This window comes from Burkholderia sp. Bp9143 (genome assembly GCF_003853645.1).
In the GTDB taxonomy this organism is placed as follows: Bacteria; Pseudomonadota; Gammaproteobacteria; order Burkholderiales; family Burkholderiaceae; genus Burkholderia.
This window is the reverse complement of record NZ_QTPO01000012.1, coordinates 1-114,024: the sequence shown is the minus strand read 5'-3', so window position 1 is coordinate 114,024 and position 114,024 is coordinate 1. Positions and strand designations below refer to the sequence as shown.

General features: G+C 67.1%; 103 protein-coding genes and 1 tRNA gene (1 of these 104 only partly in view). 40 read left to right on the top strand and 64 right to left on the bottom strand.

Translation table 11 applies throughout. The annotated features are described in order from the left end of the window. Positions 1–556, top strand: the 3' portion of a protein-coding gene (gene hpnD, locus DIE23_RS11735) for a presqualene diphosphate synthase HpnD (protein WP_124612268.1). It extends 278 nt beyond the left edge of the window; the window shows 556 of its 834 coding nt (coding positions 279–834); its start codon lies off the left edge, out of view; its stop codon occupies positions 554–556. Between the two features lie 24 nt (positions 557–580). Here the strand turns inward: hpnD and DIE23_RS11730 are convergent, their stop codons facing one another. The 3 genes from DIE23_RS11730 to DIE23_RS11720 all read right to left on the bottom strand — a co-directional run bounded on the left by DIE23_RS11730 (position 581) and on the right by DIE23_RS11720 (position 3,764). Beyond that, positions 581–1,801: a DUF1501 domain-containing protein gene (locus DIE23_RS11730; protein WP_124612267.1), complete on the bottom strand. Its 1,221-nt coding sequence runs from the start codon at positions 1,799–1,801 to the stop codon at positions 581–583. 67 nt (positions 1,802–1,868) lie between these two features. Then, the gene (locus tag DIE23_RS11725; RefSeq protein ID WP_124612266.1) at positions 1,869–3,365 is read right to left on the bottom strand and encodes a DUF1800 family protein; all 1,497 of its coding nucleotides are present in this window, start codon (positions 3,363–3,365) and stop codon (positions 1,869–1,871) included. A gap of 120 nt (positions 3,366–3,485) precedes the next feature. After that, positions 3,486–3,764 carry a hypothetical protein gene (locus DIE23_RS11720; RefSeq protein WP_124612265.1) on the bottom strand — a complete coding sequence of 93 codons (279 nt, stop codon included), beginning with the start codon at positions 3,762–3,764 and terminating at the stop codon, positions 3,486–3,488. A gap of 258 nt (positions 3,765–4,022) precedes the next feature. Between DIE23_RS11720 and ompR the strand changes: the two genes are divergently transcribed. The 4 genes from ompR (at position 4,023) to DIE23_RS11695 (ending at position 7,501) form a co-directional block, all read left to right on the top strand. After that, positions 4,023–4,757: a two-component system response regulator OmpR gene (gene ompR, locus DIE23_RS11710; RefSeq protein WP_004192636.1), complete on the top strand. Its 735-nt coding sequence runs from the start codon at positions 4,023–4,025 to the stop codon at positions 4,755–4,757. A 40-nt stretch (positions 4,758–4,797) separates the two neighbouring features. Beyond that, a complete protein-coding gene (locus DIE23_RS11705) occupies positions 4,798–6,159 on the top strand; it encodes an ATP-binding protein (protein ID WP_124612264.1) in 1,362 nt (453 codons plus the stop codon). A gap of 189 nt (positions 6,160–6,348) precedes the next feature. Then, complete coding sequence (locus DIE23_RS11700) at positions 6,349–6,897, top strand: peroxiredoxin (RefSeq protein WP_124612263.1); 549 nt, start codon at positions 6,349–6,351, stop codon at positions 6,895–6,897. A gap of 76 nt (positions 6,898–6,973) precedes the next feature. Then, complete coding sequence (locus tag DIE23_RS11695; RefSeq protein WP_006752031.1) at positions 6,974–7,501, top strand: carboxymuconolactone decarboxylase family protein; 528 nt, start codon at positions 6,974–6,976, stop codon at positions 7,499–7,501. A 138-nt stretch (positions 7,502–7,639) separates the two neighbouring features. Here DIE23_RS11695 and ispF read toward each other — a convergent pair whose 3' ends face one another. Then, positions 7,640–8,125, bottom strand: a complete 486-nt coding sequence (ispF, locus tag DIE23_RS11690; protein ID WP_124612262.1) for a 2-C-methyl-D-erythritol 2,4-cyclodiphosphate synthase — start codon at positions 8,123–8,125, stop codon at positions 7,640–7,642. A 29-nt stretch (positions 8,126–8,154) separates the two neighbouring features. Further along, complete coding sequence (gene ispD, locus DIE23_RS11685) at positions 8,155–8,865, bottom strand: 2-C-methyl-D-erythritol 4-phosphate cytidylyltransferase (protein WP_124612261.1); 711 nt, start codon at positions 8,863–8,865, stop codon at positions 8,155–8,157. A 108-nt stretch (positions 8,866–8,973) separates the two neighbouring features. On the opposite strand from ispD, the gene mfd reads away from it, so the two are divergent. The 4 genes from mfd to DIE23_RS11665 all read left to right on the top strand — a co-directional run bounded on the left by mfd (position 8,974) and on the right by DIE23_RS11665 (position 15,444). Then, positions 8,974–12,444 (top strand): transcription-repair coupling factor, encoded by a 3,471-nt coding sequence (mfd, locus tag DIE23_RS11680; protein ID WP_124612260.1) that lies wholly within the window; start codon positions 8,974–8,976, stop codon positions 12,442–12,444. A gap of 96 nt (positions 12,445–12,540) precedes the next feature. Continuing rightward, positions 12,541–13,761, top strand: a complete 1,221-nt coding sequence (gene argE / locus DIE23_RS11675; RefSeq protein WP_124612259.1) for an acetylornithine deacetylase — start codon at positions 12,541–12,543, stop codon at positions 13,759–13,761. A gap of 59 nt (positions 13,762–13,820) precedes the next feature. After that, positions 13,821–14,840, top strand: a complete 1,020-nt coding sequence (locus DIE23_RS11670; protein WP_124612258.1) for a threonine/serine dehydratase — start codon at positions 13,821–13,823, stop codon at positions 14,838–14,840. 133 nt (positions 14,841–14,973) lie between these two features. Continuing rightward, complete coding sequence (locus DIE23_RS11665) at positions 14,974–15,444, top strand: DUF3574 domain-containing protein (protein ID WP_260436040.1); 471 nt, start codon at positions 14,974–14,976, stop codon at positions 15,442–15,444. An 89-nt stretch (positions 15,445–15,533) separates the two neighbouring features. Here DIE23_RS11665 and DIE23_RS11660 read toward each other — a convergent pair whose 3' ends face one another. Then, positions 15,534–18,047, bottom strand: a complete 2,514-nt coding sequence (locus DIE23_RS11660; RefSeq protein ID WP_124612256.1) for a penicillin-binding protein 1A — start codon at positions 18,045–18,047, stop codon at positions 15,534–15,536. Between the two features lie 437 nt (positions 18,048–18,484). On the opposite strand from DIE23_RS11660, the gene DIE23_RS11655 reads away from it, so the two are divergent. From DIE23_RS11655 to DIE23_RS11640, 4 genes are all read left to right on the top strand, one after another. Then, positions 18,485–19,165, top strand: a complete 681-nt coding sequence (locus tag DIE23_RS11655; RefSeq protein WP_044843730.1) for a PspA/IM30 family protein — start codon at positions 18,485–18,487, stop codon at positions 19,163–19,165. A 78-nt stretch (positions 19,166–19,243) separates the two neighbouring features. Continuing rightward, complete coding sequence (locus DIE23_RS11650) at positions 19,244–20,434, top strand: tetratricopeptide repeat protein (RefSeq protein ID WP_124612255.1); 1,191 nt, start codon at positions 19,244–19,246, stop codon at positions 20,432–20,434. A gap of 244 nt (positions 20,435–20,678) precedes the next feature. Continuing rightward, on the top strand, positions 20,679–21,110 hold the full coding sequence (mscL, locus tag DIE23_RS11645; RefSeq protein ID WP_006487991.1) for a large conductance mechanosensitive channel protein MscL: 432 nt from the start codon (positions 20,679–20,681) through the stop codon (positions 21,108–21,110). A 341-nt stretch (positions 21,111–21,451) separates the two neighbouring features. Beyond that, on the top strand, positions 21,452–21,898 hold the full coding sequence (locus DIE23_RS11640; RefSeq protein ID WP_027784713.1) for a hypothetical protein: 447 nt from the start codon (positions 21,452–21,454) through the stop codon (positions 21,896–21,898). 77 nt (positions 21,899–21,975) lie between these two features. Here DIE23_RS11640 and DIE23_RS11635 read toward each other — a convergent pair whose 3' ends face one another. Beyond that, a complete protein-coding gene (locus DIE23_RS11635) occupies positions 21,976–22,869 on the bottom strand; it encodes an NAD(P)-dependent oxidoreductase (protein WP_124612311.1) in 894 nt (297 codons plus the stop codon). Positions 22,870–23,004: 135 nt separating this feature from the next. On the opposite strand from DIE23_RS11635, the gene DIE23_RS11630 reads away from it, so the two are divergent. Both DIE23_RS11630 and DIE23_RS11625 read left to right on the top strand, forming a co-directional pair. Next, complete coding sequence (locus DIE23_RS11630) at positions 23,005–23,214, top strand: dodecin (protein WP_006755984.1); 210 nt, start codon at positions 23,005–23,007, stop codon at positions 23,212–23,214. A gap of 215 nt (positions 23,215–23,429) precedes the next feature. After that, positions 23,430–24,359: a LysR substrate-binding domain-containing protein gene (locus DIE23_RS11625; RefSeq protein WP_124612254.1), complete on the top strand. Its 930-nt coding sequence runs from the start codon at positions 23,430–23,432 to the stop codon at positions 24,357–24,359. 127 nt (positions 24,360–24,486) lie between these two features. Here DIE23_RS11625 and DIE23_RS11620 read toward each other — a convergent pair whose 3' ends face one another. Then, positions 24,487–25,899 (bottom strand): 8-oxoguanine deaminase, encoded by a 1,413-nt coding sequence (locus DIE23_RS11620; protein ID WP_124612253.1) that lies wholly within the window; start codon positions 25,897–25,899, stop codon positions 24,487–24,489. A gap of 512 nt (positions 25,900–26,411) precedes the next feature. Here DIE23_RS11620 and uraH point away from each other — a divergent pair. After that, complete coding sequence (uraH, locus tag DIE23_RS11610; RefSeq protein ID WP_011657188.1) at positions 26,412–26,765, top strand: hydroxyisourate hydrolase; 354 nt, start codon at positions 26,412–26,414, stop codon at positions 26,763–26,765. 53 nt (positions 26,766–26,818) lie between these two features. Beyond that, positions 26,819–28,012 (top strand): urate hydroxylase PuuD, encoded by a 1,194-nt coding sequence (locus DIE23_RS11605; RefSeq protein ID WP_124612252.1) that lies wholly within the window; start codon positions 26,819–26,821, stop codon positions 28,010–28,012. A gap of 97 nt (positions 28,013–28,109) precedes the next feature. On the opposite strand, the gene DIE23_RS11600 is transcribed toward DIE23_RS11605, so the two are convergent. From DIE23_RS11600 to DIE23_RS11520, 17 genes are all read right to left on the bottom strand, one after another. Beyond that, positions 28,110–28,520, bottom strand: coding sequence for an ACT domain-containing protein (locus DIE23_RS11600; RefSeq protein ID WP_124612251.1), 411 nt, complete (start codon positions 28,518–28,520; stop codon positions 28,110–28,112). 126 nt (positions 28,521–28,646) lie between these two features. Next, positions 28,647–29,159 carry an ureidoglycolate lyase gene (locus DIE23_RS11595; RefSeq protein WP_124612250.1) on the bottom strand — a complete coding sequence of 171 codons (513 nt, stop codon included), beginning with the start codon at positions 29,157–29,159 and terminating at the stop codon, positions 28,647–28,649. Next, on the bottom strand, positions 29,156–30,169 hold the full coding sequence (gene alc / locus DIE23_RS11590) for an allantoicase (protein ID WP_124612249.1): 1,014 nt from the start codon (positions 30,167–30,169) through the stop codon (positions 29,156–29,158). The genes DIE23_RS11595 and alc overlap by 4 nt, the downstream gene beginning before the upstream one ends. A 62-nt stretch (positions 30,170–30,231) precedes the next feature. Next, on the bottom strand, positions 30,232–30,753 hold the full coding sequence (gene uraD, locus DIE23_RS11585; RefSeq protein ID WP_124612248.1) for a 2-oxo-4-hydroxy-4-carboxy-5-ureidoimidazoline decarboxylase: 522 nt from the start codon (positions 30,751–30,753) through the stop codon (positions 30,232–30,234). Beyond that, positions 30,750–31,703: an allantoinase PuuE gene (puuE, locus tag DIE23_RS11580; protein WP_059529581.1), complete on the bottom strand. Its 954-nt coding sequence runs from the start codon at positions 31,701–31,703 to the stop codon at positions 30,750–30,752. Before puuE ends, uraD begins: the two co-directional genes overlap by 4 nt. 150 nt (positions 31,704–31,853) lie before the next feature. Beyond that, positions 31,854–32,690, bottom strand: coding sequence for an aspartate/glutamate racemase family protein (locus DIE23_RS11575; RefSeq protein ID WP_124612247.1), 837 nt, complete (start codon positions 32,688–32,690; stop codon positions 31,854–31,856). Positions 32,691–32,700: 10 nt separating this feature from the next. Next, positions 32,701–34,185 carry an NCS1 family nucleobase:cation symporter-1 gene (locus DIE23_RS11570; RefSeq protein ID WP_124612246.1) on the bottom strand — a complete coding sequence of 495 codons (1,485 nt, stop codon included), beginning with the start codon at positions 34,183–34,185 and terminating at the stop codon, positions 32,701–32,703. A 149-nt stretch (positions 34,186–34,334) separates the two neighbouring features. Then, a complete protein-coding gene (locus tag DIE23_RS11565) occupies positions 34,335–35,039 on the bottom strand; it encodes a GntR family transcriptional regulator (RefSeq protein WP_124612245.1) in 705 nt (234 codons plus the stop codon). Between the two features lie 308 nt (positions 35,040–35,347). Then, complete coding sequence (gene ldcA, locus DIE23_RS11560) at positions 35,348–36,286, bottom strand: muramoyltetrapeptide carboxypeptidase (RefSeq protein WP_124612244.1); 939 nt, start codon at positions 36,284–36,286, stop codon at positions 35,348–35,350. Between the two features lie 108 nt (positions 36,287–36,394). Next, entirely contained in the window at positions 36,395–36,970 is a 576-nt protein-coding gene (gene tadA / locus DIE23_RS11555) for a tRNA adenosine(34) deaminase TadA (protein WP_124612243.1), read from the bottom strand. After that, positions 36,967–37,368, bottom strand: a complete 402-nt coding sequence (locus tag DIE23_RS11550) for a DnaJ family domain-containing protein (protein ID WP_057925390.1) — start codon at positions 37,366–37,368, stop codon at positions 36,967–36,969. The genes tadA and DIE23_RS11550 overlap by 4 nt, the downstream gene beginning before the upstream one ends. A gap of 274 nt (positions 37,369–37,642) precedes the next feature. Next, positions 37,643–38,860: an MFS transporter gene (locus DIE23_RS11545; protein ID WP_124612242.1), complete on the bottom strand. Its 1,218-nt coding sequence runs from the start codon at positions 38,858–38,860 to the stop codon at positions 37,643–37,645. A 437-nt stretch (positions 38,861–39,297) separates the two neighbouring features. Beyond that, positions 39,298–40,917, bottom strand: a complete 1,620-nt coding sequence (gene guaA / locus DIE23_RS11540; protein ID WP_124612241.1) for a glutamine-hydrolyzing GMP synthase — start codon at positions 40,915–40,917, stop codon at positions 39,298–39,300. 107 nt (positions 40,918–41,024) lie between these two features. After that, positions 41,025–41,612 (bottom strand): hypothetical protein, encoded by a 588-nt coding sequence (locus tag DIE23_RS11535; RefSeq protein WP_124612240.1) that lies wholly within the window; start codon positions 41,610–41,612, stop codon positions 41,025–41,027. Positions 41,613–41,618: 6 nt separating this feature from the next. Next, positions 41,619–43,079 (bottom strand): IMP dehydrogenase, encoded by a 1,461-nt coding sequence (gene guaB / locus DIE23_RS11530; protein ID WP_124612239.1) that lies wholly within the window; start codon positions 43,077–43,079, stop codon positions 41,619–41,621. Between the two features lie 275 nt (positions 43,080–43,354). Further along, entirely contained in the window at positions 43,355–44,182 is an 828-nt protein-coding gene (locus DIE23_RS11525; RefSeq protein ID WP_124612238.1) for a DUF2182 domain-containing protein, read from the bottom strand. Between the two features lie 30 nt (positions 44,183–44,212). Further along, positions 44,213–44,977: a DUF899 domain-containing protein gene (locus DIE23_RS11520; RefSeq protein ID WP_124612237.1), complete on the bottom strand. Its 765-nt coding sequence runs from the start codon at positions 44,975–44,977 to the stop codon at positions 44,213–44,215. Between the two features lie 113 nt (positions 44,978–45,090). Between DIE23_RS11520 and DIE23_RS11515 the strand changes: the two genes are divergently transcribed. The 3 genes from DIE23_RS11515 to DIE23_RS11505 all read left to right on the top strand — a co-directional run bounded on the left by DIE23_RS11515 (position 45,091) and on the right by DIE23_RS11505 (position 48,188). After that, positions 45,091–46,311 (top strand): helix-turn-helix domain-containing protein, encoded by a 1,221-nt coding sequence (locus DIE23_RS11515; RefSeq protein ID WP_124612236.1) that lies wholly within the window; start codon positions 45,091–45,093, stop codon positions 46,309–46,311. 30 nt (positions 46,312–46,341) lie between these two features. Continuing rightward, positions 46,342–47,025 (top strand): glutaminyl-peptide cyclotransferase, encoded by a 684-nt coding sequence (locus DIE23_RS11510; protein ID WP_124612235.1) that lies wholly within the window; start codon positions 46,342–46,344, stop codon positions 47,023–47,025. Between the two features lie 179 nt (positions 47,026–47,204). Further along, positions 47,205–48,188, top strand: a complete 984-nt coding sequence (locus tag DIE23_RS11505) for a DMT family transporter (protein WP_124612234.1) — start codon at positions 47,205–47,207, stop codon at positions 48,186–48,188. Positions 48,189–48,252: 64 nt separating this feature from the next. Here DIE23_RS11505 and DIE23_RS11500 read toward each other — a convergent pair whose 3' ends face one another. Beyond that, positions 48,253–48,576, bottom strand: coding sequence for an RnfH family protein (locus DIE23_RS11500; RefSeq protein WP_006752170.1), 324 nt, complete (start codon positions 48,574–48,576; stop codon positions 48,253–48,255). Between the two features lie 4 nt (positions 48,577–48,580). Then, a complete protein-coding gene (locus DIE23_RS11495) occupies positions 48,581–49,018 on the bottom strand; it encodes a type II toxin-antitoxin system RatA family toxin (protein ID WP_124612233.1) in 438 nt (145 codons plus the stop codon). A gap of 98 nt (positions 49,019–49,116) precedes the next feature. Between DIE23_RS11495 and smpB the strand changes: the two genes are divergently transcribed. Continuing rightward, positions 49,117–49,563, top strand: a complete 447-nt coding sequence (smpB, locus tag DIE23_RS11490) for an SsrA-binding protein SmpB (RefSeq protein WP_124612232.1) — start codon at positions 49,117–49,119, stop codon at positions 49,561–49,563. A gap of 238 nt (positions 49,564–49,801) precedes the next feature. On the opposite strand, the gene DIE23_RS11485 is transcribed toward smpB, so the two are convergent. The 3 genes from DIE23_RS11485 to ppsA all read right to left on the bottom strand — a co-directional run bounded on the left by DIE23_RS11485 (position 49,802) and on the right by ppsA (position 53,809). Then, positions 49,802–50,737: an SPFH domain-containing protein gene (locus tag DIE23_RS11485; protein ID WP_124612231.1), complete on the bottom strand. Its 936-nt coding sequence runs from the start codon at positions 50,735–50,737 to the stop codon at positions 49,802–49,804. A 33-nt stretch (positions 50,738–50,770) separates the two neighbouring features. Beyond that, positions 50,771–51,205 carry an NfeD family protein gene (locus DIE23_RS11480; RefSeq protein ID WP_124612230.1) on the bottom strand — a complete coding sequence of 145 codons (435 nt, stop codon included), beginning with the start codon at positions 51,203–51,205 and terminating at the stop codon, positions 50,771–50,773. Positions 51,206–51,409: 204 nt separating this feature from the next. Beyond that, positions 51,410–53,809, bottom strand: a complete 2,400-nt coding sequence (gene ppsA / locus DIE23_RS11475) for a phosphoenolpyruvate synthase (RefSeq protein WP_124612229.1) — start codon at positions 53,807–53,809, stop codon at positions 51,410–51,412. A 376-nt stretch (positions 53,810–54,185) separates the two neighbouring features. On the opposite strand from ppsA, the gene DIE23_RS11465 reads away from it, so the two are divergent. Next, entirely contained in the window at positions 54,186–55,001 is an 816-nt protein-coding gene (locus DIE23_RS11465; protein ID WP_059450011.1) for a pyruvate, water dikinase regulatory protein, read from the top strand. A 123-nt stretch (positions 55,002–55,124) separates the two neighbouring features. Here DIE23_RS11465 and DIE23_RS11460 read toward each other — a convergent pair whose 3' ends face one another. From DIE23_RS11460 to rpsB, 16 genes are all read right to left on the bottom strand, one after another. Continuing rightward, positions 55,125–55,907 (bottom strand): RNA methyltransferase, encoded by a 783-nt coding sequence (locus DIE23_RS11460; protein ID WP_124612228.1) that lies wholly within the window; start codon positions 55,905–55,907, stop codon positions 55,125–55,127. Further along, positions 55,904–56,548 carry a ribonuclease HII gene (gene rnhB / locus DIE23_RS11455; protein ID WP_124612227.1) on the bottom strand — a complete coding sequence of 215 codons (645 nt, stop codon included), beginning with the start codon at positions 56,546–56,548 and terminating at the stop codon, positions 55,904–55,906. The genes DIE23_RS11460 and rnhB overlap by 4 nt, the downstream gene beginning before the upstream one ends. Continuing rightward, complete coding sequence (gene lpxB, locus DIE23_RS11450; protein ID WP_124612226.1) at positions 56,545–57,714, bottom strand: lipid-A-disaccharide synthase; 1,170 nt, start codon at positions 57,712–57,714, stop codon at positions 56,545–56,547. Before lpxB ends, rnhB begins: the two co-directional genes overlap by 4 nt. A gap of 3 nt (positions 57,715–57,717) precedes the next feature. Further along, positions 57,718–58,506 (bottom strand): acyl-ACP--UDP-N-acetylglucosamine O-acyltransferase, encoded by a 789-nt coding sequence (gene lpxA, locus DIE23_RS11445; protein WP_124612225.1) that lies wholly within the window; start codon positions 58,504–58,506, stop codon positions 57,718–57,720. A 67-nt stretch (positions 58,507–58,573) separates the two neighbouring features. Next, positions 58,574–59,041 carry a 3-hydroxyacyl-ACP dehydratase FabZ gene (fabZ, locus tag DIE23_RS11440; protein ID WP_006495559.1) on the bottom strand — a complete coding sequence of 156 codons (468 nt, stop codon included), beginning with the start codon at positions 59,039–59,041 and terminating at the stop codon, positions 58,574–58,576. Positions 59,042–59,171: 130 nt separating this feature from the next. Next, on the bottom strand, positions 59,172–60,251 hold the full coding sequence (lpxD, locus tag DIE23_RS11435) for a UDP-3-O-(3-hydroxymyristoyl)glucosamine N-acyltransferase (protein ID WP_124612224.1): 1,080 nt from the start codon (positions 60,249–60,251) through the stop codon (positions 59,172–59,174). A 16-nt stretch (positions 60,252–60,267) separates the two neighbouring features. Then, a complete protein-coding gene (locus tag DIE23_RS11430; RefSeq protein ID WP_040144479.1) occupies positions 60,268–60,765 on the bottom strand; it encodes an OmpH family outer membrane protein in 498 nt (165 codons plus the stop codon). A 64-nt stretch (positions 60,766–60,829) separates the two neighbouring features. Continuing rightward, complete coding sequence (bamA, locus tag DIE23_RS11425) at positions 60,830–63,136, bottom strand: outer membrane protein assembly factor BamA (protein ID WP_124612223.1); 2,307 nt, start codon at positions 63,134–63,136, stop codon at positions 60,830–60,832. Positions 63,137–63,200: 64 nt separating this feature from the next. Beyond that, positions 63,201–64,574: an RIP metalloprotease RseP gene (rseP, locus tag DIE23_RS11420; RefSeq protein WP_124612222.1), complete on the bottom strand. Its 1,374-nt coding sequence runs from the start codon at positions 64,572–64,574 to the stop codon at positions 63,201–63,203. A gap of 11 nt (positions 64,575–64,585) precedes the next feature. Beyond that, positions 64,586–65,782, bottom strand: a complete 1,197-nt coding sequence (locus DIE23_RS11415; RefSeq protein ID WP_124612221.1) for a 1-deoxy-D-xylulose-5-phosphate reductoisomerase — start codon at positions 65,780–65,782, stop codon at positions 64,586–64,588. A 15-nt stretch (positions 65,783–65,797) separates the two neighbouring features. Beyond that, the gene (locus DIE23_RS11410; protein WP_124612220.1) at positions 65,798–66,619 is read right to left on the bottom strand and encodes a phosphatidate cytidylyltransferase; all 822 of its coding nucleotides are present in this window, start codon (positions 66,617–66,619) and stop codon (positions 65,798–65,800) included. Beyond that, positions 66,613–67,395, bottom strand: coding sequence for a polyprenyl diphosphate synthase (gene uppS, locus DIE23_RS11405; RefSeq protein ID WP_124612219.1), 783 nt, complete (start codon positions 67,393–67,395; stop codon positions 66,613–66,615). The genes DIE23_RS11410 and uppS overlap by 7 nt, the downstream gene beginning before the upstream one ends. 49 nt (positions 67,396–67,444) lie before the next feature. Beyond that, a complete protein-coding gene (frr, locus tag DIE23_RS11400; protein WP_124612218.1) occupies positions 67,445–68,005 on the bottom strand; it encodes a ribosome recycling factor in 561 nt (186 codons plus the stop codon). A gap of 102 nt (positions 68,006–68,107) precedes the next feature. Continuing rightward, positions 68,108–68,821, bottom strand: a complete 714-nt coding sequence (gene pyrH / locus DIE23_RS11395) for a UMP kinase (protein ID WP_011885142.1) — start codon at positions 68,819–68,821, stop codon at positions 68,108–68,110. Positions 68,822–68,977: 156 nt separating this feature from the next. After that, positions 68,978–69,859, bottom strand: coding sequence for a translation elongation factor Ts (gene tsf / locus DIE23_RS11390; RefSeq protein WP_014896733.1), 882 nt, complete (start codon positions 69,857–69,859; stop codon positions 68,978–68,980). 162 nt (positions 69,860–70,021) lie between these two features. Beyond that, positions 70,022–70,762, bottom strand: a complete 741-nt coding sequence (gene rpsB / locus DIE23_RS11385; RefSeq protein WP_006483818.1) for a 30S ribosomal protein S2 — start codon at positions 70,760–70,762, stop codon at positions 70,022–70,024. Between the two features lie 379 nt (positions 70,763–71,141). Here rpsB and map point away from each other — a divergent pair, with 379 nt between their 5' ends. Genes map through DIE23_RS11365 form a run of 3 tightly spaced genes read left to right on the top strand, consistent with a single transcriptional unit; the run spans position 71,142 to position 76,548 of the window. Beyond that, the gene (gene map / locus DIE23_RS11375; protein ID WP_006752148.1) at positions 71,142–71,957 is read left to right on the top strand and encodes a type I methionyl aminopeptidase; all 816 of its coding nucleotides are present in this window, start codon (positions 71,142–71,144) and stop codon (positions 71,955–71,957) included. A gap of 42 nt (positions 71,958–71,999) precedes the next feature. Then, entirely contained in the window at positions 72,000–74,576 is a 2,577-nt protein-coding gene (locus DIE23_RS11370; protein ID WP_124612217.1) for a [protein-PII] uridylyltransferase, read from the top strand. A 16-nt stretch (positions 74,577–74,592) separates the two neighbouring features. Next, a complete protein-coding gene (locus tag DIE23_RS11365) occupies positions 74,593–76,548 on the top strand; it encodes a pseudouridine synthase (RefSeq protein WP_124612216.1) in 1,956 nt (651 codons plus the stop codon). Between the two features lie 113 nt (positions 76,549–76,661). Here the strand turns inward: DIE23_RS11365 and def are convergent, their stop codons facing one another. From def to DIE23_RS11340, 5 genes are all read right to left on the bottom strand, one after another. Further along, entirely contained in the window at positions 76,662–77,195 is a 534-nt protein-coding gene (gene def, locus DIE23_RS11360; RefSeq protein ID WP_124612215.1) for a peptide deformylase, read from the bottom strand. Then, positions 77,192–79,267, bottom strand: coding sequence for an NAD-dependent DNA ligase LigA (gene ligA / locus DIE23_RS11355; protein WP_124612214.1), 2,076 nt, complete (start codon positions 79,265–79,267; stop codon positions 77,192–77,194). The genes def and ligA overlap by 4 nt, the downstream gene beginning before the upstream one ends. Positions 79,268–79,447: 180 nt before the next feature. Continuing rightward, complete coding sequence (locus DIE23_RS11350; protein WP_124612213.1) at positions 79,448–80,743, bottom strand: cell division protein ZipA C-terminal FtsZ-binding domain-containing protein; 1,296 nt, start codon at positions 80,741–80,743, stop codon at positions 79,448–79,450. Between the two features lie 85 nt (positions 80,744–80,828). Beyond that, entirely contained in the window at positions 80,829–84,341 is a 3,513-nt protein-coding gene (gene smc, locus DIE23_RS11345; protein ID WP_124612212.1) for a chromosome segregation protein SMC, read from the bottom strand. 141 nt (positions 84,342–84,482) lie between these two features. Further along, on the bottom strand, positions 84,483–85,424 hold the full coding sequence (locus tag DIE23_RS11340) for a DMT family transporter (RefSeq protein ID WP_124612211.1): 942 nt from the start codon (positions 85,422–85,424) through the stop codon (positions 84,483–84,485). A 159-nt stretch (positions 85,425–85,583) separates the two neighbouring features. On the opposite strand from DIE23_RS11340, the gene dapC reads away from it, so the two are divergent. The 6 genes from dapC to cls all read left to right on the top strand — a co-directional run bounded on the left by dapC (position 85,584) and on the right by cls (position 91,761). Beyond that, entirely contained in the window at positions 85,584–86,816 is a 1,233-nt protein-coding gene (gene dapC, locus DIE23_RS11335; protein WP_124612210.1) for a succinyldiaminopimelate transaminase, read from the top strand. Between the two features lie 45 nt (positions 86,817–86,861). Next, positions 86,862–87,689: a 2,3,4,5-tetrahydropyridine-2,6-dicarboxylate N-succinyltransferase gene (gene dapD / locus DIE23_RS11330; RefSeq protein ID WP_006759623.1), complete on the top strand. Its 828-nt coding sequence runs from the start codon at positions 86,862–86,864 to the stop codon at positions 87,687–87,689. Further along, on the top strand, positions 87,689–88,057 hold the full coding sequence (locus tag DIE23_RS11325) for an ArsC family reductase (RefSeq protein ID WP_121859337.1): 369 nt from the start codon (positions 87,689–87,691) through the stop codon (positions 88,055–88,057). The genes dapD and DIE23_RS11325 overlap by 1 nt, the downstream gene beginning before the upstream one ends. 90 nt (positions 88,058–88,147) lie before the next feature. Next, complete coding sequence (dapE, locus tag DIE23_RS11320) at positions 88,148–89,287, top strand: succinyl-diaminopimelate desuccinylase (protein ID WP_124612209.1); 1,140 nt, start codon at positions 88,148–88,150, stop codon at positions 89,285–89,287. 11 nt (positions 89,288–89,298) lie between these two features. After that, the gene (prmB, locus tag DIE23_RS11315) at positions 89,299–90,207 is read left to right on the top strand and encodes a 50S ribosomal protein L3 N(5)-glutamine methyltransferase (RefSeq protein ID WP_124612208.1); all 909 of its coding nucleotides are present in this window, start codon (positions 89,299–89,301) and stop codon (positions 90,205–90,207) included. A 114-nt stretch (positions 90,208–90,321) separates the two neighbouring features. Next, positions 90,322–91,761 carry a cardiolipin synthase gene (gene cls / locus DIE23_RS11310; protein WP_124612207.1) on the top strand — a complete coding sequence of 480 codons (1,440 nt, stop codon included), beginning with the start codon at positions 90,322–90,324 and terminating at the stop codon, positions 91,759–91,761. Between the two features lie 104 nt (positions 91,762–91,865). Here the strand turns inward: cls and DIE23_RS11305 are convergent, their stop codons facing one another. Beyond that, a complete protein-coding gene (locus DIE23_RS11305; protein WP_124612206.1) occupies positions 91,866–92,345 on the bottom strand; it encodes a glutathione peroxidase in 480 nt (159 codons plus the stop codon). Positions 92,346–92,481: 136 nt separating this feature from the next. On the opposite strand from DIE23_RS11305, the gene DIE23_RS11300 reads away from it, so the two are divergent. After that, on the top strand, positions 92,482–94,410 hold the full coding sequence (locus DIE23_RS11300; protein ID WP_124612205.1) for an ATP-binding cassette domain-containing protein: 1,929 nt from the start codon (positions 92,482–92,484) through the stop codon (positions 94,408–94,410). Positions 94,411–94,596: 186 nt separating this feature from the next. Here DIE23_RS11300 and DIE23_RS11295 read toward each other — a convergent pair whose 3' ends face one another. The 3 genes from DIE23_RS11295 to alr form a co-directional block, all read right to left on the bottom strand. Next, positions 94,597–94,863: a DUF2866 domain-containing protein gene (locus DIE23_RS11295; RefSeq protein ID WP_124612204.1), complete on the bottom strand. Its 267-nt coding sequence runs from the start codon at positions 94,861–94,863 to the stop codon at positions 94,597–94,599. A gap of 149 nt (positions 94,864–95,012) precedes the next feature. Further along, the gene (radA, locus tag DIE23_RS11290) at positions 95,013–96,389 is read right to left on the bottom strand and encodes a DNA repair protein RadA (protein ID WP_044847946.1); all 1,377 of its coding nucleotides are present in this window, start codon (positions 96,387–96,389) and stop codon (positions 95,013–95,015) included. Between the two features lie 11 nt (positions 96,390–96,400). Further along, positions 96,401–97,471, bottom strand: a complete 1,071-nt coding sequence (alr, locus tag DIE23_RS11285) for an alanine racemase (protein ID WP_124612203.1) — start codon at positions 97,469–97,471, stop codon at positions 96,401–96,403. A gap of 218 nt (positions 97,472–97,689) precedes the next feature. On the opposite strand from alr, the gene lplT reads away from it, so the two are divergent. Together lplT and thiD are read left to right on the top strand one after the other, a co-directional pair. Next, positions 97,690–98,997 (top strand): lysophospholipid transporter LplT, encoded by a 1,308-nt coding sequence (lplT, locus tag DIE23_RS11280; RefSeq protein ID WP_124612202.1) that lies wholly within the window; start codon positions 97,690–97,692, stop codon positions 98,995–98,997. A 67-nt stretch (positions 98,998–99,064) separates the two neighbouring features. After that, the gene (gene thiD / locus DIE23_RS11275; RefSeq protein ID WP_124612201.1) at positions 99,065–99,874 is read left to right on the top strand and encodes a bifunctional hydroxymethylpyrimidine kinase/phosphomethylpyrimidine kinase; all 810 of its coding nucleotides are present in this window, start codon (positions 99,065–99,067) and stop codon (positions 99,872–99,874) included. A gap of 18 nt (positions 99,875–99,892) precedes the next feature. Here thiD and DIE23_RS11270 read toward each other — a convergent pair whose 3' ends face one another. From DIE23_RS11270 to tsaB, 4 genes are read right to left on the bottom strand one after another with little or no spacing between them, the layout of a single operon-like run. After that, the gene (locus DIE23_RS11270; RefSeq protein WP_124612200.1) at positions 99,893–100,852 is read right to left on the bottom strand and encodes a DUF1853 family protein; all 960 of its coding nucleotides are present in this window, start codon (positions 100,850–100,852) and stop codon (positions 99,893–99,895) included. Beyond that, on the bottom strand, positions 100,849–101,904 hold the full coding sequence (locus tag DIE23_RS11265; RefSeq protein WP_124612199.1) for a uracil-DNA glycosylase family protein: 1,056 nt from the start codon (positions 101,902–101,904) through the stop codon (positions 100,849–100,851). The genes DIE23_RS11270 and DIE23_RS11265 overlap by 4 nt, the downstream gene beginning before the upstream one ends. Continuing rightward, positions 101,891–102,391 carry a ribosomal protein S18-alanine N-acetyltransferase gene (rimI, locus tag DIE23_RS11260; protein ID WP_124612198.1) on the bottom strand — a complete coding sequence of 167 codons (501 nt, stop codon included), beginning with the start codon at positions 102,389–102,391 and terminating at the stop codon, positions 101,891–101,893. Before rimI ends, DIE23_RS11265 begins: the two co-directional genes overlap by 14 nt. Next, positions 102,388–103,155, bottom strand: coding sequence for a tRNA (adenosine(37)-N6)-threonylcarbamoyltransferase complex dimerization subunit type 1 TsaB (gene tsaB / locus DIE23_RS11255; RefSeq protein ID WP_124612197.1), 768 nt, complete (start codon positions 103,153–103,155; stop codon positions 102,388–102,390). Before tsaB ends, rimI begins: the two co-directional genes overlap by 4 nt. Before the next feature lie 147 nt (positions 103,156–103,302). Here tsaB and DIE23_RS11250 point away from each other — a divergent pair, with 147 nt between their 5' ends. The 3 genes from DIE23_RS11250 to aceA all read left to right on the top strand — a co-directional run bounded on the left by DIE23_RS11250 (position 103,303) and on the right by aceA (position 107,172). Beyond that, complete coding sequence (locus tag DIE23_RS11250; protein WP_044847954.1) at positions 103,303–103,572, top strand: acyl-CoA-binding protein; 270 nt, start codon at positions 103,303–103,305, stop codon at positions 103,570–103,572. A gap of 370 nt (positions 103,573–103,942) precedes the next feature. Then, on the top strand, positions 103,943–105,484 hold the full coding sequence (locus tag DIE23_RS11245; protein WP_124612196.1) for a DEAD/DEAH box helicase: 1,542 nt from the start codon (positions 103,943–103,945) through the stop codon (positions 105,482–105,484). Between the two features lie 380 nt (positions 105,485–105,864). Further along, on the top strand, positions 105,865–107,172 hold the full coding sequence (aceA, locus tag DIE23_RS11240) for an isocitrate lyase (protein ID WP_124612195.1): 1,308 nt from the start codon (positions 105,865–105,867) through the stop codon (positions 107,170–107,172). A 217-nt stretch (positions 107,173–107,389) separates the two neighbouring features. Here the strand turns inward: aceA and DIE23_RS11235 are convergent, their stop codons facing one another. Both DIE23_RS11235 and DIE23_RS11230 read right to left on the bottom strand, forming a co-directional pair. Further along, on the bottom strand, positions 107,390–107,824 hold the full coding sequence (locus DIE23_RS11235; protein ID WP_059459679.1) for a universal stress protein: 435 nt from the start codon (positions 107,822–107,824) through the stop codon (positions 107,390–107,392). Between the two features lie 159 nt (positions 107,825–107,983). Further along, positions 107,984–108,889, bottom strand: a complete 906-nt coding sequence (locus tag DIE23_RS11230) for a LysR family transcriptional regulator (protein WP_124612194.1) — start codon at positions 108,887–108,889, stop codon at positions 107,984–107,986. Between the two features lie 153 nt (positions 108,890–109,042). On the opposite strand from DIE23_RS11230, the gene DIE23_RS11225 reads away from it, so the two are divergent. Then, positions 109,043–109,804: a haloacid dehalogenase type II gene (locus tag DIE23_RS11225; RefSeq protein ID WP_124612193.1), complete on the top strand. Its 762-nt coding sequence runs from the start codon at positions 109,043–109,045 to the stop codon at positions 109,802–109,804. Positions 109,805–109,871: 67 nt separating this feature from the next. Further along, positions 109,872–111,464, top strand: coding sequence for a malate synthase A (aceB, locus tag DIE23_RS11220; protein WP_124612192.1), 1,593 nt, complete (start codon positions 109,872–109,874; stop codon positions 111,462–111,464). Between the two features lie 107 nt (positions 111,465–111,571). On the opposite strand, the gene DIE23_RS11215 is transcribed toward aceB, so the two are convergent. Beyond that, positions 111,572–111,997, bottom strand: a complete 426-nt coding sequence (locus DIE23_RS11215) for a gamma-glutamylcyclotransferase (protein WP_124612191.1) — start codon at positions 111,995–111,997, stop codon at positions 111,572–111,574. A gap of 308 nt (positions 111,998–112,305) precedes the next feature. On the opposite strand from DIE23_RS11215, the gene DIE23_RS11210 reads away from it, so the two are divergent. Beyond that, positions 112,306–113,184, top strand: a complete 879-nt coding sequence (locus tag DIE23_RS11210) for a helix-turn-helix domain-containing protein (protein ID WP_124612190.1) — start codon at positions 112,306–112,308, stop codon at positions 113,182–113,184. 39 nt (positions 113,185–113,223) lie between these two features. Here the strand turns inward: DIE23_RS11210 and DIE23_RS11205 are convergent, their stop codons facing one another. Beyond that, positions 113,224–113,688: a GNAT family N-acetyltransferase gene (locus tag DIE23_RS11205; RefSeq protein WP_124612189.1), complete on the bottom strand. Its 465-nt coding sequence runs from the start codon at positions 113,686–113,688 to the stop codon at positions 113,224–113,226. Positions 113,689–113,819: 131 nt separating this feature from the next. Then, positions 113,820–113,896: transfer RNA gene (locus DIE23_RS11200), tRNA-Asp, on the bottom strand. Positions 113,897–114,024 lie beyond the last annotated feature (128 nt).

Genomic DNA, 114,024 nt, shown 5'->3' with positions numbered 1-114,024 from the left:
AACCGACGCGCTGCGCACGCTCGTCAACGGTTACGGGATGGATCTCGAACAGGCGCGTTACCTGGATTTCGCGAACCTGCAGCGCTACATCGCGCAGGTCGGCGGCACCTTCGCGTCGCTGGTCGCGCGCGCAAGCGCCGCGAATCCGGCCGAACCGCAACCGTGGGCAGCAGATGCCGGCCACGCGCTGATGCTTGCGCAATTCGTGCAGGAACTCGGCAACGACGCGCGCCATGGACGCATCTATTTGCCGATCGACGAACTGCAACGCTACAACGTGACCGCGGCCGACCTGCTGAATCGCCGCTACAGCCCGGCCTTCACCGAGCTGCTGCAGTTTCAGACGGCCCGCGCGCGCGAAGCGCTCGCCGCCGCCGACGCCGCGATCCCCGCTTCCGAACGCCGCGCGCAGCGCACGCTGCGTGCGCAGATTGCACTGGCCGGCGCACTGCTCGACGAAATCGAACGCGACGGCTACCAGGTGCTGCACCAGCGCATCGCGCTGACGCCGATCCGCAAGCTGTGGATCGCGTGGCGCGCCGCACGCCGCCGCTGATCCGCCCCGTCGCGCACGACCACGTCACACCCTCAGCAGCGGCAGCGTGTCGAAGCGCTGCTGCAGCACGTGCGTCGCATCGAGCCCCCACCACGGCCCGAGCACGGTCGCATAGAGCTGGCGGAAATCGACCGCGACCGGCAGGTTGCCGTTGCCGTCGAGACGCCCGAGTGCCGGCGGCGCGCCGTACAGCCCGCCGGCCACGCGGCCGCCCATCACGAAATGCGGCGCGGCGGTACCGTGATCGGTGCCGTTGCTCTGGTTCTCGCGCACGCGCCGCCCGAATTCCGCATACGTCATCACGAGCGTCTGGTTCCAGCGCCCGAGCTCGACCAGCGCGCCGCGCATCGCACTCATCCCTTCCGCGAACTGCTTGAGCAACGCAGCCTGCTGCCCCGGCTGGTTCTGGTGCGTATCGAAACCGTTGAGCGTGAGCCGGAGCACCGCGACGCCGTCCTGCGCACCGGCCCCCGACGCCTCGCATGCCGCGAGCACCTGCATCGCGGTCTTCACCGACGTACCGAACGTACCGGACGGAAAGGCCGTCCTGAACTCGCGCATCCCGCCGCGCGGGCGCAACCGGTCGGCCGCCTTCACGATGTCGTTCTCGACGTCGATGATGTGCGCGAGCGCCGGGTTCCGTTCGCGCAGCGACGACGGTTCGGCCAATCGCGCCGCGCGGATGAACTGCGCGGGATTGACGAGCGCGATCGCGCGCGCGCCGTTCGCGAGCGGCCCCATCTCCGCACTGCCGAGCACGACGCCGTCCGCCGCGAAGCCGGGCGGCACCGGCGCCTGCGCGAACGTGCGCGTGAGCCAGCCTTCGTGCAGGTACTGATCCGAGCGCGACGCGGTATCCCAGATCTCGATCGAGCGGAAATGCGACAGGTTCGGCTGCGGATAACCGACGCCCTGCACGATCGCGACCTGTCCGTCGCGCCACAGCGGCATCAACGGCGCGAGCGACGGGTGCAGCCCGGTCTGCGCATCGAGCTGCAGCACCTGGTCGCGCTTGATGCCGATGCCGCGGCGGAACTGGTAGTAGAGCGGATCCGCATACGGCACCACCGTGTTGAGGCCGTCGTTACCGCCCTTCAACTCGACGAGGATCAGCACGTTCGCATAGCCGGCCGCCGGCTGCCGCCCCGCCGCGGCCAACGATGCCGCCTGCGCGGGCGGCTGCCACAACGACACGCCCGCCGCGGCCGCGGCGCCCGTCAGCGTCAGAAAATCACGTCGGTTCATCGTGCATCCTTCGGGTCGCCGTGCGGTATGGCCACCGCGGCAGCGCGCCTGTTCGTCGTCGTTTCAGTCATTTCAGTTGATAGGCCGGATCCATCAGCAGCGCCTCGAGATACGCGCTGCCGGTCGAGTCCGTATCGATCGCCGCGACCGGCGACACCGGCAGCACCGCGTGCTGCAGTTGGAGCTCGGTCGACAATCCGGCGATCGCCTGCGGCCGCGCACGATACTGCGCAAGCCAGCGTTCGAGGTCGAATCGCAGGCCGCCGCGCATGGCCTTGACCGGCGCACCGTGCACACCGGCAACCGACGCGGCGTCCGCAACCGGCATCGCACGCGCATTCTGCGACGGCGCCGCCATCGCATGCGCGGGCGGCCGCATGCCGGCCGTCTCGGTCGCGCGGAACAACTGCTCGACGAACTGCTTGCGCGCAAGCAGCGTGGTGCTGTTGATCCACATCGCGCCGCCCGGCCAGCCCTTCACGTTGGGCGGATAGAACAGGTTCTGCCCGAGCGTGCGCACGGTGTTCGCGAGCATCTGCGGATCGCCGTACGCGACATCGAACAGCCGCACCGACCCGACGACGAACTCGGCCGGCGACTTCACGAGCACGCCGCGATTGCGCGGATCCCAGAATGCATCGGTCGACCATAGCGCGGAGAGCGCCGCGCGTATGTCGTAGCCGCTGGCGCGAAACCGCTCGGCCACGACATCGAGCGCGCCGGCGTCGGGCGTATCGGAGACGAACTCGCGCCACAGCTTGCCGGCGATGAAGCGTGCGGTATCGGGCCGCTTCAACAGGATGTCGAGAAACCCGTCACCGTCGAACGCGCCGGTCTCGCCGAGTATCGTCTTGTCGCCCGCATCGTGCCATTCGGACCGCACCACGAAGCGCAGCGTATCGGGATCGACGCTCCAGCCGGTCATCGCGCGCGCGGCCTCGGTCACGTCGTGCTGCGTGTAATGTCCTTCGCCGAGCGTGAACAGCTCCATCACCTCCCGCGCGAAATTCTCGTTCGGGCGGCCCTTGCGGTTGCTCGCGCCGTCGAGATACTGGAGCATCGCCGGATCCTTCGCGACCGCATGCAGCAGCGTGCCGAAGTTGCCGAGCGCCTCGCGGCGCAACAGCGCATGCTGCGCGGCCATCGTCTGCGGATACGGGACCTTGTCCTGGCCGGACGTGAAGTGCCCGTGCCAGAACAGCGTCATGCGCTCGGTGAGCGGCGACGGCGTCACGACCATCTCGTTGAGCCACGCCGCGCGCAACGCATCGTAGCGGCGATTGCGTTCGCGCTGCTCGTCGCGCCGCATGTCGGGCGTCAGCGCCTGTCGCTGTGCGCGGGTCGGCGGCAACTCGGCAAGCCAGTCGGGCCAGGTCGTCGCGGGGTCGCGGCGCACGTTGCCGAGTGTTTCGGCCACGACTTGCGCGCGCGTCATCCCGACGATGCGGGCAACCTCGGCCGGTGCGGGAGAAAAGCCGGTACGGCTCAGGAAGAACAGCGCATCGTCGGCGTCGAGCGGCGCCTGCATCACAGGCGATGCCGCGGCGGCAGCGTTCGCTTTCATTGTCGTGGGCTCCCGGAACGCACCGGCGGTGCGGATGCCGGTTCAACGGCAGCACGCATCCGAAAGTTGACGGAAAAATTGCTACGGAATCTTTCCGCGGCGTGCGAAAGCACGTGCGTGTCAGCGCTTGTACAGCTCGCGAACGGCGTCCTCGATATGCTGGCGCAGCAGGTGGCGCTCCTCGGGCGTCATGTGCCCGTCGCGACGGTGCTGTTCGAGATCGGGAGGCACGGCGGAACGGACCGCCATGTCGGAGGCGCGGTCGGACGGCGGCGCTTTGCCGCGCTGCAGCTTGCGCGACGGGGCGCCCTGCTCGGGGCGCTGCGCATACGCGAAGTTCGACGCATATGGACCGGCAAGTGCGATCGTCAGCATCAGTGCAATCCGGGCAGATCGCATGACCGTCCTCGCTTCTTTGGTCGATTTGTTCCCTTCGTCACGCGGCAACCGGTTACCTCTGGTACTTGAAAAACCCTGCGGAATTCGGGTGTACAAAGATGAAAGATGGAGTGCAGGGGAGTATCTACCGAATTTCGGCTTCGAGTAAAGGAATCTCTATAGCCTGCCTTTACTCCGCGCGACACTACGGGTAAATTTTGTAACGGACTGTAACGCGCGAAATTACGCGACCGTGCGTGATTTCCCATTCGCGATAAGATGCCGCTCATGGAAACGAAAAACCCCTCCAAGATTCTCGTCGTCGACGACGACCCGCGCCTGCGCGATCTGCTGCGCCGCTATCTCGGCGAGCAGGGTTTCAACGTATACGTCGCGGAGAACGCGACCGCGATGAACAAGCTCTGGGTGCGCGAGCGCTTCGACCTGCTCGTGCTCGACCTGATGCTGCCGGGCGAGGACGGCCTGTCGATCTGCCGCCGCCTGCGCGGCAGCAACGATCGCACGCCGATCATCATGCTCACCGCGAAGGGCGAGGACGTCGACCGCATCGTCGGCCTCGAGATGGGCGCCGACGACTACCTGCCGAAGCCGTTCAACCCGCGCGAACTCGTCGCGCGCATTCACGCGGTGCTGCGCCGCCAGGCGCCGGCCGAACTGCCGGGTGCGCCGTCGGAAACCACCGAGGTGTTCGAGTTCGGCGAGTTCTCGCTGAACCTCGCGACGCGCACGCTGACGAAGTCGGGCCAGGAGATTCCGCTGACGACCGGCGAATTCTCCGTGCTGAAGGTGTTCGCCCGCCATCCGCGCCAGCCGCTGTCGCGCGAAAAGCTGATGGAGCTCGCGCGCGGCCGTGAATACGAAGTGTTCGACCGCAGCCTCGACGTGCAGATCTCGCGCCTGCGCAAGCTGATCGAACCGGATCCGGGCAGCCCGCGCTTCATCCAGACCGTCTGGGGCCTCGGCTACGTGTTCATCCCGGACGGCGCCGCCTGATCTTTTTCCTTTCCGGTTTCGCCCGTCCACGGCCCGTCCCATGCGTATCGACCGGCGCCTCCTGCAGCTCGCGTTCGGCGGGCTGTTCTGGCGCACCTTCCTGCTGATCGCGCTGCTGATCTCGGTCAGTCTCGCCGCGTGGTTCCAGAGCTTTCGCGTGATCGAGCGCGAGCCGCGCGCGCAACGCGTCGCGCTCCAGCTCGTCGCGATCGTGAAGCTCACCCGCACCGCCCTGCTCTATTCCGATCCCGATTTGCGGCGCGCGCTGCTGCAGGATCTCGAGAGCAACGAGGGCGTGCGCGTGTACCCGCGCGAAAAAACCGACAAGTTCAAGCTGCAGCCCGACGAATCGCTGAACCGCCTGATCGAACACGACATCCGCAGCCGTCTCGGCGACGATACCGTGATCGCGCAGTCGGTCAACGACATCCCGGGCGTGTGGATCAGCTTCAAGATCGACGACGACGACTACTGGGTCGCGCTCGACCGCGACCAGCTCGACAGCGTCACGGGCCTGCAGTGGGCCGGCTGGGGCCTGTTCGCGCTCGCGCTGTCGCTGTTCGGCTCCGCGTTCATCACGAGCCTCGTGAACCGGCCATTCTCGCGGCTCGCGCTCGCCGCACGCCAAGTCGGTTCGGGCCAGGCGCCCGATCCGCTGCCCGAGCGCGGGATGGGCGTCGCGGCCGACACCAACCGCAGCTTCAACCAGATGGTGCGCGACCTCGAACAGCTCGAGGCCGATCGCGCGCTGATGCTCGCGGGCATCTCGCACGACCTGCGCACGCCGCTCGCGCGGCTGCGGCTCGAGACCGAGATGAGCCCGTCCGACCAGGCGACCAAGGACGCGATGGTCGACGACATCGAGCAGATGGACCGCATCATCGCGGCCTTCATCGACTATGCGCGTCCGACCCAGCGCAAGCCGGAGCCAGTCGACCTGTCGTCGATCGCGCAGGAAGTCGCCGCGCGTGTGTCGGGCGAGGACGGCGTCGAGATCCGCACGCGGCTCGCGCCGACCGCCGTGATCGAAGCCGACGAGACCGACATGCGCCGCGTGATCGGCAACCTCGTCGAGAACGCGCGCAAATACGGCCAGAGCCGCGACGACGGCGTGTCGCGCATCACGCTCGAGACGCGCGTGACGCACGCGCGCGTCGAGCTGTCGGTGAGCGACGAGGGCCCCGGCATCCCCGAGGACCAGCTGCCGCTCGTGATGCGGCCGTTCTACCGCGTCGACACGGCGCGCACCAAGGCGGACGGCACCGGGCTCGGCATGGCGATCGTGCTGCGCCTCGTCGGCCGCTATCGCGGCGCGCTGCGCCTGCGCAACCGCAGTCCCGATGCGGGCCTCGAAGTCACGCTCGAATTTCCCGGCGCCGGCAAGGCGCGTGCGACGGCGTGACGCGTTCGTGCGCGCTTCCTGCACGTCACACTATCGGCGCGGTTGGAAAAAACTATGGGAATAGTTAGTCAAAAACTATTGAAGCGCCCCGCTAATAGTGTTACAGTCTTGCCCATGCTGTCACATCACCGTTGCAGCACCGAGGTAGCTTGACTCAGTCTTCTTCCCAACTCATACAGGAGTATCCGCATGAAAACCGTGGGCGATAAACTCGAAGCATTCACCGTCGTAGCCGCGAAGCCGGGCTTCAACAATCACGAGGAAAACGGCCAGTCGGCATTCGAGACCGTCACCGAAGCATCGTTCCCGGGCAAGTGGAAGATCATCTACTTCTATCCGAAGGATTTTACGTTCGTGTGCCCGACGGAAATCGTCGAGTTCGCGAAGCTGACGAAGCAGTTCGAAGAGCGCGACGCCATCCTGCTCGGCGGCAGCTCGGACAACGAATTCGTGAAGCTCGCATGGCGCCGTGAGCACAAGGACCTGAACAAGCTGAACCACTACTCGTTCGGCGACGTCAAGGGCGAGCTGATCGACCAGCTCGGCGTGCGCGACAAGGAAGCCGGCGTGGCCCTGCGCGCGACGTTCATCGTCGATCCGGACAACACGATCCAGCACGTCTCGATCAACAACCTGAACGTCGGCCGTAACACGGACGAAATCCTGCGCATTCTGGACGGCCTGCAAACGGACGAACTGTGCCCGTGCAACCGCAGCGTCGGCGGCGCAACGCTGTAAGCGCATCGATGCACGAAGCCCGCGGCGCACGTCCTGCCTGCGGGCTTTTTTAACGGCCAACCCATAGGAGATATCAATGGAATTCATCGACTCGATTAAGGCGCGTATCCCCGACTACGCGAAGGACATTCGCCTGAACCTCGACGGCACGATCTCGCGCTCGTCGCTCGAAGGCAACGATGCGGTCGGCGTCGCGCTGGCGGCGGCGGTCGCGGCGAAGAGCACGGTACTCGTGAAGACGATCCGCGAAGCCGGCGTGCTGTCGCCCGAAGAGACGAACGCCGTGCTGACGGCGGCCGCGCTGATGGGGATGAACAACACCTGGTATCCGTATGTCGAGATGGCCGACGACGCCGACCTGAAGACGCAGCGCGCCGAGCTGCGGATGGGCGCGTATGCGTCGCACGGCGGCGTCGACAAGCGCAGGTTCGAGATGTACGCGCTCGCCGCGTCGATCGTCGGCAAGTGCCACTTCTGCGTGAAGTCGCACTATGCGCTGCTGAAGAACGAGCAAGGGATGACGACGACGCAGCTGCGCGACGTCGGCCGCATCGCGTCGGTGATCAACGCCGCCGCGCAGGTGATCGCCGCCGAAGGCGAATAAGCGGTCGCGCAAGCGGCAGCACGGTACGGCGGCCATGCGCGCCGCATCGGACCGCAAAACGAAAATGCCACGCAAGCGCGTGGCATTTTTCATTCCGGCGACGCAACCTGCGCGCCGCTTCGGACCGGCATCAGGCGCTCACGCGCCCTGCTTCACCAGCAACGCGGCGGCCTGCGCCTCGATGCCCTCGCCGCGGCCGAGGTAGCCGAGCTTCTCGTTGGTCTTCGCCTTCACGTTCACGCGCTCGAGCGGCAGCCCGAGATCGGCCGCGATGTTCGCGCGCATCCCGTCGATGTGCGGCGCGAGCTTCGGCGCCTGCGCGATCACCGTGCTGTCGACGTTCTGGATCGTGAAGCCGGCCGCCTTCACGCGGGCGACGCACTCGCGCAGCAGCACGCGGCTGTCCGCGCCCTTGAACGCCGCGTCGGTGTCGGAGAAATGGCGGCCGATGTCGCCGAGCGCCGCCGCGCCGAACAGCGCGTCGGTGATCGCGTGCAGCAGCACGTCCGCGTCCGAGTGGCCGAGCAGGCCGCGCTCGTACGGAATCGTCACGCCGCCGATGATGAGGGGGCGCTCCGGGACGAGCTGGTGCACGTCGTAGCCTTGTCCGATTCTGAAGTCCATGCGTAATCCGGTTTGAGATGAGGTGAAAGTCAGGAAGCGTTCGCGGGGCGCGCGAGGATCGCTTCCGCGAGCGCGAAATCTTCCGGGTACGTGACCTTGAAGTTGCGCAGGCTGCCCTGCACGACGCGCGGCGTATGGCCGGCCCATTCGATCGCGCTGGCCTCGTCGGTCAGGTCGTGCCCTTCCCGCTGCGCGCGCAGGATCGCGTCGCGCAGCATGCCGATGCGGAACATCTGCGGCGTCTGCGCCTGCCACAGCGCGTCGCGCGACTCGGTACGCGCGATCGCGTCGCCGCCGGCCGGCACACGCTTGAGCGTATCGGCCACCGGCAGCGCAACGATGCCGCCGACCGGATCGTCCTTCAGCGTCGCGACCAGCGTGCGGATCAGCTCCGGCGTGATGCCGGGGCGCGCGGCGTCGTGCACGAGCACCCAGTCCTGGTCGGTCGCGCCGAATTCGGCGAGCCCGAGCAGCCCGTTCAGTACCGATGCCTGCCGCGAGCCGCCGCCGCAGCGGCGCACCGCGAAGCGCAGACCCGCGAAGCGGCGCGCGTCGAAGTGCGTGTCGTCGGGCGCGAGGACGACGAGCGTCTGCGCGAATTCGCTGCACGCGTCGAACGCGGCGAGCGTGTAATGCAGGAGCGCGCGGCCGGCCAGCGTGCGGTATTGCTTCGGCACGGCCGAACCGGAACGGCTGCCCGTGCCGGCGCAAGGAATCAGGGCGAAAAGTCGGGGAGTCACGAAGGGGAAACGCCGGAAAGATGAAATCGAGAAGCGGATTTTATAATAGGTCTTTCGTCTCGACCGGCGCACCGCGATGCGCCCGTGCCCGCCACCCCTGCCGTCCCTATGCCAGACAACGCTTCCACCCCGTTCGCCTCGCCCGTCGCCCGCGTCAAACCGGGCCAGCGGTTCGCCTTCGACGGCGCGCACGGCTCCGCCGACGCACTCGCCATCGCCCGCTACCTCGCCGACAACCGCGACGCGGTCCCACTCCTTGCGGTGATCTGCGCGAACGCGGTCGACGCGCAGCGCCTATCGCAGGAACTCCGCTACTTCTCGCCCGATGCGCGCGTGCGCCTGCTGCCGGACTGGGAAACGCTGCCGTACGACACGTTCTCGCCGCACCAGGATCTCGTCTCGGAGCGCCTCGCGACGCTGCACGACCTCGGCGAGGGCCGCTGCGACATCCTGCTGGTGCCCGCGACCACCGCGCTGTACCGGATGCCGCCCGCGTCGTTCATGGCCGCGTACACCTTCGCGTTCGCGCAGGGCGAGCGGCTCGACGAGGCGAAGCTGAAGGCGCAGCTCACGCTGGCCGGCTACGAGCACGTGAGCCAGGTCGTGCGGCCCGGCGAATACTGCGTGCGCGGCTCGCTGATCGACCTTTACCCGATGGGCTCGCCGCTGCCGTACCGGATCGACCTGTTCGACGACCAGGTCGACTCGATCCGCGCGTTCGATCCCGATACGCAGCGCAGCCTCTATCCGGTGCGCGACGTGCGCCTCCTGCCCGGCCGCGAGTTTCCGTTCGACGAGGCCGCGCGCACGGCCTTCCGCAGCCGCTGGCGCGAAACCTTCGAAGGCGACCCGAGCCGCGCGCCGATCTACAAGGACATCGGCAACGGCGTGCCGTCGGCCGGCATCGAGTACTACCTGCCGCTGTTCTTCGACGAGACGGCCACGCTGTTCCACTACCTGCCGCAGGATGCGCACCTCGTGTTCGCCGGCGACCTCGAAGCGTCGATCCGCCGCTTCACGGCCGATACGAAGCAGCGCCACGCGTTCCTCGCGCACGATCGCGAGCGGCCGATCCTCGAGCCGCAGCGCCTGTTCCTGTCCGACGAGGATTTCTTCGCGTTCGCGAAGCCGTTCGCGCGCGTCGTGCTGCCGGCGCAGCCGGCCGGCGGCTGGGCGACGGGCCTGCCCGAGCTCACCGTTGACCGCCATGCCGACGATCCGCTCGCCGCGCTGCGCACGTTCGTCGAATCGTCCGGCAAGCGCGTGCTGCTGACGGTCGAATCGGCCGGCCGCCGCGAAACGATCCTGCAACTGCTCGCCGAACATCGCCTGCGCCCCGCGTCGAACGACCATTTCGCGGGCTGGCTCGAAAGCGACGCGCCCTTCGCGCTCGGTGTCGCGCCGCTCGCGAGCGGCTTCGCGGTGCCGGGCGAAGGCTACGCGATCGTCACCGAGACCGAGCTGTACGGCGCGCTCGGCCGCCGCGCGGGACGCCGCCGCCAGGAACAGGCGAGCAACGTCGACGCGATGGTGCGCGACCTATCGGAGCTGAAGGTCGGCGATCCGGTCGTGCATGCGCAGCACGGCATCGGCCGCTACATGGGCCTCGTGTCGATGGATCTCGGCGAAGGCGAAACCGAATTCCTGCATCTCGAATACGCGGGCGACAGCAAGCTCTACGTGCCGGTCGCTCAACTTCACGTGATCTCGCGCTACAGCGGCGCCGATCCCGACAGTGCACCGCTGCACGCGCTCGGCTCGGGCCAGTGGGAGCGCGCGAAGCGCAAGGCCGCGCAGCAGATCCGCGATACGGCCGCCGAGCTGCTGAACCTGTACGCGCGCCGCGCGGCCCGCGAAGGCCACGCGTTCTCGCTCGATCCGCGCGACTACGTGAAGTTCGCGGAAAGCTTCGGCTTCGAGGAAACGCCCGACCAGGCCGCGGCGATCGCGGCCGTGATCGGCGACATGACGAGCGGCAAGCCGATGGACCGCCTCGTGTGCGGCGACGTCGGCTTCGGCAAGACCGAGGTCGCGCTGCGCGCCGCATTCATCGCGGTGCTGGGCGGCAAGCAGGTCGCGCTGCTGTCGCCGACCACGCTGCTCGCCGAGCAGCACACGCAGACCTTCGCCGACCGTTTCGCGGACTGGCCGGTGCGCATCGTCGAGCTGTCGCGCTTCAAGACCGCGAAGGAAGTGAACGCGGCGATCGCACAGATCAACGAAGGCAGCGTCGACATCGTGATCGGCACGCACAAGCTGCTTTCATCGGACGTGCAGTTCAAGCGCCTCGGCCTCGTGATCATCGACGAGGAACACCGCTTCGGCGTGCGCCAGAAGGAAGCGCTGAAGGCGCTGCGCGCGGAAGTCGACGTGCTGACGCTGACCGCGACGCCGATCCCGCGCACGCTCGGGATGGCGCTCGAGGGACTGCGCGACTTCTCGGTAATCGCGACCGCGCCGCAGAAGCGGCTCGCGATCAAGACCTTCGTGCGCCGCGAGGAAGAAAGCGTGATCCGCGAGGCGATGCTGCGCGAGCTGAAGCGCGGCGGCCAGGTGTACTTCCTGCACAACGAGGTCGAGACGATCGAGAACCGCAAGGCGATGCTCGAGGAGCTCGTGCCCGAAGCACGCATCGTGATCGCGCACGGCCAGATGCACGAGCGCGAACTCGAGCGCGTGATGCGCGATTTCGTCGCGCAGCGCGCGAACGTGCTGCTGTGCACGACCATCATCGAGACCGGCATCGACGTGCCGAGCGCGAACACGATCATCATGCACCGCGCGGACAAGTTCGGCCTCGCGCAGTTGCACCAGCTGCGCGGCCGCGTCGGCCGTTCGCACCACCAGGCGTATGCGTACCTGCTGGTCCACGACCCGCAGTCGCTGACCAAGCAGGCACAGCGCCGGCTCGAGGCGATCCAGCAGATGGAGGAACTCGGTTCGGGCTTCTATCTCGCGATGCACGACCTCGAGATTCGCGGCACCGGCGAGGTGCTCGGCGACAAGCAGTCGGGCGAGATCCACGAAATCGGCTTCCAGCTGTACACCGACATGCTGAACGACGCGGTGAAGGCGCTGAAGAACGGCAAGGAGCCCGACCTCACCGCCCCACTTGCCGCGACGACGGAAATCAACCTGCATGCGCCCGCGATCCTGCCGGCCGACTACTGCGCGGACGTGCAGGAGCGGCTGTCGCTGTACAAGCGGCTCGCGAACTGCGAGCACGGCGACGCGATCGACGGCATCCACGAAGAGCTGATCGACCGCTTCGGCAAGCTGCCGCCGCAGGCGCACGCGCTCGTCGAGACGCACCGGCTGCGGCTGGCCGCGAAGCCGCTCGGCATCATCAAGATCGACGCGAGCGAGGCCGCGATCGGACTGCAGTTCGAGCCGAACCCGCCGATCGATCCGATGCGGATCATCGAGATGGTGCAGAAGCACCGGCACATCAAGCTCGCGGGCCAGGACAAGCTGCGCATCGAGACGCGCTCGCCCGATCTCGCGATCCGTGTGTCGACGATCAAGGAAACGCTGCGCGCGCTCGCGCCGCGCGCCGACGCGGCGAGCGCGGCACGCTGACGGCACGGCCGCGATGCTGCACCGCATCGCGGCCGGCGAAGGCGGGCCGGCGCGTTTTTGAGTATGATTTTCCCATTCCTCAGACGGAGTTTTGCCATGTCCACTCTCGACGCGCCGGCGCCGGCCGCCGCCGACCAAGGCGACGCTTCGCTCGTCAGCCTGCCCTGGATCAAGCAGCTGGTGTCGATGGACACGACAAGCCGCGTGCCGAACCTCGGCCTGATCGAAACGGTGCGCGACGCACTCGCCGCGAAAGGCATCGTGTCGACGCTCACGCACGATCCGCGCGAAGGCTGGGCCAACCTGTTCGCGACCGTGCCCGCGCACGACGGCTCGACCGACAGCGGCATCGTGCTGTCGGGGCACACCGACGTCGTGCCGGTCGACGGCCAGCAGTGGGACAGCGACCCGTTCGCGCCGGAGCTGCGCGACGGGCGCCTGTACGGCCGCGGCACGTGCGACATGAAGGGTTTCATCGGCACGGCACTCGCGCTGTTGCCCGAGATGCAGGCGACGAAGCTCGCGAAACCGATCCATTTCGCGCTGTCCTATGACGAGGAAATCGGTTGCGCCGGCGCACCGCTGCTGATCGCCGATCTCGTCAAGCGCGGCGTGAAGCCGTCCGGCTGCATCGTCGGCGAGCCGACCAGCATGCGGCCGATCATCGCGCACAAGGGCATCAACGCGTACCGCTGCTGCGTGCGCGGCCACGCGGCGCACTCGTCGCTGACGCCGAAAGGCCTGAACGCGATCGAATACGCGGCGCGCCTCATCTGCCATATCCGCGACCTCGCCGACCGCTTCCGCGCCGAAGGCCCGTTCGACGAGCTGTACGACGTACCGTTCACGACCGCGCAGACGAGCACGATCCAGGGAGGCAACGCGATCAACACGGTGCCGGCCGAATGCCGGTTCGACTTCGAGTTCCGCAACCTGCCGACGCTCGATCCCGAGCAGATCTTCACGCGCATCGAGGCGTATGCACGGGAAACGCTGCTGCCGCAGATGCGTCGCGAGCATCCGAACGCGGCGATCGAGTTCTCGAAGATCGCCGCGGCGCCCGGGCTCGACGCGACCGAACAGGCCGCGATCACGCAACTCGTGCGCGCGCTGACGGCCGACCAGGACAAGCGCAAGGTCGCATACGGCACCGAAGCCGGCCTGTTCGAACGCGCGGGCATCCCGAGCATCGTCTGCGGGCCCGGCAACATCGAACAGGCGCACAAGCCGAACGAGTATGTCGAGCTTGCGCAGCTCGCCGCCTGCGAGCAGTTCCTGCGCAAGTTCATCCGCAGCATGTCGGTCGACGCACACTGACTGCCCCCGCCACGCCGGCCTGCGCGTGCGGGCCGGCCCACCCCGCCACCCGCCACGTCATGTCGACTGAACAACAGGGCACTCCCCATACGACGATCGACGGCGAGCCGATTCCGACGCTCGACGAAATCGCCGCGCAACATTTCGCGTTGTCGCCGTGGGTCGCGCGCACCCCGGTGTTCGAGCGCGCCGACCTGCCGTCCCTCGAGGGCACGCACGTCAACTTCAAGTTCGAGCTGCTGCAGGCGAGCGGCAGCTTCAAGGTGCGCGGTGCGTTCACGCACCTGCTGGCGCTCGACGAGGCGCGCAAGAACGCCGGCGTCACGTGTGTGTCGGCCGGCAATCATGCGGCGGCCGTCGCCTACGCGGCGATGCGGCTCGGCAGTAGCGCGAAGGTCGTGATGTTCCATACCGCGAGCCCGACGCGCATCGCGCAGTGCAAGCAGTACCGCGCGGAAGTCGTGCTCGCCGGCAGCGCGTCGCAGGCGTTCGACCTCGTGCGGCGGATCGAGGCCGAGGAGGGCCGCTTCTTCATCCATCCGTTCAACGGCTATCACACGATTCTCGGCACCGCGACGCTCGGCTACGAATGGGCGACGCAGACGCCCGATCTCGACGCGGTGATCGTGCCGATCGGCGGCGGCGGGCTCGCGGCCGGCATGTCGACCGCGCTGCGGCTCGCGAATCCGCGCGTGCACGTGTACGGCGTCGAGCCGGAAGGCGCCGACGTGATGAGCCGCAGCTTCGCCGCCAATCACACGATCAAGATGAGCGCGATGCAGACCATCGCCGATTCGCTGATGGCGCCGCACACGGAGGAATACAGCTACCAGCTGTGCCGGCGCCACATCGACCGCATCGTCACGGTGTCCGACGACGCGCTGCGCACGGCGATGCTGTTCCTGTTCTCGCACTTGAAGCTGTCGGTCGAACCGGCGTGCGCGGCGCCGCTCGCGGCGCTGCTCGGCCCGCTGCGCGAAACGCTGCAGGGCAAGCGGGTCGGCGTGCTGCTGTCGGGCACGAACACCGACCCCGCAACGCTCGGCATGCATCTCGCGCACGCGAAACTGCAGCACTGAACCCTCGCACGACACTCAGGGTTATCCCCAGTTTATGTTGACAGCCCTGTTGATAACCCGCCGGACAAGCACGCAAGTGTTTGAGCGCGCAGCGTTTTATGCGCGCGAAGCGTGCCGGACGCGAAATAGGCAGATGCCGCCGCCGAACGCACGTCCCGCGACGTGGCGGCGTCGCACGCGGCACGTGATCGGCGCTGCCGCCATCGCGCTGCTCGCCGGTTGCGCGGCACCGCCCTCGCCCGTCATCGACGCTTCTGCCGCCTGCCTGCAGCCGGACGCGCACCGGATGCTGCAGGCCGACCTGCTGTTCGGGCGCGATATCGCCGGACGCGGCCCCGTCACCGAAGCGGAACGCGCCGCCTTCCTCGCCGACGTCGTCACGCCGCGCTTTCCGGACGGCTTCACGGTCTGGGACACTCGCGGCCAATGGCGTGACCGCGCCACCGGCCGGATCATCGGCGAAACGAGTTTCGTGGTCCGTATCGTCGCCGACGATACCGCCGACACGCACGCACGGCTCGCCGCGATCCGGCGGTCGTACCGCGAGCGCTTCCGGCAGGAGTCGGTCGGCATCACGTTCGTGCCGGCCTGCGCGTCGTTCTGATTCGTCCTCCCCCAGCCGGCGCGCGACGGCACGCAAAAAAAAACGGGCGCCCGAGGGCGCCCGTCGCATGCGAAACATCCGCGTATCGCTTACTTGTTCTCGAACATGTCCATGATCTGCTGCTTCTCCTGCTGCGTGACGGGCGGCGGTGCGAGCCCCTCCGACCCGGCCGAGCCGAGTGCATCGTTCGCGCTGATCGCGTTCGCGGCCGGGTTGATGTCCACGCTCGCGACGAAGCCGTTGCCCGGCGTGCGATCGGCGTAGTACAGCTCGCCGTCCATCGAGGTCAGACCGTCCGGCATCGGCATCTGCTGCTCGGGCACGCCGTTCAGCGCGGTGCGCATGTAGTTCACCCAGATCGGCAGCGCGAGCTGCGCGCCGAATTCGCGGCTGCCGAGGCTCTTCGGCTGGTCGAAGCCCATCCACGCGACCGCGACGAGCGACTGCTGGTAGCCGGCGAACCACCCGTCCTTCGCATCGTTCGTCGTACCCGTCTTGCCCTGCAGGTCGCTGCGGCCGAGCGCGTTGGTGCCCGCGCCCGTGCCGGCCGTCGCGACCGTGTGCAGCAGGCTGTTCATCACGTATGCATTGCGCCCTTCGATCGTGCGCGGCGCGGTGCCGCCGGCGATCACCGGCTGCGACTTCTGCAGCGGCTGGCCGCGCGCGTCGTCGACTTCGGCGATCAGGTACGGGTCGACCTTGTAGCCGCCGTTCGCGAACACCGCATAGCCGGTCGCGAGCTGCAGCGGCGTCACGAGGCCGGCGCCGAGCGCCATCGGCAGGTACGGCGGCGTCTTCGCCGGATCGAAGCCGAAGCGCTGCGTCACGTACTGCTGCGCGTACTGCGTGCCGATCGACGCGAGAATCCGGATCGACACGAGGTTCTTCGAACGCTGCAGGCCGGTACGCATCGACATCGGGCCGTCAGGCTGGTCGTCGTCCTTCGGCTCCCACGCGGTGCCGCCCGGCACGCTCGGCGGGAAGTACAACGGCGCATCGTTGATGATCGTCGCCGGTCCGAGCCCCTTGTCGAGCGACGCCGAATAGATGAACGGCTTGAACGACGACCCCGGCTGGCGCCACGCCTGCGTCACGTGGTTGAACTTGCTCTTGTTGAAGTCGAAGCCCCCGACGAGCGAGCGGATCGCGCCGTCCTGCGGCGCGATCGCGACGAGCGCGCCTTCGACCTGCGGCAGCTGCACGACCTGCCAGCCCGCCTTGCCGTCCCTCAGCACGCGCACGATCGAGCCGAGTTTGATGCGCAGCGTCGCATTCGCGCGCGGGCTCAGCGCGGCCGACACGAAGCGCAGCCCGGCCGGGCCGATCGTCGTCGTCGCGCCGCCGACGAACTGAACCTCGACCGCATTCGGCGACGCCGCCAGCACCACCGCCGACTGCAGGTCGCCGTTGTCCGGGTGATCGGCGAGCGCATCGTCGATCGCCTCGTCGCGATCGTCGCCGGCTGCCGGCAGGTTGATCGAGCCTTCCGGCCCGCGATAGCCATGGCGGCGCTCGTAATCGAGAATGCCGCGGCGCACGGCCTGGTACGCCGCTTCCTGGTCGGCCGAGTTGATCGTCGTCGTGACGGTCAGCCCGCGCGTATAGGTCTCGTCCTTGTACTGCTGGTACATCATCTGCCGCACCATCTCGGCGACGTATTCGCCGTGCACCGCGTACTGGTTGCCCGGCGTGCGCACGTGGATCTCTTCCTTCACCGCCTGGTCGTACTGCGGCTGCGTGATGTAGCCGATCTCGAGCATGCGCTTCAGGATGTACTCCTGACGCACCTTCGCGCGCTTCGGATTGACGACCGGGTTATACGCGGACGGCGCCTTCGGCAGCCCCGCGAGCATCGCCGCTTCCGCGAGCGTGATGTCCTTCAGGTCCTTGCCGAAATACACGCGTGCGGCCGCGGCAAAACCGTACGAGCGCTGGCCCAGGTAGATCTGGTTCATGTACAGCTCGAGGATCTGGTCCTTCGTCAGCGCCTTCTCGATCTTGTACGCGAGCAGCATCTCGTAGATCTTGCGCGTGTAGGTCTTCTCGCTCGACAGGAAGAAGTTGCGCGCGACCTGCATCGTGATCGTGCTCGCGCCCTGGCGCGCGCCGCCGTGCATCAGGTCGGCCACGCCCGCGCGCAGGATGCCGAGGAAGTCGACGCCGCCGTGTTCGTAGAAGCGGTAGTCCTCGATCGCGAGCACCGCCTTCTTCATCACGTCGGGAATGTCCTGGAAGCGCACGAGGCTGCGGCGCTCCTCGCCGAACTCGCCAATCAGCACGTGATCGGCGGTGAACACGCGCAGCGGCACCTTCGGCTGGTAGTTGGTCAGCGCGTCGAGCGACGGCAGTTGCGGCGCCATCACGACGAGTGCGTAGCCGACGATCAGCGCACCGACGATCGCGAGCGTCGCGAACAGGCCGACGAACCACAGCGCGACGCGCGAGCCGAACGAGCGGCGACCGCCGCCCCCGCTGCGCTGCGCGCGACGGTCGTCGCCGCGGTCGTCGTCATCCGGGTAATAGGCCCCCGACGGCGAACGGCGCAACGTGTAGTGAGGTTCGTTCCGGTCGGAAGGAGAAGACGGTCGTTTGATAATTGGCATGTCGGAATGGCGGGCGGCGTGGCGCCCTCGGACGCATGCGGAAATGCAAGCGGATGAATCAGAGTGGGTGCATCGTGGCAACTGTCACGTCGACAGACCCCGCCGCGCGGCGATCCGTTCCCGCGACGTGACAGCGCATTTTAATGAAATCGACCGATTGACTTCGCGATTTTTTGTAAAAATTCCCGCACGGCCGTGAATTGCGGAACGTATTGGCGGCATGCTCCGCCTATGATGGACACGCAGCCCCGCGCATGCCGCAGCGTTTCTTTCAAACACGAAAGGTTCGAATGCTGCACACGCGCCGCTTGAACTCCGGCGCTTAAGCCGTATTTAAGGGGCGGGCGGTGTAATATCCGCCGGCTCACGCGGGTCGGAACCGATTCGCGACGGGCACTGCCGCGCTCACGCGGCACCTTTCAACCACGGAGGATTTCATGTCGCTTTTCGACTCTGTTTCGCGCACGATCAAAGGCCTGCTGAACGATGCGGCCGACTCGGTACAGGATCCGTCGCGCGACGCACGGCAGATCGTGCGGGAGCTCGACGACAGCATCGGCCGTGCCGAGAATTCGCTGATCGAGATCGAGGCACAAGTCGCGACCCAGCGCAGCAAGCGCGATGCGGCCGACGACAAGGTGAAGAAGTACGAGGACGGCGCGAAGCGCGCGCTGCAGGCCGGCGACGAAGCGCTCGCACGCGAGGCGCTCGCCGCGCAGTCGAACGCGGAAGCCGAGCGCGATGCGCTCGCGGCCGAGCTGACGACGCTCGAGCCGTCGGTCGACAAGCTGAAGGGGCAGATCGCCGACATGCGTCAGCGCCGCAACGACCTGAACGCACGCTCGAACATCCTGCAGGCCAAGCAGGAAATCGCGCAGGCGAAGGACGTCGCGGCGAGCGCGCTGGGCGGCATCGGCGGCAAGAACCTGTCCGAGGACTTCCAGAAGCTCGAGGACAAGGTCGCGCTGCAGAATGCGCGCTCGGACGCCCGCCTGAATTCGGCCGACACGTCGAGCGGCAAGGCGCTCGACGACAAGCTCGCCGCGCTGAACAAGGGCCCGTCGGTCGAGGACCGCCTCGCCGCGCTGAAGAAGCAGCTCGACACACCCGCGCAGTAACGGCAACCGCGCCGCGGCCCGCCGGGCCCGCGGCGCGCACCGATCGTCAGGAGACGGGCGCTTGCGCCCGGTTCGACCATGAAGAAATCTCTCGCCGCACTCGGCTTCTCGCTGATGCTGCTGTCGTCCGCCGCATTTGCGGTCCCGTCGCTGCAGCAAGTCGAGCAGTCGATCGCGCAACGTGACTGGCAACGCGCCGACACGCAGCTGTCGCAAGTCATCGACGCCCATCCGAACAACGCGCATGCGCGCTACCTTTACGCACAGGTGCTGGACCGCGAAGGCCGCGCGTCCGACGCGCTCGCGCAACTGCAGCAGGCGAAGTCGCTCGATCCGCAACTGCGCTTCACCGACGCGTCGCATTTCGCGCAGACCGAATCGCGCATTCGCGCCGACGCCGCGCGCGCAAGCGGCAACGCACCGTCGGCCACGCAGAGCGGTTCGCTGCAGTCGTCGCTCGCCCCCGCCGCGCCGGTCGCGAAACACGGTCCGTCGACCGGCATGTGGATCGGCCTCGGGCTGATCGTCGCGATCATCGCGCTGGTGCTGCGCTGGACGTTGCGGCGCGCACGCTCGGCCGACGACAGCCGCGCCGGCGACGAACGCCGCACGCAGTTGAAGCGCGCGACCGACGTGCTGAACGACATCCGTCCGCTGAAACTCGACGCGAAGCTGTCGACGGCGCCCGGCGCCGCTGCGCTCACCGGCGAACTCGAAGGCATCGAGACTGATGCACGCGCGCTCGTCGAAGCACTGTCGAACGGCAAGAACCCGGTGCCGCCGTATCGCATCGACGAACTCGAACAGCGGCATGCGAGCGTGAAGGCGCGCGTCGAAGGCCGCCCCGATCCGAGCGCGCAACCCGCGGCGCCGGCCAACGGCGGCGGCTCCGTGTATGCGCAGGAAGCCGATCGCGTGACCGGCATGCAAGGCCAGCCGTATCAGCAGCCACCGTACCCGCAACAGCCGTATCCGCCGCAACCTTATCCGCAACAGCAGCCACCCGTCGTGGTTCAACAAGGCGGCGGTTTCGGCAGCGGAATGGGCGGGCTGCTGACCGGCGTGCTGCTCGGTGAAGCGATGTCCGGCGGCCGCGAACGCGTGGTCGAACGCGACGTGATCGTCGACGACCAGCGCCGACGCCAGGAGAACAACGATCCGGGCTTCGACTTCGGCCGCGGCGACAATGCGAACTGGAGCGACGGCAACGGCGGCGGCGGCGTCGATCTCGGCAGCAACGACGACGGCTGGACCGACGACAACACCTGAGCATTACACACGCGGGCGTCGACGCATCGCGCCGCGCCCGCTCCCCAACACCGCGCCTCCTTTCATTTCCTCTCGCACCGCCCTCTTGATTTGTTAATGATTTCAAGATGGGCTACCGGCAATAGGGTACGTTCGCTATCATGCGGCCATCGGCGTGCCTCCGATCCCATCCGACCCATCAGACGCTTCGCAGCCCTGCGCGTCGCGGCACGCCTCCCCTCGCCCAACCAGGAGAAAGCCGCTCATGAGCATAATCAAGGAATTCAAGGAGTTTGCCGTCAAAGGTAACGTGATGGATCTCGCCGTCGGCGTGATCATCGGTGGCGCATTCTCGAAGATCGTCGACTCGGTCGTGAAAGACCTCATCATGCCGGTCATCGGCGTGCTGACGGGCGGTCTGGATTTCTCGAACAAGTTCGTTCTGCTCGGCACCATCCCTCCGACGTTCAAGGGTAATCCCGATTCGTTCAAGGACCTGCAGGCTGCGGGCGTCGCCGCATTCGGCTACGGCTCGTTCATCACCGTGGCGATCAACTTCGTGATCCTCGCGTTCATCATCTTTCTGATGGTGAAATTCATCAACAAGCTGCGCAAGCCGGAAGAAGCCGCGCCGGCCGCGACGCCGGAAGACACCGTGCTGCTGCGCGAGATCCGCGATTCGCTCAAGCAACGCTGAGCGCCGCGCCACGCAGCATCTGCCGGGCCCGCCAAGTGCGGGCCTTTTTGTAGGGCGCGCGCCGCGCACCGCCGCGCGTGGCTTATCTCACTTTTTTGTGACGCGCGAATGCACGCGCGGGAAAAGCAGGTCTATGATGGAGACTAAACGACAGTACGGGCGCCAAGACGCTGGCTGTGTCGATCATCGTGGCATGCGGGTCGACGGGAGACATTGATCGTCGTACCGCACGAGTGCAGCATTTTCGTGTGCTATAAAGGATCGACATGCGGCGTACATAGCCGGGAGTGGGTCGCATGAAAGTGCCGCATTTCTTGCAATTGTTTTTGAGGCGAGTGTTTATGTCCTTCCCGAAAAAACGTCGACGTGCGCAACAGGATGGCCAGGAGTCCTTCCTCGCGGTGTTGCGCCATTCGAAACCGTTTGCTCAGCTCGACACCAAGATTGCCCGCGCCCGTGCGCAGGACGAACCCGTCCTCTATGCGCATGTGCTGCCCGGCCTCGACGTGCTCCTGTGCAGCGTGCGCGGCGCACAGCCGCCCTATCCGGCCATCGCCGAACTGCGCAAGCGCTGCATCGAATCGATCGCCAACGCACTCGAACAGCCGCTCGACGGCCTCGAGAACGGCGGGTACTGGTACGAGGCGAACGGCTTCGGCTTCCTCGTGTTCGCGAGCCGCGCCCGCGCGCGCATCCTGCCCGAATTTGGTGCAGGCACGAAGGCGAGCCTGCGCGGCGGGCTCGGACGCCAGAACGCCGGCGACACGACACCGCGCTCCCTCGGCTGAACCGACACCGAAACGATGGGCCGCCTCCGGGCGGCCCATCGGCCATTCAGGCTTCCCGCTTCACCGGCGCTGCGCGATCACTGTGCCGTCCCGCGCCCGTTGCCGGGCCGGACGATGTCGATGAACGCGGCGAAATCGGCACCGGCGAGTCCCTGCGCGGCGCCCAGCCGCAGCACCTGCTGCACCGTGGCCGATACGGGCATCACGGCGCCCGTGTCGCGCGCGGCGTCGGCGATCGCATCGACGTCCTTCTGGAACGTGCTGAGTGCGCCGATCTGAACGTGACCGCCTGACGTCATGCGCGGCACGAAGGTCTGCAGCAGCACCGAATCAGCCCACCCGCCGGCCAGCGCGTCGGCCAGACGCGCGGCGTCGATGCCGCTCGCCTGTGCCAGGCCGACGGCCTCCGCGATCGCGGTCACCGTCGCGGTGACGATCGCCTGGTTGCACAGCTTCGCGGTCTGGCCCGCACCTGCGTCGCCCATATGCGTGATGCGCGACGCGTAAGTGCCGATCAGCGGTCGCACCGTATCGAGGTCAGCCGCTGCGCCGCCCGCCATCACCGCGAGCGTGCCGGCCTGCGCGCCGGGCACGCCGCCCGACACCGGCGCGTCGATCCAGCCGACGCCGAGCGCGGCCGCGCGCGCCGCGTAGTCGCGCGTCGCGGCGGGCGGAATGCTCGAATGATCGACGATGCGCTTCAAGCGGCGTGCATTCGCATCGCCGGCAAGGAGCCCGTGCTCGCCGAACGCGACGTCGCCGACCGCACGGCCATCGAGCACGCACACGAACACCGTGTCGACGCGCTCGGCCAGTTCCCGTGGCGTATCGACCACCCGTGCACCGTCTTTCTCAAGCGCCTCGGCCTTGCCGCGCGTCCGGTTCCATACGCTGACCCGATGGCCCGCCGCCAGCAAATGCCGAATCATCGGCGCGCCCATCAGTCCCGGTCCGCAAAATCCGACTTCCACGATGTTCCTCGTCTCCAATTGGGGTTGCACTTGCCGCCCATCATACCTATCACTCAAGAAGCCGGACACGCGCGGCGCCGCTTCGGGCCCGCCGCTTGCGCCGGCCGCACACACCGACATCCCAGGGAGCGCATCATGAGCGACCACGTCTACAAGCTGATCGAACTGACCGGTTCGTCGCGGCAATCATGCGACGACGCCATCCGCAACGCAATCTCGAAAGCCGGCAAGACGCTGCACAACCTGCACTGGTTCCAGGTGACCGAAACGCGCGGCCACATCGAAGGCGACCAGGTCATCCACTGGCAGGTCACGCTGAAAGTCGGCATGCGCATCGACGACTGACGCGCCACGCGCGGCGCCCCGGCCACCGGATGCGTGCAATGCGCATCCGCGCGGCGCCACGCACGCCTGCCTTCCGCCCCGTCCGGCCTCCTTGCCGAGGCCCGGCCGGCGGGCGTCTGCGGGTATCCATCTCTTGACGCTGGCTTTGGTTCATATTAAAAACCATATATCCCCCAGCCCCCTCGATCAGCCCGGACATATAAAACGGAGATATCATGAGTCAGCAACGCGAGGCGATCGACACGTACCTCTTGCGCGTCTTGCACACCTTGTTGATGGAGCGCAGCGTCACGCGCGCGGCCGTCAAACTGAACCAGTCGCAACCGGCGATCAGCGCCGCGCTGCGGCGCCTGCGCGACATCACCGGCGACCCGCTGCTCGTGCGCGGCAAGTCCGGCATGGTCCCGACCGAATACGGGCTGCGCCTGCTCGAGCCGGTGCAGAACGCACTGCGCGAAATCGAGCGCATCAAGTTCCAGCAGCACAGTTTCGACCCGGCGACGTCGATCCGCTGCTACCGGATCGGCTGTCCCGACTACCTGAACGTGCTGTTCGTGCCGACCGTCGTCGAACGCTTCCGCCAGGCCGCGCCGAACGCGACGCTCGAGTTCCACTCGCTCGGGCCCGCATTCGACTACGAGCTCGCGCTGGAAGACGGCAAGCTCGACATCGTCGTCGGCAACTGGCCCGAGCCGCCCGAACAACTGCACCTGTCGAACCTGTTCGTCGACGAAATCGTCTGCCTGATGAGCAATACGCACCCGTTCGCGAAGCGCGGCGGGCTCACGCTCGACCAGTACCTGAACGCGCCGCATCTCGCGCCGACGCCATACTCGGTCGGCCAGCGCGGCGCGATCGACGTGCACCTCGCGCGCGAGCGGCTCAAGCGTCACGTGGTCGTCACGCTGCCGTACTTCAACCTCGCACCGTACGTGCTGGTGAAGTCCGACCTGATCTTCACGACGACGCGCCTGTTCGCCGATCATTACGCGAAGTTCCTGCCGCTGTCGGTCGTGCCGGCGCCGCTCGACTTCCCGCCGATGCAGTACTACCAGCTGTGGCACGAACGCTGCCACTACTCCGACGAAGTGCGCTGGCTGCGCAGCCTCGTCGCCGAAGCGACCCGCACGCTGATCGAGCAGTAATCGCACCCGACGCGTGCGCCGGCCATGCCGTTGCGGCATGGCCCGGTGTCATGCGTGGCGTGTGGCGGCCACGGCCGCCGCCACGCGCCCGATCCGCGGCACGCAGCGCGACCGTCACACCAATGCGTCAGCGCGACGCCTCCACGAGTGCCTGGGCCAGCGCGTTGTGGCGCTCGATGACCGGCGGCAGGTCGAGCGTCGCGAGCCGCCCCTCCCGCACCACCACCTTCCCGTTCACCACCGTGTACGCCGCCTGCGACGGCGCGCAGAACACGAGCGCCGCGACCGGATCGTGCAGCGCGCCCGCGAACAGCGGCTGGCGCAGGTCGAACGCGGCGAAGTCCGCGGCCATGCCGGGCTTCAGCGCGCCGATGTCGTCGCGGTTCAGCACCTTCGCGCCGCCCAGCGTCGCGATCTCGAGCGCCTCGCGCGCGGTCATCGCATCGGGCCCGAAACCGACCCGCTGCAGCAGCAGCGCCTGCCGCACTTCCGCGACCATCTGCGCACCGTCGTTCGACGCCGAACCGTCGACACCGAGGCCGACCGGCACACCCGCGAGACGCATCTTCTTCACCGGCGCGATACCTGACGCGAGCCGCATGTTCGAACACGGACAGTGTGCGACGCCGGTGCCGGTGCGCGCGAACAGACCGATGCCCGCATCGTCGAGCTGCACGCAGTGCGCGTGCCACACGTCGTGGCCGACCCAGCCGAGATCCTCCGCGTATTCGGCGGGCGTCATCCCGAACTTCTCGCGGCTGTATGCGATGTCGTTCACGTTCTCGGCCAGGTGCGTATGGAGCGACACGCCGTAGTCGCGCGCCAGCACGGCCGCATCGCGCATCAGGCCGCGGCTCACCGAGAACGGCGAGCACGGCGCGACCACCACCCGTAGCATCGCGTAGCGGCCTTCGTCGTGATAGGTCTCGATCAGGCGCTGCGCGTCGCGCAGGATGTCGGGCTCGCGCTCGACGACCGAATCGGGCGGCAACCCGCCGTCGCGCTGGCCGACGCTCATCGCGCCGCGGCTCGCGTGAAAGCGCATGCCGATCCGCTGTGCGGCGCCGATGCTGTCGTCAAGCCGGCTGCCGTTCGGGTAGATGTACAGGTGGTCGCTTGACGTCGTGCAGCCCGACTGCAGCAGCTCGGCCATCGCGGTCAGCGTCGACACCTCGATCATCTCGGGCGTCAGGTGCGCCCAGATCCGGTACAGGTTCGTGAGCCAGCCGAACAGCTCGGCGTTCTGCGCGGCCGGCACCGCGCGCGTGAGGCTCTGGTACATGTGGTGGTGCGTGTTCACGAGCCCCGGGATCACGAGGTGGCCGCGCAGGTCGAGCACTTCGTCCGCGGTATCGGGCAGCTCGGCGCTCGGGCCGACCGCGACGATGCGGTTGTCTTCGACATAGAGCCCCGCGTCGCGCAGTTCGCGGCGCGTGTCGTCCATGGTCACGAGCACGTCGGCGTGCTTGACCAGCAGGGTCGTCGGGCGGGATGAGGATGGATGTGGCGCGCGTGCGCCGGCGTGCTGCTCGAGGTTCATGCGTTCTCCGCGTCGTTCTGCCCCCGGGAGCCGGCTCCCGGAGACGCTCACAAAGCCGTTCGAACGCTGATTCGCGGCACGCCCCGGTGCCTGCGTCCGTTCGAACGCGCTGGCCCGGTTACCCGGCGTGAATGCCGTCTTCGGGATACGCGCGGGCTCGAAGCCCGACGCGCACGGCGGCAGCATCGCCCAAGCGCGCGCGACGCACAATGCGCGATCCGGAATACCGCGCTTCACGGTTTCGATATGGTACCCGCGCACGGGCGCGCCGAGCGCCGGAATCCCGGGCTGCGGGCCGCTCCCGGCATACCGTCGACAGCGGTTCATGCGCGGCGCATTATCTTTGATATCGCGCCCGTATTTGCGCGGGGAACCTTTTTACAATGCCTGCACGGCGCTCGCTTCAATCTCGCCGACGGGTATGTAGCCACGTGACGTGGAGCCTCGATCCGCCGCACAGTCAATGGATCGAGTCGCCGCCGAACCTCGCATTCACACAAGGACAATTGCGAATGGGAAAGCTCACTACCCACGTACTCGATACGGCACACGGTCGTCCCGGCGCTGCCATCAAGGTGGACCTCTACGCGCTGGACGGCGAATCGCGCCGCGCGATCAAGACCGTGCTGACCAATAGCGACGGCCGTTGCGACGAACCCCTGCTCGAAGGCGCCGCGCTCGCGGCCGGCGAATACGAACTCGTGTTCCATGCCGGCGACTACTTCGCGTCGCTCGGCGTGAAGGTGCCCGAACCCCGCTTCGTCGACCGCGTCGTACTGCGCTTCGGCATCGCCGACACCGCATCGCACTACCACGTGCCGCTGCTCGTGTCGCCGTGGTCGTACAGCACCTATCGCGGCAGCTGACACACGCATCGGCGCCCGCATCAAAGACAACGATTTGAGTCTGGAGGAGTTTCATGGAAGGCTTCATCACCGACTGGCTGAACCTCGCGCTGCGATGGCTGCACGTCATCGTCGCCATTGCGTGGATCGGCGAGTCCTTCTATTTCGTCGCGCTCGACAACAGCCTGAAACCGCCTGCCGACGCGAACCAGCGCAAGCGCGGCGTGTTCGGCGAACTGTGGCACGTCCACGGCGGCGGTTTCTACAACATGCAGAAGTACACGGTCGCCCCGCCGGAAATGCCGGATGACCTGCACTGGTCGAAATGGCCGTCGTACACGACCTGGCTGTCGGGCTTCTCGCTGTTCTTCGTGCTGTACCTGCTCGCACCGAACACGTACCTGATCGACAAGAGCGTGCTCGACATGGGCCCGGTCGTCGCCGTCGCGTCCGCACTCGGCTTCCTCGCGGCCGGCTGGATCGTCTACGACTCGCTGTGCCGCATCCTCGGCACCAACGATCGCGTGCTGGGCATCTGCGTCGGCCTCTACGTCGTCGTCGCCGCGTACCTCGCATGCCACATCTTCTCGGGCCGTGCGGCATACCTGATCGTCGGCGCGATGCTCGCGACGATCATGTCGGCGAACGTGTTCTTCGTGATCATCCCCGGCCAGCGCAAGATGGTCGACAAGATGCTCAAGGGTGAAGAGCCGAACCCGATCTACGGCAAGCGCGGCAAGCAGCGCTCGGTGCACAACACGTACTTCACGCTGCCGGTCGTGTTCGCGATGCTGTCGAACCACTATGCGATGACGTACACGAACAAGTTCAACTGGGTCGTGCTCGTGCTGATCATGCTGGCCGGCGCGCTGATTCGTCAGTTCTTCGTGATGCGTCACCGCGGCAAGCAGCTGTGGTACCTGCCGATCGGCGGCGTCGCGCTGCTGTCGGGCGCGCTGGTGTGGACGATGCCGAAGCCGGTCGCACCGGAAGCGCAGGCGGCGAACGCACCGAAGATCGTGATCAACGACATCATGCCGATCCTGCAGCAGCGCTGCATCGAGTGCCACTCGGCCAAGCCGACGCTGATGGGCAGCGCGCCCGCAGGCGTGATGTTCGACACGCCGGACGAAGTGTCGAAGAATGCGCAGCGCATCTACGAACAGGCCGTGCGCCTGAAGGCGATGCCGATCGGCAACGTGACGCACATGACCGACGACGAGCGCGTAAAGCTCGCCGCCTGGTTCGAGGGTGGCGCGGCCAAGTAAGCCGCCGTGCGCCGGCCGTCGGTTGCCGGCACAATCCTCTCCGTTCGCGGGCCCGGAAACGGGCCCGTTTTTTTGCCTGTCCGGAACGCGTCCCCCGCTAGCCGCGCAGCGCGTCGCGCTGCAGCGCGACGAGCGCATCGAGCGCGCGCGGGCCGTCGTCGAACGGCACGAAGATGTGATCGTGATACGCGGCGGCCATCACGTTGCAGCTGATGCCGGCCTCACCCAATGTCCGCGCGAACGCGGCCGTCAGGCCGACCGCCGCGAGATCCGAATGCACGGTCAGCGTGATCCACGCGGCGCGGAACAGCACGGGCCAGCCGCGACGCGCGGCCGTCGCCTCGTCGACCACGACCGTCATGCCTTCCGCTTCGCGGAACGTCGCGATCGTTTCGGATAACGATAGGTCCGCATCGGTGGGCAGTGCGACGAATGCGAACGCACCGCGATGCAATTCGGGCTGCATCGTGCGCAGCAGGACTGCGAGGTCGTTTTCAGGTTGACTCATCGGGGAACGGGTCCGGAACCGGATGTCGGGCGGTAGAGATGCGGGCACGATAGCATGCGCGGCGAACATAAAAAAACCCGCGCAAATCGCGCGGGTTTCTTCTCCATGCAACTGCCGAAATGCCGCTCAGGCCGTCAGCGCATCCAGTGCGTCCTCGGTGAGCCACAGCGACTCCTGCAGGTCCTGCTCGTTCAGGTTCAGGCCGTCGCCGCCACGGTCGACGACGACGAAGTCGCTGACACCACCCAACGCAATCAGCGGATGATGCCACACACCCTTCGCATAGTTGACGCCCTGCCACCCGCTCGTCACGAACGCGCGGATCTTCGACGGATCGAGATCGCCGGCCGGCGCGACGACGACGAGATACGGCTGGTCGTTCAGCGGCACGAACGCCTGGCTGCCGAGCGGATGGCGCTCGAGCATCTTCACCTCGAACGGCAGCGTGCGCGGCTGGCCGCGGAACAGGTTGACGAGCGTGCGGCCGTCTTCGTCGGTCACGTCGACTGTCGCGAGATCGTGAAAGCGGATCGTCGTGCCGAGGTTGATCGGAATCTGCTTCGCGCCTTCCGTTTCGATCACGTCGCCGAACGGCGCGAACGCTTCCTTGGTCAGCGGTTCGATTGCGAGCGTCTTCATTTGTCGAGCGTCCCCCACAGACGCAGGCGCGACACACCGCCGTCCGGAATGATGTTCAGGCGCACATGGGTCACCGGGCCCAGCGATGCGATTTCGTGTTCGAAATAGTGCTGGTTGTCCATCTGCAGCTTCTGTTCGCCGAGCAGCACCGGCCAGAACATCGACTGCGTGATCAGCGAGCTGTCGGTGCCGCCCGACACGTACGCGGCCTGGATCGAACAGCGGTCCGGGTAGTTGCCCTTGAAGAACGCGGTATCGACTTCGATCTTGCGGATCACGCCCGGCTGCGCGAGCGCGATGATCGCCCAGTCGTTGCCCGGTTCGCGGCGGCGGCGGGTTTCCCAGCCGTCGCCCATGTTCACGCCGCGGCCCGGCAGCAGCAGGTTCGACGCGACGCCGAAGTGCTGGTTGTTCGCGGCCACCACGTAGCCGCCGTTTTCCATCGCCGCGAGGTCGAACTGCTCGGTCGCGCTCGCGCCGGCCCAGTCGAGCTGCGGCTGGCCGTACACGCGCAGGCGCGCGATGCCGCCGTCCGGATAGATGTTCACGCGCAGGTGCGTGAACGCGCGGGCGTCGCTCGCCGCGACGTAGTGATGGCTGTTGCCCTGCAGCGTCGTCGACGGCACGATCTCGACCCACTCGGTCGCATGCGTCGGCGCGCCGTCGGCCACGAACGCGGCCTCGATCGACGCGGCCGGCGGGAAGTTGCCGGTGAAGTGGCTCGTGTCGATGTCGAAGCCCTTGATCACGCCCGGCCGCGCAAGCCTGACGATGCACCAGTCGTAGCCCGTCGTGCGCTTGCGGCGCGTCTCCCAGCCGTCCATCCACTTGCCGTGGTCGTCGTACTTGCCGGGAATGAACACCGCCGGCTCCGGGTTCAGCATCCGGTCCTTCGGCGCGAAGAAGTCGTCGCTGGCCTCGAGCGCCTGCGCGCCGAGACGCGGGTCGGCGAGGTTCACGTAGCGCCGCGTGAAATCGGGTGCGTCGGGATCGAGAAGCGGAACAGCCATGATGTTTCCTTGTTTCAGTGATGCGATCAGGCCGCTGCGACGCAGCAGGCCGCCATGAGGTGTCAGGCGTCGATCAGGTCGTCGAGGCGGAAGCGCGCGATCCGGTAGATCTGGTCGAGGCTCGTGCGCAGTTCCTCGGTGCGCGAATGATTCACGCGCGACTCGAAGTTCGCGATGATGCCGTGCCGGTCATGGCCGCGCACCGCGAGGATGAACGGAAAACCGAACTTCTCGCGATACGTGCGGTTCAGCGTCAGCAGCTTGTCGAACTCTTCCTGCGTGCACTGGTCGAGACCCGCGCCGCTCTGCTCGCGCGTCGACTCGGCCGTCAGCTCGCCGCGCACGGCGGCCTTGCCGGCCAGCTCCGGGTGAGCGTTGATCAGTGCGAGCTGACGCACTTCGCCGGCCGCCTCCACCGCACCCGACATCGTCTTGTGCAGCGCGTCGATGCTCGCGAACGGCCGCGCGCCCGCGGCGACCTCGGCCACCCACGGCGAATGTTCGAAGATCCCCGACAGCGCCGCGACGAATGCGCTCGGCGCCATCGTGTTCAGTTGATCCAACGTGTAACGCATCGCCTTCATGCTTTCCCTTCGTTTCGATGATTGGGCTGATACGGATGATGTTCACGCCAATGACGCGCGATATCGACACGGCGCGTCACCCATACGCGATCGTGCTTCTCGATGTGATCGAGGAAACGCTGCAGCCCGCGGAAACGTCCCGGACGACCGAGCAGTCGGCAGTGCATGCCGATCGACAGCATCTTCGGCGCGTCGTCGCCCTCCGCGTACAGCACGTCGAACGCGTCGCGCAGGTAGTCGAAGAAGTGATCGCCCGTGTTGAATCCCTGCGGCGTCGCGAAGCGCATGTCGTTCGTATCGAGCGTGTACGGGACGATCAGCTGCGGCGACGTGCCGCCGCCCGACACTTCGACGTCCATCCAGAACGGCAGGTCGTCGCCGTAGTTGTCGGAGTCGTACAGGAAGCCGCCGTATTCCGCGACGAGACGGTGCGTGTTCGGGCTGTCGCGGCCCGTGTACCAGCCGAGCGGACGCTCGCCCGTCACGCGCTCGATCGCTTCCATCCCGAGGCGCATGTGCTCGGCCTCGAGCTCGGGCGTCATGCTCTGGTAGTGAATCCAGCGCCAGCCGTGGCACGCAATCTCATGGCCGAGCTCGACGAAGGCGCGCGCGAGTTCAGGATGGCGCTCGATCGCCATGCCGACGCCGAACACCGTCAGCGGCAGCCCGCGCTTCTCGAATTCGCGCAGGATGCGCCACACGCCGGCACGCGAACCGTACTCGTAGATCGACTCCATGCTCATGTGGCGGTCCGGATAGGCGGCCGCGCCGACGATTTCAGACAGGAACTGCTCGGAACCCGGATCACCGTGCAGCACGCAATTCTCGCCGCCCTCCTCGTAGTTCAGGACGAATTGCACGGCGACGCGGGCACGCCCGGGCCAGTTCGCCTGCACGGGATGGCGGCCGTAGCCGATCAGGTCGCGAGGATAGTTGGGATCGAGTGACATGGGTTCGAAGTGCGGCGAAAGCTTGCTGAAATAATGGGTCCGCATCGGCTCGCGCGGGTGCCGGAGGCCGGCCGCGCGGGCCGATGCGATGACGGCCCAGTGTAGCGAAAACGTTCATACGCGCCCATACAGCGGCGCAGATAGTGCATGTCAGACGGCGTGTATGTGCGGTTGCGGCAAATTCGGGACCGTTTCCTGCGCGGCGGTCACGCTTCGCGCCGTGGCGGCGGCCTGCGCGGCCGCCGACGCGTCCTCCGGCGGGCTGAAACGCGCGAATTCGCCGTCGTAGCGTTTCGGCAGCGGCCGCGCATAGTCGCCGCGCTTCGCGGTCGCGAGGCGCAGCGCGACGAGCGCCTCGGCCCACTTGACGGCCGCCGTGACGCCTTCCACCACCGGCGCGCCGATCTGCTGCTCGATCTCATGCGCGAATTCGGCCATCCCGGCGCAGCCGAGCACGATCGCGTCGGCGCCGTCCTCGTCGAGCGCGCGCCGGCATTCGTCGACGATGATCCGCCGCGCGGCCGAACCGGGCCGGTCGAGCTCGAGCACTGCGACATCGGTCGCGCGCACGTTGCGGCAGAACCGCTTCATCCCGTAGCGCTCGGCGAGATGCCAGGCCATCCCGCAGGTGCGCGCGAGTGTCGTGACGACCGAGAAGCCCGGCGCGAGCACGCTCGCCGCGTGCATCGCCGCCTCGGCGATCCCGATCACCGGCCCGCGCGCGACTTCGCGCGCCGCATACAGGCCGGGGTCGCCGAAACACGCGATCACGTACGCGTCGCAGCCGTCATGCTCGCCCTGCGCGATCTCGGCGAGGAGCCCGGGCGTCGCGAGCGCTTCGTCGTAATAGCCTTCGATCGACGGCGGCCCCATCGGCGGGCTCACCGCGACGATCTCGGTGCCCGACGCCGCGACTTCGCGCGCGCAGCGGCCCATCGCATCGGTCATTCGCTGCGTCGTGTTCGGATTGATCAGCTTGATCTTCATCGCACGCTCCTCAGGCCTTCGTGCTCACGAGCAGCCGGTAGAACACGAAGCCGAGCCCCGCGCCGATGAACCACGAGAAGTTCGCGGCGGCCTGCCAGCCCGGCACCATCACGCAGATGACGGCGATCACCGCAGCCGGCAGCAGCGCGGCGAGCGCGCGGCGGTTCACGCCGCCCGTGTACCAGTAGGTGCCGCGCTCCGACATCGTGTACAGGTCGTCACGCACGAGCCGGCCGCGCTTGACGATGTAGAAGTCCGCGATCAGCACGCCGTACAGCGGGCCGATGAACGCGCCGAGCACGTCGAGCGTGTAGTGGATCACGGCCGGGTTGTTGAACAGGTTCCACGGTGTGATGAAGATCGACGCGACGGCCGCGAGCATCCCGCCCGCACGCCAGCTGATCAGCCGCGGCGCGACGTTCGAGAAGTCGAACGCGGGCGACACGAAGTTCGCGACGATGTTGATGCCGATCGTCGCGATCGTGAAGGTCAGAGCGCCGAGGATCACCGCGGTCGGATGATCGATGCGACCGACCGTCTCGACCGGATCGGTGATCAGTTCGCCGAACACCGGCAGCGTCGCGGCGGTGGTGATCACCGTGACGAGCGAGAACGCGAGGAAGTTGACCGGCAGCCCCCAGAAGTTGCCGCGCTTTACGTCGCCGAACGATCGGCAATAGCGCGAGAAGTCGCCGAAATTGAGCATCGGCCCGGAGAAGTACGACACGACGAGCGACACGGCCGTGATCATCACCGGAATCACTTCCGCGCCGTGATACTTGACGCCGCCGAGGTTGATGCCGATGTTGCGCCAGCCCGCGCGCCACACCATGTAGCCAGCCAGGATGAACATCACGACGTAGACGGCCGGGCCCGCGAAGTCGATGAACTTCTTGATCGTCTCCATGCCGTTCCAGAACACGAGCGCCTGCAGCACCCACAGCAGCATGAAGCCGGCCCAGCCGACCGCCGACAGCCCGAGGAAGCCGTAGCGATGGACGTCCGCGTACGGCAGCCATTGCGGAAAGAACTTCAGCACGACGATCACGAGCGCGCTGGACGCGAGATAGGTCTGGATGCCGTACCACGCGATCGCGATCAGCCCGCGGATCACGGCCGGCACGTTAGCGCCGAGCACGCCGAAGGTCGCGCGGCACGCGACCGGATACGGCACGCCGATCTGCTGGCTCGGCCGCGCGATCAGGTTGCACAGCCGGTTCACGATGGTGATGCCGACGATCAGCGCGATCAGCACCTGCCAGCTCGTCAGCCCGAGCGCGAACAGGCTGCCCGCGAACACGTAGCCACCGACGCTGTGCACGTCCGACATCCAGAACGCGAAGATGTTATACGAGCCCCACGTCTGATTCTTTAGTGGTGCCAAATCTTCGTTGTACAAACGTTCGCTGTAACCGTCCGGCAACGCGGGACCGCCGCCCTCGCCGCCTTCTTCCGCCGGATACGCACTGTCGTGCGCCACACTGAACTGAGCCATGACTTCTCCTTGACGCGGCCGGACCGCCGCTCCACCGTCATCGATATCGCTCCGGATTGTCGCCCGGAGTCGGACTGGCGGCCGGCGGCGCAAACCGCCGGCCTGCATTGCTCTCGTCGTGTGGCGCGTGGCCGGGTTCGCGTCGCCGCTCAGGCGCCGCCGAACACTTCGCGCAAATCGACCTGCCCTTGCGCGGGCCGGTCCAGCATCTTCAGTTCGACATGCTGCAGATGGTGCGCCATCAGCGTCACCGCCCGCTTCGAATCGCCTGCCTCCAGCGCGGTCAGGATCTCGTCATGGTCGTCGCACGAGCACGGGCTGCGCCCGTGCGATTCGTACAGCGCCGACATCAGCGTCGAGCGTGCGACGAGCCCGTCGAGGCACTCGCAGAGCGTCGCATTGCCCGTCAACGCCGCGAGCGCCGTATGGAATTCGCCCGACAGGCGGATCCACGCCGCGAAGTCGTGCCGCTCGAACGCCTTGCGTTCCTTGTCGATCAGCGCGGCGACACCCCTCAGCCGCTTCGCACCCGGCCCCGTCGCGAGTCGCTCGACGACGGCCAGCTCGATGATCCGACGCATCTCGAACACCTCGTGCACGTCCTGCAGCGTCGGACTCGCGACGAACGCACCGCGGTTCGGCTCGAGATCCACCAGCTTGTCGGCCGCGAGCTGCGAGAGCGCCTGCCGGATCGTCCCGCGCTTCACGCCGAACACGTCGCAAAGCTGCGCCTCCGTCAGCTTCGCGCCGGGCGCGAGCCGATGCTCGAGGATCGCGGTGCGAATCCGCTCGGCGATCGCTTCGGGACCGGCAGCGCCGGACGGATGGGTATCGAAGTCGTTCATGTTCTGCATCGTGTGATGGTCCTCATCCTAGAACGGACATAAAGATTGTCAACAATTCTTTTCCGGGAATGCGCACAATCTGCGTGCATCACCGTGTACCAGAGCGGTGCGTAGCGCGCGAAATCCAGGCACGACAAGCCTCTTGCGCTTGTCCATGGCGGCTTACGGTGTATACCCTCCAGGTCATTTTGTTGACAAAAATGGTGCACGCCACGACACCAACTCGATCGATGGCGACGAAAATTTTTGACCGTTAGTTGCGTGTTTACTTAAAGAAAAAGGCGGGAAACCCCGCCTTTCGATGGTACCTGCCCGACTCAGCCGAGATGCGGATAGTCCGACAGCGTGAGCCGGAAACCGTGCGCATTCGCGACGAGCTGCGCCTGCGCGCCGAACGGCAGCGTCAGCAGATCGGGCACGTGACCGAACTGCAGCCCCGTGACCACCGGGATGCCGACCACCGAGCGCACCTGGTCGATCATCGCCTGCATGTCGTAGCCGTTGTCGTACTCGAACGGCCGCGCGCCCGTGAACTGTCCGAGCACGAGCGCCTGCTGGCGCGCGAGCAGCCCCGACAGGTGCAGTTGGTAGATCATCCGTTCGATCCGGAACGGCTGCTCGTTGACGTCCTCGATGAACAGGATGCCGCCCTCGATGTCGGGCATGTAAGGCGTGCCGACGAGCGACGTGAGGATCGCGAGGTTGCCGCCCCAGAGCGTGCCCGTCACGTTCACGGTCTGCACTTGCGGCGCCTCGGCGATGATCGTCGTGGTCGGCTGCGACAACGTCCGCCAGAAGTGCTGCATCGTGAAGTCGCTTGGCGTTTCCGCGCCGAAGTCGGCAGACAGCATCGGGCCACCGAAGGTCTTGATGCGCGCCTTCGCGTACAGCGCGAGCTGGATCGCAGTGAAGTCGCTGTGGCCAACCAGCGCGATCGGCTGATCGCGCAGGCGACGCTCGAGCCCGCGATAGTCGAGCCCGTGCAGGATGCGCGCGGCGCCATAGCCGCCACGCACCGCGAGTGCGATATCCGGCAGCGCGCGCTCCGGATCCGCGAGGCGGTTCAGGTCGCCGGCCCGCTCGCCGTCGGTGCCGCCGAATCGCTGAAAGCGGCGCTGCGTCGCGTCGATGTTCTCGATGCGATGCTGCGCGCCGCTCAGGCGCTCGAGCGCGCGATTGATCGCGTCGGGGTCGTGCGGATAACCGGACGGCGCCAGCAGGCGGATGGTGTAGGACGCGGCGGGCTGGAAGGACATGGCGAAAGGTATCGGGATCGTCAAACCTGCTTAGAGGGTCCGAACCGTCTCCGGTTCACGGAACCGCGCGGCCCACCCCGCTCCGGGCGACCGGCACGGCGGGCGCGCTCATGACGCGCCGGATTCGGCGTCGCGGGCGAGCCGTGCTTCCCGCAGCGCACGACGGCGTTCGGCGAAGAACGACTTCAGCGCAGCGCCGCACTCGTCGGCGAGCACGCCGCCGGTCACGTCGGTATGGTGGTTGAGCTGCGGATTCGCGAACGCGTCGATCACGCTGCCGCACGCACCCGTCTTCGGGTCGGCGGCGCCATAGACGACCCGCGCGATGCGTGCATGCATGATCGCGCCCGCGCACATCAGGCACGGCTCGAGCGTCACGTACAGCTCGCAGCCTGGCATCCGGTAATTCTGCAGATGCTGCGCGGCCATGCGCAGCGCGGCCATTTCCGCGTGGGCCGACGGGTCGTGCCCGCCGATCGGATGGTTGAAGCCGCGTGCGATCACTTCGTCGCCGCGCACGAGCACCGCGCCGACCGGCACTTCGCCGGCCGCGCGCGCCTCCTCGGCGGCGGCCTGCGCGAGCCGCATGAAATGCAGGTCGCGCGCGGACACGGGCGCGGCTTCGGGAACGGGAGAATCGGAAGCGGATCCGGCTGCCGCGTCGTGCAGCGCGTCGGCGCTCACATCGGCCCCGCTTCGGCGGGCACGTCGTCGAGCCCGCGCTCGCACAGACGTTCCGCGATGCGCCGGCAATAGTCGCGCGGCATTACCATCGGCCCGCCGCGCAGCGATTCGAGCGCCATGTCGAGGGCGAGGATCTTCGCCTGCAGCCGGCAGCGCGCGGCACGGTCGCTGACCGCCTGCAGTTCGTCCTGCAGGTTGCGCAGCGCGCGCAGTTGCTCGACGGCCGGCGGCACGAAGCCCGCATTCTTCAGGATACGGTTGGCCACCCGCACCTCCTCGGGTACGAGCAGGTCGTCATCCAGCGCCTGCGGCGCGCCGGTACCCGGCAAATCGTCGAACTCGCCCCGCGCGGCGGCGGCGGCAATGCGTTGTTCGACCAGTGCGTCAAGCAATCTCATCAGTCAATCGGAACAAATGCGGCAGCCGAATTCTAGCAGGGTGACGTGCGTATGACAGGCCCTTCGAAGGGATGCTCGATATTGTGTTTTTAGGGGCCGAATCGGCGCGCATGCGTGCCGATCGCCGTGACTTGCCGCTGTGCTGCGCCGCAGCAGGCTCCGCGCGGATTTGGCGCGGATTGCGCGGGCGATGTCCGGCCCTGTTTTTTTATTTTCGCCTCTGGTCGATCGGTGTTCGTCGTCCCGCCGAAATCGCCGTTTCGTGACTGCCGGGTCATGCGGCGAGCGGCTGCGACCGCGCCTTCGGAAACGGCCGGAACATCATTGCGACGAGGAACGCGCCGATGCCGATCGCGAACGATCCGAGGTACAGCCAGCCGTAGCTGCCCAGCGCATCCACGATCAGGCCGCCGGCGACCGGCCCTGCCGCCATCCCGAGGCTGCCGGCCATCGCGCAGCCGCCGATCACGGTGCCCATCATCCGCAGCGGGAAGTTCTCGCGTGCGAGCACCGCGTAGAGCGGCATCACGCCCGCATAGATGAAGCCGAACAGCATCGCGACCGCGTAGAACCCATCGAGCGTGCGCACAAAATAGTAGCCGAGCGCGCCAAGCGCCTGCGCGAGCAGCCCCGCCACCAGCATGCGTTTCGCGCCAAGGCGGTCGCCCAGCAGCCCGAACGCGATGCGCCCGCCCATGCCGGCAAGCCCCTCGACGCTGTAGATCGACACCGCGGCGATCAGCGGGATTCCGCACGTCACTGCATAGCTGACCGTATGGAAGATCGGGCCGGAATGCGTCGCGCAGCAGAAGAAGTTGGTCAGCAGCAGCACGATGAACTGCGGCGAACGCAGCGCGCCCCCGACCGACAGCGGCGCGGCTCCGGGTCCGCCGGCCGATGCCGGCTCGGCGTGCGGCCCGTCGAGCGCGGGCGCGTGGCGCACGAACAGCGACGCCGGAATCATCACGACCGCGGTCAGCGCGGCGATCGACAGCATCGACGTGCGCCAGCCGTGGCCCGACACAAGCCAGGCGGCGAGCGGCGACATCGTCATCGGCGCCATCCCCATGCCGGCCGACACCAGCGATACCGCGAGGCTGCGGTGCGTGTCGAACCAGCCCGTCACGCAGGCCATCATGGGCGCGAACACCGCGGCCGTCGCGCTGCCGACGGCCAGCCCGAAAACCAGCTGGAACGCGAGCAGCGTCTGCGCACGGCTTGCAAGCGCCAGGCTCGCCGCCAGCAGGACGGCGCCCGTCACGACCACCGAACGCGTGCCGATCCGGTCCGACAGGCTGCCCCAGCCGATGCTCGCGAAGGCCATCGCGATGAAGCCGAGCGTCATCGCGGCGGAAATGCCGGTCATCGACCAGCCGGTGTCGCGTGCGATGGCCCGAAGAAACACGGGCAGCGAAAACATCGCGCCGATCGCGACGCAGCCCATCAGGCCGCCCGCGGCGGCGATCACCCAGCGATAGCGGGAATCAGGCATCTGGCATCTCCTTTCTCTGTGTCGCACAGGCATCGATGGGGAATCGGGCTGCCGTCGCACAATCCGCTTGATACCGATACGACGCACGACGTACCGGGAATTCGACATGTGCGGTACGGGCGAGCGTGAATATCCGATTGTCGACCGATTTGAGCGACCGACAAGGGACGGATCCGGACGAACCTCGGCCGCACCACCACCCGGCTTCTCCGGGATCGGAAATAGTTGATATGGGTGCATGAGTGCGCTCACTACACTCGAGTCCTCTTGTCATGACAAGTTGGCGGATGACCCCACCCAACGTCGTGCCGCTGTCGGCGACCCCGCTCTACGTTCAGACCGCGTACGGCACAAAAAAACGCCCGGCAGGTTCCCCTGCCGGGCGTTCGCATCATTCGATGCCGCTATCGGTCATCGACGCACACCTCGACGCCGAATCACTCCCACTCGATCGTCGCCGGCGGCTTGCCCGAGATGTCGTACACCACACGGTTGATCCCGCGCACCTCGTTGATGATCCGGTTCGACGCGCGGCCGAGCAGCGCGTACGGCAGATGCGCCCAGTGCGCGGTCATGAAGTCGGTGGTCTGCACCGCGCGCAGCGACGTCACGTAGTCGTACGTGCGGCCATCGCCCATCACGCCGACCGACTTCACCGGCAGGAACACCGCGAACGCCTGGCTCGTCAGGTCGTACCAGCTCTTGCCGACGTCGGCCTCGCCGCACAGGCCCGCTGCCGCATCCTGCGCGGTCGCGGTCGTGTTGCGCAGCTCCTCGATGAAGATCGCATCCGCGCGACGCAGCAGGTCCGCGTATTCGCGCTTCACTTCGCCGAGAATCCGCACGCCGAGGCCCGGGCCCGGGAACGGGTGGCGGTACACCATCTCCGGCGGCAAGCCGAGCGCGACGCCCAGCTCGCGCACTTCGTCCTTGAACAGGTCGCGCAGCGGCTCGAGCAGCTTCAGGCCGAGCGTTTCCGGCAGGCCGCCGACGTTGTGGTGGCTCTTGATCGTCGTCGCCTTCTTCGTCTTCGTGCCGCCCGACTCGACCACGTCCGGATAGATCGTGCCCTGTGCGAGCCACTTCGCCTTGGACAGCTTCTTCGCTTCGGCCTGGAACACCTCGACGAACTCGCGGCCGATGATCTTGCGCTTCGCTTCCGGATCGGTCACGCCGGCCAGGTGGCCGAGGAACTGCTCGGATGCGTCGACGTGCACGACCTTCGCATGCAGGCGGCCCTCGAACATGTCGAGCACCATCTTGCCCTCGTTCAGGCGCAGCAAGCCGTGGTCGACGAACACGCAGGTCAGCTGGTCGCCGATCGCGCGATGGATCAGCGCGGCCGCGACGCTCGAGTCGACACCGCCCGACAGGCCGAGAATCACTTCCTCGTCACCCACCTGCTCGCGAATCTTCGCGACGGCTTCCTCGATGTGGTTGCTCATGATCCAGTCGGGCTTCGCGCCGGCGATCTGCAGCACGAAGCGTTCGATGATCTGGCGGCCCTTCACCGTGTGCGTGACTTCCGGGTGGAACTGCACCGCGTAGTAGCCGCGCGCCTCGTCGGCCATGCCGGCGATCGGGCAGCTCGGCGTCGAGGCCATCAGCGCGAAGCCCGGCGGCAGCTCGGCAACCTTGTCGCCGTGGCTCATCCAGACCTTCAGCATTCCGTGGCCTTCGCTCGTCTTGAAATCCTCGATGCCGTCGAGCAGGCGCGTATGGCCGTGCGCGCGCATTTCCGCGTAGCCGAATTCGCGATGGTCGCTCCACTCGACCTTGCCGCCGAGCTGCACGGCCATCGTCTGCATGCCGTAGCAGATGCCGAGCACCGGCACGCCGAGATCCCACACGGCCTGCGGCGCGCGCAGCTGGTGGTCTTCGTACGTGCTTGCGTGGCTGCCCGACAGGATCACCGCTTTCGGCGCGAACTCGCGGACGAAGTCGTCGGACACGTCGTTCGGGTGAATTTCGCAGTAGACGTGCGCTTCGCGCACGCGGCGCGCGATCAGTTGGGTGACTTGCGAACCGAAGTCGAGAATCAGGATTTTGTCGTGCATGGCTGCGGACGGGATGAAGAGAATAAGAAAAGCAGCGCACGAAGCGCTGCGTCAATAGCATGGACAACGGCGTCGGGCGGCAGGCGGCTCGCGCGACGCATCGCCGGTCAATCCTGCGACGGCGGGCGCGCGTCGAATGCGACGCTGCCTGACAATCGGTCGGATGCGGCCGCCGTGGCTGCCGAAGGCGCCGCCGGACGGCTGACGACCGGTTCGACCCGCTGCTGCGGGGCGGAGGCCGGTGCCGGTTCGGCCGGACGCTGCGCGCCCTGGGCCTCGAGCGCCTGCGCCTTCTCGCGCCGCCGCACGGCCGATGCGAGCCGTACGCCGCCAAGGCCGAGCAGGATCAGCGCGACACCGGCCATCGCCGACAGCACACGGCCAGCGGCCGCGAGCGCGGGACCGTTACCGGTGCCGAACGACCACACGACCGCCAGCACGCCGATCAGCCAGTTCACATGGCCGACCGCACGCGCGACGGGCGCCGTCAATTCACCGTTGACCGCTGCATGAAACGCGAGCCACGCGAGGCCGAGCAGCGCGATGCCGAACGCCTGGCCGAGCATCGCCGGCTGGATGTTCGCCAGCTGCAGCGCGTTGAACAGCGCCTGCCAGGGCGTCAGCACGAATAGCACGCCGAACGCCAGCAGCAGCACGGCATCGACAATCAGCACGGCTCGCAGCAGCGGTTTCATCGGCGATCAGTCCACGTGGTAGTTCGGTGCTTCCTTCGTGATCTGCACGTCGTGCACGTGCGACTCGCGCATGCCCGCCGCGGTGATCTGGACGAATTCGGCCTTGTCGTGCAGCTCGTCGATCGTGCGGCAGCCGCAGTAGCCCATGCTCGCGCGCACGCCGCCGACCAGCTGGAACAGGATCGCGTTGACCGAACCCTTGTACGCGACGCGACCTTCGATGCCTTCCGGCACGAGCTTGTCGATGTTCGCCGAGTTGTCCTGGAAGTAGCGGTCTGCCGCGCCGTCCTTCATCGCGCCGACCGAACCCATGCCGCGGTACGACTTGTACTGGCGGCCCTGGTACAGGAACACGTCGCCCGGCGCCTCTTCGGTGCCCGCGAACATGCTGCCCATCATCACCGCGTTCGCGCCGGCCGCGAGGGCCTTCGACACGTCGCCCGAGAAACGCACGCCGCCGTCGGCGATGCACGGCACGCCGGTGCCCTTCAGCGCTTCCGCGACGTTCGCGATCGCGCTGATCTGCGGCACGCCGACGCCCGCGACGATACGCGTCGTGCAGATCGAGCCCGGGCCGATACCGACCTTGACCGCGTCCGCGCCGTACTCGACGAGCGCCTTCGCGGCGGCTGCCGTCGCGATGTTGCCGCCGATCACCTCGACGTGCGGGAAGTTCTGCTTGACCCAGCGCACGCGCTCGAGCACGCCCTTGCTGTGGCCGTGCGCGGTATCGACGACGATCACGTCGACGCCGGCCTGCACCAGCAGCTCGACGCGCTCTTCGTTGTCGGCGCCGACGCCGACCGCCGCGCCTGCGCGCAGCTTGCCGTGTTCGTCCTTGCACGCATCCGGATGTTCGGTCTGCTTCGTGATGTCCTTGACGGTCATCAGGCCGCGCAGTTCGAACGCGTCGTTGACGACCAGCACGCGCTCGAGGCGGTGGCTGTGCATCAGCGCCTTCGCTTCCGCGAGGGGCGTGCCTTCCTTGACCGTGACGAGACGCTCGCGCGGCGTCATGATCGACTTGACCGGCTCATCGAGGCGCGATTCGAAACGCAGGTCGCGGTTCGTGACGATGCCGACGAGCTGCGGGCCTTCGACGACCGGGAAGCCCGAGATGCCATGCTGACGCGACAGTGCGATCACGTCGCGCACCTTCATCTGCGGCGGAACCGTGATCGGGTCGCGCACGACGCCCGATTCGAAACGCTTGACCTTCGCGACCTCGCGGGCCTGCTCGGCCGGCGTGAGGTTCTTGTGGACGATCCCCACACCACCCTGCTGCGCCATCGCGATCGCGAGGCGACCTTCGGTGACCGTGTCCATCGCGGCGGACACGAGCGGCATGTTCAGGGAGATGTTGCGGGTCAGCTTGGTCTTCAGGCTGGTGTCGCGCGGGAGAACGTCGGAGAAGGCGGGAACGAGGAGCACATCATCGAAAGTGAGTGCTTTTTGGATCAGACGCATGGCAAATCCTATGGGCGCAAAAGCGAATTATACGCGAAGCGCTGCGAATTTTCACAACACGAACAACGGGTTAGCCGTTTTCAAGTGCTCAGGGCCGAATCGTTCGGATCGCCGTTCGGTTCGTTTTCGATCGCCTTTCGTTTCACCCGTGCATCGCCCCATTCGCACAGCCGGCCGGAATCGGGCCGATCGCACGTCGTTGCCGTACGACGCCGGACCTGCCGGCGGCGACTCCGCCTGCCCCGTTCGACGCGCGCCGGCGGCCCCGGGCGCCGCTAGGCCAGCCCGGCCGCGGCGCACGCGATCATCGCCGCACCGGCGCCGATCGCGACGCCGCCGACGATCCGCGCGACGCGCTCGCCGGACGGCGCCAGCCGCTCGGCGGCGATCGCCGCGGTCACGACGGCCATCACGCGCAGATCCATCACGCCGGCTGCCAGTGCGACGGCCATCAGATTCCCGCAGCAGGCGCCGCAACGCAACGCGGTACGCACGCCGTACCACCACGCAACCGCGGCCCCGGCTCCCGCCCGGCGCACGTATGCGTCGTCCGGTGCATGCCGGCAGCACGCGAGCCGGCGTGCCTTCCAGCCGGAAAACTGCAGCACACCCGCGCCGAGCACGACCGCACCGGCCGCAAACGGCATTGCGGCGGCGAGCGCGGGCAGCCGCACAGCGGCCACCGCCAATGCAGTGCCGACCGGAAACACCAGCGCGCCGAGCGCCATCCACACGATGAAGTACCCGGCGCCCGCGACCGCAACGAACCATGCCGCGCGCGCCCCGCCCAACGGGCGAAGGCTCTGCCGATATCGCCAGAGCACCGGTGCCAGCACCGGCAGCATCATCGTCACCGTCATCGCGCCCCACATGCCGGCGAACGCGGCGAACGTGCGCCCTGCCTGCCATCCACACGGCCGGAGCCATCCGGCCGACAGCGTCCAGCCGCCCGCCATTGGCATGCCACCCATCGCGTCCATCGATGCGTGCTGCGCGAGCGTCGCCCGGATGGCGGCGGCAAATACCGCGACGAACACGACGCCGAACACACGCCGGCCGCCGCCCGCAGCACCGGTCGCAGCCGGTTTCGTCGCGGCACTCATCGCCGGCTCGCGCCGCTCGCCGGCCCGCGCTCAACCGCGCGCGTATTCGTCATGACGGCGCCACCACACGCCCGTCTCGTTGCGCCCGAGCGGCGCGCGATCGAGCCACTGGTACATCCCCCACAGCCCGTCAAGCCCGCGCGCATACGTCGAATACGTGTGATAGACGACGTCGTCCTCGCGCACGAACGCGCTCATCCCCGGCCGGTCGAGCGAGTACGTGGCGGCGTCGGTGCCGCACGTCGCCGCGAACTGGGCGACGGCGGCCGGCGGCGGGTCCATGTCCATCGCGTGGCCGGCCCGTGCATAGTTGTATTCGACGTCGCCCGCGCGCTGCTGTGCTTCGGTGAACGACACGTTGAAGTCGAAGTTGAATTCGCCGCCGTCCGACGACGCCCATGGAAAGTGCCAGCCCATCCGCTGCCGGTACGCCAGCAGCTTCGCGAGCGGCGCGCGCGACACTGCCGCGAGCATCACGTCGTGGTTCGCGAGGTGGACCGCAAAACCGTCGAAGCCGTCGGCAAGCGCCGAGCACGACGGGCAACCGGCCTTGTAGTCGGGACCGAACATGAAGTGATAGACGAGCAGCTGCGAGCGGCCGCGGAACAGATCGTCGAGCGTCGCCGGGCCGTCCTCCGTGTCGAACCGGTAGGCCTTGTCGACGCGCACCCACGGCAGCGCCTGGCGTCGCCGCGCGAGTTCGTCGCTCTGCCGCGTCAGCGCCTTTTCTGCATCGAGCAGCGCGCGGCGCGCAGCCAGCCATTCAGCGCGCGTTCCGGTGAGATGGTTCGTCATTGCGGGTTCCTCCTTTCGATGGATTTCCGGGCACGGCGCATCTGCCGTGTGCGTGGTGCTAGATTAGGACCGGGCATCGGATCGGAGGGAGTGACAACTGTGTCGGGATTCGGATGGATTCGCTGATCACGGCCGCCGCGCGTGCGCTTGCGGCGGGCGACCCGCTCGGCGCGCTGAACCGCGTCGCATTGCGCGACGACGCGCCGGCGCTCGCGTTGCGCGGGATCGCGATGGCGCAGCTCGGCGATTTCGAGCGCGCACGCGCGCTCGTGCGTAGCGCGGCTCGCGCGTTCGGCGCGAAGGAAGCCGTCGCACGGGCGCGCTGCGTCGTCGCGGAAGCCGAGATCGCGCTGGCGTCTCGCGACCTCGGCTGGCCGTCGCGCGCCCTCGACGCCGCCTGCGCGACGCTCGACGCACACGGCGACCGCGCGAACGCCGCGCATGCGCGCTATCTCGGCGTGCGCCGACTGCTGCTGATCGGGCACGTCGAGGATGCCGAACAGCGGCTCGCGAATCTCGATCCCGCACCGCTGCCCGCCGCATCGCGCGCGGCTCACGAACTGATCGCGGCCGGCATCGCGATGCGCCGCATCCGCCCGCACGCGGCGCGCATGGCGCTCGCCCGTGCGCGCGCGGCCGCGCAGGACGCCGGCATCGCCGCGCTGACGGCCGAAGTCGAGACGGCCGCACGCATGCTCGATACACCGGCCGCGCGACTCATCGCGCGCGGTGCGTCGCGGCTCGTGCTGCTCGACGAGGTCGAGGCGCTGCTGGAATCGAACGCGCTCGTCGTCGATGCATGCCGCCACGCGGTGCGCGACGCGCGCACGACCGTGTCGCTCGCGCGCCGCCCGGTGCTGTTCGTGCTCGCCCGCGCGCTGGGCGAGGCGTGGCCCGGCGACGTGTCGAGAAACGCGCTCGTCGCCGCGGCGTTTCGCGCGAAGCACGCGGACGAATCGCATCGCGCCCGCCTGCGCGTCGAGATCGGCCGGTTGCGCGCGATGCTGCGGCCGCTCGCGAACGTCACCGCGACGCCGCGCGGCTTCGCGCTCGAACCGCTCGGCCCACGCGAGACCGTCGTGCTCGCGCGTCCGGTCGACGACCGCCACGCGGCCGTACTCGCGCTGCTCGCGGACGGCGAGGCGTGGTCGAGTTCCGCGCTGGCGCTCGCGCTCGGCGCGAGCCAGCGCACCGTGCAGCGCGCGCTCGACGCGCTCGCCGAAGCGGACAAGGCGCAGGCGATCGGCCGCGGTCGCGCGCGCCGCTGGATGACGCCGCCGCTGCCCGGATTCGCGACGACCTTGTTACTCCCCGCGCCGCTGCCGGGCGACTAGGATGGGGATACCAACGACGAGGTGACAGACATGAAACGATCCACCGCAGACATCGTCCGCGAATACGGCCCGTTTCCGGGCGTCGACGGCGTGCACGGCGTCACGTTCGACGGGCAGCACGTCTGGTTCGCGTCCGGCGACAAGCTGAACGCGCTCGACCCGGAACGCGGCACGACCGTGCGCGCACTCGACGTCGCCGCGCACGCAGGCACCGCGTTCGACGGGCGCCATCTGTTCCAGATCGTCGAGGACCGCATCGAGAAGATCGATCCCGACTCGGGCCGGGTGCTTGCGACGATCCCCGCGCCCGGCGGCGGCGCCGATTCGGGGCTGGCCTGGGCCGAAGGCACGCTGTGGGTCGGCCAGTACCGCGAACGCAAGATTCATCAGGTGGATCCGCAATCGGGCGCCGTGCTGCGCACGATCGAATCGAACCGCTTCGTCACCGGCGTGACCTGGGTCGACGGCGAGCTGTGGCACGGCACCTGGGAAGCGGACGAGAGCGAGTTGCGGCGGATCGACCCGCACACCGGGCACGTGCTCGAACAGGTCGACATGCCGCCCGGCGTCGGCGTGTCTGGGCTGGAATCCGACGGTCGCGACCTCTTCTACTGCGGCGGCGGCAACAGCGGCAAGCTGCGCACCGTGCGCCGCCCTGCGCGGGCACGCGCGGCAAGCGACGATGCGGCGGCGGCCGAGCCAGTCGAGCGCTGATCAGCTGATCGTCGAAGGGCGGCCGGCCCGCCGCGATCCCCGGTAAGCAGGATCGGATCGCGGCGGCACTCGCATCTAACCCCGAACGCCACTCGCTCCCGAGTGCAGGAATGAACAAGACGCGGTTGCGGCGCCGTCGTTAAGATGCGCGCTCGTCAGTCTTTCGTTCGGAGCAGTCGATGCAGCGCGGTGTGGTGTATGGCGTCCTCGCGGGCGCGTTGTGGGGGATGGTCTTTCTCGTCCCGCGGCTGATGACCGACTTCTCGCCGCTGCTGCTGAGCGCGGGCCGCTACGCGATGTACGGCCTCGTGTCGCTGGCTGCGTCCCTGCCGGCCGCCCGCTCGCTGCTCGCGCGGCTGACCCGCGAGGATCTCGTCGCGCTCGCGAAGCTCGCGCTGATCGGCAACGTCGCGTACTACATGCTGCTGTCCGGCGCCGTGCACCTGATCGGCATCGCGCCCAGCTCGCTGATCGTCGGTGTGCTGCCCGTGACCGTCACGCTCGCGGGCCTCGGCGACCACGGCGCGGTGCCGCTGCGGCGCCTCGCCGCCCCGCTCGCACTGGTGATCGCCGGCATCGTCTGCATCAACGTCGACCTCTTCACCTCGGAAGCCGCGCAGGCGACGACGCTCGGCCAGAAGCTCGCCGGCATCGCGTGCGCAACCGGCGGGCTCGCGAGCTGGACTTGGTACGCGGTCGCGAACGCCCGCTACCTGCAGCGCCACCATCATTTCGACGGCAACGAGTGGTCGGTGCTGTGGGGCGTCGTGACGGGACTGATCGGCGGCCTCTGCTGGCTCGCGATCCTCGCGCTGCCGGCCGGCACGGTGCAGGCGGCCGTCCCGGCATCGCGCTGGCAACTGTTCTGGCTGCTGAACCTCGTGCTCGCGATCGGCGCGTCGTGGCTCGGCAACGGACTGTGGAACGCGGCGTCGAAGCGGCTGCCACTCACGCTGTCCGGTCAGTTGATCGTGTTCGAAACCGTGTTCGCGATGCTCTACGCGTTCCTCTACGACCACCGGATGCCGCGCGTGCTGGAGATCGCGGCGCTCGTGCTGCTGCTGGCGGGCGTCTACGGGTCGGTGCGCCGGCACAGCGACACGCACCCGGGCGGCAACACGCCCGGCAGCACGGCCGTGAACGCGAACGTCACGGCCCACTGAGCGCACCCGGGCCTGGTCTGACGAATCGGCACGGAAGACGATGGAGCCGGGCTGGCGCGACGTGTCAGCGCGCGTCCTTGTGCATCCACTTGCGACCCTCGACGGAGCCCTCGCGGCGGGTCTTGTCGACGCGCCGCTGGCGCGCGAGTTTCGGATCGACGATCAACGGGCGGTAGATCTCGACACGGTCGTGGTCGGCGAGCGGCGCGTCTAGCGGCGCCAGCTTGCCGAATACGCCAGTTTTCGCGTGCGCGAGGTCGATTTCCGGGTGCAGCGCGAGCACGCCGCTCGCGTCGATCGCCGCGCGCACGGTCGCGCCTTCGGGTAGCGACACCGGAATCAGCGTCTGGCGATCCGGCAGCGCGTAGCAGACTTCGATCGACAGCATCGTGTCACCCCTTCCCGTAGCGCTGGTCGGCGCGCTTGACGAACGAATCGACGAACGTGTTCGCGATATGGCTGAACACCGGCCCGATGATCTTCTCGAGCAGGATGCTCGAGAACTCGTAGTGCAGCGCGAATTCGATCTTGCACGCATCGGCGCGCAGCGGGATGAAGCGCCACGAACCCGTGAACTTCTTGAACGGGCCGTCCGCGAACTCCATGTCGATCCGCGCCGGGCGGTGCTGCGTGTTGCGCGTCGCGAAATGCTGCTTGATGCCCTTGAAGTTGATGTCAATGCGCGCTTCCATTCCGCTGTCGTCCTGACGGCGAATCTCTACGCCGCCGCACCAGGGCAGGAAATTGGGGTAATCGGCCACGTCGGTGACGAGGTCGAACATCTGTTCCGCCGAATGGCGGATCAATACGGTTTTCTGGACATCTGCCATAAATCGCGCGGCATCGCTCAAGGTGAGAACGCAAGCCGGGCGATTCCCGCCCTGCTTTGCTAAAATCGTGATTTTAAACGAGTTGGCCTGATCCTTTCATGAGCATCATCGACAACAGGAAAGCGCACTTCGATTATCACATCGAGGAACGCTACGAGGCGGGGCTCGTGCTCGAGGGCTGGGAAGTCAAGGCGCTGCGCGCCGGGCGCGGCCAGATCAAGGAAGGCTACGTCGTGGTCAAGAACGCCGAGATCTTCCTGATCGGCACCCACATCAGCCCGCTGCCCGAAGCCTCGACGCACATCAAGCCCGATCCGGTCCGCACGCGCAAGCTGCTGCTGCACCGCGACGAAATCAAGAAACTGATCGGCAAGGTCGAGCAGCGTGGCTACACGCTCGTGCCGCTGAACTTCCACTACAAGGGCGGTCGCGTGAAATGCGACATCGCGCTCGCGAAGGGCAAGAAACTGCACGACAAGCGCGAAACCGAGAAAAAGCGCGACTGGGAACGCGAAAAGGCCCGCATCATGCGCGCCGGCAGCTGACGCTCAGGTTCCTCTGCCACACAAAGCAACACGGCCCGCTCGAAGCGGGCCGTGTTGCTTTGTGTGGTGTGTGATTCGTGTGAGCGGCGATCGAAAAGGCGCTCACCATCGCGGATGAAACGCTGCACCGCCCGTGCGATGCGACAGGACTTGCGCCTCCATCGCGCGACGATTCGCCGCACGCCCGGCACACGGCCGGCGCATAGCGGCCGCCGACGCGCGAAACCCACGCGCGCGCTCAGCCCTTCCCGCTCACGGCCGGCGCCGCGTTCTTGACGATCGTCAGCGCGGACGCGATCGCGGTGCCGAGATCCGACAGGTTCGCTGGCACGATCAGCGTATTGCCCTGTTTCGCGAGGTTAGAGAACGCGCCGACGTACTGCTCGGCAACCTTCAGGTTCACGGCATCCATCCCGCCCTGCGACTGGATCGCGTTCGCGATCTTCTGGATGGCCTGCGCGTTCGCCTCGGCCACCGCGAGAATCGCGGCCGCCTCACCCTGTGCCAGGTTGATTGCGGCCTGCCGCTCGCCCTCGGACTTCTGGATTGCAGCCTCGCGCGCGCCCGACGCGAGGTTGATCTGCTCCTGCTTGCGGCCTTCGGAGGCGGCGATCAGCGCGCGCTTTTCCCGCTCGGCGGTGATCTGCGCCTGCATCGCGTGCAGGATCTCCTTCGGCGGCGTCAGGTCCTTGATCTCGTAGCGCAGCACTTTCACGCCCCAGTTCGCGGCGGCCTGGTCGAGCGCCGACACGATGTTGTGGTTGATGAAGTCGCGCTCCTCGAAGGTCTTGTCGAGTTCGAGCTTGCCGACCACCGAGCGCAGCGTCGTCTGCGCGAGCTGCGTGATCGCGAGCACGAAGTTGCTCGACCCGTACGATGCCTTCATCGGATCGGTCACCTGGAAGTACAGCACGCCGTCGACCTGCAGCTGCGTGTTGTCGCGCGTGATGCAGACCTGGCTCGGCACGTCGAGCGGAATTTCCTTCAGCACGTGCCGATAGGCGATCCGGTCGACGAACGGCAACACGATATTGAGACCGGGCGACAGTGTCGCGTGATAGCGCCCGAAGCGCTCGAGCACCCACGCATGCTGCTGCGGCACGATCTTCACCGTCTTCGACACGATCACGATGGCGATGACGAACAGGACGACCCAGATGATCAGCGAATCCATGAAGTGTTCCCTCCTTCTTTTATCAGTGGACGATCAGCCCGCGGGTTTTGCGACGACGACGAGACTGTTGCCGCGCACGGCACGCACCTGATACACGCGCGCATCGTCGCGCTCGCCGGCCGCGAGCTCGACGTCCCAGTCGGCGCCGCGATACTGCACGCGCGCGCGGCCGTCATGCCACGCGTCGACCGTGACGGTCGCGCCGATATCGAGATTGACGTCCGGATTCGTCGACGTATCGCGCTTCTGCTTGCGCCCGAGCCCCGAGCGGCGCAGCAGGATCATCGCGATGATCGCGACCGCGGCGGCCGCCCCGACCTGCACGTGCGGCGCGAAACCGGCGAGCTGCAGCAACCCGCCCGCGAGAAAGCCGAGCGCGATCATCAGCAGATAGAACGTGCCGGTCAGCAATTCGGCGACGACCAGCACGCCGACCCCGACCCACCAGAACAGATGCCCCGACATCATTGTGGTCTCCCGAAAAACGGCCCCCACGCTCACTATATTCGCTGCGCGTGCCCCCGAGGGGGCGGGCGGCACGCTTGGGGCGGCCCGGACCGGCAAAAAAAAACACCCCGGTGCTTACCGGGGTGTTTATAGCACGAACCTTGCATTTTGCCTTCACCGAAAGAGCAGCGAGCCGCCCTTTCGTCGAAGTTGCATGACCGACCGTTACTTCCGGTTGGCGAGCGCTTGCCACGTATCGATGATCGTGTCCGGGTTCAGCGAGATCGACTCGATGCCTTCGTCGGTCAGCCATTGCGCGAAGTCCGGGTGATCGGACGGGCCCTGGCCGCAGATACCGACGTACTTGCCCATCTTGCGGCAGGTATCGATCGCACGCTTGAGCAGGAACTTGACGGCCGGGTCACGTTCGTCGAAGTCGACGGCCAGCAGTTCCATGCCCGAGTCGCGGTCGAGGCCGAGCGTGAGCTGCGTGAGGTCGTTCGAACCGATCGAGAAACCGTCGAAGTGCTCGAGGAACTCTTCGGCGAGGATCGCGTTGGTCGGGACTTCACACATCATCACGAGGCGCAGGCCGTTCTCGCCGCGCTTCAGGCCGAACTTCTCGAGCAGGCCGACGACACGCTCCGCCTGCTTCACGGTACGCACGAACGGCACCATGATCTCGACGTTGGTCAGGCCCATCTCGTCGCGCACGCGCTTCAGTGCACGGCATTCCATCTCGAACGCCTGCGCGAAGTCTTCGGCGATATAGCGCGACGCGCCGCGGAAGCCCAGCATCGGGTTTTCCTCGTCCGGCTCGTAGCGCGAACCGCCGATCAGCTTCTTGTACTCGTTCGACTTGAAGTCGGACAGACGCACGATCACGGGCTTCGGATAGAACGCCGCGGCGATCGTCGCGACGCCTTCCGTCAGCTTGTCGACGTAGAACTGGCGCGGCGACGCGTGACCGCGCGCGACGCTCTCGACCGCCTTCTTCAGGTCCTGGTCGATGTTCGGGTACTCGAGGATCGCCTTCGGGTGCACGCCGATGTTGTTGTTGATGATGAACTCGAGACGCGCGAGGCCAACACCGCCGTTCGGCAGTTGCGAGAAGTCGAACGCGAGCTGCGGGTTGCCGACGTTCATCATGATCTTGACCGGGATTTCCGGCAGTTCGCCGCGCTGCACTTCCGTGACTTCCGTCTCGAGCAGCCCGTCGTAGATCTTGCCTTCGTCGCCTTCCGCGCACGACACCGTGACGAGCGCGCCGTCCTTCAGCACGTCGGTCGCGTCGCCGCAGCCGACGACTGCCGGCACGCCGAGTTCACGCGCGATGATCGCCGCGTGGCAGGTCCGGCCGCCACGGTTCGTGACGATTGCCGCCGCACGCTTCATCACCGGCTCCCAGTTCGGGTCGGTCATGTCCGCCACCAGCACGTCGCCCGGCTGCACGCGTTCCATTTCCGACGGATCCTGGATCACGCGCACGGGGCCCGCGCCGATCTTCTGGCCGATCGCGCGGCCCGTCGCCAGCACCTGCGACTGGCCCTTCAGCTTGAAGCGCTGCTCGGCCTTGCCGGTCGCCTGGCTCTTCACCGTTTCCGGACGCGCCTGCAGGATGAAGATCTTGCCGTCGCGGCCGTCCTTGCCCCACTCGATGTCCATCGGACGCTGGTAGTGCTTCTCGATGATGACCGCGTACTTCGCGAGCTCGATCACGTCTTCGTCGGTGATCGAGTAGCGGTTGCGCTGCTCGTGCGGCACGTCGACCGTCTTCACGCGGCCCGGTTCGCCCGGCTGCGTGAATTCCATCTTGATCAGCTTCGAGCCGATCGAGCGGCGGATGATCGGGTACTTGTCCTGGGCGAGCGTCGTCTTGAACACGTAGAACTCGTCCGGGTTCACGGCGCCCTGCACGACGGTTTCGCCCAGGCCGTAGCTCGACGTGATGAACACGGCGTCCTTGAAGCCCGATTCGGTGTCGATCGTGAACATCACGCCGGCTGCGCCGACGTCCGAGCGGACCATGCGCTGCACGCCGGCCGACAGCGCGACCTCGGCGTGCGTGAAGCCCTTGTGCACGCGGTACGAAATCGCGCGGTCGTTGTACAGCGACGCGAACACGTGCTTCATGCGATCGAGCACGTCGTCGATGCCAACGACGTTCAGATACGACTCCTGCTGACCGGCGAACGATGCGTCGGGCAGGTCTTCCGCGGTCGCGGACGAACGCACGGCGAACGACAGTTCGCCCGGCGAGCCGTTCTTCAGGATTTCGAACTGTGCGCGGATTTCCTGCTCAAGACGAGCCTGCATCGGTGCGTCGACGATCCACTTGCGGATTTCGGCACCGGCTTCGGCGAGCGCCTTCACGTCGTCGATGTCGAGCGACTCGAGACGCTTGGCGATGCGATCGGTCAGATCGTTGTGCTTGAGGAAATCGCGGAAAGCGAGCGCGGTCGTGGCGAAACCAGTGGGTACGCGAACGCCTGCTTCGGAAAGCTGGCTGATCATCTCGCCGAGCGACGCATTCTTGCCGCCCACGATCTCCACATCGGTCATCCGCAACTGCTCGAACGGGATTACATACGCCTGGTCCTTTGCGACGTTTGCTGCGTTAGTCATACAAGCCCCTAAGTGTGAAAAAAATGCTCGATTGCGCAAGTGGGCTCGGACGCGGGCGCTTGCAAAAAGGCGCGGCGCGTCTTGCGCAACCTGTTGGAGAAACAATCGCAGCCGCGGAAAATCTTCCGACCCGATTTGCAAAAATCCCGGCAGAAGGGCGATATATTCAGACAAATCGCCAAACTTGCCGGGAATTTTCGATCGATCGCGGCAAGCCAAGGGTGCCGTTCGCACCCTGCCCCCGCAATTGCTTATCCAACAGGTTGCCGCTATTCTACCGTGCCGGCTGCCGGATGTGGCGCGACCTTGTCACTGTGTCTGGAGGCGAACCTCCAGCCACCCGCGCAACCGCCCTTCACGTTCGACGCCCAGATTCATGCTGCCTACCGTTTTCATCGTCTCCGACGGCACCGGGATCACTGCCGAAACCTTCGCGCACTCGATCCTCTCCCAGTTCGACCAGAAATTCCGCCTCGTGCGCCTGCCGTTCGTCGACTCGCTCGACAAGGCCTTTGCGACCGTCGAGAAAATCAACGAGGCCGCGGTGCACGACGGCCGCCGCGCGATCGTGTTCACGACGCTCGTCGACAGCGAGTCGAACGACATCGTCAAGCGCTCGAACGCGCTGGTGCTGGACATGTTCCAGCGCTTCGTCGAGCCGCTCGAGCAGGAACTGGAGCTGAAGTCGAGCCATGCGATGGGCCGCGGCCACCAGAACGCCGATACCGAGGAATACAAGACGCGGATCGAGGCGATCAACTTCTCGCTCGCGCACGACGACGGCCAGTCGAACCGCAACCTGTCGGAAGCCGACGTGATCCTGGTCGGCGTGTCGCGCAGCGGCAAGACGCCGACGAGCCTGTATCTCGCGATGCAGTATGGCGTGAAGGCGGCCAACTATCCGCTGATTCCGGAAGACTTCGAGCGCGGCAAGCTGCCGTCGGCGCTGTCGCCGCATCGCGACAAGCTGTTCGGGCTGTCGATCGATCCGCAGCGCCTGTCGGAGATCCGCAACGAGCGCCGCCCCGGCAGCAAGTACGCGGCGCCGGAGAACTGCCGCTACGAGATCAACGAGGCCGAGGCGATGATGCGCCGCGAAGGAATCAAGTGGCTGTCGTCGACGCACAAGTCGATCGAGGAGATCGCAACGACGATCCTGCAGGAAATCCGTCTCGACCGGCAGTCGTACTGACGACTTGCCCGCCGGCGCGGCCGCCAGGCCGCCGCCGGAAGCAAAAAGGCCGCGTCGAACGCGGCCTTTTTTTCACGGTGCGGGATACGACGCGCGGACAACGCCGCACGTCACGTCGTCATGTCATGCGCACCGCTGCTGCCGCACCTGCTCGAACAGGCACACCGCCGCCGCTGCCGCGACGTTCAGCGACTCCATGCCACCCGGCTGCGGGATCGTCACGCGATGCGTGGCCGCGTCGCGCCAGAACGCCGACACGCCGGCGCCTTCGTTGCCGAACACCCATGCGACCGGGCCGGCCAGGTCGCAGTCGTAGATCGCCTGCGCGCCGTGCGAATCGGTCAGCGCGACCGGCACGTCGAGGCGTTCGGCCAGTGCCTCCGGCTCGACATCCTCGTGGATCGACAGCAGGAAATGCGCGCCCATTCCCGAGCGCAGCACCTTCGACGACCACGCATAGGCGGTGCCCGGCGCGCAGAACACGTGCCGCACGCCAGCCGCCGCCGCGCTGCGCAGGATCGAGCCGACGTTGCCGGCGTCCTGCACGCCGTCGAGCACCACCGATGTGTGCAGGACGCGCTCAGGCAGCGGCTGTGCGGGCCGGTCGACGAGCAGCAGGAAACCGACGCCGCTGACCACGTTCGACAGTTGTCCGAACAGCGCGTCGGGCAGCGTGACGACCCGCTGCGCGTCAACGCGCGCGATGATCGCCTGCGCTTCGTCGTGCGCGAGCGCGCCTTCGGTCGCGACACACAGCTCGGGTGTCGCGCCCGTATCGAGATACGCGCTGGCGAGGTGGAAGCCTTCGAGCAGCGCCTGGCCGCCGCGGCGCTGCTGGGACGTCGAACCCGCAAGCGCCTTCAGACGCTTGTACAACGGGTTGTCGCGGGAAGTAATGCTCTTCATCGAATCAGATCGAGTGCCGCACGCACCGGCGCGAACGAGCGCCGATGCGCTTCGCACGGACCATGCTCGCGCAGCGCGGCTAGATGTTTCGCGGTGCCGTAGCCGGCATGCACGTTGAAGCCATACACCGGGAAGCGTTCATGCAGGTCGACGAGCATGCGGTCGCGCGTGACCTTTGCGAGAATCGACGCGGCCGAGATGCTCGGCACTAGAGCGTCGCCGCTGACGATCGCCTCGGCACGCACCATCAGCGTCGGGCAGCGGTTGCCGTCGATCTGCGCGAGCGTCGGCAGCACCGACAGGCCTTCGACGGCCCGCTTCATCGCGAGCATCGTCGCATGCAGGATGTTGAGCGTATCGATCTCGTCGACGCTGGCCGACGCGACGCAATACGCGCGCGAGCGCGCGACGATCAGGTCGTACAGCGCGTCGCGCTTTTTCGCGGACAGCGCCTTCGAATCGTCGAGCCCGTGGATCGGCTGCGCAGGATCGAGGATCACCGCGGCGGCAACCACCGGCCCCGCGAGCGGGCCGCGGCCTGCTTCATCGACGCCGCAGACGATCTCGTCGGGTCGGCTGAAGTCGAAGCCGCCCTGCACGTCGGTCGACGCGCGGCGGCGTGGCGCACGGGTTGCCGTCATGCGCGCCCCTTGCGTTGCTCGAGTACGCGCACGACCGCTTCGGCGGCCTTTGCGGCCGTGTTCTGCCGCAGCGAGAGATGCATTTCGGTAAACACTTCGGTCAGCGTGCGGCGGTTCGCGTCGTCCCGCAGCTGCGTGAGCGTTGCATCGGCGAGCGCCTCGGGCGTCGCGAAATGCTGCAGCAGCTCGGGCACGACGAAGCGCCCCGCCAGGATATTCGGCAAGCCGACGTACGGCAGATAGCCCTGCCGGCGCATGATCTGCCCGGTCAGCCAGGGCACCTTGTACGAGATCACCATCGGCTTCTTCAGCAGCGCGGCTTCCAGCGTGACAGTGCCGCTCTTCACGAGGATCGCGTCGGCGGCCGTCATCGCGACCTGCGAGCGGCCGTCCGTGATCGTCAGCGCGAGCTGCGGATGCGCGTCGACGAGCGGCTGCAGCAACTCGCGCAGCGCAGGCGTCGCCGCCGGCATCACGAATCGCACGCCGGGCTCGCGCTGCTGCATCAGTGCCATCGCCGCAAAGAACGTCGGGCCGATCAGCCCGATCTCCGAGCGCCGGCTGCCCGGCAGCACCGCGATCACCGGGCCGTCGGCCGGCAGGCCGAGCGCAATGCGCGCGCCGTGCGTGTCGGGCTCGAGCGGAATCTCGTCGGCCAGCGGGTGGCCGACATACGTCGACGCGACGCCCGCCTTGTCGAGGATCGCCGGTTCGAACGGGAACAGGCACAACATGTGGTCGACGGACTTCGCGATTTTCTTGATCCGCCCGCCGCGCCACGCCCAGATAGACGGACACACGAAGTGGATCGACGGGATGCCCGCGTCGCGCGAGGCCTGCTCCACGTTGAAGTTGAAATCGGGCGCGTCGACGCCGATGAATGCGTCGGGCCGCTCCGCGAGCAGCTGGCGCTTCAACTCGCCGCGAATCCGCAGGATCTCGGGAATCTGGCCCAGCGCCTCGACGTAGCCGCGCACCGTCAGCTTGTCCATCTGCCAGTGCGAGTCGAAGCCGTGCGCGAGCATCCGCAGCCCACCGATCCCGTAGTACCGGGTCGACGCGGGCAGCCGCTCTTGAAGCCCGCCGAGCAGCGACGCCGCGAGCAGATCGCCCGACGGCTCGCCGGCCACCATCGCGAGCCGGAGCTGATTGGTCGGGAGCGACATCGCTTAGCGGATGATGCCGCGTTGGGACGCGTCGATGAACTCGACGAGCGCGGTGACCGCTGCGTCGCCTTCGCCGCCCGAGGCCGCCAGCTCGCGCAACTGCACCTTCGCTTCCTCGAGCGACAGGCCGTTCTTGTACAGCAGGCGGTACGCGCTGCGCAGCGCCGAGATCGCGTCGGGCGAGAAACCGCGCCGGCGCAGGCCTTCGACGTTGATGCCGTGCGGCTCGGCCTTGTTGCCGGCCGCGATCACGAACGGCGGCACGTCCTGCACGAGCGCCGAGGCGCCACCCAGCATCGAGTGCGCACCGATGCGCACGAACTGGTGCACGCCCGACATCCCGCCGACGATCGCCCAGTCGCCGATCTCGACGTGCCCGGCCATCTGCGCGTTGCTCGACAGGATCACATTGTTGCCGACGCGGCAGTCATGACCGATGTGCACATAGGCCATGATCCAGTTGTCGTCGCCGAGCGTCGTCACGCCGACGTCCTGCACGGTGCCGGTGTGGATCGTCGTGAATTCGCGGATCGTGTTGCGGTTGCCGATCACGAGCTTCGTCGGCTCGTCCTTGTACTTCATGTCCTGCGGACGGCCGCCGACCGACGCGTAATGGCCGATGCGGTTGTCCTCGCCAAGCGTCGTGTAACCTTCGATCACGCTGTGCGAGCCGATCGTCGTACGCGCGCCGATCGTGACGTGCGGCCCGATGACCGCGTACGGCCCGATCTCGACGGACTCGTCGATCTGCGCGCCCGGTTCGACGATCGCGGTAGGATGAATCCTGGTCATGCGCCGTTGCCTCTCGATGTGATGTGTCGCGTTGCTCGCGTTTCGTTACCCATGCGTGCCGCGTCGCTCAGGGCGCCGCGTCGGCCGTCTTGACCGTGCACATCAGTTCGGCTTCCGCCGCCACCTTGCCGTCCACTTCCGCCACCGCCTTGAACTTCCAGATGCCGCGGATGTAGCGTTCGAACGTCACGTTCAGAATCAGTTGGTCGCCCGGTTCGACCACACGCTTGAAGCGCGCGCCATCGATGCCGACGAAGTAGTACAGCGTGTTTTCCGGATCCTTCGGCTGCTCTTCCGCGAACGTCAGCAGCGCGGCCGCCTGAGCGAGCGCCTCGAGGATCAGCACGCCCGGCATCACCGGCCGCTTCGGGAAATGCCCCTGGAAGAACGGCTCGTTGATCGACACGTTCTTCAGCGCTTTGATCCCCTTGTGCGGCTCGAGTTCGAGCACGCGATCAACGAGCAGAATCGGGTAGCGATGCGGCAGCAGCGTGAGGATCTTGTGGATGTCGAGATTGATTTTTTCAGTGCTCATGATGGTTCGTCTCACGCAGAGGCTGCGCGGTGGTGATGCAAAGGCTGAAGCGGGCCGCCCCGCGGCCCAGTCTGGCAAACCGGGCCGGATGCGCTGGCCGTGCCCGGTTCGTGGTCTCGCATGGTGACGGTCAGGCGTCCGTGCCGCCCTGGGCGGCCAGCGCGGTTTCGAGCGCCTTGATGCGGTCGCGCAACTTGTCGAGGTTGCGCACGAGCGCGGCACTCCGGTTCCATTCGCCGTGGTCGACGGCCGGGAATGCGCTCGTGTAGATGCCGGCCTTCGGCAGCGACTTCGACACGCCCGACTTCGCGGTGATGATGACATAGTCGCCGAGCGTCACGTGTCCGGCGATGCCCGCCGCGCCACCGATCATGCAGTGGCGGCCGATCGTCGTGCTGCCGGCGATGCCCGCACTGCCGGCGATCACCGTATACGCGCCGATCCGGCAGTTGTGGCCGATCTGGACCTGGTTGTCGATCTTCACGCATTCCTCGATGACGGTGTCCGCCATCGCGCCGCGATCGATCGTCGTGTTCGCGCCGATCTCGACGTCCGGGCCGACCGACACGCCGCCGACCTGCGGGATCTTGACCCAGCTGCCGGTGCGCGCATCGCCGTCGCCGACGAAATCCGGCGCGAAGCCGAAGCCGTCGGAGCCGATTACGGCACCCGAATGGATGATCGCGCGCGGGCCGATCTTGCAGCCGTGATACACCGATGCGTTCGGGTACAGGTGCGAACCGGCGCCGATCGTCGTGCCGCGGCCGACGAACACGTTCGCGTCGAGCTGCACGCCGTCCTCGATCACCGCGCCGGCCTCGACCGTCACGTGCGGACCGATCACCGCGCTCGCGGCAACCTGCGCGGCCGGATCGATCGTCGCGCTCGGATGCACGCCAGCCGCGCGCGGTGGCGTGGCAAGATCGATGAACATCTGCGCGACGCGCGCGAAGTACGCGTACGGATTCGGCGTCACGATGAAACTGCGACCATTGGCGGCCGCGCCGAGCTTTTCGAGATCCTTCGGCGCGATCAGTACCGCGCCGGCGCGGGTCGTCTCGACCTGCGACAGGTACTTCGGATTCGCGAGGAACGCGAGTTGCTGAGGGCCTGCCTGGTCGAGCGGCGCGAGGCCACCCACCTTGCACTGGGCGTCGCCGACGATCTCGCCGCCGAACCGCTTTACGAGTGCCTCAAGCGTCAATGCCATTCGTCGTCTGCTCCGTTCAGTTCGTCGAGCCGGACGCGAGCGCCTTGAGCACCTTGTCGGTGATGTCGATGCGCGGGCTGACATACACCGCTTCCTGCACGATCAGGTCGTAATTCTGCTGCTCGGCGATCTGCTTGATGACCTTGTTCGCGCGCTCCAGCACCGCCGCGAGTTCCTCGTTGCGGCGCTGGTTCAGGTCTTCGCGAAACTCGCGCTGCTTGCGCTGGAAGTCGGTATCGAGCTGTGCGAGATCGCGCTGCTTCTGCGCGCGATCGGCCGCCGACAGCGACGCACCGTTCTTGTCCAGCGAGTCGGACATCGACTTCAGGCGCGCCGCGAGGTCCTGCAGATCCTTGTCGCGCTTCGCGAACTCGGCTTCGAGCTTCGTCTGCGCCGCCTTGGCGGGCGCCGACTCGCGCAGGATCCGATCCGAATTGACCGCCGCGATGCGGGCGACGTCCTGAGCGTGTGCCGTCGCCGCGCCCAAGGCCAGCGCAACGGTCAGCGCACACATCACTCGTTTCGAAAACTTACCGGTTAGCAAAATTACCCTCTCGTTGCTGTTGTCATGCGTTCGATCAGAACGCCGTCCCGATCTGGAACTGGAATTTCTGGTACTGGTCGCCTTCGTGCTTCTGCAGCGGGAAGCCGAGGCTCAGCTTCAGCGGGCCGATCGGCGAGATCCACGCGAGACCCACGCCGTAGCCGTAACGCAGGCCGTTCGCGCCGGTACTCGTGCCGCCCGGCGCGTTGCCCCACACGTTACCGCCGTCGAGGAACGTGAACACGCGCAGCGTGCGGTCGTAGCCGGTGCCCGGCAGCGGGAACGTCAGCTCGATGTTGCCGACCACCATCTTCGAACCGCCGATCGGGTCGTTCGTCTTCGTGTCGCGCGGGCCCAGCGAGCTCGGCTCGTAGCCACGCACGGAGCCGATACCACCCGCGTAGTAGTTCTTGAAGATCGGATACGGGTTGCCGATGCCATTACCGTAGCCACCTTGCAGGTTCAGGCCCAGGATGAAGCCGCGCGAGAACGAATAGTAGTACTGCGCCTGCAGGTCGGCCTTGTAGTACTGGATCTTGCCCACCGGCACGCCGTATTCGACGTTCGCCTGCGTGAAGTAGCCGCGACTCGGGATCAGCGCGCTGTCACGCGCGTCGCGCGACCAGGCGACGGTCAACGGCACCGTGTTCGACACGCGGCCGAACTCGTTCACGTAATCCTGGTAGCTCTGCGGCGTGTTTGAGTCGACGTCGAGACGGTTCTGCTCGAAGCCCGCGCCGAAGTAGACGGTGTCGACTTCCGAGAACGGAATGCCGAATTTCAGGTTGCCGCCGGCGCTGATGATCCGGAAGCTCGAGCTCGTCGAATAGTAGAGCGGCTGGTACGTGCGGTAGTAGACGTCCGTGATCCGCTTGATACCGTCGACCGTGAAGTACGGGTCGACCTGGGTGACGGTCAACGTGCGGTAGCTCTTTGCGGTGTTGACGTTCACCGACAGGCTCGTGCCCGAGCCGAACACGTTGTCCTGCGACACGCCGGCCGACAGCACCACCTTGTCCGTCGACGAGAAGCCCGCGCCCAGCGTGATCGCGCCGGTCGGCTTTTCGTCGACCTTCACGTTCACGTCGACCTGGTCGTTCGTGCCTTCGACCGGCACCGTCGTCACGTCGACGTTGGTGAAGTAGCCGAGGCGGTTCACGCGGTCCTTCGACAGCGCGAGGCGGTTCGAATCGAACCACGAGCTTTCGAGCTGTCGCATCTCGCGGCGCACGACCTCGTCGCGCGTCCGCGTGTTGCCGACCACGTTGATGCGGCGCACGTACACGCGGCGGCTCGGATCGACGACGAGGTTCAGGTTCACCTTGTGGTTCGCCTGGTCGATGTCCGGCTGCGCGTTGACGGCCGCGAATGCGTAGCCGTATTCGCCGAGCTTGTCGACGATCGACTTCGTCGTCTGCTGCAGCTTTTCGGCCGAGAAGCGATCGCCCGGCTTGATCTTGATCAGCTTGTTCAGTTCGGCTTCGCGATCGAGCAGGTTGCCCGACAGCTTGATGCCCGACACCGTGTACGGCTCGCCTTCGTGCAGCGTGACCGTCAGGTACATGTCCTTCTTGTCGGGCGAGATCGACACCTGGGTCGATTCGATGTTGAACTCGAGGTAGCCGCGGTTCAGGTAGTACGAGCGCACGGCCTCGAGGTCGCCCGTCAGCTTTTCCTTCGAGTACAGGTCGTTTTTCGTGTACCAGGAGAACCAGTTCGGCGTCGACAACTGCATTTCGTCGCGCAGCGTGCTGGTGCTGAACGCCTTGTTGCCGATAAAGTTGATCTGGCGGATCTTCGCGCTCGGACCTTCGGCGACAGCGAACAGGATCGACACGCGATTCGCGTCAACCGGCGTGATCGTCGTCTTGACCTCGGCCGCGTAGAAGCCGCGCGTCAGGTACTGACGCTTGAGCTCCTGCTCCGCCTTGTCGACGAGCGCCTTGTCGTAGTAGCGGCCGTCGGCCAGACCGACCGCGCGCAGCGCCTTCGTCAGGTTGTCCTTGTCGAATTCCTTCGTGCCGGTGAAGTCGATCGACGCGATGGCCGGACGCTCCTGCACCTGCACGATCACGACGTTGCCCTGGGTGGCGATGCGCACATCGTTGAAGAAGCCCGTCGCGTACAGCGCGCGGATTGCTTCGGATGCCTTGTCGTCGGTGAAGGTATCGCCCTGCTTGATCGGCAGGTAGGCGAACACCGAACCCGCTTCGACGCGCTGCAACCCCTCGATCTTGATGTCTTGCACCACGAACGGTGCCGCTGCATGCGCCGCGAGGCCGTGCGCGGCGAGCGCGGCCGCTGCAACTGTCTTAGGTACAAAGCGATGAGGTTTGAACAACGTGCATCCCCAATATTTAGCTGCATCAAATCAGGCGGCGGCCGACTGGCCGCCGCCTGATGCTTCAGAAATGGATTAACCGAGCCAGGTCGTTGAACAGCGCAATCGCCGACAACGCGACGATGCAGATCAACCCGGCTCTTTGCAGAATCAGCTGCCAGCGCTCCGATACGGCCTTCCCGGTCGCGGCTTCAACCAGATAATATAACAGATGCCCCCCGTCCAAAACGGGAATCGGCAGCAAGTTCAGCACCCCGAGGCTAATGCTGACAAGGGCGAGGAACGACAGGAAGGCCGACGGACCGAGCCGCGCGCTCTTGCCCGCGTAGTCGGCAATCGTCACGGGGCCGGACAGATTCTTCAGCGACGCATCGCCCGTGATCATCCGCCCGAACATCCTCAGCGAATAAACGGCAATGTCCCACGTGCGGTGCGCGCCGAGTTGCAGGCTCTCGATCGGCCCGTAGCGCACGTCGACCGACGGCGTGTGCATCGACAGCGCCGCGCCGATGCGACCGACCTGCTGCCCCGTTTCATCGTCGCGCTGCGCCTGCGGCACGATCGATACCATCCGGGTGGCGCCGCCGCGGTCGACCTGCAGCTCGACCGCCTGGCCCGCATGGTGCTTCACCGCGTCGATGAAGCGCGATGCGCCGCCGATGGGCTTGCCGTCGAGCGCGAGCAGCTTGTCGCCGGCCTTCAGGCCTGCCTGCTCGGCCGCGCTGCCGGGCTGCACCGACGCCACCGACAGCGTGCCGCCGCCGGTCTCGAAGCCCAGGTGCATCATGAAATCGTCGTCGAGCGCGCTTTCGGGAACATTACGCAGGTCGATGCGGAAGTCGAACGTCGACGCGCCGCCGTCGCGCGCGCCGAGCACGACCTCGCGATGATCGAACGCGGCGGACAGCAGCTTCCAGCGCAGGTCCGACCACGAGCGCACCGGCACGGCGTCGCCGCCTTGCGCATTGCGGATCGAGACGATCGTCTCGCTGCCGTCGAAGCCCGCGCGAGCCGCCACCGTGCCGGCGGCCGGCGGCGCGAGCACCGCGGCCTGCTCGGTCACGCCGGTTGCGAATACAGCGGAAAACAGGACGATTGCCAACAGGAAGTTCGCGATCGGGCCGGCCGCGACAATCGCGATGCGCTTGAACACCGATTGCCGGTTGAACGCCTGGTCGAGTTCCTCGGGCTTGACGCCCGGCCCCGGCTCGCGTTCGTCGAGCATCTTCACGTAGCCGCCGAGCGGCAGTGCGGAGAGCGTCCACTCGGTGCCGGTCCTGCGGCTGACCCAGCGGGCGACGGGCTGGCCGAAGCCGATCGAGAAACGCAGCACCTTCACGCCGCACCAGCGCGCGACGCGATAATGTCCGTACTCATGCACGACGACCAGCACCCCGATCGCCACCGCAAACGCGATCAGTTCGACCAGCACGTTCATGAGCACCTCATTCAGACAGTGCGCTCCACGCGTGGCGCAGGCGCTTTCGCAATGATCTCGGCGGCGAGGCGGCGTGCCTCGGCATCCGCCGCCAGGACGTCGTCGAGCCCGTTCGGGTTGCGGTTCGGCAGTGCGTTGAGCACCGCATCGACCGTTGCCGCGATCGCCATGAAGCCGATCCGGCGCTCGAGAAACGCTTCGACCGCGATTTCGTTCGCCGCGTTCAACGCGGCGCTCGCGATACCGCCCTCTTCAAGCGCCTTCAGCGCGAGCGCGAGGCACGGGAAGCGCGTGTAGTCGGGCTTCTCGAACGACAGCTGCGCGATCTGCGCGAGGTCGAGCTGGTCGACACCCGCGTCGACGCGCTCCGGGAACGCCAGCGCGTGCGCGATCGGCGTGCGCATGTCGGGGTTGCCGAGCTGCGCGAGCACCGAGCCGTCGCGGTACGACACGAGCGAATGGATCACGCTCTGCGGGTGGATCAGCACGTCGATCCGGTCGCCGGCCAAGCCGAAGATCCAGTGCGCCTCGATCACCTCGAGGCCCTTGTTCATCATCGTCGCGGAATCGACGGAAATCTTGCGCCCCATCACCCAGTTCGGGTGCTTGCACGCCTCGTCCGGCGTCACGTCGACGAGCGTGGCCGGCTCGCGCGTGCGGAACGGGCCGCCCGACGCTGTCAGGATGATCTTCGAGATCCCGCCGTGCTCGTTCTCGTCGCGCGGCATGCACTGGAAGATCGCGTTGTGTTCGCTGTCGACCGGCAGCAGGATCGCGCCATGGTCGCGCACGGCGTCCATGAAGATCGCGCCCGACATCACGAGCGATTCCTTGTTCGCGAGCAGGATGCGCTTGCCGGCGCGCGCGGCCGCGAGGCTCGGCGCGAGGCCGGCCGCGCCGACGATCGCCGCGACGACCGTATCGCAGCCGTCGCTCTTCGACACGTCGACGAGCGCCTGCGGCCCGTACAGTACCGTGGTCTTGCTGCCCGCCGCGCGCAGTTTCGCCTCGACGTGCGCCGCCGTGTCCGCATCGCCGACCACCGCGACTTCGGGTGCGAAGCGCAGGCACTGCTCGACGAGCTTGTCGCCGTTGCGGTGCGCGGTCAACGCGTAGACCGAGAAACGCTCGGGATGGCGGGCGACCACGTCGAGCGTGCTGTCTCCGATCGAGCCCGTGGAACCGAGCAGTGTCAGACGTTTTTGCATAACAGAAATAGTGGTTTAACCAAGCAGCAGCATTGCGAGCGGCAGCACCGGCAGCAGCGCGTCGACGCGGTCGAGCACGCCGCCGTGACCGGGCAGCAGGCCGCTCGAATCCTTCACGCCCGCCTGACGCTTGAGCAGCGACTCGAACAGGTCGCCGATCACGCTGTACGCAACCAGCAGTGTCAGCGCGGCCCACGCGCCGGGCATCCCGTAGCGCGTCGCAAATGCGGAAAACAGGGTCGGCTCGAACCAGTGCGCGGCCATCGCGACACCCGCGACGACCATCACGGCGAGCCAGCCGCCGATCGCGCCTTCCCAGCTCTTCCCGGGACTGATCGTAATAGCGAGTTTACGCTTTCCGAAGGCCTTGCCCGCGAAATATGCACCGATATCGGCCAGCCATACGACCAGAAGCAGCGACAGCACGAACGGAACGCCCTGCGCACGCGCCGCGACGACCGCGTGCCAGCAGGCCGCGAACACCACGAATCCGGCCGCGAGAAGGAACGGCCGCCATACGCCGCCCGCGAGTTCCGGCTTGCGCCGCAGCGAGAACGGACCGACCAGCAGCCAGAACACGCCGGCCGCCATAAAAAGGGGACGGGATGAAGCGGCATCGACGCCGAGCGGCGCGGTCGCCGCGAGCGCCAGCGCCGCGACGATCGCATAGACCACGGAACCGGCCGCGCCGAGCTTCAGCAGGCGCGCCCATTCCCACGCGGCAAACACGAGCACGACGCCGATCAGCGCGCCGAACGCGGCAAGCGGCGCGAACAGCGTCACCGGCAGCAACACTGCCAGCATCACGACCGCCGTGATCACACGGGTCTTCAGCATGAAAGGGAATCGGCGTTCTGCGAGTGCGGTTCGAGCTGCGCGCTGGTGCGACCGAAACGGCGCTCGCGCTCGGTATACGACGCGATCGCGTCGGCCAGCGCCGCGCCGTCGAAGTCCGGCCAGTATTTGTCGGTGAAATAGAATTCGGCGTACGCGAGCTGCCACAGCAGGAAGTTGCTGACGCGCTGCTCGCCACCGGTACGGATGAAGAGATCGGGCTCCGGCGCATAGGCCATCGCCAGGTGCGGCGCGAACGCGTCTTCGGTCACGTCGACCTCGCGGCCCTCGCGCACGGCCTGCTCGACGAGCTTCTTCGTCGCCTGCAGGATGTCCCAGCGGCCGCCGTAGTTCGCGGCGATCGTCAGGGTCAGGCGGGTGTTGCGCGCCGTCTTGGTTTCGGCGCGGCGGATCAGTTCGCGGATGCGCGGCTCGAAGCGCTCGAGATCGCCCACCACCCGCAGGCGGATCCCGTTCGCATGCAGCTTGCCGATCTCACGCTCGAGCGCGGTGATGAACAGTCGCATCAGGAACGACACTTCGTCGTTCGGGCGGCGCCAGTTTTCCGAACTGAACGCGAACAGCGTCAGATATTCGACGCCGGCGCGTGCGCAGCCTTCGACCACCGCCCGCACGGCGTCCACGCCGCGGGTGTGCCCCGCGACGCGCGGCAAGCGGCGTTCGGTCGCCCAACGGCCGTTGCCGTCCATGATGATCGCGATATGACGCGGCACGGCGCCGACGTCAGGCACGCGAACAGTTGAGCTAGTATAGGTCATGGCCGTTGAGACAGTAATGCGGGAAGAAGGCGGCGCGCGAGGACGGTCGTCAGACCGTCATGATCTCGGCTTCCTTGCTCTGCACGAGCTTGTCGACTTCGGTAACGTGCTTGTCGGTCAGCTTCTGCACGTCGTCGCTCGCACGACGCTCGTCGTCTTCCGAGATTTCCTTGTCCTTCACGAGCTTCTTGAGCGCTTCGTTCGCGTCGCGGCGCAGGTTGCGGATCGCGACCTTGGCCGTTTCGCCTTCGCTCTTGACTACCTTCGTCAGCTCGCGGCGGCGCTCTTCCGTCAGCGCCGGCATCGGCACGCGGATCAGGTCGCCGGCCGTTGCCGGGTTCAGGCCGAGATCGGCTTCGCGGATGGCCTTCTCGACCTTCGCGACCATGTTCTTTTCCCACGGCTGCACGCCGATCGTGCGTGCGTCGACGAGCGTCAGGTTCGCAACCTGCGAGATCGGCACCATCGAGCCATAGTAGTCGACCTGCACGTGATCGAGCAGACCGGTATGCGCACGGCCCGTGCGGATCTTCGCCAGATCGTTCTTGAACGCTTCGATCGAGCGCTGCATCTTCTGCTCTACGCCCTTCTTGACATCAGCGACACTCATTTCAACCTCCAAACCTTCCAACCTTCAAAGAACGCGGGCCCCGCCCGGCGCGCGACGCACCGCGGCCGACAACCCACGCCGCTTGCCCGCATCCGCGGGAGTTTACACGTGGACGAGCGTACCTTCGTCCTCGCCCAGCACGATACGCTTGAGCGCGCCCGGCTTGTTGATCGAAAACACACGAATCGGCAGCTTCTGGTCGCGGCACAGCGCGAAGGCCGTCGCGTCCATCACCTGCAGATTGCGGCTGATCGCCTCGTCGAAGCTGATCGTCGTGTAGCGCGTGGCCGACGGATCCTTCTTCGGATCGGCAGAATATACGCCATCGACCTTGGTCGCCTTCAGTACGACCTCGGCGCCCACTTCCGAACCGCGCAGCGCGGCGGCCGTGTCCGTCGTGAAGAACGGGTTGCCCGTGCCGGCCGCGAAGATCACGACCTTGCCTTCCTCGAGCTGGCGGATCGCGCGGGGCCGGATGTACGGCTCGACGACCTGGTCCATGCGCAGCGCGGACTGCACGCGCGCGACGATGCCGGCGTGGCGCATCGCATCCTGCAGCGCCAGCGCGTTCATCATCGTCGCCAGCATCCCCATGTAGTCGGCCGTCGCGCGGTCCATGCCCGCCGCACCGCCCGCGACACCGCGGAAAATGTTACCGCCGCCGATCACGACCGCGAGCTGCGTACCGAGACCCACAACTTCGGCGATATCCGCCACCATCCGTTCGATCGTCGCGCGATTGATGCCGAAGGCATCGTCGCCCATCAGCGCTTCGCCGGAGAGTTTGAGGAGGACGCGTTTATAGGCATTGGACATAGGGGCTTCCGAGCGACGAGAGGATGACAACCACGAACTGTAGGGGCGAAATACTGATTCGGGCAAGCGCCGACGGTCGGACCGGGGTTCCCGGCCGGACGGCGGCGCCGCCGGCCGCGGCGGAGCGGACGCCCGCCGCGGATACTGCCTGACTGCTTACTGCTGCTTTGCTGCTGCGACTTGCGCGGCCACTTCGGCGGCGAAGTCGTCCTGACGCTTCTCGATGCCTTCGCCGACGACGAACAGCGCGAACTTCTGCACCGTCGAATCCGCTGCCTTCAGCATCTGCTCGATCGTCTGCTTGTCGTTCTTCACGAACGTCTGGTTCAGCAGCGACACTTCCTTCAGATACTTCTGGACGCTGCCGTCGACCATCTTCGCGACGATTTCAGCCGGCTTGCCCGATTCGGCAGCCTTCTGCTCGGCCACGCGGCGTTCCGTCTCGATCAGTTCCGCCGGCACGTCGGCCGACGACAGCGCGACCGGCTTCATCGCGGCGATGTGCATCGCGACGTCCTTGCCGACCTGCTCTTCAGCACCCGTGTACTCGACGATCACGCCGATACGCGCGCCGTGCAGGTACGTTGCGATCTTGTTCGCGGTTTCGAAACGGACGAAACGGCGGATCGACACGTTCTCGCCGATCTTGCCGATCAGGGCCAGACGGACTGCGTCGACGGTCGAGCCTTCGAGCGGCAGTGCCGACAGTGCTGCCACGTCGGCCGGGTTTTGCGTCGCGACGAGTTCTGCGACCGTCTTCGAGAATGCGAGGAAGTCGTCGTTCTTCGCGACGAAGTCGGTTTCGCAGTTCAGTTCGACCAGCGCGCCTGCGTTGCCGCCGACGAACGATGCGACGACGCCTTCGGCCGTCACGCGCGATGCCGCCTTGCTTGCCTTGTTGCCGAGCTTGACGCGCAGCAGCTCTTCAGCCTTGGCCAGGTCGCCGTCGGCTTCCGTCAGCGCCTTCTTGCACTCCATCATCGGTGCGTCGGTCTTTGCGCGCAGTTCTGCCACCATGCTTGCGGTAATTGCCGCCATCATTCGCTCCTTGAGTCTGTATTCACAACGCCGCCCGCTTGGACGCGAACGGCCGAAAATCGTTTCCGGACCCGCGCCGATTCGGCGCGATCAGGTCCGGCGCACAAGCTTAAAAAAAGGGGGCCTGTTGAGAGCCCCCTTTTTGCGCCGGCTCGGGGCCAGTTACGCGTTTTCCTCGACGTACTCGTCGTCGCCACGCGCTGCCTGGACCACTTCGTTGACCGCGTTCGCACGGCCTTCCAGGATCGCGTCGGCCACGCCTTCAGCGTACAGCGCGACTGCCTTGCTCGAGTCGTCGTTACCCGGGATCACGTAGTCCACACCTTCCGGCGAGTGGTTCGTATCGACCACGGCGATGACCGGCACGCCCAGCTTGTTCGCTTCCGTGACGGCAATCTTGTGGTAGCCGACGTCGACGACGAAGATTGCGTCCGGAATGCCGCCCATGTCCTTCACGCCGCCGATCGACTTCTGCAGCTTGGCGATTTCGCGTTCGAACAGCAGCGCTTCCTTCTTGCTCATCTTCTCGAGCTCACCTGCCTCGACTGCCGCTTCCATGTCCTTCAGGCGCTTGATCGATACCTTCAGCGTCTTGAAGTTGGTCATCATGCCGCCGAGCCAGCGTGCGTTGACGTACGGCATGCCCGCACGTTGCGCTTCCTGGGCGATCGTGTCACGCGACTGGCGCTTCGTGCCGACGAACAGGATCGTGCCGCGGTTCGCTGCCAGCTGGCGCACGTACTTCTGTGCGTCCGTGAACATCGGCAGCGTCTTTTCGAGGTTGATGATGTGAATCTTGTTGCGGTGACCGAAAATGAACGGAGCCATCTTCGGGTTCCAGAAGCGCGTCTGGTGACCGAAGTGGACACCCGCTTCCAGCATTTGGCGCATCGTGACTGCCATGTAAATTCTCCACGAGGGTTGGGTCTTAAGCCGGCCGCCGTACCGCCGCGCGAACGCGCCCCGAAGGACTTCCGTTCCGCACGGTCGGCACCCTGGTTGCGCCGGCTTGCGATTCGGCACGTGCGAAAATGCCCATGCCGCAAGCCTTTCATCGCCACACCGCCCCAAAACGGGGCATGTTCGGCATTTGGATGTCGACTTAGCCAAAGAGTATAGCACGCCGATTTGTCGGCTCTCAAGCCACCCGCCACTTTCGCTTGCCGCGCGGCAGTCGGCCGGACAATCCGCGAAAACCCGCATCGGCACCGCCGGCAGGGGCTGCGAGGCCCGCCATAAGGTGCGATAATCCATTAATTCACCGCATTCCAGGCATACCTCGATGGCTATTACGCTCAAAAACGAACACGACATCGCCGAGATGCGCGTCGCCTGCCGTCTCGCGAGCGAAGTGCTCGACTTCATCACGCCGCACGTCGTCGCGGGCGTCACGACCGCCGAACTCGACCGGCTCTGTCACGAATTCATGCTCAACGAGCAGGGCACGATCCCCGCGCCGCTGAATTATCAGCCGCCCGGCTATCCGCCGTACCCGAAGGCCACCTGCATCTCGGTCAACGACGTGATCTGCCACGGCATTCCGGGCGAGAAGGTGATCAAGAACGGCGACGCGCTGAACATCGACGTCACCGTGATCAAGAACGGCTACTTCGGCGACACCAGCCGGATGTTCATCGTCGGCGAGGGCTCGATCCTCGCGAAGCGTCTCGTACAGACCACCTACGAGTGCATGTGGCTCGGCATCGATCAGGTCAAGCCCGGCGCGCACCTCGGCGACATCGGCTACGCGATCCAGAAGCACGCGGAAGCGCAGGGCTACAGCGTCGTGCGCGAATACTGCGGTCACGGCATCGGCACGGTGTTCCATGAGGATCCGCAGGTCGTCCACTACGGCCGCCCGGGCACCGGCATCGAGCTGAAGGCCGGGATGATCTTCACGATCGAGCCGATGATCAACGCCGGCAAGCGCGACATCCGCACGATGCCCGACCAATGGACGGTCAAGACGCGCGACCGCAGCCTGTCCGCGCAGTGGGAGCACACGGTGCTCGTCACCGAAACGGGCTACGAGGTGCTGACCGTGTCCGCCGGCACGCCGGCGCGCCCGGTGTTCGCGCAACCGGCCGCCGCGGTCTGAGCGCCGGCCCGCCCCACCCGCCCCTGACCTGAACGGCCGCCCATGAGCGCTCACGCCGCCCCCTCGCCCGAAGCGCTGTCGCGCCGCGCCGAATTCAAGGCCGCCAAGGCCGACATGCTCGAGCGCTTTCGCAGCGCGACGAACGTCGCATCGCTGATGCACGCGCTGTCAAAACTCACCGACGATGCGCTCAAGCGCGTGTGGGACGACTGCGGGCTGCCCGCGACGCTCGCGCTCGTCGCCGTCGGCGGCTACGGGCGCGGCGAGCTCGCACCGCACTCCGACGTCGACATCCTGGTGCTGCTGCCCGATCAGCACGACCCGGCGCTAGACGCGCGCATCGAGCGCTTCATCGGGATGGCATGGGATCTCGGCCTCGAGATCGGCAGCAGCGTTCGCACGGTTGCCCAATGCATCGAGGAAGCGTCGCAGGACGTCACCGTGCAGACCTCGCTGCTCGAGGCGCGCCGCATCGTCGGCAGCACCGCGCTGTTCGAACGCTTCACCCTGCGGTATCACGAGGCGCTCGATGCGCGCGCGTTCTTTACCGCGAAGGTGCTCGAGATGCGCCAGCGCCACGCGAAGTTCCAGGACACGCCGTACAGCCTCGAGCCGAACGTGAAGGAAAGCCCCGGCGGGCTGCGCGACCTGCAGACGATCCTCTGGATCGCACGCGCGGCCGGCTTCGGCAGCAGCTGGCGCGAACTCGACACGCGCGGTCTCATCACCGATCGCGAGGCGCGTGAGCTGCGCCGCAACGAAGGATTCCTGAAGACGCTGCGTGCACGGCTGCACGTGATCGCCGGCCGCCGCCAGGACGTGCTCGTGTTCGACCTGCAGACGCAGGCCGCCGAGAGCTTCGGCTACCGGCCGACGCAGGCCAAGCGCGCGAGCGAGCAACTGATGCGCCGCTACTACTGGGCCGCGAAAGCGGTCACGCAGCTCGCGACGATCCTGATCCAGAACATCGAGGCGCAACTGTTCCCCGCGACGAGCGGCATCACGCGCGTGCTGTCGCCCGATCGCTTCGTCGAGAAGCAGGGCATGCTCGAGATCGTCGACGACGGCGTGTTCGAACGCCATCCCGACGCGATCCTCGAAGCGTTCCTGCTGTACGAGGCAACCCGCGGCGTGAAGGGCCTGTCGGCCCGCACGCTGCGCGCGCTGTACAACTCGCGGGAGATCATGAACCACACGTGGCGGCGCGATCCTCAGAACCGCCGCACGTTCATGCAGATCCTGCAGCAGCCCGAAGGCATCACGCATGCGTTCCGGCTGATGAACCAGACGAGCGTGCTCGGCCGCTACCTGCTGAATTTCCGCCGCATCGTCGGCCAGATGCAGCACGACCTGTACCACGTGTACACGGTCGACCAGCACATCCTGATGGTGTTGCGCAACATCCGCCGCTTCGCGGTGGCCGAGCATGCGCACGAGTACCCGTTCTGCAGCCAGTTGATCGGCAATTTCGAGCGCCCGTGGGTGCTGTATGTCGCGGCGCTGTTCCACGACATCGCGAAAGGCCGCGGCGGCGACCACTCGACGCTCGGGATGGCCGACGCGAGGCGCTTCTGCCGAGAGCACGGGATCACCGGCGACGACGCGGCGCTGATCGTGTGGCTCGTCCAGCATCACCTGACGATGAGCCAGGTCGCGCAGAAGCAGGACACGAGCGACCCTGACGTCATCAAGCGCTTCGCCGAAGTCGTCGGCAACGAACGGTACCTCACCGCGCTCTACCTGCTGACCGTCGCCGATATCCGCGGCACGAGTCCGAAGGTATGGAACACGTGGAAAGGCAAGCTGCTCGAGGACCTTTACCGCATCACGCTCGCGGTGCTCGGCGGCGCCAATCCCGACGCGCATTCGGAACTGAAGTCGCGGCAGGAGCAGGCGCTCGCGCTGCTGCGTCTCGAGACCGTGCCCGACGACGCGCACCGTGCGCTGTGGGATCAGCTCGACATCGGCTTCTTCCTGCGCCACGACGCGGCAGACATCGCATGGCAGACGCGCGTGCTGTACCGGCACGTGAACGCCGAGACCGCAATCGTCCGTGCGCGGCCGTCGCCGATCGGCGACGCGCTTCAGGTGCTCGTGTACGTGAAGGACCGCCCCGACCTGTTCGCGGGCATCTGTGCGTACTTCGACCGCAACGGGCTGTCGGTGCTCGATGCGCGCGTCAGCACGACGCGGCACGGCTATGCGCTCGACAACTTCATCGTCACGCAGACCGAACGCGACGTGCGCTACCGCGACATCGCGAATCTCGTCGAACAGCAACTCGCGACGCGCCTGGCCGAAACCGCGTCGCTGCCGGAGCCGTCCAAGGGCCGCCTGTCGCGGCTATCCCGGACGTTTCCGATCACGCCGCGTGTCGACCTCCGGGCCGACGAGCGCGGCCAGTACTACATCCTGTCCGTGTCCGCCAACGACCGGCCGGGCCTTCTCTATTCGATCGCGCGCGTCCTGGCCGAGCATCAGGTCGGCGTCCACGCGGCGCGGATCAATACGCTCGGCGAACGCGTCGAGGACATCTTCCTGCTCGATGGTGCCGGCCTGTCCGACAACCGCCTGCAGATCCAGCTCGAAACCGAATTGCTGCGCGCGATCGCAGTCTGAATGAATCCCAGCGTTTATGCGCACCAAATTGACCGTCAAGAATCCGCGGCCGGCGTCGCCGACCCGCGCACCCGTCCGCTCCGGCAGCCTCGTCGCCCGCAAGGCGGTGCGCCCCGCCGCGCCGTCCGCGGCCGACAAGCCGCCGCGCCCGAAGAAGGCCGCCGCACCGGCCGCCGCCGGCGAACGCGCATTCAAGCCGCGCGGCGAGGGTCCCGGTGCGGATCGCGCGCCGGCGAAGCGCGCGCCGCGTGACGGCGGTGCTGAACGCGGCTATCGCAGCGACAACGAGCCGCGGCCGCGTCGCGCAGGCGCCGAAGGCGGCGCCCGCGCACCGTATCGAGACAAGGCAGCCGGCGAAGGCACGAAGCGCAGCTTCGGCGAGCGCCGTACGTCGTCCGATCGTCCGGCACGTCGCAACGACGACGATACACGCCCGCGCCGTGCAGGCGCCGAAGGCGGCGCACGCGCACCGTATCGCGACAAAGCAGAGGGCTACGGCGAGAAACGCAGCTTCGGCGAACGCCGTGCGTCGTCCGATCGTCCGGCACGTCGCAACGACGATGATGCACGCCCGCGCCGCGCAGGCGCCGAAGGCGGCGCACGCGCACCGTATCGCGACAAAGCAGAGGGCTACGGCGAGAAACGCAGCTTCGGCGAACGCCGTGCGTCGTCCGATCGTCCGGCACGTCGCAACGACGACGAGGCACGCCCGCGCCGTGCAGGCGCCGAAGGCGGCGCGCGTGCGCCCTATCGCGACAAGGCAGCCGGCGAAGGTGAAAAGCGCGGCTTCGGCGAACGCCGCGCGTCATCCGACCGTCCGGCGCGTCGCAACGACGACGACGCGCGTCCGCGCCGTGCAGGCGCCGAAGGCGGCACACGTGCACCCTACCGCGACAAAGCCACCGGCGATGCACCGAAGCGCAGCTTCGGCGACCGCCGTACGTCGTCCGACCGCCCCGCGCGTCGCGGCGACGACGATGCACGCCCGCGCCGCGCAGGTGCCGAAGGCGGCGCACGCACGCCCTATCGCGACAAGGCAGCCGGCTACGGTGAAAAGCGCAGCTTCGGCGAGCGCCGCACGTCGTCCGATCGCCCGGCTCGCCCCGCACGCGACGGCGAGCGCGGCGGCACCGAACGCCGCTCGACCGACGCCGCGCTGAAGACTGCACAACCGGTCAAGCGCCGCGCCGCCGACGTCGACCACGGCGACGAAACGGGCCTGATGCGCCTGTCGAAGCGCATGTCCGAACTCGGCCTGTGCTCGCGCCGCGAAGCCGACGAGTGGATCGAAAAGGGCTGGGTGCTCGTCGACGGTGAACGCATCGACACACTCGGCACCAAGGTCCGCCCGGACCAGAAGATCGAGATCGACGAGCGCGCGAGCGCCGCGCAGGCTGCGCAGGTGACGATCCTGCTGCACAAGCCGGTCGGCTATGTGTCAGGGCAGGCGGAAGACGGCTACGAGCCGGCATCGGTGCTGATCACGCGCGCCAACCAGTGGAGCGGCGACCGCTCGCCGCTGCGCTTCTCGCCGCAGCACCTGCATGCGCTCGCGCCGGCCGGGCGGCTCGACATCGATTCGACCGGCCTGCTCGTGCTGACGCAGAACGGCCGGATCGCGAAGCAGCTGATCGGCGAGCAGTCGGACATCGACAAGGAGTACCTGGTGCGCGTGCGCTTCGGCGAACGGCTGCTCGACATCGACCAGCACTTCCCCGCCGAATCGCTCGCGAAGCTGCGCCACGGCCTCGAGCTCGACGGCGTCCCGCTGAAGCCGGCGATGGTGAGCTGGCAGAACGGCGAACAGCTGCGTTTCGTGCTGCGCGAAGGCAAGAAGCGCCAGATCCGCCGGATGTGCGAACTGGTCGGCCTCGAAGTGATCGGCCTGAAGCGCGTGCGGATGGGCCGCGTGATGCTCGGCGCGCTGCCGCAGGGGCAATGGCGCTACCTGTCGGCCGACGAATCGTTCTGACAGCGGGCACGCGCTACGTGCCACGCAATGAAAAAGCCCGCGCAAGCGGGCTTTTTCGTTTCGGTACTTCGACGGCGACGGCGCGCAACACGTCGCGCGCAGCCGCATCAAGGTCACTCGTCGTCGGTCGAATCGAGCCCCGGGAACAGCACCTCGGTGAAGCCGAAGCGCGTGAAGTCGGTGATCCGCATCGGATACAGCTTGCCGATCAGGTGGTCGTATTCGTGCTGGACGACACGCGCGTGGAAGCCTTCGGCGACACGGTCGAGCTTCGCGCCGAACTGGTCGAAGCCGCTGTAGCGCACCTTCGCATAGCGGCTGACGACGCCGCGCATGCCCGGCACCGACAGGCAACCTTCCCAACCCTCTTCCATGTCCGGCGGCATGTACTCGAGCTTCGGATTGATCAGCACCGTCTCGGGCACGGGCGGTGCGTCCGGATAGCGGTTGTTGCTGCCGAAGCCGAAGATGATGATCTGCAGCCCGACGCCGATCTGCGGCGCGGCAAGCCCCGCACCGTTCGCGTGATGCATCGTCTCGAACATGTCCGCGACGATCTCGTGCAGTTCGGGGGTATCGAACCGCTCGACCGGCTTGGCGACTTCGAGCAGGCGCGGATCGCCCATCTTCAGGATCTCGCGAATCATGGCGTGTTGCCCTCCAGGAGTTGGTGCAGACCGTCTTCATCCAGTACGGGGATGCCGAGTTCCTCGGCCTTCGCGAGCTTGCTGCCGGCTTCGGCGCCCGCGACCACGTAATCCGTCTTCTTCGATACCGAGCCCGCGACTTTCGCGCCGGCCGCTTCGAGCATCTCCTTCGCCGCGTCGCGCGTAAGGTTCGGCAGCGTGCCCGTCAGCACGACCGTCTTGCCGGCCAGCACGCCCTGCGGCGCCTTCGGCGCGGGCGGGCCCTCGGGCCACGTCACCTTGCCGGGCGCGCGCAGTTGCTCGATCACGGTGCGGTTGTGCTCTTCCGCGAAGAACTGGTGAAGCGACTCGGCCACGATCGGCCCGACGTCGTTCACTTCGAGCAGTTCCTCGATCGACGCGTCCATGATCGGGGTCAGCGATCCGAAATGCTTCGCGAGATCCTTCGCGGTCGATTCGCCGACATGGCGGATCCCGAGCCCGTAGATGAAGCGCGCGAGCGTCGTGTGCTTCGCCTTCTCGAGCGAGTCGAGCAAATTCTGTGCGGACTTCTCGGCGAACCGGTCGAGTTCCGCGAGCGTCGCGAAACCGAGATTGAACAGGTCGGCCGGCGTGCGCACGAGGTTCAGTTCGACGAGCTGATCGATGATCTTCTCGCCGAGCCCGTCGATGTCGAGCGCACGGCGTTGCGCGAAATGCCACAACGCCTGCTTGCGTTGCGCCGGGCAGAACAGGCCGCCCGTGCAGCGCGCGATCGCCTCGTCCGGCAGACGCTCGATCTTCGAGCCACACACCGGGCACTCGGTCGGCATCACGAACTCGGCCGCGTCGGCCGGCCGGCGGTCGAGCAGCGCACCGACGACCTCGGGGATTACGTCGCCCGCGCGCCGCACGATCACGGTATCGCCGATCCGGATGTCCTTGCGGCGCACTTCGTCCTCGTTGTGCAGCGTCGCGTTGGTCACCGTCGCGCCGCCGACGAACACGGGTTCGAGCCGCGCGACCGGCGTGATCGCCCCCGTGCGGCCGACCTGTACGTCGATCGCGACGAGCTTCGTCAGCGCTTCCTGCGCGGGGAACTTGTGCGCGAGCGCGAAGCGCGGCGCGCGCGACACGAAGCCGAGGCGGTCCTGCTCGTCGCGCCGGTTCACCTTGTAGACGACGCCGTCGATATCGTACGGCAGCGACTCGCGCTTCTCGCCGACCTTGCGGAAGAAGCCGAGCAGGCCGTCGGCGCCGTGCACGACCGCGCGCTCGCGGTTCACCGGCAGGCCAAGCGATTCGTACCAGTCGAGCAGCGCGCCGTGCGTGTCCGGCATCGGCATCCCGTCGAGCACGCCGATCCCGTACGAGAAGAACGACAGCGGGCGCTGCGCGGTGATCTTCGGGTCGAGCTGGCGCAGGCTGCCGGCCGCCGCGTTGCGCGGATTCGCGAATTCGCGCTGCTCGGCCGCGCGCTGGCGTTCGTTCAGGCGTGCGAAATCGCGCTTGAACATCAGCACCTCGCCGCGCACGTCCAGCACGGCCGGCACGTGCTTGCCCTTCAGCTTCAACGGGATCGAGCGGATCGTACGGACGTTCTCCGTCACGTCCTCGCCCGTCGTGCCGTCGCCGCGCGTCGCCGCCTGCACGAACACGCCCTGCTCATAGCGCAGCGAAATCGCAAGCCCGTCGAATTTCAGCTCGCACGCGTATTCGACCGGGTCCGTCACCGAGCCGGCGAGATCGGTCGTCTTGTCGAGCGTGTCGGCGACCCGCTTGTCGAACGCGGCGATGTCCTCGTCGGCGAAGCCGTTGTTCAGCGACAGCATCGGCGCGTCATGAACGACCGGCGTGAAACCGTGCGCCACTTCGCCGCCAACGCGCTGCGTCGGCGAATCGGGCGTCACGAGTTCGGGATGATCGGTTTCGATTTGCTGCAGCTCGCCAAACAGCCGATCGTATTCGGCGTCAGGCAGATCCGGCTGGTCGAGCACGTAATAGGCGTAATTCGCCCGCTCGAGTTGGTCGCGCAGCCACGCGGCACGCGCGTCGGGCTGGCTGGCTGGCGGTTCGGCTTGGGTTCGGGCCATGCTGGCGGCAGATTCGTTCTGAAAAATCGGATGTTCGATTATCTCAGTTTGACGCCGCGGCGGGGGGCGCGATGCGTGCCGCGCAGGCCCGCTGCAGTGCACACGTGCGGGTGTGTGCGGCACTGCAGCGACGATGGGCTAACGGACGACGGCACCGCAGACCGCCGCCCGTGAAACGCGTTATTGGCTGAACAGGCGGCGCGTGACCGGCGAACCGGCCGGGATGCCCGCTTCCTCGAGCTTCGCGTACAGCTTCATCAGTTGCTGGTCGATCGCGACGAGCGTCGATTCCGGCAGCGGCCGGCGCGAATCGTCGACGACCCGCGCACCAATTCGCGCGGACAGCGACTTCGCGTAGTCGCACATCAGCCGGAACGGCAGGATGTCCTCCTCGGCGACCGGCACGTCGAGCACCAGCGTGATCATGTTGCCGCCCTTGTAGGTCAGGTCGTCGCGCAGGAAGTTCGTATCGCCGAACTGCAGCATGAACACGGGGTTCTGCTTCGCGTCGAGCTTCACGAAACGCGTGCCGTCGCGCGACAGCAGCAGCCCGTCCTGGGAAGCCACGGCCTGCACGTAGTTCGCCGACCACGGCGCGCCGTCCGACATCACGTTGATCGACAGCTGCGCGTCGCACTGCGCGGCAAAGCCGTCGAGTTCGCGCGCCATTGCGACCGTCTCCATCATGTCCGGGAATTCCGGTGCGCCGTCGATCGCGTCGGCGAACTGCTGGACGCCCGTCACGAACTCGGAGAATTCGAGCTCGTTCAGCGCGCCGCTGCGGTTCGCCAGCTGTGCGGCCGCGCGCAGTTCTTCGTAGCGCACGCCGTTCTGCAGCAGCTCCCACTGGCCACCTTCCGGCTTGCCTTCGATATGCACGGGCTTGCTGCCCGCGCGGCGCAGCCGCTGCGCGGCCGGCAGGATCTTGTCGCCCGGCAGGGGCGCGCCGAGGCGAATCGGCACGATGCAGTCGATCCGGCGGTCGACGATCGCGGGCGGTGCCGACGAAACCGTCGTCGCGGCCGGCAGCACGAGTTCGGCCGGTTCGTGGGATGCGTCGGCGGCGGGCGCATCCTGCGCGGCGGCGACCGCGGCTTCGTCGACGGCCTGCTCGGCCGACTCGGTCGACGCCAACGGCGTGTCGACCCCGGTGGCCTCGGCCTGCAGGTCGGCCGGCGTGTCGGCAGGCGCCACGCTGCCGAAGGTCGGCTCGACGCGCGCGGCTTCGACCGGCGCGCTCGTGGCAGCGGCGGCCGGTGCCGGGGCGGCGGGCTCACGGCGCACGGGCTGGCGCACCGGCTCGATGAACGGCAACTCTTCGTCGCGCTCGGGGCGATTCATCGCCTCGGCCGCCTCTTCCGGCATCGGGCGCGGCATCCTGCGCCGCACCTTCGCGCCCTGCCATGCGTTGTAGACCACGACGCCGCCCACCACGACGGCGCCCGCGCCGATCAAACCGAGTGTCAACTCGTCCATGCACGCTCCATCAGCAATTCTTGTTCGTTGGAACCGCGAACGGGCGCCCATGCGCCGCGCGAACACGGTCCGGTTTCGTCAAACGTCAATTCTGGGCAAAACCCGCGGCGGTTTCCATGTCCACCGCGACGATCCGCGACACGCCTTGCTCCTGCATCGTCACGCCGATCAGTTGCTGCGCCATCTCCATCGCGATCTTGTTGTGCGAGATGAAGAGGAACTGCGTCTTGTCGGACATCGCGCGCACGAGATTCGCGAAACGCTCGGTGTTCGCGTCGTCGAGCGGCGCGTCGACCTCGTCGAGCAGACAGAACGGTGCCGGGTTCAGCTGGAACATCGCGAACACCAGCGCGGTGGCGGTCAGCGCCTTTTCGCCGCCCGACAGCAGGTGGATGGTCGCGTTCTTCTTGCCCGGCGGCTGCGCCATCACCTGCACGCCCGCATCGAGGATTTCGTCGCCGGTCATGATCAGCTTCGCCTGGCCGCCGCCGAACAGGCGCGGGAACAGGTCGCTGAAGTGGCGGTTGACCTCGTCGAAGGTGCCCTGCAGCAGCGTGCGGGTTTCCTGGTCGATCTTGTGGATCGCGTCCTCGAGCGTCGTGATCGCGTCGGTCAGGTCGGCCGACTGCGCATCGAGGAACACCTTGCGCTCGCTCGCGGCCTTCAGCTCGTCGAGCGCGGCCATGTTGACCGGGCCCAGCGCGTTGATCGCGTTGTTCAGGCGCGTGACTTCGCCCTGCAGATACGACGGTTTCAGATCCGGCGTCAGCTTCTCGCGCAGCGCTGCCTCGTCGACCTCGGCCGCCATGAGCTGCTCGGCGAACTGCTCGACGGCCAGGCGTGCAGCCTGCTCCTTTAGCTGCAGCTCGGTAATGCGGTCGCGCAGCGGTTGCAGCGAGCGCTCGGCGACGAGACGCTGCTCGTCCGACGCCCGCAGCTTCGCGGTCAGGTCGTCGAGCTCGATCCGCGCGGCCTGCAGCGCTTCTTCCTTCACCGCGCGAATTTCGAGCGCGTCCTGCAAGCCAGTGTGCGCGGTCTGCTCGTTGATCGTTTCGAGTTCGGCGCGCGCGTCTTCCAGCGATGCGGCAACGCGCTCGCTCTGCTCGTGCGCGACCTGGATGCTGCGCTTGAGCTCGTCGATCCGCGTGACCGCATTGCGCGCGGCGAAGCGCGCGTCGTTCGCGCCGCGCTCGAGGTCGCGCGCTTCCTGGCGCGCCTGCGTCAGCGATTCGTCGAGCGCCTCGAACGCAAGCTGGTTGTCCTCGAAGCGCGCCTGCAGTTCCGCGAGTTCGCCGTCGAAACGCTCGAAGTTCGCTTCCGATTCCGCGCGCAGTGCGCGCTGCTCATCGATCTGCGCGCCGATCTCCTCGAGTTCCTCGCGGATCTGCGTGCTGCGCTGCGTGTAGCGTTCATGCGCCTGCGCGAGCTTCAGCACGTCCATCTGCAGCGCGTGCACGCGCTGCGTCGCGCGTTCGGCCTGCGCGCGCACGTCGCCGAGCGCCTGCGCGGCCTGCGTGTGCGCGGCTTCCGCCCGCACTGCGGCCGTGCGGGCCTCGTCGGCGAGCAGCGCCTGCGCGCGCACCTGACGCGTCAGATTCTCGATTTCCTGCTGGCGGGCCAGCATCCCCGCCTGCTCCGAATCGGCCGCGTACAGCTGCACGCCGACACGCGTGACGATGTGGCCGGCCTTGACGACGAACGCGCCGCCCGCCGGCAGTTGCGCGCGCGTCGCGAGCGCCTGCGCGACGTCGTCGGCGACGTACACGTTGCCGAGCCAGTCGTTCAGCACCGCACGGATGCCCGCATCGTCGATGCGCACGAGTGACAGCACCGGGCGCAGCCCGGCCGCGGCGGCCGGCGGCTCACCAGCCGCGGGCGGCGCGTAGAACGCGAGCTTCGCGGGCGGTGCATCGGTCGCGAACGCCTTCACCCAGTCGAGATTCGACACTTCGAGCGCCGCCAGGCGCTCGCGCAGCACGGCCTCGAGCGCCGCTTCCCAGCCGGCCTCGACGTGCAGCTTCTTCCAGAGACGCGGCAGCGCGCCGAGCTCGTGCTTGTCCAGCCACGGCTGGATCTTGCCTTGGGTCTGCACGTTCTCCTGCAGCTGCTTGAGCGCGGCGAGCCGCGCCTCGAGCTGGTGGATCTGCGCGCTTTCGGCCTGCACACGCTCTTGAGCCGCGCGGCGTTCGCCGTCGAGGCGCGGCAGCGCTTCCTGAGCATCGGCGAGACGCGCCTGCGCCTCGGCGAGAATCTCTTCCTGCTCGGCGAGCTGCATGCGCAACTCTTCGAGCTGCGCTTCGTCCGGTGCGTCGAGCCCGCCCGCCTCGGACTTCAGGCGCTCATGACGCTGCTGAAGCTGCTGGAGCTGCTGGTCGGCATTGCGCTGGTGCGCTGCCTCGAGCTTCAGCGATTGTTCGGTCTGCGCGATCCGCGCGCGCTCGTCGTTGAGCTGCGCCTGCGCATCGCGCCATTTCGCTTCGAGCGCCGGCAGCGCGTCGTGTTTCGCGGCTGCGTTGTCTTCCGCGAGCGCGGCCTTCTCGTCGGCCATCGCACGCGCTTCCTCGGCTTCCTCGAGCTCGTCCTGCGCCTTCTCGGCCTGCGCGCGCCACTGCTCGCGCTGCGCGTTCAGCGCGGCGATCTGCGCCTGCACGCGGTTACGCGATTCGACGATGAACTTGATCTCGGCCTCGAGGCGGCTCACTTCGGCGTTCGCCTCGTAGAGCGCGCCCTGCGCGCCCTGCATCGCGTCGCTCGCCGAGTAATGCGCGACCCGCAGCGTCTCGAGCTGCGCCTCGACCTCGCGCAATTTCGCTGTTTGCGCCTCGAGGTCGATCTGCGCCTGTTCGATCGCGCGCTGCTGCTTCTGCTGCTCGCCCGCGGCCTCGTTCTTGCGCAGCAGCCACAACAGGCGCTGCTTCTCCTCGCCGTCGGCGACGAGTTCCTTGTACTTGGTCGCGACGACGGCCTGCGCCTCGAGCTTCTCTAGGTTCGCGCCGAGCTCGCGGACGATGTCCTCGACGCGCGTCAGGTTCTCGCGCGTGTCGTGCAGACGGTTCTCGGTCTCGCGGCGGCGTTCCTTGTACTTCGACACGCCCGCGGCTTCCTCAAGGAACACGCGCAACTCTTCCGGCTTCGCCTCGATGATCCGGGCGATCATGCCCTGCCCGATGATCGCGTATGCGCGCGGGCCGAGGCCCGTGCCGAGGAAGATGTCCTGGATATCGCGGCGGCGCGCCGGCAGGTTGTTGATGTAGTAGCTCGACGTGCCGTCGCGCGTCAGCACGCGCTTCACGGCGATCTCGCCGTACTGGCCCCACTGCCCGGCCGCGCGGCCGTCGGAGTTGTCGAAGATCAGTTCCACGCTTGCCCGGCTGCCGGGCTTGCGGGCGGTCGAGCCGTTGAAGATCACGTCCTGCATCGATTCGCCGCGCAACTCGGACGCGCGCGACTCGCCGAGCACCCAGCGCACGGCATCGATGATGTTGGACTTGCCGCACCCGTTCGGGCCCACCACGCCGACAAGCTGGCCCGGAACCTGGAAATGCGTGGGATCGACAAAGGATTTGAAGCCAGCGAGTTTGATCGAGCTCAGACGCACGGCGGTATCGGATGTGAAGAAGGTGTGAAACGGACGGGGCCGCGACGCGCGGGGCCGGACGGCCCGTGTGCGCGATGTGCCCCGGAATTCAAAAGCGGGGCCGCGCGCATCTCATGCGTTGGGCCCCGCAAACGGCTTCCATCATACCATCGCGCGCGCACCGTCCCGCCCGTCGCCGGGTTTGCCCGATACCGGCGCGGCACGATGGACCCGGCTCGACAGCAGCGTCGCTAGCACGATGCACGCGCCGCCCGCCCACTCGCGCGCGCTCGGCAGTTCGTTCGCGAACACCCACGCGGACAGCGCGGTGATCACGATCTCGAACAGCATGATGATCGACGCGCGGTTTGCCGGCACGCGCGCGAGCCCGTATTGCACGAGCAGGTTGTTCGCGGCCATCGTCACGCCGATCACGACGATGATCAGTGCGGCCATGCCAAGCTGGCCGCCCGCCGGCGCGACCGGCAACCCTTCGAACAGCGACGCGATCACGCCGAACGCCGCCGCGCCGCCGAACAGCGTCGCCGTGCGCATCTCGGCGCGCATTTCCGGCAGCTCGCGGCTTGCCTTGATCACGAGCACGTTGCTCATCGCAAAACTCAGGCCGGCCGCGAGCCCCGCCCATTCGGCCGGGTTGGCCGGCAGCGGCATGCCGAGCCTCGGCGACCACAGCATCAGCATCGCGCCGCCGATCGACAACGCCGCGAGCCCCGCGCCGGCCCAGGTCAGCCGCTCGCGCAGCAGGAAATGCGCGTAGATCGCGGTCCATGCGGGAGTCAGGTAGAACAGAAGCATCACGCGCAGCACTTCTCCGTGGATCGTGCCCCACACGAAGCCGAGGTTCGTCACGCCGGCCGTGATCGCGATGCCCGGCAGCACCCAGTGCCAGCGCAGCGTCGCAATCGTGCGGTGGCGCACGACGACCACGAACAGGAATGCGACCGCGCTCGTCAGCGCGCTCGCCAGCGTGCCGGTGAGGCCGAGCGACGCGAGGATCCGCAGCGGATACCAGATCAGGCCCCATACCGACGCGCCGATCAGGATGGCCAGCGTCGGCAGGCTACCGCGTACCGCGTTGTTCATTTGGTTCGATACCCTTTATTCGACCGGCCCGGCCGCCGTTCCGGCGGGCCGTGACCGCATTGCGTCACGCTATAATCGTCCGCTGCGACCCGCGCGCCGTCGGCGCCCGTTCGCAGCCGTGCGGCATCTGCGCCGCCCCTTTCGCCCCAACCGGCCGCGATGGCCGCTTCGCCCGTGAACCCTCGACTCGACTCGCTCCAGCCCTATCCCTTCGAAAAGCTGCGCGCCCTGTTCAAGGACGTGACGCCTTCCGCCGGCCTGAAACCGATCAGCTTCGGCATCGGCGAGCCCAAGCACCCGACCCCGGCACTGATCCGCGACGCCGTGGTGGCTTCGCTCGACGGCCTCGCGTCGTACCCGGCCACGGCCGGCTCGGACGCGCTGCGCACGTCGATCGCACATTGGCTCGAACGCCGCTACGGGCTGCCGGCGATCGACCCGGCCACGCAGGTGCTGCCCGTGTCGGGATCGCGCGAGGCGCTGTTCTCGCTCGCGCAGACGGTGATCGACGCGCGCCCGACCGCGGACGGCAAGAAGGCGATCGTACTCTGTCCGAATCCTTTCTATCAAATTTACGAAGGCGCGGCGCTTCTGGCCGGTGCCGAACCCTATTTCGCGAACAGCGACCCGGCGCGCAACTTCGCGTGCGACTACGCGGCCGTGCCCGATGAAGTCTGGGCGCGCACCCAGCTGCTGTACGTATGTTCGCCGGGCAACCCGACGGGCGCCGTGCTGACGCTCGACGACTGGCGCGAACTGTTCGCGCTGTCCGACCGCCACGGTTTCGTGATCGCGTCCGACGAGTGCTATTCGGAAATCTATTTCGACGAAGCGGCACCGCCGCTCGGCGGCCTCGAGGCCGCGCACCGCCTCGGCCGCGGCTTCGAGCGGCTCGTGATGCTGTCGAGCCTGTCGAAGCGCTCGAACGTGCCGGGCATGCGCTCGGGCTTCGTCGCCGGCGACGCCGCGCTGCTGAAGAAATTCCTGCTGTATCGCACTTACCACGGCGCCGCGCTGTCGCCGGTCTGGCAGCACGCGAGCATTGCCGCGTGGAACGACGAGGCGCACGTGCGCGAGAACCGCGCGCTGTACCTGCAGAAATTCAATACCGTCACGCCGATGCTGGCCGACGTGATCGACGTGAAGCTGCCCGATGCCGCGTTCTACCTGTGGGCCAACGTCGCGCGCACCGGCCTGTCGGACACCGAGTTCGCCCGCCGCCTGTACGCCGACTATAATGTGACGGTTCTGCCCGGCTCGTACCTGGCGCGCGATGCGCACGGTACGAATCCGGGCCGCGATTTCATCCGGATCGCGCTCGTCGCGGGCACCCCCGAATGCGTCGAGGGCGCGCAACGCATCGTCGATTTCTGCCGGGCTCTCGCGCGGTAAGACGTCCATCCCGATCAATTCCATTCATCTCCTGCGAAAACGAACATGTCGCAACAACTTCAGCAAATCATCGATACCGCCTGGGAAAACCGCGCCGAGTTGTCGCCGAAGGCCGCGCCCGCCGACGTCCGCGAAGCCGTCGCTCACGCGATCGAGCAGCTCGACCGTGGCGCACTGCGCGTCGCCGAGAAGATCGACGGCAACTGGACCGTGCACCAGTGGCTGAAGAAGGCCGTGCTGCTGTCGTTCCGCCTGGAGGACAACGCACCGATGCCGGCCGGCGGCTACTCCCAGTTCTACGACAAGGTGCCGTCGAAGTTCGCGAACTACACGGCCGAAGACTTCGCCGCGGGCGGCTTCCGCGTCGTGCCGCCGGCCATCGCGCGCCGCGGCTCGTTCATCGCGAAGAACGTCGTGCTGATGCCGTCGTACACCAACATCGGCGCGTACGTCGACGAAGGCACGATGGTCGACACGTGGGCAACGGTCGGTTCGTGCGCGCAGATCGGCAAGAACGTGCACCTGTCGGGCGGCGTCGGCATCGGCGGCGTGCTCGAGCCGCTGCAGGCGAACCCCGTCATCATCGAAGACAACTGCTTCATCGGCGCGCGCTCGGAAGTCGTCGAAGGCGTGATCGTCGAGGAGAACTCGGTGATCTCGATGGGCGTGTACCTCGGCCAGAGCACGAAGATCTACGATCGCGAGACGGGCGAAGTCAGCTACGGCCGCATCCCGGCCGGCTCGGTCGTCGTCGCCGGCAACCTGCCGTCGAAGGACGGTTCGCACAGCCTGTACTGCGCTGTGATCGTGAAGAAGGTCGACGCGAAGACCCGCGCGAAGGTCGGCCTGAACGAGCTGCTGCGAGGCGACTGATGGCCAAGCCGCACACCGTGGTCGTCTACGGCATTCCGAACTGCGACACCGTGAAGAAGGCCCGCGTGTGGCTCGACGATCACGGCGTCGAGTTCGAGTTCCACGACTTCAAGAAGCTCGGCGTCAGCGCACCGCTCGTCGAGGACTGGCTGAAGGACGTGTCGCTCGACGCGCTCGTGAACAAGCGCGGCACGACGTGGCGCGGCCTGGACGACGCCATGAAGGCGGCCGCGGAAACGAAGTCCGGCGCGGTCGCGCTGATGATCCACAAGCCGTCGGTCATCAAGCGCCCCGTGCTCGTCGTCAACGGCCGCGTGAAATCGCTCGGCTTCGTGGCCGATCAGTACGCGGCGCTGTTTGCCGCCTAGGGCCGCCCGCGCCGCGCCCGAGGGCGCAGCCCGACGTCTCATCGCTGCCGGCCACCGCGCCGGCATTTTTTATCGAAAGTGGTCCGAACCATGTCCGCCACCCTAGCCCTTACCGAACAGCTGATCGCCCGCGCGTCCGTCACGCCCGACGACCAGCATTGCCAGCAGATCATGACCGAGCGCCTCGCCGCGCTCGGCTTCGAGTGCGAGACCATCGCGTCGCACGGCGTGACCAACCTGTGGGCCGTCAAGCGCGGCACCGACGGCCGCGACGGCAAGCTGCTCGCGTTCGCGGGCCACACCGACGTCGTGCCGACCGGCCCGCTCGAGCAGTGGACCTCGCCGCCGTTCATTCCGGCGCATCGCGACGGCAAGCTGTACGGCCGCGGCGCGGCCGACATGAAGACGTCGCTCGCGGCATTCGTCGTCGCCTCCGAGGAATTCGTCGCAGCCCACCCCAGCCACCGCGGCGCGATCGCGTTCCTGATCACGAGCGACGAGGAAGGCCCGGCCACCGACGGCACCGTGAAGGTCGTCGACCTGCTCGAAGCACGCGGCGAACGCCTCGACTACTGCATCGTCGGCGAGCCGACGTCGACCGCCGAACTCGGCGACGTCGTGAAGAACGGCCGCCGCGGCTCGATGTCGGGCGAACTGATCGTCAAGGGCGTGCAGGGCCATATCGCGTACCCGCACCTCGCGAAGAACCCGATCCACCTGCTCGCGCCGGCGCTCGCCGAGCTCGCCGCCGAACAGTGGGACGAAGGCAACGAATACTTCCCGCCGACCACCTGGCAGGTGTCGAACCTGCACGCGGGCACCGGCGCGACCAACGTGATCCCCGGCCACGCGGACCTGATGTTCAACTTCCGCTTTTCGACGGCGAGCACCGTCGAGGGCCTGCAGGCACGCGTGCATGCGATCCTCGACAAGCACGGCCTCGAGTACACGCTGAAGTGGTCGGTGAGCGGCCTGCCGTTCCTCACGCCGCGCGGCGACCTGTCGAATGCGCTGGAGAACGCGATCCGCGCCGAGACCGGCCTCACGACCGAGCTGTCGACGACGGGCGGCACGTCCGACGGGCGCTTCATCGCGCGCATCTGCCCGCAGGTGATCGAGTTCGGCCCGCCCAACGGCAGCATCCACAAGATCGACGAGCACATCGACGTGCGCTTCGTCGACCCGCTGAAGAACGTGTACCGCCGCGTGCTCGAACAACTGATCGCCTGACGGAGCCTCGCATGACGACACCTTTTGCAACTGTTCGCGACCTGCTGCGCTATGCGGTCACGCGCTTCTCGAAGGCGAGGCTTGCGTTCGGTCACGGCTCGGACAACGCGTACGACGAAGCCGCCTACCTCGTGCTGCACACGCTCGACCTGCCGCTCGACACGCTCGAGCCGTTCCTCGATGCCCGCCTGCTGCCCGACGAAATCGCGGCCGTGCTCGCGGTGATCGAACGACGCGCGACGGACCGCGTGCCGGCCGCGTATCTCACGCATGAAGCGTGGATGCACGGCCACCGCTTCTACGTCGACGAGCGCGTGATCGTGCCGCGCTCGTTCATCGGCGAACTGCTCGACGACGGGCTGCAGCCGTATGTCGCCGACCCCGAGCAGGTCGGCGCGGTGCTCGAGCTGTGCACCGGCTCCGGCTGCCTCGCGATCCTCGCGGCCAGCGCGTTCCCGAATGCCGAGATCGACGCCGTCGACCTGTCCGAGAAGGCACTCGAAGTCGCCGAGATCAACGTGCGCGACTACGGTCTCGACGATCGCATCACGCTGCATCGCGGCGACCTCTACGCGCCGCTGCCCGCGTTCCGCGCCGAGCCCGACACGCGCTACGACGTCATCCTGACAAACCCGCCGTACGTGAACGCAACGTCGATGGCGGCCCTCCCGCCCGAGTACCGGCACGAGCCGGAAATGGCGCTCGCGGGCGGCGACGACGGGATGGACATCGTGCGGCGCATCATCGCGGGCGCGCACAAGTGGCTGCACGACGACGGCGTGCTCGTCGTCGAGATCGGCAACGAGCGCGAGCACGTCGAAGCCGCGTTCGGCGGCCTCGAGCTTACGTGGCTGCCCACCAGCGCGGGCGACGACGCCGTGTTCCTGATCCAGGCGTCGGACCTGCCGCGCAAGGCCTGACGGCGCACCGCGACCGAACCCGTGCGGTACGGCACACCGCTGTCCCGCACGGTTGGGTAAGATGCGCGTAAGCGGCCGTCGCGCCGCACGACTTCAGGAGTCCGTCACGCGCCCATGACCCTCGACTGGCTACATCTCGGCACCCTGATCCTGGCCATCCATGTGCTCGGGATCATCGCGGCGTGTCACGCGATCATGAACACGCGCACGTCGCAAGGCGCGATCGCATGGGCCGTGTCGCTCGCCGCGATGCCGTACCTGACGCTCATCCCCTACCTGTTCCTCGGCCGCAGCAAGTTCTCCGGCTACGTCGACGCGCGGCGCCACGAGATGGAAGCGCTGCGCACGCACACGCCGCGCGCGCCGTGGCTCGAGGCGGACGCAACCGACGGGCCGGCAGCCGATGCGATCGGCCGGACCGCCGTGCTCGCGCTCACGCGGCTCGGCGGGATGCCGTTCGTCGGCGGCAATGCGGTGCGCACGCTCGTCAACGGCGACGCGACCTTCTCGGCGATCCTGTCGGCGATCGACGCCGCGCGCGATTTCGTGGTCGTCCAGTTCTTCATCGTGCGCGACGACGCGCTCGGCCAGATGCTGCGCGACGCGCTGCTCGCTCGCGCGGCGGCCGGCGTGCGCTGCTACCTGCTGTACGACAGCATCGGCAGCTTCGACCTGCCGCGCGGCTACGTCGACACGCTGCGCCGCGGCGGCGTCGAGGTCCATCCGTTCGCGACCCACCGCAAGTTCGTCAACCGCTTCCAGCTCAACTTCCGCAATCATCGCAAGATCGTCGTCGTCGACGGCAATCGCGCGTTCGTCGGCGGACACAACGTCGGCGTCGAATATCTCGGCGCGAACCGGCGCCTGTCGCCGTGGCGCGACACCCATATCGAGATCCGTGGCCCGGTAGTGGCCAGCATTCAGTATGTGTTCGCCGAAGACTGGCACTGGGCCACGCAGACGCTGCCGCCGCTCGCCGCGCCGCCGGAGGCACTGCCCGACGACGCGATGCATTGCCTCGCCGTGCCGATGGGGCCGGCCGACAAACAGGAAACCGGCTCGCTGTTCTTCGTCGAGGCGATCAACGCCGCGCACGAACGAGTCTGGATCACGACGCCGTATCTCGTGCCCGACGAAGCGGTGATCGCCGCGCTGAAGCTCGCGGTGATGCGCGGCGTCGACGTGCGCATCCTGATCCCGAGCCGGCGCGACCACTACGTCGTGTTCGAGGCATCCAGGCTCTATGCGCGCGATCTCGTCGACGCGGGCGTCAAGGTGTTCCGCTACCGGCCCGGCTTCCTGCACCAGAAGGTCGTGCTGATCGATCGCGTGGCGGCCGCGATCGGCAGCGCGAATCTCGACAACCGCTCGTTCCGGCTCAACTTCGAAATCATGGTGCTGACCGTCGATCGTGCGTTCGCCGACGAGGTCGAGACCATGCTCGACGCCGATTTCGCGCAGGCCTACGAGGTCGATGCGAACGAGTATCGGCACTCGCCCGCGTGGCGGCGCATCGCGATGCACGTCGCGCGCCTGTTCGCGCCGATCCTGTAGCGGCCGCGCGCGCCCGTACGGCGGTGCAAGTTTCCGCACCGTTCCGCCCGGCGCCGCGGTCTCGGCTGGTTCGGTCCGGAACGCCCGCTCGCCGCTTGACGCGGTTACAGCAGCCTGTCGATATCCGCGGCGATTTCCTCGGGCTTCGTTGACGGCGCGTAGCGCTTGACGATCCGCCCGTCGCGGTCGACCAGGAATTTCGTGAAATTCCACTTGATCGCCTTGAGGCCGAGGATGCCGGGCGCCTCGTCGGTCAGGTAGCGGTACAGCGGATGCGCATGGTCGCCCTTCACGTCGATCTTCGCGAACATCGGGAACGTGACGCCGTAGTTGCGCTCGCAGAACGCGCCGATCTGCGTGGCGTCGCCCGGCTCCTGCTTGCCGAACTGGTTGCACGGGAAGCCGAGCACGAAGAAACCGCGCGCCGCGTACTGGTCGTACAGTTTCTGCAGACCCCCATACTGCGGCGTGAAACCGCACTCGCTCGCGGTATTGACGATCAGCAGCACCTTGCCGCGGTACGCATCGAGCGACGCCGGCTCACCGGCGAGCGTCTCTGCGCTGAACGAATACAGGGTGGACATCGGGCACTCCTTTTACGAAACCGGATCGACGTGGAGTCTAGGCGAAATTACGCCATTGCGGCACCGGCCGTTCGGCCGATATCCGGAGCAACGCGCACGCAGTCTAGAATAGCGGTTTTGGTCAGTCATTCCCGCCGTGATCCGTTTCAATCAGTTCAGCCTTGCGCGCGGCACCAAGCCGCTGTTCGAGTCGACCTCGTTCGTGCTCAATCCCGGCGAGAAAGCCGGCCTGATCGGCGCGAACGGCGCCGGCAAATCGACGCTGTTCTCGGTCCTGCGCGGCGAGCTGCATTCCGATGGCGGCGATTTCGCGATGCCGCCGTCGTGGCGGATCGCCCATGTGTCGCAGGAAACGCCCGCCGTCGACCGCTCGGCGCTCGACTACACGCTCGACGGCGACACCGCGCTGCGCGAGATCGAGGCACGCATCGCCGCCGCCTCGGCCGCGCACGACGGCGCGGCCGAAGCCGACGCACATGCGGCCTTCGCCGACGCCGACGGCTACACCGCACCGGCGCGCGCCGAAGCGCTGCTGCTCGGCCTCGGCTTCACGCTCGCGCAGACGCGCGAATCGGTCGCCAGCTTCTCCGGCGGCTGGCGCATGCGGCTGAACCTCGCGCAGGCGCTGATGTGTCGCTCCGACCTGCTGCTGCTCGACGAACCGACCAACCACCTCGACCTCGACGCGATCGTCTGGCTCGAAGACTGGCTGCACCGCTACGCCGGCACGCTCGTCGTGATCTCGCACGACCGCGAATTCCTCGACTCGATCTGCAACGTCACGCTGCATCTCGAGAATCGCCAGGTGAAGCGCTACGGCGGCAATTACTCGCAGTTCGAAGTGCTGCGTGCGCAGCAACTGGCGCTGCAGCAAAGCGCATACGAAAAGCAGCAGAAGACGATCGAGCACCTGCAGAGCTTCGTCGACCGCTTCAAGGCCAAGGCGACCAAGGCCAAGCAGGCGCAAAGCCGGATGAAGGCGCTCGAGAAGATGGAGTTGATCGCCCCCGCGCACATCGCATCGCCGTTCACGTTCGAGTTCCGCACGCCCGACGCCGCGCCGAACCCGATGATGGTGATGGAGGATGTCCGCTGCGGCTACCATGCCGACGACGGCACGGACATCCCCATCGTCGAACGCGTGGCGCTGTCGATCCAGAACGGCCAGCGCATCGGCCTGCTCGGCGCGAACGGCCAGGGCAAATCGACGCTGATCAAGACGCTGGCCGGCACGCTCGCGCCGCTGTCGGGCCACGTGCGCGACGGCAAGGGGCTGACGATCGGCTATTTCGCGCAGCACCAGCTCGAAACGCTGCGCGAAGACGATTCGCCGCTCGCGCATCTCGCACGGCTCGCCCCCGACACGCGCGAGCAGGAACTGCGCGACTTCCTCGGCGGCTTCAATTTCTCGGGCGACATGGCGACGAGCCCGGTCGGCCCGTTCTCCGGCGGCGAGAAAGCGCGGCTCGCGCTCGCGCTGATCATCTGGCAGAAGCCGAACCTGCTGCTGCTCGACGAACCGACCAATCACCTCGACCTCGAAACGCGTCACGCGCTGACGATGGCGCTCGCGCAGTTCGAAGGCACGCTGATCCTCGTCTCGCACGACCGCCACCTGCTGCGCGCGACCACCGACCAGTTCATGCTCGTCGCGAAGCACCGGCTGCAGCCGTTCGACGGCGACCTCGACGACTACCGCGACTGGCTGCTGCAGCATGCGGCCGAGCAGCGCGCGGCCGCGAAGGCCGACAGCACGGCGGCGGGAGCAGATCCAGGCGTCAACCGCAAGGATCAGAAGCGCCAGGCGGCCGAGGAGCGCCAGCGGCTGTCGCAGCTGAAGAAGCCGCTGCAGAACCGCATCACGAAGCTCGAAAAGGAAATGGAAACGCTGCACGCGGAGAAGGCGCGCCTCGACGCGTTCGTCGCCGATCCGGCGAGCTACGAGGCCGCGCGCAAGACGGAACTGACCGAAGCGATCCGCAAGCTGGGCGAGGTCAATACGCGGCTCGAAACAGTCGAGACGGACTGGCTCGCCGTGCAGGAAGAACTCGAGCAGATCGGCTGAACGCGGCCCCGTCGCCGTCGGCCGTTCCCTTCAACGGCGGCGCGGCACCTTGGGGGCGCCGACGATCCACGAACCCGCCCGGCCGTGCCGGGCCTGGAAACGACGAGGCCGGGCGCCCAGGCCCGGCCTCTTTGTCATTGTCGCGTTGACGTCGGCCGTCGGCCGTCCGTCGGCCACGCTGCCCGCTCAACGCCGCGGCAACGTATCACGCGGCATCTGCTCGTCATCGCCCATCAGGTGACGCCGCCCTTCGGTCGGCCGGCGGATCGCCGCGGCGACCTCCGCTTCCGTCACGTCCTCGGACATGACCCGGCGCGCGAGACGCCCTTCGTCGTCGATCCACTCGACGATCCGGCATCCACCGCCCCACGGCTGAACGATCGGCTCCGACACACGGCAGCCGCGCAGGTTGTAACTGCGTCCGCTCGGCGTTTCCCCATACTGTTTAAACATAGGTTCCCTTCGCATTGCGCGGTTCGACAATCCGGCAAAGGATAGGGAAAAGCAATGTCCGGCGGGTTACAGAAGCCTACATAATCTTTACAGCGAATTACGCGACAGATCGCGGCCGGCCGACACGCGCGGGTGCCGGCCGCGCATGATCATTCGAGATCGCGCACGCGATCGATCGCCTGCTCGATCCGCTCGACGGCCATCACGTTCAGTCCTTCGATCGGCTGTTTCGGCGCATTCGCCTTCGGGATCAGCGCGGCGGTAAAACCGAGCTTCGCCGCCTCGCGCAGCCGTTCCTGGCCGCGCGGAGACGGCCGGATCTCGCCCGCCAGCCCCACCTCGCCGAACACGATCAGGCCCTTCGGCAGCGCCTTGTTGCGCATCGACGAATGAATCGCGAGCAGCACCGCGAGGTCGGCGGCCGGTTCGGTGATCTTCACGCCGCCCACCGCGTTCAGGAACACGTCCTGGTCGAAACACGCGATGCCCGCGTGCCGGTGCAGCACTGCGAGCAGCATCGCGAGCCGGTTCTGCTCGAGGCCGACCGCGAGCCGGCGCGGGTTCGGCACGTGGGCCGTATCGACGAGCGCCTGGATTTCGACGAGCAGCGGGCGCGTGCCCTCCTGCGTGACGAGCACGCAGGAGCCCGGCACGACCTGCTCGTGCTGCGACAGGAACAGCGCGGACGGGTTCGCGACGCCGCGCAGCCCACGCTCGGTCATCGCGAACACGCCGAGTTCGTTGACCGCGCCGAAGCGGTTCTTGAACGCGCGCACGAGCCGGAACGACGAATGGGTGTCGCCCTCGAAGTACAGCACCGTGTCGACGATGTGCTCGAGCACGCGCGGGCCGGCGAGGTTGCCTTCCTTCGTCACGTGCCCGACCATGATGATCGCGGTGCCGGACTGCTTCGCGATGCGCGTGAGCTGCGCCGCGCATTCGCGCACCTGCGCGACCGAGCCGGGCGCCGACGTCAACGCTTCGGAATAGACGGTCTGGATCGAGTCGATGACGGCGACGTCCGGCCGCTCCGCGTCGATCGCGGCCTGGATTTTCTCGAGCTGGATCTCGGCGAGCAGCTTCAACTCGGCCGCCGGTGCGCCGCCATCGAGCAGCGCAAGCCGTTGCGCGCGCAACGCGATCTGCGCGGCCGACTCCTCGCCGCTGATATAGAGTGCGCGCCGCTCGCTCGCGATGTCCGCGAGCGACTGCAGCAACAGCGTCGACTTGCCGATGCCCGGATCGCCACCGATCAGCACGACGCCGCCCGGGACCAGCCCGCCACCCAGCACGCGATCGAATTCGCCGATGCCGGTGGAGAAGCGCGGCACGTCGGCCGCCTCGATGTCGACGAGGCGCTGCACGGGCGCCCGCTTCGCGAGCGACTGGAAGCGATGGGCGGCCGGCGATTCGGCGACCGATTCGACGAGGGTATTCCAGGCCTGGCACGACGGGCATTGCCCTTGCCACTTCGGGGTTTGTCCGCCGCACTCGCTGCAGACGTAGACGGTTTTCTGTTTGGCCACGCGTGCTGCCCTTATTCCGCACGCACCGGTACGCGGCTGGCAACCGCGCACATCAATTCATAGCCGATGGTCCCGCAATGGCGTGCGACGTCGTCGATCGGCAGCACGTTGCCCCACAGCTCGACCCGCGCGCCGACGCCGGCCTGCGGGCACGGAGTCAGGTCGACGGTGATCATGTCCATCGACACGCGGCCGACGATCCGCGTGCGGATGCCGTCGACGATCACCGGCGTGCCTTCGGGCGCGACGCGCGGATAGCCGTCCGCGTAGCCGCACGCGACGACGCCGACGCGCATCTGCGCTTGCGCGGAGAACGTCGAGCCGTAGCCGATCGCCTGCCCCTTCGCGATCGTCTGCACCGCGATCAACTCGGACGCGAGCGTCATCGCGGGCTTCAGCCCAGTGTCGGCGATGTCGGCCGACAGCCCCGACGGCGATGCGCCGTAAAGTACGATCCCCGGCCGCACCCAGTCGAAGTGCGTATCCGGATGCCACAACACGGCCGCCGAATTCGCAAGGCTGCGCGCGCCGGCGATGTTTGCGGCGCCGCGCTCGAACGTCGCAAGCTGCTCGGCGACGCCGCGCTCGTTGTCGGCGTCCGAAAAATGGGTCATCAACGTGATCTGGCCGATGCCGGGGCACGCGCGGGCGCGCTCCCACGCGGCGCGGTATTTCTCCGGCACGTAGCCGAGCCGGTTCATCCCGCTGTTCATCTTAAGCTGCACGTTGACGGGCTTCGACAGCCGCGCCGTCTCCAGCATCCGCATCTGCTCGTCGTTGTGGACGGTGGTCGTCAGGCTGTAGCGGTCGATCACGTCGATGTCGGTCGAGCGGAAGAACCCTTCGAGCAGCAGGACCGGGCCGGCCCAGCCAAGCTCGCGCAGCTTCACGGCCTCGTCGAGGTCGAGCAGGCCAAAGCCGTCGGTGCCGCGCAGGCCGGGAAACACGCGCGCGAGACCGTGGCCGTACGCGTTGGCCTTGACGACCGCCCAGACCTTGGACGGGCCGGCAAATCGGCGGACGACGGAGAGATTGTTCGCGAGAGCGGCGGTATGAATGGTGGCGGAGATCGGGCGCGGCATGGGAAATTTACGTAAAGACGCTTGCGAATCATCAGCTTACCGCGCCTTTTGAGCACCGAAGCCGACAATTTGCGGAACGATCGGGGAATCTTGCTAGTCCGAATTGCTGTATTTTCGTGTTATAAAGCCGTGCGCACAACCCATTTCGAACGGAATAAGCCGATCGCATACCAGGCGGCCTACGCGGCCCTGCCGCAGCGACGAAAGCATCGCATCAGATGAAAAAAGGTTTTTACACCATCATGGCCGCGCAGTTTTTCTCGTCGTTGGCCGACAATGCGCTTCTCATCGCCGCCATCGCCCTGCTGAAAGACCTCCACGCCCCCAACTGGATGACACCGCTGCTCAAGCTGTTCTTCGTGTTGTCCTATGTGGTGCTGGCGGCGTACGTCGGTGCGTTCGCCGACTCGCGCCCGAAGGGCCGCGTGATGTTCATCACCAATTCGATCAAGGTGGTCGGCTGCCTGATCATGCTGTTCGGCGCCCACCCGCTGATCGCGTACGGGATCGTCGGATTCGGCGCCGCGGCCTACTCGCCCGCGAAATACGGCATTCTGACCGAGTTGCTGCCGGCCGACCGGCTCGTCGCCGCGAACGGCTGGATCGAAGGCACGACCGTCAGCTCGATCATCCTCGGCACCGTGCTAGGCGGCGCGTTGATCAGCCCGCACATCGCGTCGCACGTGATCGCGCACACGCCAGCCTGGATCGCCACGCCCGCGGAAGCGGCGATGGTGATCATCATGGCGATCTACGTGATCGCCGCCATCTTCAACCTGCGGATCCCCGATACGGGCGCGCGCTATCCGAAGCAGGAGCGCGGCCCGGTCAAGCTCCTCACCGACTTCGCCGACTGCTTCATGGTGCTCTGGCGCGACAAGCTCGGCCAGATCTCGCTCGCGGTCACGACGCTGTTCTGGGGCGCGGGCGCGACGCTGCAGTTCATCGTGCTGAAGTGGGCCGAAGTCTCGCTCAACATGTCGCTGTCCGAAGGCGCGATTCTGCAGGCCGTGGTCGCGGTCGGCGTCGCGGGCGGCGCGATCGCCGCAGCCGCGCGGATCCCGCTGAAGAAGTCGCTTACGGTACTGCCCGTCGGCATCATCATGGGCATCGCGGTCATGCTGATGGCGTTCTATACGCGCGACCTGTTCCCGTCGCACTGGGCCGTGCACTTCGGCCACCTGCGCCTGCCGGTGTACCTGATCGTCGCGTACATCTTCCTGATCTGCGTCGGCGCGCTGTCCGGCTATTTCGTGGTTCCGATGAATGCGCTGCTGCAGCATCGCGGTCACGTGTTGCTGTCGGCCGGCCACTCGATCGCGGTGCAGAACTTCAACGAGAACCTGTCGGTGCTCGTGATGCTGTGCCTGTACGCGGTGCTGGTCTGGCTCGACGTGCCGGTCGGCGTCGTGATCGTGCTGTTCGGCACGTTCGTCTGCCTGACGATGTGGCTCGTGATGCGCCGCCACCAGGCGAACCAGCGTCAGTTCGACTCGGTCGCACTGATCGGCGAATCGCGGCACTGACGCTACACTTCTCTTTCGTTCCGCTTCCGTCCGTCGGCGCCGGTCTTCGAACCGGCGCCTTGCCATCATGACGCACCCGATACCCAACGTCCTGACTATCGCCGGCTCCGACTCGGGCGGCGGCGCAGGCATCCAGGCCGACCTCAAGACCTTCTCCGCGCTCGGCGCGTACGGCGCGAGCGTAATCACCGCGCTGACCGCGCAGAACACGCGCGGCGTAACCGGCGTGCACGCGCCGGACGCCGCGTTCGTGACCGCGCAGCTCGACGCGGTGTTCGACGACATCCGCATCGACGCGGTCAAGATCGGCATGCTCGCGAACGCGGCGATCGTGCATGCGGTGGCCGACGCGCTGCGGCGTTACACGCCGCGCTTCGTCGTGCTCGACACGGTGATGATTTCGAAGAGCTCGCACGCGCTGCTCGCGCCCGACGCGGTCGACGCATTGCGCGACGCGCTGCTGCCGCTCGCGACCGTCGTCACGCCAAACCTGCCCGAAGCGGCCGCCCTGCTCGGCGACACGCCCGCGACGACCGAAGACGACATGGTCCGGCAGGGCCACGCGCTGCTGAAGAGCGGTGCGCGCGCCGTGCTGATGAAGGGCGGCCACCTGCCCGATGCTGCCGCGAGCCCCGACTGGCTCGTCGATGCTGCACATACGGTGCGGTTCGACGGCACGCGCGTGCCGGTCAGCAACACGCACGGCACGGGCTGCACATTGTCGTCGGCGATCGCCGCGCTGCTGCCGCAGCAACCCGATCTCGAGTGCGCGGTACGCGAAGCGAAGGCCTACCTGACCGGCGCGATCGCCGCGAGCGGCCAGCTCGACGTCGGCCGCGGCGTCGGCCCCGTCCACCACTTCCATCGCTGGTGGTGAGCGCCGGCTGACGCGGCGTCAGTGGTCCTGAGCAGCGAACGCCTGCGCACGCGCGGGCCAGTCGTCCGGCACGATGAAGCCGCGCGCCGTCTCCCGCCATACGCCGTTGCCGTCCTGTCGATGGACGCCGATCAGCACGGGCGCCTGGCGCGCCGTGAAACCGGACGGCAACGCAAGCGAATGCGCCAGCGGTTCGGGCGCGGCGTCGGCCGCCACCCGCCGCGGCGCGAGCCACGCCAGCCGCGGCAGCACGTTCCAAGCCGCACCGTCGGGCTGCGCGGCTGCCCAGGCCGGCCACTGCGCGTGCGTGAGCCAGAACCCGCGCGGATGATCGGCCGCGATTTCCGCGGCCACCGGCGGCAACGGCACGCCGTGCGGATAGAACAGCCAGCCCTTGATGAACATCTGCGCATCGGACGGCGCGCCGTAGCCGAGCAGCGCGAACCCGTGGCGATCGCTCAGCCGCAGCTGATGCTCGAGCAGCCGGCTGCGCTTGCGGTCGAGGCGGTCGACGAGATTCGGCCCGACGAAATCCGCCAGCGATGCGTCGCCGTCCACCGGTGCGCATAGATAGCACTTCACCGCGAGTTCCCAGTGCAGGCGCTGCCCGCCCGGCGCATCGACGAGGAAATCGACCTCGCCGAGCGTCTTGCCGTTGCTGCGCAGCGGCAGGTTGGCGGCGACGAGCCGCAGCGACGGCCCGTGCACGAGGAAGTACTCGAGCAGGCATTCGGCATAGCGGCCGAGTCGCACGGGCCGCAGCCCGTCGAGCGCGCGGTGCAGCGGCTCGGGCGCGGCATCGAGCGCGACGAGCCACGCTTCGACGGCCACCCGCTCGACCGCATCCGACCATGGATGCGCGAGCGGAGCGCCGGGCGCCGCGGTGAGCAGGCTCGGGCTCGCGAGGAGCCAGCCCAGATCGCGGACCGCGGCATCGTGCAGCGTATCGACGAACGTGAACGCCGCATCGCGCGTCATTGTCCGGCCGGCCCGTTCGCGTCGACGCCCTCCGCCCGCTGGAACGTATCGCGCGCCAGGCACAGGTCGGCCCACGCCTTCGACTTGTCCTGCAGGCTGCGCAGCAGGTACGCAGGGTGGTAGGTGACGATCACCGGCACGCCTTCATACGTGTGCACGCGGCCGCGCAGCGATGCGATGCTCGCGTCCGTCTTCAGCAGCGTCTGCGCGGCGAAGCGGCCGAGCGCGACGATCAGCTTCGGCTTCACGAGCGCGACCTGGCGCTGCAGGTACGGCTCGCAGCGCGCGACCTCGTCAGGTTCCGGATTGCGGTTGCCGGGCGGGCGGCACTTGATCACGTTCGCGATGTAGACGTTGTCGCCGCGCTTGAGCGCGAGCGACTGCAGCATGTTGTCGAGCAGCTTGCCGGCCTGGCCGACGAACGGCTCGCCCTGCTTGTCCTCGTTCTCGCCTGGCGCTTCGCCGATCAGCATCCAGTCCGCTTCACGATCGCCGACACCGAACACGGTATTGGTGCGCTTCTCGCACAGGCGGCAGCTCGTGCAGCCGGCGACGCGTGCGGCGAGCGCATCCCAGTCGAGCATCGCGACCGGCGTCGCGGCAGGACGCGATTCGGCCGGCGGCAGCGGATCACCAGGCGGCGCCGCGTCGAACCAGGCGAAATCGTCTTCGGTGAGCGGCGGCACGTCGTCCGCGGCAGCGGCCGGCACGGGCTTGACGGACGCGCGATCGTCGCCGATCGCGGCACGCGGAGCGCTGCCCGCTTCGCCGGCCGGCGTCGCATCGCGCACGGCTCCGTCAACCGGCGGCGTATCGTCACGTGCGAACGCATGCGTCGCACGCGGCTGCGTATCGCGAGGCCGCTCTGCCGCCGTCCGCGGCGTTGCCGCGACGGTTGCGGCCGCAACGGCGGGTACGTCGTCGGCCGCGCCTGGCGACGCAGCCGGCGCTCCACCCGCTCCACCCGCTTCCCCGCTTTCCGCACGTTGCCCGCGCCGCACCCAGATCTGCGCGAGCCCCATTTCCTCGAGCGCTGCTTCAGCCCACGCCATGCGCGTCCCCTTCGTCCTTGTTCAGCGTCAGACGCATCACGATCGCGTCCTCCCGGCTGCGATGCCGCGCCGGATAGTAGTTCTTGCGCCGGCCGATCGTCGCGAAGCCGAAACGCTCGTACAGATGGATCGCGCGCGGATTGGACGGCCGCACCTCGAGCAACATGCCGTCGAGCCGCTCCGCTCGCGAGATGCGCACGGCTTCGCGCAGCAGCGCGAGGCCCGCGCCCGACTGCTGGGCGGCCGGGGCGACGCACAGGTTCAGCAGGTGCATTTCGTCGACCACCGGCATCAGCACGCAATAGCCGACGAGCGCGCCCGTCACGTGCCGCAGGCACACGCCGAAATAGCCGTTGCGCAGCGAATCCTCGAAATTGCCGCGGCTCCACGGGAATTCGTACGCGGCCTGCTCGATCGCGACGACCTCGTCGAGATCGGTGTCGGTCATCGGCGACAAATAGCGGTCGCTCAACAATACGCCTGTCATCCCTTCGCTCCGCCCGTCTGCGCGGCGCGGGCCGCGATGCGCTCGGCGGTGGTCTGCGCGACCTTGTCGCGTACGTACTCCGGCGCAGCCTGGTCGGCCGGCACCGTACGGCCGGCGCGGAACGCCCGCAGCGCGGCATGCGCGACCGCCAGCGCATGCGGCAGCGCGTCGCCGTCGATCACGGCCGCGGCCGCCGCGGCCGGCAGCTGTGCACCGAACGCGGCTGCCGCGTTGCCCGCGAGCGTGAACGGCGCATCGGGCACGCCGACGGCACCCGGCGCATCGAGCGACGCCGGATGCAGCGTGCGCCAGTCGCCCGCCTGATCGTCCCACGCGAAGTCGGCCCAGTACGCTTCGTCCATCCGCGCATCGAGCGCGGCCAGCACGCGCGTCGTGCCGGGCGCGCGCAATCGCGCGTACTCGGCGCATGCGAGCAGCGTGCTGACCGGCACGACCGGCAGCCCGCGGCCGAACGCGAGACCCTGGGTAATGCCGGTGGCGGTGCGCAGCCCGGTGAACGAGCCGGGGCCCGCGCCGAACGCGATCGCATCGCAGTCGGCGAACGTGAGGCCCGATTCGGCGAAAAGCTCCTGGATGGCCGGCAGCACGCGCGTGCTCGACACGGCGCCCGTCAGCTCGTGGCGGACCCAGGTTTGCGGGGTGGAAACGGCGTCATCGGCCGGAGCCGAGCGCAGCAGCGCGACCGAGCAGTATTCGGTCGACGTATCGATGGCGAGGAGCACTGTTTGCGTCATGGCCGACATTGTAATGCGGCGCCCCGTTCCCACGGGCGATCGGACCCGATCGCGATGCGTGCGCCGCGCGGCCGGCGGTTTGGAAGGATCGCTCGACCCCGCGCGGCGCGGCGCTTGTTAAGATCGCCCGACTTGAAACCCTTACGGAGACACACGATGAGCGAACTCACCGCCCAATTCGACCAGGCCCAGGTCGACGTCAAGCAACTGACCGAGCGACCGGGCAACCTGACGCTGCTGCGCCTGTACGCGCTCTTCAAGCAAGCGACCGACGGCGACGCGCACGGCGACAAGCCGGGCTTCACCGACATCGTCGGCAAGTACAAGTACGACGCGTGGGAAGCGCTGAAAGGCACGACCCAGGATGCGGCGAAACAGCAATACATCGAGCTCGTCGAATCGCTGAAGAACGGCACGGCGTCCTGACCTGACCCTCCCGCCGCAATAGACAGTCCGCAATAGGCAATCAAATCAGTGGCGCAGCGCAGCAAATTTCTTTATAATGCGGCCTGCGTCACCTCCCGCGCTCGGCTCGCAAGCCGTTCCGGCCCGACGCCTCGTAGCGTTAAGCTCCAATCCGGTTTAGAACCTGTCCCCTCCTGCTTCGACCCTCGCGGTCGTCAACTAGGCTGGCGGCCTCGCTCCAGAAGCGCGCCGCACCCAAAACAGCTTCTAATGCCTCATCCGCCGAAGGTTCGGCGGATTGCACCCGTTTCCCGATTTGCTCGCTGAATCCGACGACTTGGGTATGCGCGATTGGCGCCGACGTTTCACCCACTGTGTTTCAAGGATTGTTATGACTTCGAGCATCAACTCCAGCCCGCTCAACGCGATCGCCGACCAGGCGCTCGGTCTCGACAACGCCGCCGCACCGGCCGCGGTCGAACCGGCGTCGGACGAGCCGACTTTCGCGTCGCTCGGGTTGTCGCCGGAGATCGTCTCCGCGCTGCAGGCCGCCGGCTACGCCAAGCCGACGCCGGTCCAGCAGCGCGCGATTCCGGCCGGCATCGCCGGTCGGGACCTGCTGGTGTCGAGCCCGACCGGTTCGGGCAAGACGGCCGCATTCATGCTGCCCGCGATCGAACGTTTCGCGCAGCTCCAGAAGGCGCAGGCGCAGCAACCGCGCGCGCCGCGTGAACCGAACCAGGGCGACCGCCGTGCGCGCCGCCCGCAGCCCGTCGCCCGCCCGGGCCTGCTCGTGCTGACGCCGACCCGTGAACTCGCGATGCAGGTCACCACGGCCGCGTCGACCTACGGCAAGCACCTGAAGCGCCTGCGCACGGTCAGCATCCTCGGCGGCGTCGCCTACGGCCAGCAGCTGATGCTGCTCGCGAAGAACCCCGAGATCCTGGTCGCCACGCCGGGCCGCCTGCTCGACCACCTCGAGCGGGGCCGCATCGACCTGTCCGAACTGAAGATGCTCGTGCTCGACGAAGCCGACCGCATGCTCGACATGGGCTTCATCGACGACATCGAGACGATCGTCGCCGCCACGCCCGAGTCGCGCCAGACGATGCTGTTCTCGGCCACCCTGGACGGCAAGATCGGCTCGCTGACGAGCCGCCTGCTGAAGGATCCGGAACGCATCGAAATCCAGCAGCGCCTCGAATCGCGCGCGAACATCGCGCAGACCGTTCATTACGTCGACGACCGCGACCACAAGGATCGCCTGCTCGATCACCTGCTGCGCGACGACGCGCTCGACCAGGCGATCATCTTCACGGCGACCAAGATCGATGCCGACCAGCTCGCCGGCCGTCTCGCCGACGCCGGCTTCGAATCGGCCGCGCTGCATGGCGACCTGCCGCAGGGCGCACGCAACCGCACGATCCGTGCGCTGCGCGAGCGCCGCGTGCGCGTGCTGGTCGCGACCGACGTCGCGGCCCGCGGCATCGACATCCCGGGCATCACGCACGTGTTCAACTACGATTTGCCGAAGTTCGCGGAAGACTACGTGCATCGTATCGGCCGTACGGGCCGGGCCGGCCGTTCGGGCACCGCGGTGAGCCTCGTGCACCACGCCGAACAGGGCGCGCTCAAGCGCATCGAGCGCTTCGTGCGCTCGCCGCTGCCGGTCAACGTGATCGAAGGCTTCGAGCCGCGCAAGGCGCCCCCGCGCAACGATCGCGGCACCGGCGGCCGCGGCCGTCCGGGCGGCGGTAACGGCGGTCGTCGTTTCGGCGGCAAGCCGGGCGGCGGTCATGGCGGCAACGGCCGCAGCTACGGCGGCGGCAATGGCGGCGGCTGGAGCGGCAAGCCGGGCGGCAGCCGTGACGGCGGCCCGCGTCGCGACGGCCAGCGCAGCGGCGGCCCGCGTCGCAGCAATTCGGCGTCGTAAGCATGCCCCGGCGGCCCCACGGCCGCCACGCCCATCCGGCAGACCGGCGCACCCGCGCCGGTTTTTTTTCGTCTCGCGCCAGATTTCACGATGCGGAAAATTTTTTTGCGTCGTAAAAAATCATGCTGCGCGGCACAACCTTACAATTGCGAGATGGAAAAAATCGTTTCTTATTGCGAAATGAAAATCACAAGCCATTGATTAGTAAAGATTAAAAAGTTTATAAGTTCCTGAGATGGCCCCTGTTTCACCTCGATCGGTTTGCCTAGACTCTTATACAAGACCTCGCGAAACGGCACGCATCCCACCCCGCTTCGAGAACAGCATCAGCACCGTCGGATTCGACCGATCTGGCAACACACCGCATCAAGGAGCTCATCATGTCGCGACAGCAACAGGCACAGGAACTGCAAAAGCAATGGGAAACCGATCCCCGCTGGAAGGGTATCAAGCGCAGCTACACGGCTGAGGACGTGGTGCGCCTGCGCGGCTCGATCGCCGTCGAGCACACGCTGGCCAAGCGCGGCGCGGAAAAACTGTGGCGCCTCATCAACGAAGAGCCGTTCGTCAACGCACTCGGCGCGCTGACCGGCAACCAGGCGATGCAGCAGGTGAAGGCCGGCCTGAAGGCGATCTACCTGTCCGGCTGGCAAGTGGCCGGCGACGCGAACGTCGCGGGCGAAATGTACCCGGACCAGTCGCTGTACCCGGCGAACTCGGTGCCGCTCGTGGTCAAGCGCATCAACAACACGCTGACGCGCGCCGACCAGATCCAGTGGTCGGAAGGCAAGAACCCGGGCGACGAAGGCTATGTCGATTTTTTCGCGCCGATCGTCGCGGACGCTGAAGCCGGCTTCGGCGGCGTGCTGAACGCGTTCGAACTGATGAAGGCGATGATCGAGGCAGGCGCATCGGGCGTCCACTTCGAGGACCAGCTCGCGTCGGTGAAAAAGTGCGGCCACATGGGCGGCAAGGTGCTCGTGCCGACGCGCGAAGCGGTCGCGAAGCTGTCGGCGGCGCGGCTCGCGGCCGATGTGATGGGCACACCCACCGTGCTGGTCGCGCGGACCGACGCGGAAGCGGCGGACCTGATCACGTCCGACATCGACGACAACGACAAGCCGTTCCTGACGGGCGAGCGCACGGTCGAAGGCTTCTTCCGCACGAAGCCGGGCATCGAGCAGGCGATCTCGCGCGGCGTCGCGTATGCGCCACACGCCGATCTCGTCTGGTGCGAAACGGGCAAGCCGGATCTCGAGTACGCGAAGAAGTTCGCGGAAGCGATCCACAAGCAATTCCCGGGCAAGATGCTGTCGTACAACTGCTCGCCGTCGTTCAACTGGAAGAAGAACCTCGACGACGCGACGATCGCAAAGTTCCAGAAGGAACTCGGCGCGATGGGCTACAAGTTCCAGTTCATCACGCTGGCCGGCTTCCATGCGCTGAACTACTCGATGTTCAACCTCGCGCACGGCTATGCGCGCACGCAGATGAGCGCGTTCGTCGAACTGCAGCAGGCCGAGTTCGCGGCGGCCGACAAGGGCTTCACGGCCGTCAAGCACCAGCGCGAAGTCGGCACCGGCTACTTCGACGCCGTCACGCAGACGGTCGAGCGCGAAGCCTCGACGACCGCGCTGCACGGCTCAACCGAAGACGAACAGTTCTTCGACGGCAAGAAGGTCGCGTAACGCGCGAAAGCGCCATGCCGATGCCCGCCCGTCACGCGACGGCGCGGCATCGGCTGCACGGAACAACAATCAGGGAGGAGACGGCGGGCGCGTGGTGATCCGCGCGACCCGCCGCGCGGCTGCGGCCGCCAGCAACGACGCGCGCCGGCTTCGTCCGGCGCGCCTTTTTTCAGCGGCGCTCCCGTGCGGCCGCCCGCGCGGCCACACAGCGCCGCATCTACCGATAGACGATCACCGGAATTTTCGTATGGGTCAGCACGCGCTGCGTTTCGCTGCCGATCAACAGGCTGCCGAGCCCGCGGCGTCCGTGGGACGCCATGAAGATCACGTCGCAGCCGCCGCGTTCGGCCGCCTCGATGATGCCGAGGTACGGCGACGGATGCACGCTCGTCCAGCTGTCGCAGACGACGCCGGCCGCCTTCGCGGCCGCCTGCACGTCGTCCAGATGCGCGCGCGCCTCGCGCTCGCTGCGCGCCCGGAAATCGGCGGGCGGCTCGATGATCACTTCGGAAAACGGCGAGTACGGATACTGCGGCAGGCACGCATAGGCCGTGACCCGCGCGCCGACCGCGCGCGCCAGATCGATCGCGCCGTCGATCGCCTTCTGCGACAGCTCGGAACCATCGGTTGGAACGAGGATGTGCCGGAACATCGCGCCCTCCTGCGTCAGACGCACCGCGCGCGCCGCGAACCCATGCGGGCCGGCCCGGGCGCGTCGCGCATGCCAGTTTCGATTGTAGTGCGCGAAACCGGGCGACCGGCGCCGGCAGCGGGTTCGCCCTCATATCGGAAACGCGCGGGCGGGCGCGCCCTACTCGCCCCAATACCCGGGCCGTTCGTAAGTATGTTTCAGGTAATCGAGAAACAGGCGCACGCGCAGCGGCAGGTGGCGGCGCTGCGGAAACACCGCATGGATGCCGATCGGCGGCGCCGCGAACGCGTCGAGCACGCTGACGAGGCGGCCGGCCGCGATGTCGTTGCCGACCTCCCACCACGATCGCCATGCCAGGCCGTAGCCTGCAAGACACCACTCGTGCAGCACCGCGCCGTCCGAGCATTCCATCGTGCCGTTCACCCGGATCGACACGACCTTGTCGCCCTCCTGGAACACCCAGCCGCGTTGCTGGTTCGCGTTCGCGGCCAGCGCGAGGCAGTTGTGGCGCGCGAGTTCCGCGAGCGTGGCCGGCGTGCCGCGCCGCGCGAGATACGCGGGGGACGCGACGCACACGCGCCGGTTCTCGCCGAGCTTCAGCGACACCAGCGACGAATCGGGCAGCTCGCCGAGCCGCACCGCGCAATCGAACCCTTCGTTGACGAGGTCGACCATCCGGTCGGACAGGTCAAGCGTGACCGACACGTCCGGATGCGCGCCGCTGAACTCGGGCACGAGCGGCGCGACGTGGCGCCGCCCGAAGCCGGCCGGCGCGGAAATGCGCAGGTGGCCGCTCGCCTTCACGCCGCCGGCGGACACGCTCGCCTCCGCGTTCTGCATGTCGTTGATGATCCGCTGGCAATCCTCGAGGAAGGCCGAACCCTCGAAGGTCAGCGTGAGCTTGCGCGTCGTGCGCACCAGCAGCTTGACGCCGAGCCGCTCCTCGAGCGCGTCGAGGCGGCGACCAATGATGGCCGGCGCGACGCCTTCCGCGTGCGCGGCCGCCGACAGGCTGCCCTTCGCCGCGACCGCGGCGAACGTTTCGATCTGTTTGAACCGGTCCATGACTCGCAAGGGCGGCGCTCTCGCCCTTCAAATAGCTTAAGCGGTCAAGATTAGGTATATGAAAGTAAAAGATCAAGTGATGATTAACGTCTTTTTTAGCACCTGTTATCACGAATAGAATCGACCCGACCTCTGAAACTGGAGCGCAAGGCTATGTCGGCCACAACGACACTCTCCTCTCCCGACGCAATCCTCTTCGACGCATTCGGCACGTTGTTCGACGTGCATGCGGTCGTGGCCGCGGCAGAGCAGATGTTTCCTGGTCACGGGGACCGGTTGTCGCAGCTGTGGCGACGCAAGCAAATCGAATACTCGCAGTTGCGCACGCTCGCCGATCCGTCCGGCGCCCGCTATCGCCCGTTCCGCGACATCACGCTCGACGCGCTGCGGTTCGCCGCGCGCCTGCTCGGCCTCGCGCTGAATAGCGCGGCCGAGAAGCGGCTGATGGACGAATACGCGTGCCTGTCCACCTATCCAGACACGGTGCCCGCGCTGCGCAAGCTCCGCGCGCTCGAACCGCGCCCGCCGCTCGCGATCCTGTCGAACGGCAACCCGGAAATGCTCGACATCGCGATCAAGAGCGCCGGCATGACCGGCCTGTTCGATCGCGTGCTGTCGGCCGACGCGGTGCGCGCGTACAAGCCGAGCCCGGTCGCGTACGCACTCGGCACCGCCGCGTTCGGCGCGAACCCGCGTGACATCGTGTTCGTGTCGTCGAACGCCTGGGACGTCGCGGGGGCCGCATGGTTCGGCTACACGACGTTCTGGCTCAACCGCACGGGCGCGCCCGCCGAGGAACTCGGCGTGCCTCCCGACGGCACCGGCAGCGGCATGGCCGACCTGCTCGAATTCCTCGCCACCCCGGCTCCGTCCGGCAGACCCGCAAACCGCGCGCGCCCCGGCCCGGGCGCATGACGTTCGCGGCGCTGCCGCCTTCCCCCTTCACCGAAACCGCAACTGACCGACCAAGGAGATGAGACTCATGAGCACCCCGATCACGCTGCCACAAGGCATGGCGATCACCGGCGAAATCAAGCCGGGTTACGAAGCGATCCTGACGCCTGACGCGCTCGCACTCGTCGCGGCGCTGCACCGCACGTTCGAGCCGCGCCGCCAGGCGCTTCTGCAGGCCCGCGTCGAGCGCACCAAGCGCCTCGACGCCGGCGAACGCCCCGATTTCCTGGCCGACACGAAGGCGATCCGCGAAGGCGACTGGAAGGTCGCGCCGCTGCCGGCCGACCTGCAATGCCGCCGTGTCGAGATCACCGGACCCGTCGAGCGCAAGATGATCATCAACGCGCTGAACTCGGGCGCCGATTCGTACATGACGGACTTCGAGGATTCGAACGCGCCGAGCTGGACGAACCAGATCGACGGCCAGATCAACCTGAAGGACGCAGTGCGCCGCACGATCTCGCTCGAGCAGAACGGCAAGTCGTACCAGCTCAACGACAAGGTCGCGACGCTGATCGTGCGTCCGCGCGGCTGGCACCTCGACGAGAAGCACGTGACGGTCGACGGCCAGCGCGTGTCCGGCGGCGTCTTCGATTTCGCGCTGTTCCTGTTCCACAACGCGAAGGAACTGATCGCGCGCGGCTCGGGCCCGTACTTCTACCTGCCGAAGATGGAAAGCCATCTCGAGGCGCGCCTGTGGAACGACATCTTCGTCGCGGCACAGGAGGCAATCGGCGTGCCGCGCGGCACGATCCGCGCGACGGTGCTGATCGAGACGATCCTCGCCGCGTTCGAGATGGACGAGATCCTGTACGAACTGCGCGAACACAGCTCGGGCCTGAACGCCGGCCGCTGGGACTACATCTTCTCGGCGATCAAGAAGTTCAAGAACGACCGCGACTTCTGCCTGGCCGACCGCTCGAAGATCACGATGACGGTGCCGTTCATGCGCGCATACGCGCTGCTGTTGCTGAAGACCTGCCACAAGCGCAATGCGCCGGCGATCGGCGGGATGAGCGCGCTGATTCCGATCAAGAACGATCCGGAAGCGAATGACAAGGCGATGGGCGGCGTGCGCTCCGACAAGCAGCGCGACGCGACCGACGGCTACGACGGTGGCTGGGTCGCGCACCCGGGCCTCGTGCCGATCGCGATGGAAGAATTCGTCAAGGTGCTCGGCGACAAGCCGAACCAGATCGCGAAGCAGCGCGACGACGTACAGATTGAAGGCAAGAACCTGCTCGACTTCCAGCCTGAAGCACCGATCACCGAAGCCGGCCTGCGCAACAACATCAACGTCGGCATCCACTATCTCGGCGCCTGGCTCGACGGCAACGGCTGCGTGCCGATCCACAACCTGATGGAAGACGCGGCGACCGCCGAGATTTCCCGCTCTCAGGTGTGGCAGTGGATCCGCTCGCCGAAGGGCGTGCTCGACGACGGCCGCAAGGTCACCGCGGAACTCGTGCGCGAATTCGCGAACGCCGAGCTCGACAACGTGAAGCGTTCGGTCGGCGGCAACACGCAGCCGTACGAGCGCGCCGCGACGATCTTCGAACAGATGTCGACGTCGGAAGGCTTCACCGAATTCCTGACGCTGCCGCTGTACGAGGAAATCTGACGGCCCAGACCGGGTCGCCCCCGTCCCGCCCGCCGCCGGTCGCACGACACGGCGGCATGAAAAAAGCGCCCCGTGGGGCGCTTTTCCTTTTGCGGCGCAGCGGTTCGCTATGCGGACGCGCCGGCGGCTTCCCGCTCGCGCCGGTGCTGAACCCAGTCGCCCGACGCGATGCGCGGACGGTCGGCTGCCGCATGTGCGGCGACCGGATAGTAGACGCACGCATACGTACGGCCGCCGAGTTCGACGGTCACCGGCTCCTGCCGGAACAGCGTGTCGACACCCGGATAGACGCGCTCGATCTCGTCGAGCACGGGCACCAGTTGCTCGTCGATCTCGTAGACGTCGCCCCACACGAGCGACTGGCCGGCCGTCCCGGCGAGCATGCCCGGATACGTGCCGAAATCGTACAGTTCGCCCGGCAGCGCGGCCGCACCGAGCAGCGTCGGCGCGGCGATCCCGTGCCGCGCGGCCGCATGGCCGATGTCGTTGGCTTCTCCCGCTCTCAACGTGCCGTAGACGAATACGTAGCGCATTGTGGTTCTCCTCTTCGATTCAGATGTTGCCGTGCCGGGCCGTCGCGGCCGCGCCGCGGGCGCCGGCGTCGCCGGGGCCCTGCTCGCGCGAAGACGCGCCCGCATCGATAGACCGCGCCGGCGGCACGATGGTTCTTTTCGGCAGGACGCGTCGCGCTGGCCCGGGCCCGGGCTTGCACCGGCCGGAACGCGTGCGGCCCCATACAAAGTTCATTTGAACGGTGCATTATCGGCCGAAAAACCGCCGCATGCGCCTGCGCGGCGCCTTCTAAAATAACGGCATCGCCGCCGCGCCGACCGAATCGTCCATGAATCCGCCTGCCCAAGCCGACGCATCGAACTCCTACGACGTCATCGACATCCCGCCCGAGTTCGCGCCGACCCGCGTCCACCCGATGCGTGTCCGGGCGCGCCAGGTGGATGCCGGCCGCCGGATCCCGCTGCACACGCACGCGTGGGCGCAACTTGCGTATGCGTCGCGCGGCGTGCTGCGCGTTGCGACGACCGGGACGACGTGGATGGTGCCGCCTTCCCGTGCGATCTGGGTGCCGCCGCATGTCACGCACGAGGTCGTGATCGTCGAGGAAGCGTACTTGCGCACGCTGTATATCGACGAGTCGGCCGTGCCGGACGGGCTCGACGCCTGCCGGGTGGTCGAGGTGACGGGCTTGCTGCGCGAACTGATCGTCGCGCTCGACGCCCGCGACCTGAGCGGTACCCGCGAACGGCTGCTGTGCGGGCTGGTGCTCGACGAGCTGAGCCGCGCCCAACCGTTGCCGCTCGCGGTGCCGATGCCCGACGAGAAGCGGCTGCGCATGCTGTGCGAGTCGGTGCTCGCGCAACCGGCGCATGCGGAATCGCTCGAACACTGGGCGAGCGAGGTCGGCGCGAGCACGCGCACGATCTCGCGGCTGTTCAAGCAGGAACTGGGCGTGAGTTTTTCGCAGTGGCGGCAGCAGGCGCTGCTCGCGCGCGCGATTCCGCTGTTGAACCAGGGGCGTCCGCTGTCGCATATCGCGCGCGAACTCGGCTACCAGAGCCAGAGCGCCTTTTCGGCGATGTTCCGGCGCGCGTTCGGTGAAAGCCCGCGCGCGTTCATGCTGCGCGGCTACGAGCATCGTGGCGCGGAAGACAGCATCGCAACCGACGACGCCCCCGACGACGACGCGATCGGCACTGCACGCTGACCGTCGCGGCATCGCACCCCGCGTTGTACCGTCACGTGCTCAAACCGGGCGCACCATGTGGCGAATCGATCCGAGCTGGGCCAGCTTCGGCCCGGTGACGCGGTAGCCCATGCGCAGGTAAAGACGCGCGGCCGGATTGTCGACGAACACGCGCAACTGCAGTTCGTGCAGCCCGCGGGCGCGCGCCCAGCGATGCGACATGTCGAGCATGTAGGTGCCGGCGCCCTGCCCGCGATGACCGGCTGCGATCTGCACGTCGCGGATGTGCAGCGAATCGCCCTCCTCGGTCACGCGCAGCACGCCGATACGTTCGCCGTCGGCTTCCAGGATGAAGTTTTCGGATTCGCGCCAGCTCGCATAAAACAGGTCGCTGCGCCAGACGAGCCCATGGCGCTTGTAATAGCCGCCCATGTTGCCGTGCGTCAGCGCCTCGGCAAACGGAAAATCGCCAGGCTCCGCGGGCCGGAGCTGATACAGCAATCGCAGGTCGGTCGGATCGAGCATCGCGCAGGGGTCAAGAACGCACCCCGCCACGATAGCGCAGTCGCGGGCGGATGCAATCGCGAATTTCTCGTAGCGGCGCCGGATCGGCGATGCAAATGAAAAAGCCCGCACGAGGCGGGCTTTTTCATTTTTGGCGGAGCGGACGGGACTCGAACCCGCGACCCCCGGCGTGACAGGCCGGTATTCTAACCGACTGAACTACCGCTCCAGCTTTCTGCACCGTCACCTGCAGGACGTCGGTTACGTTCCTGCAAGCCTCGCGACACTTCTACTACGAAACGCCGCTGAATCCTGGCGTCCCCTAGGGGATTCGAACCCCTGTACTCACCGTGAAAG

Excerpts from the sequence above, each read along its gene's own strand:
- DIE23_RS11500 (WP_006752170.1), bottom strand. The coding sequence starts at position 48,576 with ATGCTGTCGATCGAAGTCTGCTACGCGCTGCCGGATCGCCAGACGCTG.
- DIE23_RS11545 (WP_124612242.1), bottom strand. The coding sequence starts at position 38,860 with ATGCCTGATTCCCGCTATCGCTGGGTGATCGCCGCCGCGGGCGGCCTG.
- DIE23_RS11605 (WP_124612252.1), top strand. The coding sequence starts at position 26,819 with ATGGAAGGCTTCATCACCGACTGGCTGAACCTCGCGCTGCGATGGCTG.
- DIE23_RS11625 (WP_124612254.1), top strand. The coding sequence starts at position 23,430 with ATGAGTCAGCAACGCGAGGCGATCGACACGTACCTCTTGCGCGTCTTG.
- DIE23_RS11510 (WP_124612235.1), top strand. The coding sequence starts at position 46,342 with ATGAAACGATCCACCGCAGACATCGTCCGCGAATACGGCCCGTTTCCG.
- DIE23_RS11575 (WP_124612247.1), bottom strand. The coding sequence starts at position 32,690 with ATGAAGATCAAGCTGATCAATCCGAACACGACGCAGCGAATGACCGAT.
- ispF (WP_124612262.1), bottom strand. The coding sequence starts at position 8,125 with ATGGACTTCAGAATCGGACAAGGCTACGACGTGCACCAGCTCGTCCCG.
- DIE23_RS11670 (WP_124612258.1), top strand. The coding sequence starts at position 13,821 with ATGTCGACTGAACAACAGGGCACTCCCCATACGACGATCGACGGCGAG.
- DIE23_RS11350 (WP_124612213.1), bottom strand. The coding sequence starts at position 80,743 with ATGGACGAGTTGACACTCGGTTTGATCGGCGCGGGCGCCGTCGTGGTG.
- DIE23_RS11465 (WP_059450011.1), top strand. The coding sequence starts at position 54,186 with ATGCTGCCTACCGTTTTCATCGTCTCCGACGGCACCGGGATCACTGCC.
- ldcA (WP_124612244.1), bottom strand. The coding sequence starts at position 36,286 with ATGTCCTTCCAGCCCGCCGCGTCCTACACCATCCGCCTGCTGGCGCCG.
- map (WP_006752148.1), top strand. The coding sequence starts at position 71,142 with ATGGCTATTACGCTCAAAAACGAACACGACATCGCCGAGATGCGCGTC.
- DIE23_RS11630 (WP_006755984.1), top strand. The coding sequence starts at position 23,005 with ATGAGCGACCACGTCTACAAGCTGATCGAACTGACCGGTTCGTCGCGG.
- dapE (WP_124612209.1), top strand. The coding sequence starts at position 88,148 with ATGTCCGCCACCCTAGCCCTTACCGAACAGCTGATCGCCCGCGCGTCC.
- rseP (WP_124612222.1), bottom strand. The coding sequence starts at position 64,574 with ATGAACGTGCTGGTCGAACTGATCGCGTTTGCGGTGGCGATCGGGGTG.
- DIE23_RS11460 (WP_124612228.1), bottom strand. The coding sequence starts at position 55,907 with ATGAAGAGCATTACTTCCCGCGACAACCCGTTGTACAAGCGTCTGAAG.
- DIE23_RS11265 (WP_124612199.1), bottom strand. The coding sequence starts at position 101,904 with ATGGCGTGGGCTGAAGCAGCGCTCGAGGAAATGGGGCTCGCGCAGATC.
- fabZ (WP_006495559.1), bottom strand. The coding sequence starts at position 59,041 with ATGAGCACTGAAAAAATCAATCTCGACATCCACAAGATCCTCACGCTG.
- DIE23_RS11600 (WP_124612251.1), bottom strand. The coding sequence starts at position 28,520 with ATGAGTCAACCTGAAAACGACCTCGCAGTCCTGCTGCGCACGATGCAG.
- DIE23_RS11295 (WP_124612204.1), bottom strand. The coding sequence starts at position 94,863 with ATGTTTAAACAGTATGGGGAAACGCCGAGCGGACGCAGTTACAACCTG.
- DIE23_RS11720 (WP_124612265.1), bottom strand. The coding sequence starts at position 3,764 with ATGCGATCTGCCCGGATTGCACTGATGCTGACGATCGCACTTGCCGGT.
- DIE23_RS11340 (WP_124612211.1), bottom strand. The coding sequence starts at position 85,424 with ATGAACAACGCGGTACGCGGTAGCCTGCCGACGCTGGCCATCCTGATC.
- uppS (WP_124612219.1), bottom strand. The coding sequence starts at position 67,395 with ATGACCTATACTAGCTCAACTGTTCGCGTGCCTGACGTCGGCGCCGTG.
- aceA (WP_124612195.1), top strand. The coding sequence starts at position 105,865 with ATGTCGCGACAGCAACAGGCACAGGAACTGCAAAAGCAATGGGAAACC.
- DIE23_RS11535 (WP_124612240.1), bottom strand. The coding sequence starts at position 41,612 with ATGAAACCGCTGCTGCGAGCCGTGCTGATTGTCGATGCCGTGCTGCTG.
- lplT (WP_124612202.1), top strand. The coding sequence starts at position 97,690 with ATGAAAAAAGGTTTTTACACCATCATGGCCGCGCAGTTTTTCTCGTCG.
- DIE23_RS11370 (WP_124612217.1), top strand. The coding sequence starts at position 72,000 with ATGAGCGCTCACGCCGCCCCCTCGCCCGAAGCGCTGTCGCGCCGCGCC.
- DIE23_RS11730 (WP_124612267.1), bottom strand. The coding sequence starts at position 1,801 with ATGAACCGACGTGATTTTCTGACGCTGACGGGCGCCGCGGCCGCGGCG.
- DIE23_RS11655 (WP_044843730.1), top strand. The coding sequence starts at position 18,485 with ATGTCGCTTTTCGACTCTGTTTCGCGCACGATCAAAGGCCTGCTGAAC.
- DIE23_RS11570 (WP_124612246.1), bottom strand. The coding sequence starts at position 34,185 with ATGGCTCAGTTCAGTGTGGCGCACGACAGTGCGTATCCGGCGGAAGAA.
- dapD (WP_006759623.1), top strand. The coding sequence starts at position 86,862 with ATGTCGCAACAACTTCAGCAAATCATCGATACCGCCTGGGAAAACCGC.
- DIE23_RS11495 (WP_124612233.1), bottom strand. The coding sequence starts at position 49,018 with ATGGCAGATGTCCAGAAAACCGTATTGATCCGCCATTCGGCGGAACAG.
- smpB (WP_124612232.1), top strand. The coding sequence starts at position 49,117 with ATGAGCATCATCGACAACAGGAAAGCGCACTTCGATTATCACATCGAG.
- DIE23_RS11410 (WP_124612220.1), bottom strand. The coding sequence starts at position 66,619 with ATGCTGAAGACCCGTGTGATCACGGCGGTCGTGATGCTGGCAGTGTTG.
- DIE23_RS11525 (WP_124612238.1), bottom strand. The coding sequence starts at position 44,182 with ATGAGTGCCGCGACGAAACCGGCTGCGACCGGTGCTGCGGGCGGCGGC.
- mscL (WP_006487991.1), top strand. The coding sequence starts at position 20,679 with ATGAGCATAATCAAGGAATTCAAGGAGTTTGCCGTCAAAGGTAACGTG.
- DIE23_RS11430 (WP_040144479.1), bottom strand. The coding sequence starts at position 60,765 with ATGTGTGCGCTGACCGTTGCGCTGGCCTTGGGCGCGGCGACGGCACAC.
- DIE23_RS11620 (WP_124612253.1), bottom strand. The coding sequence starts at position 25,899 with ATGAACCTCGAGCAGCACGCCGGCGCACGCGCGCCACATCCATCCTCA.
- DIE23_RS11650 (WP_124612255.1), top strand. The coding sequence starts at position 19,244 with ATGAAGAAATCTCTCGCCGCACTCGGCTTCTCGCTGATGCTGCTGTCG.
- DIE23_RS11550 (WP_057925390.1), bottom strand. The coding sequence starts at position 37,368 with ATGAGATTGCTTGACGCACTGGTCGAACAACGCATTGCCGCCGCCGCC.
- lpxA (WP_124612225.1), bottom strand. The coding sequence starts at position 58,506 with ATGACCAGGATTCATCCTACCGCGATCGTCGAACCGGGCGCGCAGATC.
- frr (WP_124612218.1), bottom strand. The coding sequence starts at position 68,005 with ATGAGTGTCGCTGATGTCAAGAAGGGCGTAGAGCAGAAGATGCAGCGC.
- DIE23_RS11725 (WP_124612266.1), bottom strand. The coding sequence starts at position 3,365 with ATGAAAGCGAACGCTGCCGCCGCGGCATCGCCTGTGATGCAGGCGCCG.
- tsf (WP_014896733.1), bottom strand. The coding sequence starts at position 69,859 with ATGGCGGCAATTACCGCAAGCATGGTGGCAGAACTGCGCGCAAAGACC.
- DIE23_RS11210 (WP_124612190.1), top strand. The coding sequence starts at position 112,306 with ATGAATCCGCCTGCCCAAGCCGACGCATCGAACTCCTACGACGTCATC.
- DIE23_RS11250 (WP_044847954.1), top strand. The coding sequence starts at position 103,303 with ATGAGCGAACTCACCGCCCAATTCGACCAGGCCCAGGTCGACGTCAAG.
- def (WP_124612215.1), bottom strand. The coding sequence starts at position 77,195 with ATGATTCGCGAGATCCTGAAGATGGGCGATCCGCGCCTGCTCGAAGTC.
- DIE23_RS11515 (WP_124612236.1), top strand. The coding sequence starts at position 45,091 with ATGGATTCGCTGATCACGGCCGCCGCGCGTGCGCTTGCGGCGGGCGAC.
- DIE23_RS11225 (WP_124612193.1), top strand. The coding sequence starts at position 109,043 with ATGTCGGCCACAACGACACTCTCCTCTCCCGACGCAATCCTCTTCGAC.
- DIE23_RS11565 (WP_124612245.1), bottom strand. The coding sequence starts at position 35,039 with ATGCAGAACATGAACGACTTCGATACCCATCCGTCCGGCGCTGCCGGT.
- rpsB (WP_006483818.1), bottom strand. The coding sequence starts at position 70,762 with ATGGCAGTCACGATGCGCCAAATGCTGGAAGCGGGTGTCCACTTCGGT.
- rimI (WP_124612198.1), bottom strand. The coding sequence starts at position 102,391 with ATGACAGGCGTATTGTTGAGCGACCGCTATTTGTCGCCGATGACCGAC.
- prmB (WP_124612208.1), top strand. The coding sequence starts at position 89,299 with ATGACGACACCTTTTGCAACTGTTCGCGACCTGCTGCGCTATGCGGTC.
- DIE23_RS11520 (WP_124612237.1), bottom strand. The coding sequence starts at position 44,977 with ATGACGAACCATCTCACCGGAACGCGCGCTGAATGGCTGGCTGCGCGC.
- DIE23_RS11640 (WP_027784713.1), top strand. The coding sequence starts at position 21,452 with ATGTCCTTCCCGAAAAAACGTCGACGTGCGCAACAGGATGGCCAGGAG.
- ppsA (WP_124612229.1), bottom strand. The coding sequence starts at position 53,809 with ATGACTAACGCAGCAAACGTCGCAAAGGACCAGGCGTATGTAATCCCG.
- lpxB (WP_124612226.1), bottom strand. The coding sequence starts at position 57,714 with ATGTCGCTCCCGACCAATCAGCTCCGGCTCGCGATGGTGGCCGGCGAG.
- DIE23_RS11665 (WP_260436040.1), top strand. The coding sequence starts at position 14,974 with ATGCCGCCGCCGAACGCACGTCCCGCGACGTGGCGGCGTCGCACGCGG.
- tsaB (WP_124612197.1), bottom strand. The coding sequence starts at position 103,155 with ATGTCGGCCATGACGCAAACAGTGCTCCTCGCCATCGATACGTCGACC.
- DIE23_RS11325 (WP_121859337.1), top strand. The coding sequence starts at position 87,689 with ATGGCCAAGCCGCACACCGTGGTCGTCTACGGCATTCCGAACTGCGAC.
- DIE23_RS11235 (WP_059459679.1), bottom strand. The coding sequence starts at position 107,824 with ATGTTCCGGCACATCCTCGTTCCAACCGATGGTTCCGAGCTGTCGCAG.
- DIE23_RS11485 (WP_124612231.1), bottom strand. The coding sequence starts at position 50,737 with ATGGATTCGCTGATCATCTGGGTCGTCCTGTTCGTCATCGCCATCGTG.
- DIE23_RS11695 (WP_006752031.1), top strand. The coding sequence starts at position 6,974 with ATGGAATTCATCGACTCGATTAAGGCGCGTATCCCCGACTACGCGAAG.
- thiD (WP_124612201.1), top strand. The coding sequence starts at position 99,065 with ATGACGCACCCGATACCCAACGTCCTGACTATCGCCGGCTCCGACTCG.
- DIE23_RS11595 (WP_124612250.1), bottom strand. The coding sequence starts at position 29,159 with ATGAAGACGCTCGCAATCGAACCGCTGACCAAGGAAGCGTTCGCGCCG.
- DIE23_RS11365 (WP_124612216.1), top strand. The coding sequence starts at position 74,593 with ATGCGCACCAAATTGACCGTCAAGAATCCGCGGCCGGCGTCGCCGACC.
- DIE23_RS11205 (WP_124612189.1), bottom strand. The coding sequence starts at position 113,688 with ATGCTCGATCCGACCGACCTGCGATTGCTGTATCAGCTCCGGCCCGCG.
- pyrH (WP_011885142.1), bottom strand. The coding sequence starts at position 68,821 with ATGTCCAATGCCTATAAACGCGTCCTCCTCAAACTCTCCGGCGAAGCG.
- DIE23_RS11700 (WP_124612263.1), top strand. The coding sequence starts at position 6,349 with ATGAAAACCGTGGGCGATAAACTCGAAGCATTCACCGTCGTAGCCGCG.
- alr (WP_124612203.1), bottom strand. The coding sequence starts at position 97,471 with ATGCCGCGCCCGATCTCCGCCACCATTCATACCGCCGCTCTCGCGAAC.
- ompR (WP_004192636.1), top strand. The coding sequence starts at position 4,023 with ATGCCGCTCATGGAAACGAAAAACCCCTCCAAGATTCTCGTCGTCGAC.
- DIE23_RS11415 (WP_124612221.1), bottom strand. The coding sequence starts at position 65,782 with ATGCAAAAACGTCTGACACTGCTCGGTTCCACGGGCTCGATCGGAGAC.
- argE (WP_124612259.1), top strand. The coding sequence starts at position 12,541 with ATGTCCACTCTCGACGCGCCGGCGCCGGCCGCCGCCGACCAAGGCGAC.
- DIE23_RS11480 (WP_124612230.1), bottom strand. The coding sequence starts at position 51,205 with ATGATGTCGGGGCATCTGTTCTGGTGGGTCGGGGTCGGCGTGCTGGTC.
- alc (WP_124612249.1), bottom strand. The coding sequence starts at position 30,169 with ATGGCTGTTCCGCTTCTCGATCCCGACGCACCCGATTTCACGCGGCGC.
- uraH (WP_011657188.1), top strand. The coding sequence starts at position 26,412 with ATGGGAAAGCTCACTACCCACGTACTCGATACGGCACACGGTCGTCCC.
- DIE23_RS11230 (WP_124612194.1), bottom strand. The coding sequence starts at position 108,889 with ATGGACCGGTTCAAACAGATCGAAACGTTCGCCGCGGTCGCGGCGAAG.
- mfd (WP_124612260.1), top strand. The coding sequence starts at position 8,974 with ATGCCAGACAACGCTTCCACCCCGTTCGCCTCGCCCGTCGCCCGCGTC.
- DIE23_RS11505 (WP_124612234.1), top strand. The coding sequence starts at position 47,205 with ATGCAGCGCGGTGTGGTGTATGGCGTCCTCGCGGGCGCGTTGTGGGGG.
- aceB (WP_124612192.1), top strand. The coding sequence starts at position 109,872 with ATGAGCACCCCGATCACGCTGCCACAAGGCATGGCGATCACCGGCGAA.
- DIE23_RS11215 (WP_124612191.1), bottom strand. The coding sequence starts at position 111,997 with ATGCGCTACGTATTCGTCTACGGCACGTTGAGAGCGGGAGAAGCCAAC.
- cls (WP_124612207.1), top strand. The coding sequence starts at position 90,322 with ATGACCCTCGACTGGCTACATCTCGGCACCCTGATCCTGGCCATCCAT.
- dapC (WP_124612210.1), top strand. The coding sequence starts at position 85,584 with ATGGCCGCTTCGCCCGTGAACCCTCGACTCGACTCGCTCCAGCCCTAT.
- lpxD (WP_124612224.1), bottom strand. The coding sequence starts at position 60,251 with ATGGCATTGACGCTTGAGGCACTCGTAAAGCGGTTCGGCGGCGAGATC.
- uraD (WP_124612248.1), bottom strand. The coding sequence starts at position 30,753 with ATGAAGGCGATGCGTTACACGTTGGATCAACTGAACACGATGGCGCCG.
- DIE23_RS11270 (WP_124612200.1), bottom strand. The coding sequence starts at position 100,852 with ATGACGCGCGATGCGGCGTTCACGTTCGTCGATACGCTGCACGATGCC.
- puuE (WP_059529581.1), bottom strand. The coding sequence starts at position 31,703 with ATGTCACTCGATCCCAACTATCCTCGCGACCTGATCGGCTACGGCCGC.
- guaB (WP_124612239.1), bottom strand. The coding sequence starts at position 43,079 with ATGCGTCTGATCCAAAAAGCACTCACTTTCGATGATGTGCTCCTCGTT.
- DIE23_RS11245 (WP_124612196.1), top strand. The coding sequence starts at position 103,943 with ATGACTTCGAGCATCAACTCCAGCCCGCTCAACGCGATCGCCGACCAG.
- ligA (WP_124612214.1), bottom strand. The coding sequence starts at position 79,267 with ATGGCCCGAACCCAAGCCGAACCGCCAGCCAGCCAGCCCGACGCGCGT.
- DIE23_RS11705 (WP_124612264.1), top strand. The coding sequence starts at position 4,798 with ATGCGTATCGACCGGCGCCTCCTGCAGCTCGCGTTCGGCGGGCTGTTC.
- DIE23_RS11660 (WP_124612256.1), bottom strand. The coding sequence starts at position 18,047 with ATGCCAATTATCAAACGACCGTCTTCTCCTTCCGACCGGAACGAACCT.
- rnhB (WP_124612227.1), bottom strand. The coding sequence starts at position 56,548 with ATGACGGCAACCCGTGCGCCACGCCGCCGCGCGTCGACCGACGTGCAG.
- DIE23_RS11305 (WP_124612206.1), bottom strand. The coding sequence starts at position 92,345 with ATGTCCACCCTGTATTCGTTCAGCGCAGAGACGCTCGCCGGTGAGCCG.
- guaA (WP_124612241.1), bottom strand. The coding sequence starts at position 40,917 with ATGCACGACAAAATCCTGATTCTCGACTTCGGTTCGCAAGTCACCCAA.